Below are 115,343 nucleotides of genomic sequence, written 5' to 3' on the forward strand. Positions count from 1 at the left end.
CATGGCCGCGTCGCAATTCGACGCCAAGTGGAGCCCGATGATGTCCGCCGAAGAGCGCAACTGGCTCTGGGGCACCATCGGACGGCAAGCCGCGAGCAAGCTCTCGCCGCTGGCCAACGGCTACTTCGCGAACGTCACCAAGAACAGCGACCTCACCGACGACATGCTCGCCTGGAAGGCGCGCGCCGCATTGCGCACCGGCGACTGGAAGATCGTGCAGGCCGCCATCGACGCCATGAGCGAGACGCAGCAGCGGGATCCCACCTGGGTCTACTGGAAGGCTCGCGCCCTGGCTTCATATGGCGGCGACGAACGCCGGGCCCAGGCCCGCACGCTGTACGAGAGCATCTCCGGCACACGCGGCTTCTACGAACTGCTGGCCCTTGAAGAACTGGGCCAGCGTGCGACCGTGCCGACGCGGCCGGCGCCGCTCACGCCCGAAGAAAAGAACGCGGCGCGCAACAACCCGGCGCTCAACCGGGCGCTCTACGCCATCTCGATCGGCTTGCGCCCCGAAGGCACGCGCGAGTGGAACTACGCCACCAATCTGCACACCACGGGCGGCATGACCGACCGGGACCTGCTGGCCGCAGCGGATCTCGCCTGCCAGCGCGAGGTATGGGATCGTTGCATCAACACCAGCGAACGCACCAAGGGTGTGATCGATGTCGAGCAGCGCTTCCCGATGCCCTTCCGCGACACGGTGGTGCGCAAGAGCCGGGAGATCGGCCTCGATCCCGCCTACGTCTATGGCCTGATCCGGCAGGAGAGCCGCTTCATCATGGATGCCCGCTCGGGCGTCGGCGCCTCGGGTCTGATGCAGGTCATGCCGGCCACCGCACGCTGGACCGCCAAGAAGATCGGCATGAGCGACTTCACGCCGGGCCAGATCAACGATCACGAGACCAACATCACCATCGGCACCAACTACCTGAAGCTCGCGCTCGACGACTTCGACGGCTCCATGGCGCTGGCTGCCGCGGCCTACAACGCCGGCCCCGGCCGGCCGCGCAACTGGCGCAACGGGCCGACGATGGAGGCCGCCATCTGGGCCGAGAACGTGCCTTTCAGCGAGACGCGCGACTACGTCAAGAAGGTGCTGGCGAACACCACCAACTACGCAGCACTGATCACCGGCAAGCCCCAGTCGCTCAAGGAAAGGCTCGGCCGCGTGGGCCCGCGCGATACCGCCGAGCCAGAGTCGAGCAAAGACCTGCCTTGAGCAACCGCGAACCAGCCCTACGCGCTGAGGGTGAGGGTCCGCCATGATCCATGCCCTGCAGAACCTGCGCGCCCAATTGCCCGGCTGGGCCATCGAATGGCTGGAAATCATCGTCCCGACGGCGCAGGTCGGGCTGATCCTCCTGGGTGCCTGGCTGATCTATCGCTTCGTGCGCCGGCTGATCGCGCGCGTGACCACGGGCTACCGATTGCCCCACAACGTGGCCATGGTCACTCGCCGCACGGCCGGTTTCCTGATCTATGGCGGCGCGCTCATGTGGGGCCTGGAGCGGCTGGGCGTCTCGGGCACCGTGCTATGGACCGCCTTCACGAGCTTTGCCGCCGTCGGCGCCGTGGCCTTCTTCGCGGCCTGGAGCGTGTTGTCGAACATCTTCTGCGCGCTGCTGATCTTCACCACGCGCATGTTCTGGCCCGGCGACACGGTCGAAGTGCTGGAGAACGGAGAGAAGCCGGGCCTCAAGGGCCGTGTGCTGGACATCAACCTGATCTTCACGACGCTGGAAGAAAGCGGCAGCGCCCAAGGGGGCACGACGCTCAAGATTCCGAACAGCATGTTCTTCCAGCGCGCAGTGCGCCGCTGGCACGGCAGCGCGCCCGAGCTGCCGCAACGGGTCGACCTGGCGCCGCCGACCTCCCGGGACACCCTGCACCGCTGAGCATCAATTCCGGGCCGTGATTGCATCAATCACCCCGGAGGCCGCAGCTAGCATCGAAGGCTTTGCACCACTTCCGACTTCTGGAGACCCCGCCATGCCACAGCTCTACATCGGCAACAAGAACTACTCGTCCTGGTCCATGCGGCCCTGGGTGCTCATGAAGCAGGCGGGCATCGCTTTCGATGAAGTCATGGTGCGTTTCGATTCCTTCGGCGAGGACTCGAAGTTCAAGCACACCATCCTGCCGCTCAATCCGTCAGGAACCGTGCCGGTGCTGAAGGACGGCGACATCGTTGTCTCCGACACGCTGGCGATCTGCGAATACCTCGCCGAGACCCATCCCGACAAGAAGCTCTGGCCCGCCGACCGCGCCCGGCGTGCGCAGGCGCGCAGCGCATGCGCCGAGATGCATGCGGGCTTCGGCATGCTGCGCACCCATTGCACGATGAACATCGAGGCCGACCTCCGGCAGCAGGGCCAGATCATCCTTCGCGACCAGCCTGGCGTGCGCGCGGACCTCCATCGCATCGTGCAGCTCTGGAGCGGCCTGCTCGAAGCGAGCGGCGGTCCCATGCTGTTCGGCGAATTCAGCATTGCCGACGCCTACTTCGCGCCCGTTTGCATGCGCATCGTGACCTTCGGGCTGCCCGTGCCTGCAGCGATCTCGGCGTACGTCGAGCGCATTCGCGCGCTGCCGGGCGTGAAGGCGTGGATGGACGAGGCCCTCCTCGAAAAGGACTTCGTCATCGCCGACGAACCCTACCGCCTGGCGCCCTGAGCCGATCGCGCACCGCCCCGGCGCGCCGCCCTACACTGCGCGCATGCAAATCTATCTCGTCGGCGGTGCGATCCGCGATGCGCTGCTGGGCCGGCCCGGCAGCGACCACGACTGGGTGGTGGTCGGCGCCACGCCGGAGCAGATGGTCGCGCGAGGCTATCTGCCTGTCGGCCGCGACTTTCCCGTCTTCCTTCATCCGGAAACGCGCGAGGAGTACGCGCTGGCACGCACCGAGCGCAAGAGCGCGCCGGGCTATCGCGGCTTCGTCGTCCATGCGGCGCCCGACGTCACGCTGGAACAAGATCTCGCACGGCGCGACCTGACGATCAACGCCATTGCGCTGCCGGCGGACAGGATCGGCGCATCCGACCGGCTCGACGTAGACCCGACGGAACTCGTCGACCCCTTCGACGGCCAGCGCGACCTGCGGGAGAAATGCCTGCGCCACGTGACGGATGCCTTCCGCGAGGACCCGGTGCGCATCCTGCGCGTCGCGCGATTCGCGGCGCGCTTCGACGACTTCCGGGTTGCGCCGGACACCATGGCACTCATGCGCGCGATGGTCGAGGCCGGCGAAGTCGATGCATTGGTGCCCGAGCGTGTCTGGCAGGAACTCTCGCGCGGCCTGATGGAAGCGAAGCCTTCGCGCATGTTCGAGTTGCTGCGCGAGTGCGGCGCCCTCGCCGTGCTGTTGCCGGAAGTTGAGCGGCTCTGGGGCGTCCCGCAGCCCGAAACGCATCACCCCGAGGTCGATACCGGCGTGCACCTGATGATGGTGCTCGACATGGCCGCACACCTCCACGCGCCGCTGTCGGTCCGCTTTGCCTGCCTGGTTCATGACCTCGGCAAAGGCACGACGCCGACCGACGTGCTTCCCCGGCATACCGGCCATGAGCAGCGCAGCGCCAGGCTCCTGCGGGCGGTGTGCGATCGCTGGCGCGTGCCCGTCGACATTCGCGAGCTGGCCGACGTGGTGGCACGCGAGCACGGCAACATCCACCGCAGCGGTGATCTCAACGCCGCGGCCGTGGTCCGGCTGCTGGAGCGCTGCGATGCTTTCCGCAAGCCGCAGCGCTTCGACGAGGTCCTCCAGGCCTGCGAGTGCGATGCACGCGGACGGCTGGGCCTCGAAAACCAGCCCTATCCCCCGCGCGAGCGCTTGGCGGCGGCACTCGCCGCGGCGCAATCGGTGTCCACCGAGCCCATTGCGCGCGAGGCGCTGGCGGCGGGCGCGACCGGACCGAAGATCGGCGATGCGATCACCCGTGCCCGCGTGGCCGCCGTGGCAGAAGGCCTTCGCCCCTACTCCTGAAGTTGGATTGGCGGTTTTGGCCGACGCGCTGCGCGGCGGGAGTCTGCTATGGTTTTCCCTCCATGCAGACGCCACCCAGACTCCCCACCGACGCTGCGCTCTTCCTCGACTTCGACGGCACCCTGGTGGCGCTCGCAGAGACCCCGGAGGCCGTGCATGTGCCACCTGCGCTCATCCCGCTGCTCGGCGATCTCCATGACCTCCTGGGCGGTGCGCTGGCCGTCGTCTCGGGTCGGCAGATCGACGTCATCGACCGCTTTCTCGCGCCCCTGCGCCTGCCCGCCGCCGGCGAGCACGGCGTCCAGCGCCGCGATGCGGACGGCCAGATGCAGGAACAGCGCGCGCCCGATCTCAAGAAGGTTCTCGACGTGGCCAACGAGCTTGCACGTGTGCACGAGGGCCTGCTGGTGGAGCGCAAGCACGCCGCCATCGCCCTGCACTACCGGCTCGCACCGCAACTCGAAGCCGTCTGCCGCGACGCGATGGCGCGCGTGATCGACGGCCAGCCGCAGCTGGAATTGATGCACGGCAAGTTCGTCTTCGAGGTGAAGCCCGCAGGCATCAACAAGGGCATCGCGATCGATGCGTTCATGCACGAAGCGCCTTTCGCCGGCCGCGTGCCCGTGTTCGCGGGCGACGACACGACCGACGAGAACGGTTTCAGCGTCGTGCAGCCGCTCGGCGGCGTCGCGATCAAGGTCGGCCCGGGCCCCAGCCAGGCGCTGCATCGGCTCGAATCGCCGCGCGAGCTCTTCGAATGGCTCGTGGCGGCGCGGGACTTGCTCGCAACGCCGTCATCCGCAACCCCGAGAAAACCGGCATGACGACCCTCCAAAAAGAAATCGAAACCGAAGCGCCCGATCGAGCGGGTCAGGCCCTCGCCGGCGCCGCAGGTGCGAGCGACACGATGCCGGAACATCTGGAAGCCCTGACCGCGCCGTCCGCGCGCACCGGCTTCGGGCCGCCGGCCGACCCCTCGCTCAATGTCGGCGTGATCGGCAACTGCGCGTACAGCGCGCTGGTCGACGAACGCGGCCGCGTGGTGTGGTGCTGCCTTCCGCGCTTCGACGGCGATCCCGTCTTCAATGCGCTGCTGCACACGGGCGAAGATGCAAGCGCCTGGGCCATCGAACTCGAAGACTTTGCGTCGTCCAGGCAGTGGTACGAACCGAACACCGCGGTGTTGCGCACCCAGTTGTTCGACTCCGCGGGCCAGGGCATCGAGATCACGGACCTGGCGCCGCGCTTTCACAGCCGCTCGCGCTACTTCAGGCCGCTCACGATGGTGCGCCGGGTCAAGCCCATCATCGGCACGCCGCGCATCCGCGTCTCGCTCGCGCCGCGCTTCCAGTGGGGCGGCATGGCACCGACCATCACGCGCGGCAGCAACCACATCCGCTACGTCGGGCCCGACTTCACGCTGCGGCTGAACACCGACGCCTCGGTCTCGCACATTCTTGCGCGCCAGCCCTTCGTGCTCTCGCGGGAGTACAACTTCGTGCTGGGTGCCGACGAAACGCTGAACGACGGCATCGCCGACACGGCGCGGCATTTTGAACAGGAAACCATCGCGTACTGGCGCACCTGGAGCAAGCGACTCGCGATTCCCTTCGAATACCAGGAAGCGGTGATCCGCGCCGCCATCACGTTGAAGCTCTCGCTCTACGAAGACACCGGCGCGATCGTCGCCGCGATGACCACCAGCATTCCCGAAGCGCCCGGCAGCCAGCGCAACTGGGACTACCGCTACTGCTGGCTGCGCGATGCCTTCTTCGTGGTGCGCGCGCTCAACAGCCTCTCGGAAGTCGGCACGATGGAGGACTATCTCCGCTGGCTATCCAACGTGGTGATCGGTTCGCGCGGCGAGCACATCCAGCCGCTCTACGGCATCGGGCTGGAGGGCGAACTGCCGGAATCCTTCGTCGAGGGCCTGAGCGGCTATCGCGGCATGGGACCGGTGCGCGTCGGCAACCAGGCGCAGGAGCACTTCCAGCATGACGTGTACGGCAACATCGTCCTCGGCGCGGCGCAGGCCTTTCATGACCATCGCCTGCTGAGCAGGGGCGGCGTGGCTGAGTTTCCGTATCTCGAGGCGGTGGGCGAGCAGGCCCTGCGGGTCTACGGCACACCGGACGCCGGCATGTGGGAGTTGCGCACGCGCGCTCGCGTGCACACCAGTTCGGCGCTGATGAGCTGGGCCGCCTGCGACCGACTTGCCAAGATCGCGCGCGCCCTCGGGCTGGCGGAACGCGCGGCCTACTGGCACGGCCACTCCTCGCGCATGCGCGAAGAAATCCTCGCCAAGTCGTGGTGCGAGAAACGCCAGGCCTTCGCCGAAAGCTTCGGCGGCCATGAACTCGATGCGAGCATCCTGCTGATGGCCGAAGTCGGCCTGATCGACGCGCGCGACCCCCGCTTCGTCTCGACCGTCGAGGCCATGGAAAAGTCGCTTTGCGATGGTCCCTACATGCGGCGCTACGAAGCAGCCGACGACTTCGGCAAGCCAGAGACCGCCTTCAACATCTGCACCTTCTGGCGCATCGACGCACTCGCGAAGATCGGTCGCAAGGCCGAGGCGCGGCAGATCTTCGAGACCATGCTGGCTGCGCGCAATCCGCTCGGTCTGCTGTCCGAAGACACGCATCCCGTCACCGGCGAGATGTGGGGCAACTTCCCGCAGACCTATTCGATGGTGGGGATCATCAACGCCGCGGTGAGGCTGTCGGCGCCCTGGGATTCGTGCATATGAACGCGCCCCTGCCCGGCGGCGGTCGCATGGAGAACATGAGTCGACTGGTCGTGGTCTCCAATCGAGTGGCCGATCCGCGCAGGCCGGCTGCCGGCGGGCTGGCCGTCGCGCTCGGCGATAGCCTTCAGCAAAGCGGTGGCCTCTGGTTCGGCTGGAGCGGGTCGATCGTCGAGGAAGGCCCCACCGGCGAGGGTGAACTTCATCGGCAGCAGGCGGGCAAGGTCACGCTCGCCACCATCGACCTGAGCCGCGATGACCACGACAGCTACTACCTCGGCTACAGCAACGACGTGCTGTGGCCGGTGTTCCACAACCGCCTGGATCTGGCGCACTTCGACGCCGGCTTCATCGGCGGCTACCGGCGCGTCAACCAGTTGTTCGCCCGCAAGCTGATGCCGCTGCTGAAGGACGACGACATCATCTGGGTGCACGACTACCACCTGATCCCGCTGGCGGCAGAGCTGCGCGCGATGGGTTGCAGGCAACGCATCGGCTTCTTCCTGCACATCCCGCTGCCGCCGCAGATCATCATCGCGGCGGTACCGCAGCACGAATGGCTCATGCGCTCGCTGTTTGCCTACGACCTGATCGGCTTCCAGGCCCATCAGGACGTGCAGCATTTCGAGCACTACGTGCAGAACGAGGCGCACGGCGAGGCTCTCGGCAATCACCTCTATCGCGCCTACGGCCAGACAGTGCGCTGCAACGCCTTCCCGATCGGCATCGATGTCGACGAGTTCGCCGCGCTCACGCACGCGAAGGAATCGCGCGACATGTACGAGACCATGAAGCGCGAGTATTCGAGCCGCCGCCTGCTGCTGGGCATCGACCGGCTCGACTACTCCAAGGGCATTCCGCAGCGGGTGCGCTCGTTCCGCGAGCTGCTGGCCAACTATCCCGAGAACCGCCGCAGCGCGACGCTGATCCAGATCGCGTCGCCGACACGCGAAACGGTCGATGCCTATGGCGACATCCGGCGCGAACTGGAGTCACTGTGCGGCGCCATCAATGGTGATTTCGGCGAGCTCGACTGGATGCCGGTGCGCTACATCCACCGCATGGTCGCGCGCAAGCGTGTGCCGGGCCTGTGCCGCGCGGCGGCGGTGGGCCTCGTCACGCCGCTGCGCGACGGCATGAACCTCGTCGCGAAGGAATACATCGCCGCGCAGGATCCGGCGGATCCGGGCGTGCTGGTCCTGTCACGCTTTGCCGGGGCGGCCGAGCAACTCAGGGAGGCGCTGTTGGTGAACCCCTACGACACCCACGGCACCGCGGAGACCGTGCAGCAGGCGCTGCAGATGCCGCTGGAAGAACGCCGGGAGCGGCATCAGAAGCTGCTGGCGCGGATTCGCGAGCAGGATGTGCATTGGTGGCGGGAGGGGTTTCTGGATGCGTTGCGGGCGGCGGAGAGCGTGCGGTAGCGGCTACCGAAAGCTATGCGGCGGCTCGATGTCGAGTTCGCTCGCGCTTCCAGAGGTGGAAGCGAAACGGCCAACTTGCTATTTGTCCTTTTGATCCTGGAGCCAATGCGGAGCCAGCACGGTCTTGGTCCTTGCGACTTCCCCGCAGTAGTCCGCTTTTGCAAATTTCGCCTTGGCCCTGGCCGAAGGGATCGGCGCCCAATGAACGGTGATGCTCTCCGATACCTTGGGATCCTTCGATACAGAAGTTCTTACATCATCGCGTTCCGCGTATCCGACCAGGATCGGCCCTGAGAGCTTGCGGGCATCGTCGAGTGCCCAGCTGCAGACCATCAGGTATCTCGGGATCTCCTCCCCTTTGAGTGGCGGCGTCGGCGTTGCGAATTTCCGCTTCGCGGACGCCAGCGTTTGATTGGGTACGTAGTCGGTTTGCCCCATCCAAGTCACATTTCCCGCGTCGTCGGCGGCGAACGCTGCGATGCCGCCTGCATTGGGGCGGTTGCCCACACTCAACGAGGTGTAGAAGCCGTATGACTGCTCGCCCCTGCGCAAGAAAATCGATCCCATGACCCAGGCGCTGACCTGAGGCTCGAATCCAGGCGGCATCGCGGGTTGTGCCTGGACGGCCGTGCTGATCGCGAGCAGCAATCCGGCGGCGGCCCACCGCTCGTAGCTGACAGCGCACGCGGGAGCAAATCGGCCCAAGAGCATATTCATGAATCCCCAATTTACGACCCTGCTGTCGATCGGGCGTCTCCCAAACAGGAGAGAAATCACAGATGCACCGAGATGCCCGCCACGCTGCGTGCCAGCAGGGCGACCAGCGCGGCTTGTCGACGAGTGCCCGTCTTGGTCAGCACCTTCTTGAGATGCGTGCGCACCGTGCCGAGGCCCACGCCAAGGGCGACGGCAATCTCTTCCAACGACCGGCCTTCGCTGAGAGCCACCGCAATCGCGGCTTCGGCTCGGGTCATGCCGAACAACTCGCGCAATGTCAGGGCCGCGGCCGACCCCGAATGTTCCGGATCACGGACAAAAATCATTGCGGCGGGCATCACGACATCCGTCGGCGCCCAGGCGGCGCGCCAAGGTGAAATCAACAGCGTGATGGGCAATCGCCCCGGACGCGCCACAGCCAGTGGCGCCCCCGGCGTATTGGGCTTCCCTCCTGCGGTTTGCACGGCCTCCCGGACCAGCCGCATCAGCCGGTTGTTCGCTGCGGGATCGTTCAGGCGCAACCGACCCCCCGTCGCCCGGATCTCGAGCGCCGATTGCAGCAGGCGTTCGACAGCCCGATTCGCATACACCACGGTGCAGGAGGCATCGACGACCAGCACCCCGGTCTCGATTCGCTCGATGGCGTCGACCGCGGCACTCTGCGCCAACCCGGTTCCGCGGAGCCTTTCGCGCAATCCGAGCGCCCGTCGCACATGCGGAAACAGGGCACCGAGTCGAAGGCGATCGGCGTCGGCGTAGCAGCCGGCGGCACGAGGCCGGTGCACCCCCAGGACGCCGATCTCTCCATGACTGGTTGGAAACAGCACGCCCACCATGTGATAGATGTCGAGTCTCCTCGTCCAATCCTGATAGAACCCCGTGCGTTCGAATTGGGTATCGGGCATCAGGCTCTGGCTGGTGAAGACATGGCCCATGTCGAACTGCGAAGAACGTTCGACCCACAGGTCGTTGCGATGCCAGTGCTCCGCCCACGACTGCTCTCCCGCCGAGACGCGCAGGTTTTCCGTCACGCTTTCCAATCGAGGTCCCGACTGGCCTCCAAAGGTTTTAAACACAGCACTGGAAGAATCGAAGGCGTCCGCGACCGACACGGCAAGATCCCGCCATCGGCCGTCATCGAGCGCCGCGTCATACAGCAAATCGATCACCGAACCAAGCTGGTCCAGCGGTCCCGCCACCTTGCCCATCGTGTGTACCTTCTTCCCCCGACTCGATGCAAATGTACGGGATGTAAGAAAATACGTCTACTCGAGAGCTCGGAAGATGCCGAGCACATCCCGACAGACAAAGCGCGTGCCTGGGCTCAGTCAGAGAGACATTCCCGGAGGACAAGCGCAGTCGTTGCTTCCGACCGCTGAGTCTCCGGTGCCGCGGCGACAGGCGGCCATCACAGTCGATTTTTCGCCGATCAAGGCGCCCTTCCCGGGCTTGAGTCGCGTCTGGGCGCAGAGCTCCTGGGTCACGGCGAGTGTCGAATGCCACAGCAGCACGACCTCTTCTCCACAGTTGTTTGTCGCCCGCTGATCGGGGCTGCGCTCCATGTTCTGGGTCGGCGAAACGGAGACGCAAGCGCTCCCCTTGCTCGTCACACTCGAGTACGGCCGCTTCGGGACGAATCCTCCTGACGCGGACTTCGGCTGTTGAATTGGAGGGATGGGTGGTGACGCCTGTGCCTGTTGTGCCTGTTGTGTCTGCGGCGCGCCGGGCGACGAGGTGCTCGTATCCTGCGGGCTCTTCGATGGGCCTGGGAGCACGTTGTCCAATGCCCTGCCAAGCGCATCGGTGGCGCTCTTCCCAAGTGTCTTTCCCAACTCGTCGAATGCTCCCGCGGCAGGTGCAGCCTGACCAAGCGCCATCCCGAGCAGGACCGCAACGAGCGCACTGTGCATCCTCTTCCCATTGAACCGTTTCATCGTGATGTTCCGATCAGGTTGCCGTAGCGGTCAGAGCCCGCAGGCCTTCATCGACGCCGCGCGCAAGGCTTCAACCTTGCGCAGGTTCGAATTGGGGCTTGCACGGAAGGCGTCGGAGAACCTGTTTCCCGTGCAGGCGCAAAACTGCGCGTGATCGGTCCGCTTGTGCTGCATGTAGTCGTCGCATGTCTGGTAGACCCAGGCGTAAATGGTCTCCTTGGGTGCCGCGCATGTCTGTCCGAGTTGGTACTGTTCTTCCACAGAGACCACCACGCTCTTGCGCGCCGTCAGCGCTTCGCGCGCTCCTCGGGTAAGGCATTCGCAGTCGTGCATATTTCTCAGGTAGGTCGTGTGAACGGCGCAGTTGTCGTGGTACTTGGCGACGGCCGCCTCGATCTGCTCCGGCGTGGCTTTGCCGCGCGCCGGCATCGGCCCCGGAGCGCTACCGGCCGCCACGGAGGCCCCACCTGCGGTCGGCGGCGGCGCCGCTGCCTGCGCCCGCTGGCCAGCCCCCGTTTCAGGCTGAGTGCCAGGTGAAGGATTGCTGGTCGGCTGATTGCCCAGGACGGAATCGACGTTGCGCTTGATCGCGTCGCTCAAGCTTTGTGCGAGACCCTCCTTCATGTCGTCGAACGTGGCGGCTGTTCCTGTCGTGGGACTGCCCGCGCAGAGGATTCCGACCAGGAAGAGGCGAGGGACAAACGTATACCGGCTCATTGCGAATCTCAGTTCGCTTGCTGCATTGCCGTCAGCTCGATGTTGGTGCCATCTGGACAGGTGCATGGCACGACGTAGGGTGACGACTTCGGCAGCGTCATCCTCGTACTGCAAAGTCTGGCCACCGGCATCATCTTCTTCACGGAATGCGCAGGCACCCACGCCGCATTGCAAACCTCCTGGCTCGTCTTGTAGTTCTGGTAGGTCAGCAGGGTCAGATCGCCGTCGCAGTCGTTGACGACGTCCATTTCCATGAACCCGCGGAACATCCTGAATTCCTTTTGTGAGCCGGCGAGTTTTCTCCTGGCGCAGCCGGAGGAGGCTTGGCCGGATGGTTGCGCCGAAGCGGATGGATTGCTTCCACTGCCCGGCATCGTCTTTGTCGCCACTTGGGAGCTCACAGGAGCTTGGGTTTGAGCGGGTGCCGTGGGGGCGGTGGACGCCGGAGCGGCGTTGCCGGAGGGAGGGTTCCCGAGGGCCGCGTCGAGGCTTCGCTTGGCAGCCTCCCCGAGACTCTGGCTCAGCCCCTGCTTCAGGTCGTCGAAGGTGCCGGCGCGGACCTGCATCGAGTACAGCGCGCAACCCAGCGCCAAAAGCGCGACGAGCGTGCCGGCGTGGAACCGAAGTCTGTAGTCCGTCATGGCACCTCCAGCCCCTGTGAAGGAGGTTCCGCCGACTGGCCCGCCTCCGATGTGCAGAGACAGTACTGCTTCGGATCCAAGTTCGCCTCTACCAATTAGGAGAGAAAGTGGGAGAGAAAGCCCGCATGCGGAACTGCAGGTGGGTGCCCCTGCGGCTATTTCCGAAGTCGCGAAGACCGCTTCTCGCCGTGGCGCGGCCCCGGCACTTCCCGCCGCAGGCTGTTCCCGAGCGCCGTCTTCCGCAAGATCACCGCAAACGACTGGACGAAGACCGGTTTCGTCTCGCCGAGTCGCCAAAGAATCCCGGGCGTGCGCGTCGGCGTCGGGCTTTCCAGCGGGATCACCGTCAAGCCCGCCATGCCCTCGGGCACGGCATTGATGGCAACGATCGAACCGATCTGCGTGCGGGCGACGAGAGCGAGCATGGGCGCGACCGTGGACATCTCGGCGACCACCGTCGGCTCCGCGCCGCAGGCCCTGAAGCATTCGTCCAGCATGGTCCGCGTCGAGAAGGAGGTCGAGATCAGCACCAGGTCCTGCCGGTGCAGTTCCACCATGCGAATGCGCTTGCGGCCGGCGAGCGGATGGCTGTTCGACACCACGAACACCATCTCCTCGTTGTAGAGCGGCTCGAACCACAGGTCGCTCGGATCCTCGGGCCGGTAGGCAATGCCGAGATCGAGTTCGCCGGCCTGCAGCCGATCGCAGATCACCTCGGCCGACAGTTCCTCGACGCTGATGCGCACCGTGGGATGGCGCGCCAGGAACAGCGACACGCACTCCGGAATCAGGCCGATGTTGAAGGTGTGGGTAGCGCCGATGCGAACCCTGCCGGTCAGGTTGCCCGCGCCGGGCTTGAGCAGCGCCACACCCTGGTCGACCTCCCGCAGCGCACGCGCAGCAAAGCCGCGCAGCAGTTCACCCGCCTCGGTGGTCACCACCTTCTTGCCGATGCGTTCGAACAGCGGCTGGCCGATCTCTTCTTCGAGCTGCCGTATCTGGTGCGACAGGGTGGACTGCGTGACGTGAACGCGTTCCGCCGCCCGCGTGAAGCTCAGGCAATCGCTCAGCGCGACGAAGTACCGCAGATGCCTCATCTCCATGAAAACCCCCACGAATGATCGATGCCATCGATGATATCGATGGAAATTCATCATTTGCGGGCTTTGTGTCGGCGTCCTATCGTCCGACGCGAATCGACGCCGAAGTACGGCGCGCAACAGGAGACAAGCCATGTCGGAATACAACCAGGACGGCATCACGCGGGACGTTCTCGAGGCCTTCGCCAGGACGCCCGATCCCCGTCTGCGCCAGCTGATGACCGCACTGGTCAAGCACGTTCATGCCTTCGCGCGCGAGGTCGACCTCCAGCCGGAAGAGTGGCTCGCGGCCATGAACTTCCTGACCGCGACGGGGCAGATCTCGACCGACAAGCGGCCCGAGTTCATCCTGCTGTCCGACACGCTGGGCCTGTCGATGATGGTGGTCGCGCTGGCACAGGCCCGCGCCAGCAAGGCAAAGGGCGCGACCGAGGCGACCGAGGCCACCGTCGAAGGCCCGTTCTATTGGGCTGGCGCGCCCGACGTGCCGCTGGGCAGCGACATCGCGAATGGCGCGACGGGCGAGCCAACCTTCTACATGGGCCGCGTGACCGACTGCGACGGCCAGCCGCTCGCGGGCGCGCTGCTCGACGTGTGGTCCGGAGACGGGCACGGCAAGTACGACGTGCAGCTCAGCAGCGAGCCGACGATGCAGGCGCGCGGACGCTTTCGCACCGATGCGCAGGGCCGCTACTGGTTCTGGTCCATCCGCCCGAACTACTACCCGATACCGGACGACGGACCCGTGGGCGACATGATGCGCGCGACCGACCGCAGCATCTACCGGCCCGGCCATCTCCACTTGCAGGTCTCGGCGCCGGGCCACGCGACGGTGACGACGCAGCTTTTCGTCGGCGGCAGCCCGTACATCGACGCCGACGCCGTCTTCGGCAAGCGCGACAGCCTCGTCGTGGACTTCGAGACCCACCCGCCCGGCAAGGCCGTGGACGGCCGCGAGATGCGCGTGCCGTACCACTCGGCGAGTTTCGACATCCGCCTCGCGCCGGCGACCGCTTGATGCACGCACCCTCCATTCATTTCAACTCACGCCCCATGAAACTGGCGCAGCCCAGCCCAGGGCACCCGCGGAACCGGCTTGGCCGGGCCGCCGGGTGCGCCCCCTTGAGGGGGAGCGCCGAAGGCGCATGGGGGCGTTTCAAGGACCTTTCATGAAGATCGGCAAGGCCACGGTGCCACGCACTTCCATCTCCACGTCGGACGCCCATACCATCGTCGTCCGCGGGATGGATCTTTCCCGCGAACTGATCGGCAAGATTTCCTTCGTCGATCATTTCTTCCTGCTGCTGACCGGCAGGCGCGGATCGGCCGGAGAAATCGCGGTGCTGAACGCCGCGCTGGTCGCGATTGCCGAGCACGGGCTGGTGCCGAGTGTGCAGGCGGCGCGCATGACCTTCGCCGCCGCGCCCGACGCGATGCAGGGTGCCGTGGCGGCGGGCATCCTGGGCTGCGGTTCGGTCGTGCTGGGGTCCTCCGAGACGGCTGGCCGCCTGTACGCCGAAATCGATGCGCTGGTGAGCACCGGACGGCCGTTGGACGCCGCGGCGCTCACGGTGGCGAAGACATGGCGCGAAGCCGGCCGATCGATCCCCGGCTACGGCCATCCGCTGCACAAGGCGCGCGATGCGCGCGTAGACGCCCTGTTCGCCGCGGCCAAGGCGGCAGGCACCGACCTGCGCTTCGTCGAGATCGCCACCGCGGTCGAGGCGCTCATGCCCGAGGTGCTGGGCAAGCCGCTCAAGCTGAATGTGTCGGGTGCGATTCCGGCCGTGCTCCTCGGCGCGGGCTTTCCTGTGGAGGCGCTCAAGGGCGTGCCGATCCTCGCGCGCACGGCGGGGTTGATCGCGCACATGTTCGAAGAGATGCGGCAGCCCATCGGCTTCGCGCTGTCGTACCAGGCGACGCGCGAGGCGGTCTACGAAGGCGCGCTCCCCGCCCACTTCGGAACCCACGAATGATCCCCGTCCTGAAAGGCCTCAAGGTCATCGAGCAAGGCACCTTCATCACGGGGCCGGCGGCGGGCATGCTGCTTGGCGACCTGGGCGCCGACGTCATCAAGGTGGAGCAGCCGAAGACGGGCGACCCGTTCCGCGCCTTCAAGGACGGCCTCTACAGCCCGCACTACCAGACCTACAACCGAAACAAGCGCAGCATCACGCTGGACCCCAAGGATGCCGGCGACCGCGAAGTGCTGGATGCGTTGATCGCCGATGCCGATGTCTACATCCAGAACTTCCGGCCTGGCGTGGCGGAGAAGCTCGGCGTGGGTGCCGAGCGCTTGCGCGCGCTCAATCCGAAGCTCATCTACTGTTCGATCAGCGGCTTCGGCGCCACCGGGCCCGCGGCGGACCGGCCCGCCTACGACACTGTGGCGCAGGCCGCGAGCGGCTTTCTCAACCTGCTGATCAATCCCGAGAACCCGCGCGTCGTGGGCCCGGCCATCGCGGATTCGCTGACCGGCTTCTATGCCGCCTACGGCGTGCTGGGCGCGCTGTTCGAACGCAGCAGGACGGGAGTCGGCCGCAAGGTCGAGGTGTCGATGCTGGAGGCGATGGCGCATTTCAATCTCGACGCCTTCACGCATTTCTTCCAGGTGGATGAAGTGATGGGGCCTTACAGCCGGCCGCGGGTCTCGCAGTCGTACGTGCTGCGCTGCGCCGACGACAAGTGGATCGCGCTGCACATGTCCTCGCCGGAGAAGTTCTGGCGCGGGCTCGCCGTCGCCATCGAGCATCCCCGCCTTTTCGAGGACGGGCGCTTCGCGACCCGCGAGGCGCGCATCGAGAACCAGGAGCAGCTGATCCAGCTGCTCGGCGAGCGTTTTCGCACGCAGCCGCGCGACGAGTGGTGCCGGCGACTGCAGCGCGAAGACGTGCCCCACGCGCCGATGTACGACACCAGCGAGGCGCTCGAAGACCCGCAGGCGAAGCACCTCCAGTTGATGACCTCTGCCGAACACCCGGTGATGGGCCTGTTCCGCACGGTGCGATCGCCAGTCAGCTTCGATGGCCAGCGCGCGCTCGAAGTCCGCCCGCCGCCGACGCTCGGCGAGCACAACGACGAGATTCGCGCCGCACTGCGGCACCGGGCGACGCCCAGGAATCCAGGAGATGCGGCATGAAGCACCATACGCTGCTCAATGTATTCGTCGCGTTCGGGTTGCTCTTCGGCGGCCTCGCCCAGGCGCAGGACCGCGCCCCGGTCCGGATGGTCGTGCCATTCGGCGCCGGCACCACGACCGACACGGTGGGTCGCATCGTCGGCGAAGCGCTGGGCAAGAACCTGCAGCAGCCGGTGATCGTCGAGAACCGGGCGGGCGCCGGCGGTTCGACCGGTACCGACCTCGTCGCCAAGGCCACGCCCGACGGCAGGACCCTGGTGATGGGCACCGTAGGCACCCATGCCATCAACGCGGCACTCTTCAGCAAGCTGCCCTACGACCCGCTGCGCGACTTCGCACCCGTCGCCTTCGTCGGCTACACGCCGACGCTGCTGGTCGTGGCGGCCGATTCACCCATCAAGTCGCTGAACGACCTGGCGCAGGCGGCCGCAAGGCCGGCGGGCGTGACCTTCGCCTCGGCCGGCAACGGCACCTCCGGCCACCTCGCGGGCGAACTTCTCGCGCAGCGCCTCGGCGGCAAGATGATGCATGTGCCGTACAAGGAGGGCGCCATGGCGTTGACGAGCGTGATGTCGTCGCAGGTCGACTTCATGTTCTATCACCCCGCGGCGGTGATGCCGCAGATCAAGGCCGGCAAGCTGCGCGCGCTGGGCGCGAGCGGCGCGGTGCGCAGTGCCGCAGCCAGCGATGTTCCGACGCTGATGGAGCAGGGCATCGCCGATTTCGATCTCGTTGCCTGGTTCATGCTCTATGCGCCCGCCGCGACGCCGACAGCCACGCTGGAGCGCCTGCGCACGGCCGCCGGCGCGGCACTCGCGCAGCCCGACGTCATGGCGCGCCTGCGCGACCAGGGTATCGAGTCGCGCAGCCTGCGCGCCGAAGAGATGCTGCCCTTCAACAAGACGGAGCTCGGCAAATGGGCCGGCTTGGTCAAGCGCTCCGGCGCACAGGTCGACTGACCCCCGGTTTCCCGTTTCGCCCACAAGAACTCATAGGAGACAAGACCATGAAGACGCAGACTTTCGAAGGCATCGGACGGCGCAGCGCGGTGGCGGCCATCGCGCTGGCTGCGGCAGGCGTCGCTTTTGCGCAGACGCCATCCGGCCCGCCGATCCGCATCGGCAGCACGCTGGCGCTCACGGGGCCGCTTTCAGCAACGGCGCAGATCCACAAGGTCGTGGGCGAGATCTACATCGAGCAGCTCAACAAGCGCGGCGGCCTGCTCGGGCGGCCGGTCGAGTGGGTGGTGAAGGACGACCAATCCAAGCCCGACCTCGCGCGCACGCTGTATGAGCAACTGGTCACCGCCGACAAGGTCGACCTTCTCATGGGCCCCTACGCCACCGGCGCGATCCTCTCGGCGATGGGCGTGGCGCAGCGCTACAACAAGGTGCTGGTGCATCACACGCTGGGGATTCCGTCGCTGGCCAAATACGACATGCAGTTCCCGGCCTGGTCGATCGGCTCGGACCCGGCGAACACGGTGCCGAACACGCTCTTCGATGCCCTTGCCGCATCCGCCAAGCCGCCGAAGACGATCGCGGTGGTCACCAGCAAGTTCCCGTCGATCCAGTTCATGAGCGCGGGTGCGCGGGAGGTGCTCAAGAAGCGCGGCCTCACCGAAGTGCTGTTCCTCGAATGGGACTTCGGCAACCGCGACTTCGGCCCGATCGCCAACCGGGTGAAGGACGCCAAGCCCGACTTCGTCTGGGTCGGCGCCATCGGCCTGGAGGGCAACCTGCTGCTCGATGCGATGAAGAAGATCGACTATGTGCCGCCGCAGCACTTCTACCTCTACCCCGCGCCCGGTCCGCTGCTCGCGTCGCCGGATGCGAAGAACGCGCTGTCGGCCACGATCTTCGAGGAGCAGCCGCCCTTCACCAGCAACCTGGGCGCCGCCGAGTTCATCAAGCTTTATCACGAGCGTGCCGCCAAGGCAGGTTTCACCGACACCTCCGTCGAGACGCAGGCCGCCGCTTCGTACACGGCTTGGCAGATCCTGGAAGCCGGCGTCGTCAACACCAAGAGCCTGGACGACAAGACCATCGCCGCCTACCTGAAGACGCACAAGGTCGACACGCTGCAAGGCAAGCTGCGCTTCGACGGCGTCGGCAACTTCGGCGACGACCTGATGCGCATCAAGCAGATCCAGGACGGCAAGTGGGTCATCGTCTGGCCAAAGGAAGTCACCGCAGGTGGCGCCAAGCTGCTAGCCAGCCCCTGACATGTCGGGCTTCACGCTGCCCAGCCTGTCACTGCTGTCCCAGTCCATCCTCTCCGGTGTCTTCGTCGGCGCGCTGTACGGGCTGATGGGTCTGGGCCTGAGCCTCAGCTGGGGGTTGCTGCGGCTGATCAATCTCGCGCACTTCGCGTTCGCGTTCATGGCCGCCTATCTCTGCTACCAGATGGCGACGATGGGCATGGACCCCTTGCTGACGCTCGTGGTCATCGTGCCGGCCTTCTTCGCGCTCGGCGCGGGACTGCATTGGGTGATGGCGCGCTTTGCGGTGACGCCCTTCAACTCGCTGCTGCTGACCTTCGGCTTGATGGGCATCGCCGAGAGCGTGATCCAGGCCATCTGGACCGCCGACTTCCGAAAGCTCGAATCGAGCTACGCGCAGCAGAAGTTCAAGATCGGCGAGCTGTTCGTGCCGGTGCCGGAGTTCATCACGCTGCTGCTGGCGGTCGGTCTCGCGTTCGCGGTTTGGGCCGTGCTGCGTTTCACCGATCTGGGCAAGGCCATGCGCGCTGCCGCGCAAGACGCGCCGGTGGCGGCGGCCTTCGGCATCAATGAAAAGGCGCTCGGGTTGCTGCTCGCGGGAACGTGCGCCGCGCTCGCCAGCGTGGCCGGCGTGTGCCTGGCGCTGAGCTTTACGCTCGCGCCTTCGCAGATGTATGCCTGGGTCGGCGTGGTGTTCGCGGCCGTGATGCTTGGTGGCCTTGGCAGTGCGCTCGGGCCGCTGATCGCCGGCACGCTGATCGGCGTCAGCGAAGCCATCACGATGGCGATCACCGCGCCCTCATGGGCGCCGATCGTGTCCTTCACGCTGCTGATCGTGATCCTCGTCTTCCGCCCCGGAAAGACCACCTGACGATGAAACGCACCCCCGTGGTCATCCTGCTGGCCGGCGTTGCGCTGGCCTTCGTGCCGCAACTCGGCCTGCCCGCCTTCTACGACTCGCTGCTCTATCTGATGCTGAGCTGGATCGTGCTGGCGACCTCATGGAACATCCTGTCGGGCTACTCGGGCTACTTCTCGTTCGGGCACGGGGCCTTCTTCGGTGCCGGCATCTACACGAGCGCCACGCTGATGGCGCGCTACGACTGGCCCTTCCTGTGGACGCTGCCGGCGGCGGCGCTGGTCGCTGCGCTGCTCGGCGTGGCGCTCGGCGCGGTCGTGTTCCGGGTCCGGGGTGTGCGCGGCGAACTCTTCGCGCTGCTCACGCTGGCGATCACCTTTGTCATCGGCACCATCGTCGTCAACACGCCGCTGGATGGCGGCTCGGGCGTGCCGCTCAGTGCCGTGCCTGTCCCGAAGATCGGCCCGACCCAGTCCTCGACGTTCTACCTGCTCGCGCTGGCCGCCGCCGTGGGCACGCTGCTGATCGCCTGGGGCATCCAGGTGTCGAAGTTCGGCGCGGGCCTGTTCGCGATTCACGACGATGAAGACGCCGCCGAAGTGATGGGCGTGCCGACCTACCGCTACAAGCTGCAGGCGCTTGCCATCTCGTGCGCGCTGGCCGGCGTGGCCGGCGGCATCCATGCGCTGTTCCTGTCGTACGTGACGGCCGGCGAAGTCTTCACCATCACCGTGCCGCTGACGGTGGTGCTGATGAGCGTGCTCGGCGGCACGCGCCACTGGGCCGGGCCTGCGATCGGAGCCGTGGTCATCACCGCGTTGCTCTACAGCTTCACGGCGGCCGACCATGCGGTGGCCGGCAAGGCGCTGATCGGCATCATCCTGATCGCGGCCATCCTGTTCATGCCCGAGGGCATTCTGGAGCGCGTGCGCCGCCTGTGGCGGCCAGCGCAGCCCGTCATGCCGCCAGAGACCCACACGGCACCGGCATCGGCGGAGACGCCTGTTCGACCCTCACCGGTGATCGCAGGACATGGCGACCTGCTGCTGCGCGTGCGGGGCCTGAGCAAATCGTTCAAGGGCGTGCGCGCGCTGACCAGCGTCAACGTCGACGTGCGGCGCGGCGAGATCCTCGGCCTGCTCGGTCCGAACGGCTCCGGCAAGTCGACCTTCATCAACGTCGTCAGCGGCCACTACACGCCCAGCGGCGGCGAGATCGTCTTCGAAGGGCGCTGCCTGAACGGCCTGCCCGCGCACCGCATCGCAGGCAGCGGCATCGCGCGCACCTACCAGATCCCCCGGCCCTTCGCGCACCTGAGCGTGCTGCAGAACGTGGCGATCGCCACGATGTTCGGCGGCGCGGTCCGCGATCCGGACAGCGCGCGCAAGCAGGCCATGACCTGGCTCGAATTCACAGGTCTGCAGGACAAGGCCGGCGCGCTGCCGGACGACCTGAACCTGCACCAGCGAAAGTTCCTCGAACTCGCCCGCGCGCTGGCCTCGCGCCCGCGGCTGGTGTTGCTCGACGAGGTGCTGTGCGGGCTCACGCCGAGCGAAATCGACGATGCGGTGGCGCTGATCCGGCGCATCCGCGACCAGGGATCGAGCATCGTCTTCGTCGAGCACGTGATGCGCGCCGTGATGGCGCTGACCGACCGCATCGTGGTGTTCAATCACGGCGAACTGCTCGCCGAAGGAGCGGCCACCGACGTGATGCAGCGCTCCGAGGTGATGACCGCCTATCTGGGGAAGGCCCATGCTTGAAGTCCGGGATCTCCAGGTCGCCTACGGCGCCGCGCCTGCGCTGTGGGGCGTTTCGCTCGACGTGCGGCCCGGCGAGCTGCTGTGCGTGGTCGGCCCGAACGGCGCCGGCAAGACGACGCTGATCAACACCATTGCGGGAATGCTGCGCGCAAGCGGCGGCAGCATCGGCCTCGACGGCCGGGACATCACCCGACTGCCGCCGCATCGTTTCTGCGAGGCCGGCATCGCGCTGGTGCCCGAAGGGCGGCGTCTCTTCGCCGGTATGACCGTCCTGGAGAACCTGCAGCTCGGCAGCTACCTGCCGCATGCCAAGGCGCAGCGGCGCGACACGCTGGAGCAGGTGATCGCGCTGTTCCCCGTCATCCGCGAGAAACTGGCGAGCCCGGCCGGCGAGTTGTCCGGCGGACAGCAGCAGATGGTCGCGATCGCCCGGGCGCTGATGGCGCGCCCCCGTTTGCTGCTGCTCGACGAGCCCTCGCTGGGCCTGTCGCCGCGCATCGTGCACGACATGTTCGCCGCCATCCGGCGAATCAATGCCGATGGCATATCGGTGCTGCTGGTCGAACAGAACGTCACGATGGCGCTGGAGGTGTCGCACCGCGCCTATGTGCTCGAAGAGGGCCACGTCGTGGCCGAGGGCGTGCCGCAGGAGTTGCTGGCGCGGCCCGAGATCCGGCGCGCCTACCTGGGCGTCTGAGCCGCCGAATCGTACGAACTTCAATTTCACCCTGGAGGAAAACCATGCTGTTCCCCACCACCATCGTCGGCAGTTTCCCGCAGCCGGAATGGCTGATCGACCGCGCCAAGCTGGCCGGTCGCTTTCCGCCGCGCGTCCGTGCGCGAGAGCTCTGGCGCATTCCGCCGCAGTACCTCGAGGAAGCGCAGAACGACGCGACCCTGATGGCGATCCGCGCACAGGAAGAAGCCGGACTGGACATCGTCAGCGACGGCGAGATCCGGCGCGAAAGCTATTCCAACCGTTTTGCCACTGCGCTCGACGGCGTTGATCTCGACAACCCGGGCACCGCGCTGGACCGATCGGGTCATCCGAACCCGGTGCCGCGCATCGTCGGCAAGATCGTCCGCCGGCATGCCGTGGAAGTGGACGACCTGAAGTTCCTGCGGGCCCACACCAACCGCCAGGTGAAGATCACCGTCCCCGGCCCGTTCACGATGCTGCAGCAGGCGCAGAACGACCACTACGCGAGCGAGGAAGAAGCAGCGATGGACTACGCCGCCGCAGTCAATGCGGAGATCCGCGACCTGTTCGCCGCAGGCGCCGACGTGGTCCAGATCGACGAACCCTATATGCAGGCGCGTCCCGAGAAGGCGCGGCAGTACGGCCTGAAGGCGCTGAACCGCGCACTCGACGGCATCACCGGCACGACGGCGGTGCACATCTGCTTCGGTTACGCCGCGATCATCCACGAGCGGCCGAGCGGTTATTCCTTCCTGTCCGAATTGGCGCAGTGCAGTTGCCGGCAGGTTTCGATCGAGACCGCGCAATCGAATCTGGACTGTTCCGTGCTGCGGCAACTGGACGGAAAGCGCGTGATGGTGGGTTGCATCGACCTGTCCGACCCGAAGGTCGAATCAGTCGAAACGATCGCCGGGCGCATCCGCCGCGCACTGCCTTACATCAAGCCGGAGAACGTGATCCTGGCGCCCGACTGCGGCATGAAATACCTGCCGCGCGACGCGGCCATCGGCAAGCTGCGCGCGATGGTCTCGGCCGCCAAGATCCTCCGCGAGGAGTACGCCGCGGCGGCCTGACTCAATGGCGCCAAGCCACGTCGCCAGTGAGCAATTGCACGAGCCGCGCGACGAGAGAAGCCGTCGTCTCGGGCTTGCGCGCCGGCTGCGGCAGGCCACGAACCTGCGCGGCGGACAGTGCCGAGACCTCGATCCAGCCGCCGCGCTCGATGACATGGGCCTCGCCTTCATTCAGCAGGGTCCGCGCGCTGAACATCGTTTCGCCGAACCATGCGGGCGGCGAGCAAACGCGCACGCTACCTTGCGCGACAAGCATCGTGAAGCCTGGGTCGACGGCCACGCGCAGTGTCTGGCCCGCTTGAAGACTGGTGATTTCGGAAAGTTCGCTCGACATGGTGATACCTCTTTGAGAACGATCTGGGTGCCTTCATGGTAGGCAGCGGGTCGCCTAGAAAACAGGCACAGCAGAAGGGAAGCTGAAGCACAACAGATGGGCTCGAGAAGCGTCTGTTATGGTCGATTTCCTTCGGATCTGCATCTGTTTTCAAGACACGGACCGCGCGAGGATCAAAGCCATGGAATCGCCACCGCTCTACCGGAAGCTCGCCACCCGTTACGTAGACGCCATCCGCGCCGGCTCCCTCGAGCCCGGCGACAAGCTGCCATCGTTGCGCAGCCTGATGCGACTGCACGACATCAGCCTTTCCACCGCACTGCAGCTTTGCCGCGCGATGGAAAGCGAAGGCTGGGTCGAGGCCCGGGATCGCTCCGGTTACTTTGTGCGGCGTCCACGCCGGCTCGCGATCGCAACGATGGAGGAGCCCGCTGCCAACGAGCCGCCCAACCCGGCCCAATACGTCGGCATTCACGCGAAGGTTTCGGAATTCGTCGCGCGTCGGCGCCAGGGCGAGGTGCGGATCGACTTCTCGACGGCACGCGGCGCACCAGGGCTCTACCCCGCGCAGGCGCTTCGCACGACCATGATTCGGCTGCTGCGCCAGCGGCCGGAGTTGCTCACGACTGCAGCGCCCTCGCGCAGCCGCACGCCATTGCGCGAAGTGGCGGCGCGGCGCGGCTTGCGTGTCGGCATGGCACTGTCGCCCGACGACGTGATGGTCACCAACGGCTGCATCGAAGCGCTCAACCTCGCGCTGCGCGCCGTGGCCCAGCCCGGCGACACGGTGGCGGTCGAATCGCCGACCTTCTACGGCTTGCTGCAGGTGCTCGAAAGCCTCGGCATGCGCGCGGTCGAGATTCCGACCAGTCCGCAGACTGGCCTGTCGATCGAGGCCCTGGAGATGGCGCTCGACGCCTACGACAACATCAAGGCGGTGGTGATCGTGCCCCACCTGCAGAACCCGCTGGGCAGCGTCATGCCCGACGCGCACAAGCAGCGCCTGGTCGCGCTGTGCGAGCAGCGCGCCGTTGCACTCATCGAGGACGACTCCTACAGCGAACTGCTCGACGCCGACGTGCCGCCGCGCGCGATCAAGTCATGGGACCGCAGTGGCAACGTCATCCATTGCGCATCGCTGCACAAGATCCTGGCGCCCGGCATGCGTCTGGGCTGGATGTCGGCCGGCAGATGGCACGGGCGCGTCGAGATGCTCAAGTACACCCAGTCGCGCAGCAACGAGGAACTCTCGCAATGGGTGGCCGGCGAGTACATGGGCACCGGCGCCTACGACCGCCATCTGCGCCGCCTGCGCGAAAAACTGAAGGATCAGCGCGAGCAGACGGCCGATGCGATCGCCGCGCACTTTCCGTCAGGCACCCGCCTGAATCTTCCGCCCGGCGGTCTTCAACTGTGGGTGGAACTGCCTGGGCGGCTTTCGTCCATGGAGGTATTCGACGCGGCCTTGCGCGAACGCATCCTGGTGGCGCCGGGCACGCTCTTCTCGAATTCTTCGCGCTTCGACCACTACGTGCGGATCAACTGCGGCAGCCCCTATGACGACACCGTCGCTGCGGGACTGCGACGGCTGGGTGAGATCGTCGGCGAATGCGCGGCCGAACAGAGCGCGAAGCTGCGGATGGCAGCCTGACGGTCGTTCGCTCGTCGGCAGGTAGGCCGGTGATTCAGACGACGGTTTCACCTCGGATCGCATCCGTAGACCTGCGGATCTGATCCGCCATGAGACGTTCCAAGTGCGTCGGCGGCGTACGGTGCGCAAGCAGATCGATGACCCAGCCGACGGCCACCAACGCGCCAAGTGCTGCAAGAGTGAAGATCGCTGAATCCATGGTCCGCTCCGTCGTGTAACCGCTGAGGCAGCGCGCACTTTGCCTGCGTGAGACCGGCCGGTGAAGGGGCCAAATGGCGCATTTGGCAGTGACAAATTCACTTTTCGGACCGGGAGGGATTTGATAGACGCCTAGATCATTGCCCGCAATCGCCGCTGCGCGCGATCGAGTCCGACGACCAAGCGGTTCTCGATACTTTCCGCCTCCGTGATTCGCTCGTCGAGCCACACTGCATCCGCGCTTCCGACTCGGGACATCTTCTGCATCATCCTGGCGATGAGGGCGTTCTGATCCGTGATCAACCCATCCCAGAGGTCAACATCCGCCTGGGCGCCTTGTATTTCCACGTAGCTGGCCGTCATCGTTGTCTCCTGGGCGCGTGTCTGAGTAGCGTAGCACTGCGACCCTGCGCCTCGACGATGCCTCAAGCGATCAGGGCCAACGCGCCGTAGTCGCCCACCGTGTTGCCGAGGCCGGCGGGAATCAGCACGGCGCCGCGCGTCAATGCAACGAGCTTGCCGTCGATCTGAGCCTGCAAGCGCGGCAACAGGAAATCGCGGTTGTTCCAGAACACGCTGCCGCCCAGGCTGATGCGTTCGAGGTCCAGTGTCGCGATCAGGTTGTAGAGCATGCGGCCCATGACCCGGCAGAGCCCGTCCGCCGTGGCAATGGCCTGTGCATCGCCGCGCATGGCCGCCGAGAACAAGTCGGGTGCGGACTGGCCGAATCGCCGTGCGATCGCATTGCCCGCGCTCAGTCCCTCGACATCCCCGACGTTGCCGCAGCCGCACAGCGCATTGCTGTCGTCATCGACGACGAAGCTGTGTCCTGCGTGGCCGGCGTTGCCGTTCTTGCCGCGCAGGACGCATCCGTCGACGCACAGGCCGACGCCGATGCCGGTGCTCCACGTGACGTAGGCGCAATGGTCGACTCCCTGCAGCGCGCCCCAGCGCCGCTCGGCTTCGAGTGCAGCGACTGCATCGTTCTCGACGCGGACGTGCGGGAACCGCCGGCGAAGCGGCGCTTCGAGCAGTGCGGTCATCCACTGGTTGGGCAGCCCACGCGCGGGGCCGGCAATGCCGCCGCAGATGTTCGGCGTCGCCAGCTCGACCATGCCGTCTCGCAATTCGAAGGGGCCCGCCGACGAAACGCCGACGCGATCGATGCTGGCGAGATCGACGCCCTGCTCCGCGCAGGCCTCTTCGATCAGCCGAATGATCTGAACGGCCACCGCATCGTTGTTTCCGGTCTTGGCGGTGGGTTCGCTGCGGCGGCCGATCAGCGGCGGAGCACCGGTCGCGGACAGGCTCACGGCCACTTTGGTTCCGCCGAGGTCGACGCAGGCTTTCATCGATTCAAATCCATCGCGCGATCAATGCCGCGATCATGCTGAGAACGACCGTGCTGGCGATCGGCAATTGCCATTCGCGTCCGAAGGCACGGAACTCGAAATCGCCAGGCAGCCGCCCGAAACCGAAGCGCCGCAGCCATTGGGTGAGCCCGCTCATCAGAACGAGCGCAAGAACGACGACGATCAGCCAGCGAATCATCCGGAGAGTTTAGGCCGCTAGCAACGCCAGCGCCTGTCGGTGAAGTTCGGGCGTTGCGGCGGCGATGACGCGCCCGTCAGACTGCAGGCCGAGCGGACGCCCTTCCCAATCGGTCACGATGCCGCCCGCTGCCTCGATGAGGCCGGTCGGGCCGAGATAGTCGTAGGGTTGAAGGCCGGTTTCGACCACCAGATCGATCGTGCCGCCCGCGAGTTGCGCGTAGCCGTAACAGTCGCCGCCGAAGCGCCGCATCGCGCACTGGCGGCTGAGCTTGTCGAAGGCCTGCCAGTCGGCCGCGTTGAAGATGTCGGGCGATGTGGTGACGATGCGGGCCTCTGCGATGGTCTTGCAATCCCTCACGCGTACAGGTTGACCGTTGCGGTTGGCACCGATGCCGGCCTGGCCGACCCAGCGTTCGCCAAGCACCGGCATGTCGACCATGCCCAATTCCACACGGCCACCGCGCACCAGCGCGATCAGCGTGCCCCAGAGTGGCGAGCCGGTGATGAAGCTGCGTGTGCCGTCGATCGGGTCCAGCACCCAGACGCGTTCGGCTTCCAGGCGCTCGCGCCCGTGCTCTTCGCCGAAGATGCCGTCGGCGGGCCGTTCGGCGCCGAGGATGTCGCGCATCGCCGTCTCGGCGGCACGGTCGGCCTGGGTCACGGGGCTTTCGTCGGCCTTGGCGATGATGTCGAGCGGCGTGCGGAAGAGGCGCAGCGAATGCGCCGCCGCCGCGCCAGCGAGCGCATGGGCGACGCTCAAATCGGCTTCGGGAGAAAAAGTGGAGCTCATGAGGGCCGATTAGACCCGAGCCCGGTGTCAGAAGGGTTGGTCGCCCTCGACGGTGGTCCGGTAGAGCTTGCGGCGCAACGCGTCCGGCGTTCCCGCAGCCAGGTGCATCAGCGAGCGGTTGTCCCAGAACACAAGATCGTGCTGCGCCCAATGGTGCCGGTAGACGAATTCGGGCTTCACGCTGTGCGCGAACAGTTCAGCCAGCAGCGCATCGCTCTCGGCCTGAGGAATTCCGACGATACGCGTCGTGAAGTGCTCACTGACGAAGAGCGCCTTGCGGCCGGTCTCCGGATGGGTGCGAACCACCGGCTGGACGGCCGGCGCGACCTGGTCGATCTGGGCTTGCGACAGCTTGGGCCGCCACGGATTCTTCGCCCGCAGTTCTTCGTACTTGGCCAGGTAGCTGTGCTCGGCCTTGAGCGGCAGGATGCGCTCCTGCAGCACGGGATCAAGCGCTTCCCACGCCAGGTGCTGGTCGGCGAACAGCGTGTCGCCGCCCTCGCTCGGCAGTTCCTGCGCATGCAGCAGCGAACCGAGGCTGGGCCGGGTCTTGTAGGAGATGTCGGAGTGCCAATAGACACCCGCATCGCCCAGGCCGATCGGCTCGCCGTTTTCCTTGATGTTGGAGACGATCAGGATCTCTGGATGGCCCTCGAGGTGGAATTGATGCAGCACATGGATTTCCAGCGGCCCGAAGCGACGGCTGAACGCCACGTGCTCCGCGGGCGTGATTTGCTGGTCGCGGAAGACGAGCACGTGGTGATCGAGGTGCGCGCGGTGGATGCGCGCGAAGTCGGCATCGTTGATTGGCTTCGAGATATCGAGCCCGACGATCTCGGCGCCCACCGGCGCATCGAAACGTCGCACTTCGAAGGGCTGCGCCGGCGCATTCCGCGTGTCGGCTTCGGGAGAAAGAGTAGCAGTCATTCAGACAATCCATCGTGGCGTCGCGCCTTTAGAGCCTTCAGGCGGGCAGCGACCGGTCTGCCACTTTAGGACGCGCGGCGCGAATCTCCAACCAACGGTTGGTTGCTAGCTTATTCGGGCCTCACAGCGTGTGGATCCGGTCGCCTTCGGCGAAGCCGAGCGCATCCCAGTGCGCCCCCACCGTGAAGCCGATGACCTTGAACAGTTCGCCCATCTCGTGCTCATGGATCAACCGGGCCGCCATGCTCCGCTCGGCGAGCGTGGCCTGCTCCATCATGGGAAGGATGCCGGCGTTCAGCAGGAACCTCGCCTGGCTGCCATAGCCCAGGACCTCGAAACCCGCGTTCTGGCCCGCGAGCGCGACCGAGGTGAAGTTCACGTGGGCGGTGATGTCCTTGGCGCCTACGTCGGCGAGCGGATCGCCATCGGCCTGGTGCCCGAGATGGCACATCACCGTGCCCATGTGGCGTTGCGGGTGGTAGTACTCCGACTCCGGAAAGCCATAGTCGAAGAAGAAGGCTGCGCCCTGCCTCAGGCGATCGGCGAGCGTGGCGATGAAGGCCTCGGCTTGCGGATGGATTTCGGTCAGGTAGTCGTGAGTGCCTTCGATCTCCACCGGCGGGCGCAGATCGGTGGGGCGGTCCTCCCAGGCGAATCCTTCGCCATCGCGCACCACGCCGCGCTCGAACCAGGCGCCGCCTGTCCGCACCAGCAGTTGCACCGGCATCGCGTCCAGCACCTCGTTGCCGACGATCACGCCGCGCATGGTCTCGGGCAGTTCGGCAAGCCATTCGACCTTGCTGCCATGCCTGGCCAGTGTCTGCTGCTGCCGCTCGCGCAGGGTGCCGGAAAGATCGACGATGCGATAGCGCACCACGCGATCGCCCAATGCATCGAGCAGTTGCAGCGCCAGCGCACCCGAGCCGGCGCCGAATTCCCAGATTTCATCCGTGCCGGTCTTCGCGAGGGCCTCGGCCACCTGAACGGCCAGCGTTCGGCCGAAGAGCGGTGTCAGTTCGGGCGCCGTCACGAAATCGCTGCCGGAAGACGGCATCTGGCCGAACTTGCGGCTCGAATTGCCGTAGTACCCCCATCCGGGCGCATACAAAGCCAGCGCCATGAAGCGGTCGAAAGGCAGCCAGCCACCGGCGCGCTGCAGCGCGGCATCGATAATCCGGGTCAAGGGGGTGGCGCGTCCGGCGCCCTGCTCCAGGTTCATACGGGAAATCTATCAGGATGGTTCATTCGTCCCCACGCCAGAGCGTGCTCGTGACAGGCGGCGGCCAGCGGCTGGGCGCCGCGGTCTGCGAAGCCTTCGCGCGCGCGGGCTGGCGCGTGTGGTGCCAATACCGCGCCTCGCGCGAACAGGCCCTGGCATTGTGCGCGCGCCTGCGCGACGAAGGTCATGACGCAGCCGCCGTCGAATCCGACATCGGCAGCGAGGAAAGTCGCCGCGCCCTGGTCGAGCAGATCTCGGCCGACGGTCCGCTGGCTTGCATCGTCAACAACGCCTCGGCCTTCGAACCCGATACCGGGCTGGATTTCGACGCCGATGCCGCAATGCGCCAGATCGGCGTGAACCTGATTGCGCCGCTTTCCTTCGCGCGGCTTCTCGCCCGCAACGCGACGCCGGGCGACGGCATCGACCGCTCGGCGATTCACATGCTGGACCAGAAGGTCTACAACCTGAACCCCGACTACTTCTCATACACCGTCTCCAAGCTGGCGCTGGAACGTGCCGTGGCACTCCAGGCCCAGTCGCTGGCGCCGACGGTGCGCATCTGCGGCGTCGCGCCGGGCATCCTCTTCACGAGCGGTCCGCAGACGGGGGACAACTTCAAGAAGGCTTCGCGCGCCAACCTGATGCGCCGACCCATCGATCCCGCCGACGTGGCGCGCACCTGCGTCTTCCTCGCCGCCACGCCCAGCGTGACCGGCACCACCGTTTGCGTCGACAACGGCCAGCACCTGGTGCCGCTGCCGCGCGACATCATGTTCGTCGTCGACGATCTGCTGAAAGCTTCTGTTCCATGACACACGTCGCCATCGACCCTCTATTGCGCACCTGCAGACGCGTCTTCCTGCGCGACTACGAGGTGTGGATCAACATCGGCGTGCACGAATTCGAGAAGCGCGCCGAGCAGCGCGTGATCATCAACGTCGACCTGTACGTGCCGCTCGACGTCTCGACGCCGAAAGTGGACGAACTCGACGAAGTCGTCGACTACGACTTCATCCGCCGCACCGTCGCCACGCGCCTGAGCAAGGGGCATATCCACTTGCAGGAAACGCTGTGCGACGACATCCTCACGCAAGTGCTCACGCACCCGAAGGTGCATGCCGCACGCGTGTCGACCGCCAAACCCGACGTGTATCCCGACTGCGACGCCGTCGGCGTCGAAGTTTTCAGGAGCAAATAAATGAGTGCCGTGTGGATCGACGAGACACCATCGTCTGCCAATAGCCTGAAGATCGAGCGCGAGACCCACAAGCTCGAAAAGCGCCTCTGCCGCGAGGTGGGCCGCGCCATCGTCGACTACAACATGATCGAAGAGGGCGACAAGGTCATGGTGTGCGTGTCGGGCGGCAAGGACAGCTACGGCCTGCTCGACATCCTCCTCAAGCTGAGGGCGCGCGCCCCGATCCACTTCGACATCGTCGCGGTCAATCTCGACCAGAAGCAGCCCGGTTTTCCCGAGGACGTGCTGCCCGGCTACCTGACGGCGTTGGGGGTGCCATTCCACATCGAGGAGCAGGACACCTATTCGATCGTCAAGCGCGTGATCCCCGAGGGCAAGACGACCTGCGGCCTGTGCAGCCGGTTGCGCCGTGGCATTCTCTACCGCGTGGCCGACGAACTCGGCGCGACCAAGGTCGCCCTGGGCCATCACCGCGACGACATGCTGCAGACCTTCTTCCTCAACATGTTCTTTGCGGCGAAGCTCAAGTCGATGCCGCCCAAGCTGGTGAGCGACGACGGCAGGCACATCGTGATCCGTCCGCTGGCCTATGTGGCCGAGAAGGACCTGGTCCGCTGGGCGCAGCACCGCGAATTCCCGATCATTCCCTGCACCCTCTGCGGCAGCCAGGAAAACCTGCAGCGCAAGCAGGTCGGCGAGATGCTGCGTGAATGGGATCGCAAGTTCCCGGGGCGCATCGAGAACATGTTCAACGCGCTCCAGAACGTCGTGCCCTCGCATCTGCTCGACGGAACGTCATTCGACTTCAAGGGTCTGAAGGCGACGGGCGTGCCCGATGCCGACGGCGACAAGGCGTTCGACGCTCCCGAGTTGCCAGCCCAGTCGCCGCTGCGCATCGTGCAAATCTAGGGGCGCAGCGCCTGTCGCGCCGACAAAGCCCGGTCAGGAGAGCCAATTGAGATTCCTGCTCGCAGCGCTCGTGCTCACCGCCAGCCTCTCCGGCTGCGCCACGCGCTGGGTGGTCGACAGCGACGTCCGGAGCTTCTCGGAGATCGCCTCCGTGCCCGCTGACGCGACCTACCGATTCGAACGGCTGCCGTCACAGCAATACGACGAGGCGGCGCAGCTGCAACTCGAGGCGATGGCAAGCCCTGCGCTCGAAAGCGTGGGATTGCGCCGCGATGATGCGGCGCCTCGCTACACCGCCCAGATCGGCGCACGCGTCACTTCCGAACTTTCGCCCTGGGTGGACCCCTGGTATGGCGGCCCGTGGTGGGGACCCGGGCCTTGGTGGGGTCCAGGTCCGCGTTATGGCGCCTGGGGCTACGGTCGCGGCTGGTATGGCGGCGGGTGGTACGGGCCGATGTTCCCGCCGGCAACCAACCCCTGGTACACACGCGAGGTCAGCATCGTGCTGCGCGAACTGCCCTCGAATCGCGTCGTGTACGAAACCCACGCCCGCAATGACGGGCCCTTCAACATCAGCGCCGATGTGTTGCCCGTGATGTTTCAGGCCGCGCTCCAGGGCTTTCCGAATCCGCCCAAGGGCGAGCGGCGGGTGAATCTGGAAATTCCCACCGCGAAGAACTAGGCCCGGTCTGACGCGCTGAACCAAGGGGTCACCCTAGAATCTTCGCGAATGGACCCCACCCGAGTCATCGCCGTTCGCCACGGCGAAACCGCCTGGAACGTCGACACCCGCATTCAGGGACAGCTCGACGTCGGCCTCAACGACACCGGCCTCTGGCAGGCCCGGCAGGTTGCGCGGGCGCTCGAGGAAGAACCCATCGGCGCGATCTACGCCAGCGACTTGGCGCGCGCCTGGCAGACAGCCCAGGAAATCGCAAAGTCGCGGGGCATCAAGGTCACGGCGGATCCCGGCCTGCGAGAGCGCGCATTCGGCATGTTCGAGGGCCGCACATTCGCCGACATCGACGCCGCGCTGCCCGATCAGGCCCGGCTGTGGCGCACGCGTGACCCTGAATTCACGCCCGAGGGCGGAGAGTCACTGCTCACTTTTCGGGAACGGGTCACCCGCACCGCAGCGCGAATCGCCGCGCAACACCCTGGCGAACTCGTGGTGATGGTGGCCCACGGGGGCGTCATGGACGTGCTTTACCGGGCGGCTACGCGACAGGATCTTCAGGCGCCACGCACCTGGGAACTGGGCAACGCGGCCATCAATCGCCTGCTCTGGACGCCGCAGGGATTCACGCTGGTGGGCTGGGCCGATACCACTCATCTGAACGGCGACCAACTGGACGAAGCGACCGTCTAGGCCCTGGGTCGGCGAAGTGCTACAAATTAGTACTTTCCATCTCATTTTCCGATTGGCCTGACCCCGTTTGTCAGATTTTCGTACTCACTTTTGGAAAAGGTAGGCACAATCAGTTGCGATTGGCTCAATTTGTCAAGAAGGTAATGGCAACCAAGTGATTCCAATGTTGTCATGTGGGCCGGAGATGTATGCCTTCTGACACAACTTTCGGCAAATGGCGACACTTCCAGGCGGTTGGCAAACTTGGGACCGGCGGAAAAAGACTGCTTTGGTATTCGATTCAAGTTCTGACACATCGTGTTGCGTTGAACCGGGTGCCGAGGGCGAGAGGGCTACATGGTGAATTCATTTGTTCCGGTACACCAGCTAGTCGCGGCGCGCGCTGCGGCGAATCCTGACGCACTCGCCGCGTCTTGCAACGGTGAATCCATCAGCTACGGTGAGCTGAATCGCCGCGCCAACCAACTGGCGCGCCGCCTGCAGCGTGCGGGCGCCGGGCGAGACCAGTTGATCGCGATCGGCATGGATCGCTCGATCGAGATGGTGGTGGGTCTCCTGGCCATTCTGAAATCGGGCGCTGCCTATCTGCCGATCGACCTCGAATACCCCAAGGAACGGCTGGAGTTCACCATCGGGGACGCTCGGCCGGTCGCCATCCTGACGCATTCCGCCAGCGCCTCGGCCCTTCCCGGATCGGAGCTGCCGGTGTTCCTGGTCGACGACCCCAGCCTGGGGCAGGAAGATTCGACCGATGTCGGCACCGCCGAGCCCGATGCGGTTGCCTATGTGATCTACACCTCCGGCTCGACCGGCCGCCCCAAGGGCTGCCTGGTCACGCATGCGAACGTGGCCCGCCTGTTCGATGCGACGGACGCCTGGTACGGCTTCGGCCCCGGCGATGTCTGGACCTTCTTCCACTCCCACGCATTTGATTTCTCGGTCTGGGAAATCTGGGGCGCGCTGGCTTATGGCGGCCGCGTGGTGGTGGTGCCCTATGCTGTCACGCGTTCGCCGGCGGACTTCCTCGACCTGCTGGCGAGGGAGAAAGTCACCGTCCTCAACCAGACACCGTCGGCCTTCCGGTCGCTGATCGAAGCCGATCGCCGCGCCGCGCTGCCGCCGGAGGCGTTGAGCCTGCGCTATGTCATCTTCGGTGGCGAAGCGCTGTCCTTCGAGATGCTCCGCCCCTGGTTCGAGCGCCATGGCGATGCAAGGCCGCAGCTCGTCAACATGTACGGCATCACGGAAACGACGGTCCACGTCACCTACCGGCCGGTCGCGTTGCGCGACCTGGAAGAGCGCCGCGGCAGCATGATCGGCGTGCCGATTCCCGACCTCCGGATCGACCTGCTCGACGAGCAGCTGCGGTCGGTGGCCGATGGCGAAACGGGCGAGATCGTCGTCAGCGGTGCCGGCGTGAGCAACGGCTACCTGCGGCGTCCCGAACTGACGGCAGAGCGATTCATCGACTGGACGGACCCGGCGAGCGGCAAGACGCTGCATGCCTACCGCTCCGGCGACCTGGGTCGGCGCGACGCGAACGGCGACATCGAATGCCTGGGCCGGATGGACCACCAGGTCAAGATCCGCGGCTTCCGCATCGAGACCGACGAGATCGAAAACCTGCTGCTGCGCCATCCCGGCGTGCGCGAATGCGCGGTGATCGCCCGGACCGACCACGGCGACGGCGAACCACGGCTCGTCGCCTACGTGGTGCCGGCGTCCGGTCATGTACCGGACTCCGAGTTGCGCGCGCATCTCGCGCGGGACCTTCCCCAGTTCATGCTGCCCGCGGCTTTCGTCGAACTGGCCGCCCTGCCGATCACCGAAAACGGAAAACTCGACCGCCGCGCGCTTCCCGCGCCGCCGCGCCAGCGCCCCGAATTGGCGACGGTGTTTCGCGAGCCGTCCACCGTCCTCGAGAAGCGCGTGTGCCAGGTGTTCGCCGAAGTGCTCGAAATCGATCGTGCCGGCGTGCTCGACAACTTCTTCGAACTGGGCGGGACCTCGCTGGCAGTGCTGCGCGTGATCCGCATGCTCGAAGGCGCCGGCTCGCGCAAGCTCGCCGCGAACGACTTCTTCCAGGAACCCACGGCGCGCGCGCTTGCACAGGCCATGGGCGAGCCGAGAGAAGCCGCGCCCGCAGCCGAACGACCGGCTCCGGCCGATGCCTCGTGCGGCAGCGCGTCGGAACCCATCGCCATCATCGCCATGGCGGGACGCTTTCCCGGTGCGGCTGACGTCGAGCAGTTCTGGGACAACCTTTGCGCGGGCCGCGACACCGTCAGCTTCTTCGACGATGCGACGCTCGATCCGTCCGTGCGTGATGCGCTGCGCAACGACCCGGCCTATGTGCGCGCCCGCGGCGTGGTCGCCGACGTCGAGATGTTCGATGCCGCGCACTTCGGCATCAGCCCGAAGGAAGCGGAAATCATCGACCCGCAACAGCGCCTCTTCCTCGAGATCTGCTGGGAATGCCTGGAACGCGGCGGCTACGCACCCGACCGGACGCCCGGCCCGGTCGGCGTGTTCGCCGGCATGTACGGCAGCACCTATCTGCAGCGCCATCTGCTGGCGCGCCCCGACCTGATCGAGCAATTCGGCGAACTGCCGGTCACCCTGGCCAACGACAAGGACTTCATCGCAACGCGCGTCGCGCACCGCCTCAACCTGACGGGCCCCGCGATCAGCGTGCATACGGGCTGCTCCACGTCGCTGGTGGCGGTGGCGCAGGCGTTCTCCGCGCTGCGCAACGGCGATTGCGACATGGCGCTGGCGGGAGGCGCCGCCGTGACCTGCCCGCCGCGCAGTGGCTATATGTATGAAGAGGGCTCGATGCTCTCCCCCGATGGTCATACCCGCACCTTCGACGCCAAGGCGCAGGGCACGGTCTTCAGCGATGGCGCGGCCGTGGTGTTGCTGAAGCGGTTGTCGGACGCGCTGGCCGACGGCGATCCCATCCATGCCGTGCTGCGCGGCGTTGCGATCAACAACGACGGCGGCATCAAGGCCAGCTTCACCGCACCAAGCATCGACGGGCAGGCGCGCGTCGTGACGGCCGCGCTGCGCTCGGCCGGCGTGGACGCGCGAAGCATCTCGTACGTCGAGACGCACGGCACGGCAACGCCGATGGGCGACCCGATCGAGATTGCGGCCCTGACCAAGGCCTACGCCGCCCACACCAGCGACACCGGCTTCTGCGGCGTGGGCTCGGTCAAGAGCAACATCGGGCACCTGGTGGCCGCCGCGGGCGCCACCGGCCTGATCAAGACGGCACTCGCACTTCGCGAGCAGAAGCTCCCGGCTTCGCTTCATTTCGAGGCGCCCAATCCGGCGATCGATTTCGCCTCGACACCGTTCCGCGTCAACGACCGCATGCAATCCTGGCCGCGCGGTGCCGCGCCGCGGCGCGCCGGCGTGAGCTCGTTCGGCGTCGGCGGAACGAACGCCCACGTGATCGTCGAAGAGGCGCCGCTGATCGAAGCTTCGGACGCCAGCGCCGGGCCGCAGCTTCTACAACTGTCGGCACGCACGCCGACCGCACTGGCAGCCGCCGCATCGCGCCTCGCCGCCCACCTCGAGGCCGAGCCCGGCGTGTCGCTGGCGGACGTCGCGCACACGCTGCGCGTCGGCCGGAAGGCATTCGCGCACCGCAGTTGCATGGTTGCCGAATCGGTCGCACAGGCTGTGCAGGCTTTGCGCGGTGACGATCCGTCGACCAAGGCCACCGGCGAGATCGCTCCCTGGACGCCGCGTGCGGTCTTCATGTTCCCCGGCCAGGGTGCGCAGTACGCCGGCATGGGCCGCGAGCTCTATGCCAACGAGCCGGTGTTTCGCGCGGCCTTCGACGAATGCCTGCAGGCGCTGGAGGGCGCAGTGGCATTCGACCTGCGCGAGCGCATGTTCTCGGACGATGAGGCTGCGCTGAAGCCGACCTCCATCACGCAGCCCGCCACCTTCACTCTCGAATACGCACTGGCGCGTCAGCTGCAGTCGCTGGGCATCGAGCCGGCGGCGCTGATCGGACACAGCGTCGGCGAATTCGCGGCCGCGGTGCTGGCAGGCGTGATGAGCCTCCACGACGCTGCGCGGCTGGTAGCGCAGCGCGGCGCCCTCATGCAATCGATGCCCGAGGGCGACATGCTGTCGGTGCGGATGCCGGCGGCCGAACTCGCGAAGCAGCTGCCCGACGGCATCTCGCTCGCCGCGGAAAACGGTCCGACGGCTTGCGTGGCAGCCGGCCCTGCCGATCTCATCGAGCAATTCCGCCAGCAGCTGGAAACAGCCGGCGTGGCATCGAAGGTGCTCCAGACGTCGCATGCCTTCCATTCCGCGATGATGGAAGGGGCTGTCGCGCCGTTCGAAGCGCTCGTGCGCCAGGTGACCCTCAAGGCACCGGGCACGCCGATCTACTCGACCCTCACCGGCCGACAGCTCACCGATGCGGAGGCGATCGATCCCAAGTACTGGGCCCGCCATCTGCGCGAAGCCGTGCGCTTCTCTCCTGCCGCCCTTTCCGCGCTCGGCGAGACGGAACACGCACTCTTCGTCGAGCTGGGCCCGCGCAACACGCTGGTCACCCTGGTACGTCAGCACGCTTCCAAGCAGCGCCCCGTGCCTGCCGTTTCCCTGTTGTCGGATCGGCCCGAACAGGAATGCGCAAGCTGGCGGCTCGCCGCCGGCCGGCTCTGGACGCTCGGGCTCGAACCCGATCTGTCGACGCTCGACCCGCGTCAACGCAAGCATCGCCTGCGGCTGCCGACCTATCCCTTCGAGCGCAAGCGTTTCTGGGTCGACATCGCGTCGACGCCGGTCGCGCCTGCCGTCGCCACCTCTTCGGCCACCTCTTCGGCGGCTTCTTCGGCCGCTTCTTCGGTCTCTTCTTCCATCACTTCCGTGCGGCCTTCCGCACCGCTTCCGGAGTTGACAATGCCTGTCGCAGCCACCGCTTCCGCCCAACCCGCTCGCCGGGCCTCGCTCGTCGCGCGCCTTCGCGAACTGTTCGAAAACCTCTCGGGCATCGACATGTCGGATGCCCCCGGTGCATCGCCCTTCGTCGAGATCGGGCTCGATTCGCTGACGCTCACGCAGGCCGCAATCCAGGTCAAGAAGAACTTCAAGGTCAACCTGACCTTCCGGCAGTTGATGGAGAGCTATCGCAGCTTCGATGCGCTCGCGGAGTACCTCGACACGACGCTACCGCCCGATCCGGTCGCGGCCACCGCCGCCGTTGCACCCGCCGTGGCCACGGCGCCGGCAGCAGTGTCGATGCCGGCGATGCAGCAACAACCAGCCGCACCGACGGCGACCTCGATGCCCGCCGCGGTGCCCGTCGTCGGGCTGGCGGCCGGCAACGGCTCGCTGGTGCAGCAGGTCATCGCGCAGCAGATGCAATTGATGCAGCAGCAACTCGCATTGCTGTCGGCGGCGCCAGTGGTTCCGGCCAGCCCCGTGCTGCCGGCGCCAGTGGTGGAGCAACCCACGCCCATGGCCACCGCCGCGGCCACGGCGTCCATATCTCCCACGCCGGCTGCCGACGAGCCCGCGCCATTGCAGAAGTACGACGTCAAGAAGGCCTTCGGTGCCATTGCACGCATTCACACGCAGAGCAAGGAACCGACCGAGCGACAGAAGGCGCGCCTCGCGGCCTTCATGCGGCGCTACATCGAGCGCACGCGCAGCAGCAAGTCTTTCACCGAGCGCAATCGTTCGCAGATGGCCGACCCGCGCGTGGTCAACGGCTTCCGGCCGGCGACCAAGGAGATCACCTACCAGATCGTGGTCGGGCGCTCCAAGGGTTCGAGGCTCTGGGACATCGACGGCAACGAGTATGTCGATGTGCTCAATGGTTTCGGGATGAACCTCTTCGGCTGGCAGCCCGACTTCATCAACGACGCGGTGCGCGCACAGCTCGACCTCGGCTACGAGATCGGCCCGCAGCACCCGCTGGCCGCCGAAGTCTCGTCGCTCGTTTGCGAACTCACCGGCTTCGATCGCGCCGGCCTGTGCAACACCGGTTCCGAATCGGTGATGGCGGCGATGCGTATCGCGCGCACCGTGACCGGACGCAGCACGGTGGTCGTGTTCACTGGCTCCTACCACGGCACCTTCGACGAAGTGCTGGTGCGTGCAGGCCGCAATGCCAAGGGCATGTCTGCAGCGCCCGGCGTGCTGCAGGGCATGTTCGGCGACATCCGCGTACTCGACTACGGCACGCCCGAATCGCTCGAATTCATCCGCGCCAATGCGGACGACCTGGCCGCCGTGCTGGTGGAACCAGTGCAGAGCCGCCGACCCGACTTCCAGCCGCGCGAATTCCTGCGCGAGGTGCGGGCCATCACCGAGAAATCGGACACCTGCCTGATCTTCGATGAGGTCATCACAGGCTTCCGCTGCGATCTCGGCGGCACGCAGGCGATGTTCGGCGTGCGTGCCGACCTCGCCTGCTACGGCAAGGTGATCGGCGGCGGCTTCCCTGTCGGCGTGATCGCCGGCAAGCGCGCCTACATGGATGCGCTCGACGGCGGCGCCTGGCAGTACGGCGACGACTCCATGCCGACCGTGGGCGTGACCTACTTCGCCGGCACCTTCGTGCGGCACCCCCTGGCGCTGTCCGCGGCCAAGGCGGCCCTCGAGCACCTGAAGAAGGACAACAACAAGCTGCAGACACAGCTCAACCTGCACACCGCGGCGATGGCCGATGAACTGACGGCGTTCTGCCGCGAAGTCGGCGCGCCGCTGGAGATCCGCTACTTCTCGTCGCTGTGGCGCGTGACGTGGCTGGAAGACCATCCACTGCAGGACCTGCTGTTCGCCATGATGCGCAGCCGCGGCGTGCACATCCTCGACAACTTCCCCTGTTTCATGACGACTGCGCATTCGCAGCAGGACATCGCGACGATCAAGTCCGCCTTCAAGGAATCGATCGCCGAGATGCAGGAAGCCGAACTTCTTCCGCGCCGCGCCGCGGTGCAGTCGGCCTTCGACCCCTCCAATCCGCCTGTCCCGAACGCCCGACTGGGCCGCGACAAGGACGGGCAACCCGCTTGGTTCGTGCCCGATCCCAACGCCCAAGGCAAATTCACGAAGTTCCAAAAGCATGACTGATGCCGTCCTGACCCCACCCTCCGCCCCGGCCGCGGCCGCGGAAGAATTCGACCCGTTCGCGTCGGGGCTGATCGAGCGGATCGTCCCGACCACTGAAGCACAGCGCGAGGTCTGGCTGGGCGACCAGCTGAGTCCGGAAGCATCGCTGGCGTACAACGAAGCGCTCCGGATGCGGCTCAAGGGCGATCTGGACACGCAAGCGCTGAGCGCCGCGCTCGACCGGCTCGTTGCACGTCACCAGTCGCTGCGCTCGACCATCTCGCCCGACGGCACGCAACTGCTGATCGGCGAAGCCACGCCGGTCGACATCGCCGAATACGACCTGCGGGAGGTCGATCCCGCCGCGCAGAAACGCCGGCTGGAGGATGAAGGCCTCGCCGCGGTGCTGCAGCCCTTCGAGCTGGAGAAGGGGCCGCTCTTCAGGGCCGAGCTCTTCAAGCTGTCCGCCATCGAGCACGTGCTGATCATGACGGCGCACCACGCCGTCTGCGACGGCTGGTCCTGGGGCGTCATCAGCCAGGACCTCGGACTGCTCTACGCCGAGCAGATCGGCGCCGGCCCATCGCTCGAACCGACCTTGCAGTATTCGGATTACGCGGCCTGGGAAATGCAGGAGGCGGGCAGCCCCGAGATGCAGGGGCACATCGACTACTGGCTGTCGCGCTTCTCGGGGGGCAGCCTGCCGGTGCTCGAACTGCCGCTGGACCATCCGCGGCCCGCGGTGCGCACCTTCAATTCCCGCCGCATCGATCATGTGCTCAGCCAGGAACTGATCGATTCGCTTCGCAAAGTCGGCGCGGCGTCGGGCACCAGCCTGTTCGCGACGATGTTCAGCGCCTTCGCCGCCACGCTGCACCGGCTCACGGCACAGGACGATCTCATCATCGGCATCGCTGCCGCAGGACAGATGCCCAGCGACATGCCGTCGCTGGTCGGGCATTGTGTCAACACGCTGCCGATCCGTGTCGCGGTCGAGCCGCAAATGTCCTTCGAGGCGTTCGCACGCTCGTCGGGTGCGACGCTGCTCGATGCCTTCGAGCATCAGACGCTGACCTACGGCGCATTGCTCAGGAAGCTGCCGGTGCCTCGCGACCCGAGCCGCCTGCCGCTCGTGAATGTCCTGTTCAACCTCGACAGCGGAGCGCTGGTCACGGGCAACTTCCCCGAGATCGAATCCGAACAGAGTTCCATCGCGCGCCGCTACGAGAACTTCGAGCTCTTCGTCAACGTGGCGCCGGTCCGGCAAGGCATGCAGATCGAGGCGCAGTACAACGCCGACCTGTATGACGATGCCACGATCAAGCGCTGGCTCGGCATGTACGAATGCCTTCTTCGCGCGGCTGCGTCCGACCCGATGCAGCCCGTCGGGCGGCTCAACGTGGTGTCCGACGCAGAGACGAAGGCGCTCGTCGCGCTCCAGCCGGCGGCGACGCCGCTCGTGGGTGTGCAACTGATGCATGCCGGCTTCGTCGAGCGCGCCGCACTCAGTCCGGACCGCACCGCCCTGCGCGACGGCGAACGCCGCTGGAGCTACCGCGAACTCGACGAACAGTCGAACCGCCTGGCGCACGCCTTGCGCGAACGCGGCATGGCCCGTGGCGAGCGCGTCGGCCTGTGCCTGGACCGCAACGCCGACATGATGGTCGCCTTGCTGGCGGTGCTGAAAACCGGCGCCGCGTATGTGCCGCTGGACCCCGCCTTTCCGCAGGCGCGTCTCGACTACTACGCCGAGGACGCACAGCTGGGTCTTCTGCTCACCGCATCGACAGTCCCCGCCGCACCCGCGAACTGGCGCCCCGATGCGGAGGAGCGTGTTTTCACGATCGACCGCGACACCGCATGGCATGACAAGCCGGCCACGACGCTCCCGACCTCGCCGCAGGACGCGCTGCCCGACGACGCGGCCTACGTGATCTACACCTCCGGGTCGACCGGCAAGCCCAAGGGCGTGTGCGTGCCGCATGGCGCCGTCGCGAACTTCCTGCAGAGCATGCGCGAAGCGCCCGGCATCACCGCCGACGACCGCCTCGCGGCGGTGACCACCCTGTCGTTCGACATCGCGGTGCTCGAACTGCTGCTGCCGCTGACGGTCGGCGCCGAAGTGATCCTGGTGTCGCGCGACACGACCATGGACGGCAACGCGCTGCGCACGCTGATCGAAGAAAGCGGCGCGACCATCATGCAGGCGACGCCGGGCGGCTGGCGTCTGCTGCTCGACGCGCAATGGCCCGGCGTATCCGGTTTCAAGGCGCTCGTCGGCGGCGAAGGCCTGCCTTCGGATCTGGCCCAGACACTGCTGCAGCGCTGCGGTGAAGTCTGGAACATGTACGGACCGACCGAAACGACGATCTGGTCGACGCTCTGGCGCGTCGAGCCGGCACGGGTCGCACAACGGGGCGTGTCGATCGGCAAGCCCGTCGCCAACACCACCGTCTGGATCCTCGACGGGCAGGGTCAGCGCTGCCCCATCGGTATGCCGGGCGAGATCGTGATCGGCGGCACCGGCGTGACCCTCGGCTACCTGGACCGGCCCGAACTCAACGCCGACCGATTCGTCCCCGATCCGTGGGGCGACGCAGGCGCACGCCTTTATCGCACGGGCGACCGGGGCCGCTGGGGCAACGACGGCCTGCTGGAGCACATGGGACGCTTCGACTTCCAGGTCAAGGTACGCGGCTACCGGATCGAACTCGGCGAGATCGAAGCCGCATGCAACGAAGCGCCCGGCGTCGGCAACAGCGTCGTCATCACGCGCGAGGATCAACCGGGCGATGTGCGCCTGGTGGCCTATGTCAGCCCGTCGACCGGCGCCACCATCGACCTCGCAGTGCTCGATCGCCGCCTGCGCGAACGGCTGCCCCAGTACATGCTGCCGCAGCACGTGGTGACGCTGGACGCCATCCCCTTCCTGCCGAACGGCAAGGTCGACCGCAAGGCGCTGCCGAAGCCCAGCGCCGTGCGCGAACAGGCGGCCGAACGGGTCGCGCCGCGCAATGAGCGCGAGCGGACCGTGCTCGAGCACATGGAGCGCGTGCTCAATCTGCCGGGCCTCGGCATTCACGACGACTTCTTCGCGCTCGGCGGCCATTCGCTGCTGGCCGCGCGACTGGCCACGCTGTTGAGCCGTGAATTCGACGTCACCGTGCCGTTGCGCGTCCTGTTCGAGGCGCCCACGGTCGAGCGCCTGGCTTCGGCGATCGAGACGCTGGGCCAGACCGGTGCTCCGCGCAGCGAAGCCATCCGGGTCGTGCCCGGCCGGCGCAGCGCACCGCTCACGCCGATGCAGGAACGCATCCGTTTCCTCGAAGAGCTGCATCCCGGCCGCTCGACGTACAACGCCCCCTCCGCGCACAGGCTCGGTGGTCCGATGGATGTCGAGAAGTTCAAGGCCGCGCTGGGCATCATCATCGAGCGGCAGCCTGCGCTGCGCACCTCGATGGGAACCGATGCCGCGACGGGCGAACCGCATGCGGTCGTCGCCGACAAGGTGGCGTACGAGCTTCCGGTCGTCGATCTCGCCGCGCTGCCCGAAGACCAGCGCGAGGTCGCGCTGAAGGAACGCATGCGCGAACTGGCGGATCGTCCGATCGACATCCACGAAGCGCCGTTGTTCAATGCGACGCTCTTCCGGCTTGCCGCCGACGATCACGTGTTCGTGTTCGTGCCGCACCACCTGATCTGGGACGGCTGGTCCTTCGACATCCTGCAGCAGGAACTCTCGACGATCTACGGCGCGCTGGTGCGCGGCGAGCCGCACGGCCTGCCCACACTCGCGGCAACCCACGGCGACTATGCCGAGTGGTATGCGCGCTGGCTCGAGTCCCCCGCCTGCCAGACGCAGCTGCGCTACTGGAAAGAGCGATTCGCGAACGCACCCGCGCCGAAGGCGCCACGCACCGACATGCCGCGCCGCGCCGGCATGAGCGGCCGCGGCGGGTCGCACTGGATCACCGTCGACAAGGACCTCACCGAGCGCCTGCGCCAGTTGGGCCAGCGCCATGAGATGACGCTCAACATGCTGACGCTAGGCGTCTACATCCTGATGATGAGCAACGTCATCGGCACGCCGTCGATCGTCGTCGCGACCCCCGTCCGCGGCCGCGAAGCGCCGGAGCTGGAGCCGGTCATGGGCTTCTTCAACAACCTGCTGCCGATGCCCTTCCAGGTCGACGCATCGATGCGCTTCGGCGAGTTCATGCACTACGTCAAGCAGGAACTCATCTCGGTGATGGACCACCAGCAGATTCCGTTCGAGCGCTTGGTCAGCGAACCCGAGTTCGTCGAGCGCGCGCAGGGCGTGGGCCTTTATCAGGCGCTGTTCTCATTCCAGGACGCACGGGAGCGGGCGCGCGACGTCGGCGGCCTCGCGGACCGGCAGGTCCACCTGCTGCAGCAAGGCGCGACCGACGACCTGGGCCTGTGGCTGATGGACAAGTCGAGCGTGCTGGAAGGCGCCGTGGTCTACAACGCGGACGTCTACAAGGATGAAACGGGCGCCGCCTTCAAGGAGCGCTACATCGAGTTGCTGCGCCGCGTGGTCGATCAGGACGATCCGACGCTGGAAACCATATCCGCTCCCGCAGGCTCTGCCAGCGCCGCCTACCTGCAGCGCCTCGCGGCTTCCGATTCGCCGGCGCCAAGCGCCAACACCGCTGCCGTGCCGAGCGCGCCTGCGCACCCCGCGCAACGGGACGCGCTGCTGCAACCCGAGCAGGCCCGCCTGGCGCAGATCTGGGCGAGCGCGCTGAGCATCGACGTGAACGACATCCATGCCGACGAGAACTTCTTCGACCTGGGAGGCGATTCGCTGCTGGCCATGCGCGTGATCCAACAAGCCGAACAGATGATGGGCTTCCGGGTCGAGCCGCGTCGCTATGTGTACGAAACGCTCGCCCAGCTATCGTCCGCTTCGGCCGGCACCGCCATCGATGTCCAGGACGCGCAGCCCGCCAAGGAGACGGCCAAGCGCGGTCTGCTGGGCCGCGTGTTCGCCGGGTGGAAGAAGTGAAGTCGCGAAGCGCAACGAGGCCCTGACCGTGTCCGTCGCACCGATCTCCTGGCCGGGGCCCTGCCTGCTATGGCAGGTCGACCTCGACGCCGCGCCGACGGATGCGAGCTCCCTGTCGGAGGCGGAGCGCGCTCGCGCGGCGCGCTTCGTGTTCCCGCGTGACGCGCAGCGATACGTCGCTGCGCATGCAGCGTTGCGCGAGATCCTCTCGGCGCAGACCGGCATAGCGCCCGAGCGCCTGGAATTCTCCGAAGGTGAATTCGGCAAGCCGTCGCTGGTGGGGCAATCTGATGTGCACTTCAATCTCAGCCACAGCCATTCGATCGGCATGATCGCGGTCAACCACGGCGCCGAAGTGGGCGTCGACGTGGAACTGGCGCGGACGGTGTCCGATGCGATGGCACTGGCCGCGACCTGCTTCACATCCGGCGAGATCCGGATGCTGCAAGCAACGCCCGCAGCAGCGCGCGACCGCGCCTTTCTCATCGGCTGGACGCGCAAGGAAGCGGCCATCAAGGCGCTCGGTCTGGGCATGTCGGCCGACCTGCAATCGCTGGAGGTCGGCCTCGAGACCGCCGAACGCAAGGTACAGTGTGTCGCGGGTTCTCGCATGCGTGCCTTGCAAGTTTTTTCCATTCCTCTCGGCGAGGGCGTCCTGGGTGCGCTGGCACTCGACGCCGCCCGACCGGGAGGGCATGTGGCGTCGGCAAGGCCGGCGCTGCTCGAAGCCTTGCCATGATTCCGTTCTATTTCGGTCCGGCGAACCGCCAGCTGTTCGCCGTCTATCACCCCCCCCAGCACGAAGCCGAGGGCCATCCGTCCGTGCTGATGTGCAGCCCGTTCGGGCACGAGGCCATTCGCGTCCATCGGCTGTACCGCGTCATCGCTGATCGCCTGGCCCGTCTCGGCGTCGCCGTCCTGCGCTTCGACTTCTTCGGCACCAGCGAATCCGGCGGCGACGACGAAGCCGGCGAAATGAAAGGCTGGCAGCTCGATCTGTTGCGCGCGAACGAGGAGCTCGCACGCCGCTCGCAATCGCCGAAGCCGGCGTGGCTCGCGGCACGGCTGGGCGCCACGCTCGCGCTGCAGGCCGCGCGCCATGCGCAGGGGCTTCAGCAGCTCGTGCTGTGGGAGCCGATCCTCGACGGACCTGCCTATATCGACGAGCTTCTCGACGCCCAGGTCAAGATGCTCGAAGTGGGCTACTACGCCAAGGACCGCTCCTGGTACAAGCGCCGCCAGGATGACAGCGGCCCTGCGCTCACCGAAGCGCTGGGGCACCGGATCAGCAGCCACTTCGCAGCCCAGCTGGCCGCGCTGCGGCCGGATGCACTGAACGCGCCGACAGGGGTAGCGACCACCGTGTTCGCCAAGCCTGACGATGAAACCACACGCGATTGGTGCCTGCGCGAGAATTCGAACAGCCGAAAGGTCGTGCATGAATTGCTTGACCATCCGATCATCTGGACTTCCGATCCGTTGCCGAATCAGGCCATTGTTCCCGCTGAAGTTACCAAGCGCCTTATCGGACTCATTCGATGAACAGCTATCAAGAAGAACCCGTCCAGTTCGGCCTTGAGTCAGGCCTGCTGGGCGTGATCACTCGGCCGACCGACCGCACCTCCGATGCCCTGGCGTGCGTGATGTTCAACTTCGGCGTCACGCACCGGGTCGGCCCCCGCCGCATCCAGGTCAAGATGGCCAGGCGCCTGGCCCAGGAAGGCTTCGCGACGCTGCGTTTCGACCTCTCGGGCATCGGCGACAGCCAGGGCGCTGACGCTTCTCTCAGCTTCGAGGAACAGGCGACCAACGATCTTCGTGCGGCGATTGACGAAATCGAAAAGCACCTCGGCATCCGCCAGGTCGTGATCTTCGGCCTGTGCTCCGGTGTCGCCCCTGGGCTTCGGCTGGCAGCGGAGGATCCGAGGGTCGTCGGACTGCTCAGCTTCGACGGCTATGCATTCACCAGCCAAGTAGCGAACATCGAGCGTCGCGTGCGGCGCTTCCTGCGGTTCCCGAAGGCTCAGATCAGCCATTGGATCGAGCGCTTGCTGGGCAATGACCAACCGGAAGGCGACTTGCTCAAGACCGGGGAGAGATTGAAGGTCGTGACCCCGGCCGATTTCGCGCGCGAAATGGACAACCTGACCACCCGGGGCGTGTCCATCTACCTGATCTATTCCGGGTCGCTGCAGCAGCGTGACCGCAACCACGACCAGATGTATCCGCTTCGCGGCGCACCCTTCCTTCAGAAGGTGCGTTACGAATTCATGCCCAAGGTGGACCACTCCTTCACCGACCTCGCCGGGCAGCAGTTCTTCATCGACGCCGCCTGCCGTTGGGTCGAGGACATCGAGGCCAAGCGGGTCAGCGTGCCATCGACCGCTGCGTCGGCAGCCAACCAGTCGGCGCCAGAGCGAAAGGCGTCAACGCTCGCCGTCGCCTGACGGGGCAGCGCTCCCACGCCGTCAGGCGTGCGCGGCGCTCTCGCCCGGATGCGCTTCCGAGGGCAGTTCCTGCAGCGGACCGCTGCCGCTGTAGCGGTCCAGCGCAAGGTAGATCGCCGGCGTGATGTAGAGCGTGATCACCTGCGAGAAGATCAGCCCGCCCACCACGGCCACACCCAGCGGCTGACGCAACTCTGCACCGGCACCCAGCCCGAGCGCGAGCGGCAGCGCACCCATCATCGCGGCGAGCGTGGTCATCAGGATCGGCCGGAAGCGCAACCGACAGGCCTCGCGGATGGCGTCGACCGGTTTCATGCCCTCGGAACGCTGAGCCTCGAGCGCGAAGTCGATCATCATGATCGCGTTCTTCTTCACGATGCCGATGAGCAGCAGGATGCCGATGGTCGCGATCAGCGTGAGGTCGAAGCCGAAGAGCTTGAGCGACAGCAGCGCACCCACCGCCGCCGACGGCAGGCCTGCCAGGATGGTGAGGGGGTGGATATAGCTCTCGTACAGCACGCCGAGCAGCACGTAGATCACGAGCACCGCCAGGATCAGCAGCACCGCCTGGCTCGATTGCGAACTCTGGAACACCGCCGCATCGCCGCCATAGCTGGTGATGATCGAGGGCGGCATCTTCAGCTCTTCCTTGAACCGGTCGATCTTCGCCGTGGCGTTGCCCAGCGGGACGTCCGGCGCGAGGTTGAAGGACACCGTGACGGCCTGCAGTTGACCCTGATGGTTGACCGAGGTCGGGCCGACTGTGCGCCGGACCGTCGAAAACGCCGACAAGGGAACCAGTTGCCCGGCCTTGTTGCGCACCGACAGGCGCGACATGTCTTCCTCGAACTGCCGGTCGCTGTCGGACGCCGAGAGAATGACCTGGTAGGTGTTGCTGGCCCCGTAGATGCTCCCGATCTGGCGGTCGCCGTAGGCGTTGTAGAGCGCGGTGCGCAAGTCGCCGACCGCGACGCCGAGCACGCCCGCCTTGTCGCGATCGATGTCCAGCGTGGCCTGCAGGCCTCGGTTCTGCGAGTCGCTCGTCACGTCGCGGAAGGCCGGGTCGGCGCGCATGCGTTCCATCAGCTTGTCCGACCAGACGCCCATGGTGCCGGCGTTCACGCTCTGCAGCGTGTACTGGAAGCGCGCCTTGCTCTGCCGCCCGCCGAGGCGCAGGTTCTGGATCGGCTGCATGTAGACCGCGATGCCCGGAATCTCGCGGAAGCGCTTGCGCAACGACTCCAGCACCTGCGGCATGGCCGCGCGATCCTTGCGCGCCTTAAGCACGACGAACAGGCGTCCGGAGTTCTGCGTGGCCGTCGGGCCGCCGACGCCGATGAACGAGTTGACGTAGTCCACGTTCGGATCGGCCATGATCGCCTCGGCGACGCGATCCTGCAGATCCTTCATCGCCGGGAAGGAAATGTCCTCGGCCGCTTCGGTCGTGACCTGGATCTGCCCGATGTCCTCCTCAGGGAAGAAGCCCTTCGGGATCGTGATGAACATCCACGCCGTGAGCGCGAAGGTCGATGCCGCGACGATCAGCATCACGGCGCGGTGGCGCAGCGTCCAGTCCAGCGTGCGCATGTAGTTGGCATGCACCCAGCGGTAGCCGCGCTCGAAGGCCCGGCCGATCGCGGTGCCGGGTTCGGGATGCTCTTCCTCGTGATCGAGCGCGCCGCCTTCCCGCGGCGTGTGCTTCAGCAGCCGGCTCGCCAGCATCGGCACCAGCGTGAGCGACACGATCGCCGAGACCATCACCGCCAGCCCCACCACCACGGCGAATTCGTGGAACAGCAGGCCGATCACGCCCGGCATGAAGAAGATCGGGATGAACACCGCCACCAGCGAGATCGAGATCGAGATGATGGTGAAGCCCACTTCACGCGCGCCGCGCAGCGCGGCGGCGAAGGGCTCCATGCCCTTCTCGACGTAGCGCATGATGTTTTCGAGCACGACGATCGCGTCGTCCACCACCAGCCCGACGGCCAGCGTGATGCCGAGCAGCGACACGTTGTCCAGGCTGTAGCCGAAGGCGTAGAGCAGCGCGACGGCGCCGATCAGCGAGATCGGGATCGTGAGCGCCGGGATCAGCGTGGCGACAAGACGGTGCAGGAACAGGAAGATCACCAGCACCACCAGCAGGATGGTGCCCAGCAACGTGAGTTGCACGTCATGCACCGCTTCGCGGATCGACAGCGAGCGGTCGTTGAGCACGCTGATATCGACCGAATGCGGCAGTTCTTCCTTGAAGCGCGGCATCAGCGCACGCACCGCGTCGACCACCTGGACCGTGTTGGCGTTCGGCTGGCGCTGCACGGCCAGCGAGATCGAACTCTGGCCGTTGTAGGCGCTGGCCGTCTTGACCGACTCGAAGCTGTCCTCGATGGTCGCGACCTCATCGAGCCGCACCGGCGCGCCGTTGCGCTGGCCGACGATGACCTTGGCGAAATCGGCGGCCCTCAACATCTGTTCGTTGGCCTGGATGGTGAGCGTCTGGCGCGGACCGTCGAGGACGCCGACCGGCGTGTTGGCATTCGCCAGCCGGACGGCGTTGGAGAGTTCGTCGAGCGTGATGTTGCGTGCGTTGAGCAGATCGGCATCGGCCTTGATGCGGACCGCGAAACGCTTCTGCCCGTAGACGGCCACCTGCGCCACGCCGTCGATGGTCGACAGCGTGGGCGAGACCAGGTTTTCGGCGTAGTCGTTCAGCTCGGACGGCGTCATCGAATCCGAGGTCATCGCAATGAACAGCACCGGTGCATCGGCCGGATTGACCTTGCGGTAGGAGGGCAACTGCGTGAGTTCGGGCGGCAGCAAGCGCTGTGCGCGCAGCAGGGCGGCCTGCACGTCGACCGCGGCCGCATCGATGTCGCGGGAGCTCACGAACTCCAGCGTGACCGAGGTGTTGCCCTGCGTATTGACCGAGCTGATCGTCTGAAGGCCGGGGATGGTCGAAAACTGCTTTTCAAGCGGCAGTGCGACGGATGACGCCATGGTCTCCGGACTGGCCCCCGGCAGCTGCGCCGAGACGTTGATGACCGGTGTGTTGTAGCTAGGCAGCGCTGCAACCGGAATCTGGAAATAGGCAAAGATGCCGATCACCACCACGGCGGCAGAGAGCAGCACCGTCATCGCAGGACGACGGATGCACAGCTCGGAGATGTTCATGTCCGCTCCCGCTCCGCGACGAGACTGGCATTGGTGGGCGCGACCGAGGCCGCGCTGCCGGGCCCTGGCGTTTCTCCATCGGGTCGCTGTGGTTCATTCGCGGCCTCGACGCGCACCTTGCCGCCCGGACGGACGTTCTGCTTGCCCTCGATGACCACCTGCTCGCCCGGCGCGATGCCTCGCACCACGACTTGCGTGCCGAAGGTGTGGAGTGACTCGACCTTGCGCCGCGCCGCCTTCTTTTCGGCGTCGACCACGTAGACCGAGGTGCCTTCGGCCAGCATCATCAATGCTGAGGCCGGCAGCACGGTCGCGTCGTCGATGGTGCGGACGGTGACGCGCGTCTCGACGAACTGGCCGGGCCAGAGGCTCTGGTCGGCGTTGTCGAACACGGCCTTGGCACGCACGGTGCCGATCAGCGGGTCGACCGTGTTGTCGACGAAGCTGAGCGAACCCTTCAGCGTTTCCTTGCGGCCGGGCACGACGGCTTCGACCGGCGTGTGCGCGCGCGCGGCCGCGAGCAGGTCCTGCAATTTGCCTTCGGGCACAGGGAAGCTCACCGCAATCGGGTCGAGCTGCGTGATCGTGACCAGCGACAGCGCCGGCTGGACCAGCGTGCCCGGATAGATATTGACGGCGCCGATGCGCCCTCCGATGGGTGCGCGCAGCGTGGCATAGCCCAGCGCCACTTCCGCCGACTGCACCGCTGCGCGGTCGGCCGCCACCGCGGCGCGCTGCGCCTCGAGTTGCGACAGCGTCGCGTCGGCGGCACTCTTGGCGATGAAGTTCTGGGCGACGAGATCCTGGCTGCGCCTGTACTGGCGCTCCAGATCGGCCAGCATGGCCTCGTCCCTCTGCTGCTGCGCCTTGGCCTTGGCGAGATTGGCCTGGTCCGGGCGGTCGTCGAGCGTGAAGAGCAACTGCCCGGCCTTGACGAACTGGCCTTCCTTGACATGCACCTGCCGCACGGTGTTGGTCACCTGGGGACGCAGGTCGACGCTGTTGAGCGAAACGACGCTGCCGTTGACCTGGACGGTAACGGGCACGCTCTGCCGCTTGGCAACCGCCAGCGAAACGAGTGCCGGAGCCCCGGCGTTGGCACCGGGGCCGCCCTTGTCTCCCTTGGCGCCAGTGGCGCTGATCTCCGCGGCAACGCGCGATTTGGAGCCGGACCACCACCAGGTACCTGCGGCTGCGGCCACGATCAGCACACCCGACAGGGTGAGGGCGAGATTCTTCTTCATGAGGCGGATATCTTGGATCGAAGGTGGGGCGCCGGATATGGGAGTCGTACTACTACCCACTACATTTCTCCAGCGGCGCCTATTGGAGCAGCGCCCGACCGAAAGCGACCCGGGGCGCCGTAAAGATAAGTAAAGCGATCATGCAAGATGGCACACCCGGGTAAGACTCGTTGCGTGGAGGCTGGCCGCTAAAATCGCCGCTTCCCAGCCTCTGGATGAACCCCATGAATCGCTGCAAAAATTCCCTGAATGCTTTTGTCTTGGTGGCACTAAGCGCAGTCCTCGCGCCTGCTGCCGCGCTATTTTCCTCCGACGCCGCAGCGCAGCTCGCGGACATTCCCAACACCCAGAACGAAGCCGCGAACGGCGGCCGCAACTTTCCGGTCGGCACGCTGCGAGGCAAGTTCATGGTGGTGAACCCTCCTGAAATCGTGCTCGACGGGCAGCCCGAGCGCCTTTCACCCGGCGCGCGTATCACGGGCGCCAACCGGATGCTCGTCATGCCGGCGGCCATCATCGGCCAGAACCTGCTCGTCAATTACACGCGCGACGCCGCCGGCCTGGTGCGCGAGGTCTGGATCCTGACGCCCGACGAAGCCCAGGCCAAGCGCGCGTCGGCCGAGAAGCCGCTGCTCAATTTCTGGCCCTTCGTGGCCAACAGCGGTCCGCGCGACGACGGCAAGACGCCGTTCGACCAACTGCCCAAATACGGCGAGTAAGTAACTCACCCCCAGGTTGGCTCACTTCGTGTAGCCGCCCACCCCCTCGCCGGGGGCGACACCAGCGGCCTGGCGGAGCCAGTTCCGCGGTGTCTCGCGAATTGGCGGCGCTGACCTTATTGCATCCGCATCTCTCGGGAGAGGCACCATGAACCCCAAAGTTTTTATCAAGACCTTCGGCTGCCAGATGAACGAGTACGACTCGGACAAGATGGCGGACGTGCTGCGCGCCGCCGAAGGGTATGAGCCGACCACGAACGTGGACGAGGCCGACCTGATCCTCTTCAACACCTGCTCTGTCCGCGAAAAGGCACAGGAAAAGGTGTTCTCCGACCTCGGCCGCGTCAAGCACCTCAAGGCCAAGGGCGTGAAGATCGGCGTCGGCGGCTGCGTTGCGAGCCAGGAAGGCGAGGCGATCATCGCCCGCGCGCCCTACGTCGACGTGGTTTTCGGCCCCCAGACCCTGCACCGGCTGCCCGAGATGCTCACGCAGCGCGATCGCCAAGGCCGGCCGCAGGTGGATATCAGTTTCCCCGAGATCGAGAAGTTCGACCACCTGCCGCCGGCCCGCGTCGAAGGCGTCACCGCTTTCGTCTCGATCATGGAAGGCTGCTCCAAGTACTGCAGCTACTGCGTGGTGCCTTACACCCGCGGCGAAGAGGTGAACCGGCCGCTCGACGACGTGCTGGTGGAAGTCGCCGGGCTGGTCGACCAGGGCGTGCGCGAAGTCACGCTGCTGGGCCAAAACGTCAATGCCTACCGCGGGAAGATGGGCGACACAGCGGAAATCGCGGACTTCGCCACCCTGATCGAATACATCGCGGAGATCCCGGGCATCGAGCGCATCCGCTACACGACCAGCCATCCCAACGAATTCACGCCGCGGCTGATCGAGGCCTACGCCCGGGTGCCGCAGCTCGTGAGCCATCTGCATCTGCCGGTGCAGCACGGCAGCGACCGGATCCTGATGGCGATGAAGCGCGGCTACACGGCGATGGAATACAAGAGCACGGTCCGCAAGCTGCGCGCCATCCGCCCCGATCTCGCGCTCAGCAGCGACTTCATCGTGGGCTTCCCGGGCGAAACCGACGAGGACTTCGCAAAGATGATGAAGCTCATCCACGACCTCGACTTCGACGCCAGCTTCAGCTTCATCTTCAGCCCGCGCCCAGGCACGCCGGCCGCAGCGCTGCACGACGACACGCCGCACAGCGTCAAGCTCGCCCGGCTGCAGCAGTTGCAGGCGGTGATCGACGGCAACGTCAAGCGATTCGGCGAGAGCCGCGTGGGCACCGTGCAGCGCGTGCTGGTCGAGGGCACGTCGCGCAAGGACGCGAGCGAGCTGATGGGCCGCACCGAGTGCAATCGCGTCGTCAACTTCGAGGGCGATGCGCGGCTGGTCGGTCAGATGATCGACCTGCGCATCACCCGCTCGCTGGCCTATACCCTGCGCGGCGAAGTCGTGACGGCTGAATCGACGCACGCTGCCGGCAGGCCCGCGCCGGCGCCCGTCGCCTGATGCCGAAGTTGACGTCGGCGCGCGGTTCGTTCCAGCAGCTGCTGCTTTTCGCGTTTCTCCTGATCACCGCGCTCCTCGTGGGCGTGGCGTTGCGCGCCGTCTTCCAGTACGACGCGCTGATGACCGAGAGCCGCGATGCCGCGGCGCGCGCGCTCACCCTCTCCGGCGCAGCCCAATCGCTGGCCGAGCGCAGCGCGGCGATGGAGCGCGCCGGACGCCAGTCACTGGTGCTCAACGATGCCGTGCTGCGCCGCCGCTTCGACGACGCGTCCCGCGATGCGCGCCAAGTGCTCGAGCGCCTCACTTCCAACGGCCTGGGCAGCGAAGGCCCGGACAGATGGCGCGAGCAGATGGAGGTCATCCAGGGCTTGATGAGCGGCGCGTCCGAAACGGCGCTCGCCCGCGAAAGCTCGATGGCCATGCAATTCCGCGAGCTCGATGCGCTGAACACCAACATCGCACAGCAGGCGCAGTTCCTGATCGAGACACAGAACAAGGCGCTGGCCGAGCGCATCGAGACGGAGCGCAGGAGGTTGATGCGGCTGGTCGTGGCGGCGAGCGCCCTCGCGGTGTCGCTGGCCCTGGCCTTCGGAGTCTGGCTGGCGCGGCCGTTCAAGCGGCTCCAGCGCGCCATCGTCGGTCTCGGCGAAAACCGGCTTGACGAGCCGATCGACATCCACGGTCCCGCCGACGTGCGCCGCGTGTCCCAGCAGCTCGAGTGGCTGCGCCTGCGGCTCACCGAACTGGACGCCGACAAGGCACGCTTCCTGCGACACGTTTCGCATGAACTCAAGACTCCCCTGGCCGCCTTGCGCGAAGGCGTCTCGCTATTGGAAGATGGCGTGACAGGGGCACTGAACCCCTCCCAGCGCGAAGTCACGCAGATCCTGCAGCAGAACACCGTGGCGTTGCAGGGGCAGATCGAGGCGCTGCTGCGCTTCAACGCCGCCGCGTTCGAAGCCCGCGAGCTGCGTCGGGAGCGCACCCCGCTGCTGCCGCTGATCGAGGAGCAGATCGAAGCCCAGCGCCTGCAATGGCAGGCCAACGGGCTCACCGTGCGGGCCGAGGGCGAGCCGATTTCGGTCCTGGTCGACCGGGTGAAGCTCGGCACCGCGCTGGCCAACCTGCTTTCGAACGCCATCCGCTTCTCGGCGCGCGGAGGCACCATCAGCATGGCCGTCTCGAGCACCGCCGACGCCGCGCAAATCGACATCAGCGACGCGGGTCCCGGCGTGGCGGATGGCGATCGCGACCGCATCTTCGAGCCCTTCTTCCGCGGAGAACGGCAACCTCAGCATTCGGTGAAAGGAACGGGTATCGGCTTGTCGATCGTGCAGGAGTACATTGCGGCTCATGGCGGCCGCATCACGCTGCTGCCGGAGGGGCCAGGCGCGCGTTTCCGTATCGAACTGCCGCGCACCGCTTGAGCCCACCGCCCGACGTTCCCATTCCGATCCATGTTTTTCTCGATCTTTCGCAGATCCGCCATCGTCATGACGCTCGTCGCGCCGATGCTTTTCGCTGGCTGCGCCACGTCGCACAAGCCGCCGGCCGAAGCCGTCGTCGTGCCGGCCATGCCGCCCTCGCCGCCGCCCGTCACGCCGGTCGAGGCCGAGCCCATCGCGCCGGCGACGCAGCCCGGCGGCATCTTCACGCCGCTGGCACCCGGTCCCGTGGGCGCCATGCTTGCCTACGCCGACAAGGTGCGGCCTCTCGGCGCCCCCGAACTTGCCAACGAACTGTCTCGTCTCGGCGACCTCATGGAGACGCCCACCACGCAGATGCAGACTGCCATCGTGCTGGCCCAGACGCGCGTCCCCGCCGACCTTGTCAAGGCCATCGGCCTGATGCAGCGCGTGTCGACCAACCCCTCGGCCGAAGCGCAGCCCCTTCAGCCGCTCGCCCGAACGCTGGCCGCGCGCTATTCGGAACAACGGCGCGTCGAGGATGACCGTGAGAAGCAAGCGCAACAATTGCGCGACAGCCAGCGACGCATCGACCAGTTGAACGATCGGATCGAGGCTTTGAGGGCCATCGAGCGGAGCTTCGCCCGCCCGAACACCCCGCCTGCAGCAGCGCCAGTGATCAACCCGAAGCCCGCACCGTGACCAGCCCGGCCATTCCCCCATCCGAAAAGGCGCCCGCTTCCGGGACCGGCGAGCAGGCGCGTGGCGCCCGGCTGCTCGTCGTCGATGACGACCCGGACATGCTCCGGCTCATTTCGATGCGGCTGACCTCCGTCGGCTACCACGTCACGGCCGTGACCTCGGCCGAATCGGCACTCACGCAGCTCGAAATCGAGCACCCCCAGCTTGTGCTGAGCGATGTGCGGCTCCCGGGCCGGGACGGACTTGCCCTCTTCGACGAGATCCGCAAGCGCCATCCGACCCTGCCGGTGATCCTGCTGACCGCGCACGGGACCATCCCCGACGCCGTCGAGGCCACGGCGCGCGGCGTCTTCACCTACCTGACCAAGCCCTACGACGGGCGCGAACTGCTCGAAAAGATCGCCCAGGCGCTCGCGCTCGGCGCACCGAGCGCCGCGCCCGGCAAGGGCGGCGACGAAAGCTGGCGCGCGGAAATCGTGAGCCGCAGCAACCGGATGGCTGAGTTGCTGGCCGAAGCGCGCATGGTGGCCAAGTCGGACGCCAGCGTGCTGCTGCGCGGCGACAGCGGCGCCGGCAAGGAATTGCTGGCCCGTGCCATCCACCGGGCGAGCGCGCGGGCCGACAAGCCTTTCGTGGCCGTCAATTGCGGTGCCATTCCGGAAGCGCTCCTGGAGTCGGAGTTGTTCGGCCACATGAAGGGCGCCTTCACCGACGCCGTCGCCAACCACAAGGGGCTGTTCCAGCAAGCCGACGGCGGCACGCTGCTGCTCGACGAAATCGGGGACATGCCGCCGGCGCTCCAGGTCAAGCTGCTGCGGGTGCTGCAGGAACGCGCGGTAAGGCCGCTCGGCGCCAGCCAGTCGATCGCGGTGGATGTGCGAATCATCTCGGCCACCCATCGCGACCTCGATGCCGCGATGGAAACCGGGCAGTTTCGCGAAGATCTCTACTACCGTCTCAACGTGGTGACACTGAGTCTTCCGCCCCTTTCCGCGCGGCGCGAGGACATTCCGCTGCTGGCCAATCACTTTCTGCAGCGGCTATCGACCAAGTACGGCAAGCGGCTCTCCGGCTTCGCGCCGGAGGCGCTCAAGGCGCTGACCACGGCCTCGTGGCCCGGAAACGTGCGGCAACTGTTCAACGTGGTGGAGCAGGTCTGCGCGCTTTCGAGCTCGCCGCTGATCCCGCTCGCCCTCGTGCAGCGCGCGCTTCGCGTGCCGAGTGTGGAGGTGCTGACTTACGCCGAAGCCAAGCAGCGATTCGAGCGCGACTACCTGGTCGGCCTGCTGAAGTTGACCGACGGCAATGTCGCCGACGCAGCGCGCCTTGCGGATCGCAACCGGACCGAGTTCTACCGGCTCCTGCAAAAGCATGAGCTCACCCCCGGACACTTCAAGGCCGAGGGCGTGTCGCCGGGAAACGAAACCGGTCGCTGACCAGCGACACTCCAAGTATTTGATTTCATTGCGGTTTTAGAGTCAGCCTCGAAGGCTTGTCGGGATTCGGCGACAAAAACAGAGGTTTCGCGGGCCTTTCGGCTCAGGTCCGCGGTCGAGGCAACCAAGATTTGACCTAAGCTGTTGATCTAGAAGGATTTTCTGGCGCTGGCACAGGGTTTGCCCCTGTAGAGGCATGACAGCTCATTCCAGCCCCTCTTTCGCACTGCGTCCGCAGCGCGACGGCCTGCGTCAAAAGCAGTTTTCCCTCTCGCGCCCCCGCGCAGCGGGACATTCGCTGGCAGCCCTCGAGGCATCCAGCGGAATCGCGCCGGACTGCGTCTTCAAGCGCTTTCCGGCAATCGGCGACACGCCCTCCGTTCAAAAGCAACGGTGAGTCGCCCATGAAGCCCAACGAATACTCCCAACTGAAGGTGCTGGCGGAAAGCGACTTCTCGCACCGCAGCCTCCTTCGCGAAGAGCGCCACCCGAACTCGGTGACGGCGCCCCCCATCAACCGCGGTTCGATGACGCCGCGCCCCTGGCGCGGTTTCTGGAACAGCATCGGCACGGCGCTTCTGGTGAAGCTCGGCGCGGGCGGTGCGGCCAAGGCCGCCGGACGCGGCGCTGCCTCCGGCGCCGCCCAGCAACCGTGGCAGCGTGCAGCAGCACAACGCCGCTTTGCGTTCCTCGCGTTGACGGTGCTGAGCACGGTGATCGCTTCCACGCTGTTCGCACGCGTGCAACCGGACTACGACAACGTCTGGCTCGAATACAGCCAGATCGTGCTCTACGGCCTGTTGTCGGGCTGGGTCGTGACCGGCTTCGTGACGGCGCTCATGGGCTTCTATGTCTCGGTGCGCGGTGACAAGCATGCGCTGTCCGCCAAGCAGGTGGCCAACCATCCGATGAACCCCGAAGCGCGGACGGCCATCATCATGCCGATCTGCAATGAGGACGTGGCGACTGTGTTCGCCGGCTTGCGGGCGACCTGCGAATCGGTCGCTGCGACAGGCCATGCCGGGCAGTTCGACGTGTTCGTGCTGTCCGACAGCTACACGCCCGGGATCGCCGCCGCCGAGCGCGCCGCCTGGGAAGACCTGCGCGCGGCGCTGGCCCAGAACTACGCGAACAACCCCAGCCAGCCCCAGGTCGAGGTGTACTACCGCCTGCGCACCCGCCGCACGCACCGCAAGGCCGGCAATGTCGCCGACTTCTGCCGCCGTTGGGGCAAGGACTATCGCTACATGGTCGTGCTCGACGCCGACAGCGTCATGAGCGGCGACTGCCTGACCTCGATGGTCAAGCTGATGGAAGCCAACCCGACGGCCGGCATCATCCAGACCGCGACGCAGGCCATCGGCCATGTCACGCTGCACGCTCGCGCCCAGCAGTTTGCCTCGCGCATGACGGGTCGCCTGTTCACCTTGGGCATGCAGTTCTGGCAGCTCGGCGAGTCGCACTACTGGGGCCACAACGCGATCATTCGCGTGCAGCCCTTCATGGACCACTGCGCGCTGGCGCCGATCCGCGGCAAGGGCGGCATGTCGGGCGGCATCATGTCGCACGACTTCGTCGAGGCCGCGCTGATGCGCCGCGCCGGCTACCACGTGTGGCTGGTCGCCGATCTGGTCGGCAGCTACGAGCAGCAACCGCCGGACCTGCTGGCCGAGTTGCAACGCGACCGCCGCTGGTGCCAGGGCAACCTGCAGAACGCCCGCCTGATGACGGAGCCCGGCCTGCATCCGGTCCACCGCGCGATGTTCGTTACCGGCACGATGGCCTATGCGTCGGCCCCGCTCTGGCTCGCGTTCCTGACGCTGGGCACGGCGCTGTGGCTCACCGGTTCGAGCGTGGCCGAGCACTGGCTCGCCATGCCGATGGAACTGGCCGGCCTGTGGCTCTGGACCTTGTGCCTGCTGTTCCTGCCTCGCGTGCTGGGCCTTATCGCCGTGGTGCTGCGTGGCGAGACGCGCCAGTTCGGCGGCGTCGGCGGCATGCTCAAGAGCGCCGCGCTGGAAAGCGCCCTCGCCATCGTGCAAGCACCGGTCCGCATGCTCGCGCACTCGTTGTTCGTGGTCGTGGCCCTTACCGGCATCAAGCTCGACTGGAAGTCGCCTCCGCGGGAAGCCGCCGCCGTGCCTTGGCGCGTCGCGATCGCCCAACTGGCGCCGATGACGCTGGTGATCGCAGCCCTGGCCGTCGGTATCGCGCTGATCGATGCCAGCGCACTGGCCTGGCTGATGCCGGTGGGTCTGCCGTTGCTGCTGGCGATCCCGCTGACGGTCCTGACCAGCCAGATCGCCCTCGGCAACTCGCTGCGCGACCGCGGCTTCCTGCTGATCCCTGAAGAATCGCGTTCGCCGGCAGTGCTCCGGCGCGCATGGATGCACGCCGTGCGTCTCGCCCGCGCCTGAGCCCTCCACGCCCCAATGGAAAAGCCCGCATCCGCGGGCTTTTTCTTTTCCAGGAATACCTCGGAACCGGCTCAGCGGGCCGCTGGTATCGCCCGCGGCAGGGAATCAGAACCTCGGCATGCCGCCACCGCCCCCCATACCGGGCATTCCCTTCATGCCGCCCATGCGCTTCATCATCTTCATCAGGCCGCCGCCCTTCATCTTCTTCATCATCCCCTGCATCTGCTCGAACTCGTTGAGCAGGCGGTTCACTTCCTGAACCTGCACGCCGGCACCGGCAGCGATGCGCCGCTTGCGGGTGGCCTTGAGAAGTTCAGGCTTGCGGCGCTCCAGCGGCGTCATGCTGTTGATGATGCCTTCCTTGCGCCGGATATCGCGCTCGGCGCGGGTCATGTCGGCCTCGGTGGCCTTGGCGGCCATCTGCGCAGGCAGCTTGTCCATGATGCTGGACAGCCCACCCATCTGTTTCATCTGCTGCAGCTGGCCGAGGAAGTCGTTGAGATCGAAGCCCGCACCGCTCTTGACCTTCGCCGCCAGCTTCTGCGCCGCCGCGACGTCGACACCGGCCGTGACCTGCTCGACCAGCGCGACGATGTCGCCCATGCCCAGGATGCGGCCGGCGTGGCGTTCGGCATCGAACACCTCCAGGCCGTCGATCTTTTCGCTGACGCCGGCAAACTTGATCGGCACACCGGTGACCTGCCGCACCGACAGCGCCGCACCGCCGCGCGAATCGCCATCGGTCTTGGTCAGAATGATGCCGGTCAGCGGCAGCGCGTCCTTGAAGGCCTTGGCGGTGTTGATCGCGTCCTGACCCTGCATCGCGTCGACCACGAACAGCGTTTCGATCGGATTCAGCGCCGCATGCAATTCCTTGATTTCCTGCATCAGGACTTCGTCGATCGCGAGTCGGCCTGCCGTGTCGACCAGCAGCACGTCGAAGAAGTGGCGCTTGGCGTGATCCAGCGCAGCGCGCGCGATGTCGAGCGGCTTCTGGTCCGGCGTGCTGGGGAACCATTCCGCGCCGGCCTGCTTGGTCACTGTCTTGAGTTGCTCGATGGCAGCCGGACGATAGACGTCGCCCGAGACGGTCAGTACCTTCTTCTTGCGCTTCTCGATCAGGTGCTTGGCAAGCTTCGCAGTGGTGGTGGTCTTGCCGGCGCCTTGCAGGCCGGCCATGAGGATCACGGCTGGCGGCTGTGCAACGAGATTGATGTCCGCCACGCCTTCGCCCATCGTCGCGGCGAGTTCGCGGTTGACGATACCCACCAGTGCCTGACCGGGCTTCAGCGAACCCAACACTTCCTGGCCGAGCGCCTTTTCCTTGACGCGACCGACGAAATCGCGGACCACCGGCAATGCGACGTCGGCTTCGAGCAGGGCCATCCGCACTTCGCGCAACATGTCCTGCACGTTGGCTTCGGTGATGCGAGCCTGCCCGCTCATCGTCTTGACGAGCCGGGAGAATTTTTCAGTGAGGGCGGTGGCCATGAAGAGGTACCTTGTTGTCGCGGAAGCGAACGATGGAAGTCGTGAGAACCAGAAGCCAGTAACCAGCGCGAAGCCTAGCCCCATTTCGCGCAACACCGCGGAACCGGCTCCGCCGGGCCGCTGGTGTTGACCCCGGCAGGGGGTGGGCGCCCGACACGAAGTGCGGGCAACCTGGGGGCGAGCCAGTAAACTCAGTCGATGATTTTAGCGATCCCCTCCCCGCTCGGCGTGGCGCTGGGCATCGCCACCGCCGCCGCCTATGGCGTTACCGCCGCAGCGTCTTCCTGGCTCAGTCGATCGTCCACGCAATGGATGCTCGCATTGGCCTGGCTGCTGCACGCGTTTGCGCTGGGCTGTGGTCTCGGGGGCGGCACCCCGCACTTCGGATTTGCACCGGCGATTTCCGTGACCGCCTGGCTTGTACTCACCGTGTACGGCATCGAGAGCCGCATGTACCCGCAACTCCAGGTCCGGCGCGCGCTCGCGGTGCTGGGCGCGGCGGCGGTTCTGCTCGCCGTGCTATTCCCGGGGACGCCGCTGCACGTCTCGGCATCGCCATGGTTGCCGCTGCATTTGGCGCTGGGCATTGCTTCCTACGGATTGTTCGGCGCCGCCGTGGTTCATGCGTGGCTCATGACGCGCGCCGAAAAGCAGATCCGGCTCGCGGCCGAAACACAGAGCGGCGTACCTCTGCTCACGATGGAGCGCCTGACCTTCCGCTTCGTGGCGGCGGGCTTCGTGCTGTTGTCGGCCACGCTGCTGGCGGGCATCTTCTTCAGTGAAACGCTCTATGGCGCGACCGTCCGCGGCTGGAAATGGGATCACAAGACGGTGTTCTCGATCCTCGCGTGGATCACCTTTGCGGTTCTCTTGATAGGACGCGCACGCTTCGGCTGGCGCGGGCGCACGGCGCGGCGCGTGCTCTATGCGGGCTCCGCGTTGCTGTTGCTCGCCTACGTGGGATCGCGCTTCGTCCTCGAGGTCGTCCTCTCGCGCACGCCCTCATGAAGTACCTGCTCGTCCTCGCCGTGATCGTCGTGGCCATCTGGTTCTGGCGCCGAGGTCGTCAGGAAGAAATGCAGATGCGCTCGCGGCCGCCGCCACCGCCTCCCGCCGTCGGCGCACCGAAGGCCATGGTCCGTTGCGCCTACTGCGGGTTGCACCTGCCCGCCGCCGACGCCATCAACGGCCCCGATGGCATCTATTGCAGCGCAGCGCACCGAAAAGCCGCAGAAAGCCAAGGATGACTGCCTTCCTGTGGTCGCGGGGCGAGCCGGCTACGGATTGGAGTTCGCTCGAGAAATTCAACACCGAGAGCTCGGCGCTGCTGCGGCTTTGGCGTGGATTCATGGCGGCGCGATGCTTTGTCGCGGCCGTGCTCCTGCTCTTGCCGGGCGTGACCATGGTTCTCAAGCAACCCGTGCAGGGACCGGCGATCGCCCTCTCGGTCGTCTATCTGATCGCCGTGCTGTTGGCAGCACGGTATGCACCCTTCCAGCCGATCCGCAGATTCGGAGGCGCCTGGCTGTCGACGATCGGCATCGACCTCGTCACATTCACGGCGCTGCAGGTGCTGCAGGTGGGGGGCGTCAATTACACGCCGCTGTTCGCTCTCCCGGTGCTGATGGGGGCGGTGCTCGGCACTGGGACCGTCGGCCTCGGCACCACCGCAGCGGCCACGCTGCTGCTGCTTGGCCATGCAGCGTGGTACTGGCTGGAGCAGCCGGCAGACACCTCGCCCCGTTTCGTCCAGGCCGCGCTGACGGGCACCGGCCTGTTCGTGGTGGCCCTGATCGCGCACGAACTGGCTCGCCGGCTGACGCGCGAAGAAGCGATGGCGCAACGCAGTCGCAGCGCCGCGCAGATGCATGCGATGGTCAACGACCTCGTGATCGAAACCCTCAGCGAGGGCGTCCTCGTGATCGACGCGGAGGGCCAGGTGCACGCGGTCAATCCCGCGGCCGACGCGATCCTCGGCCACGGCCTCGCCGAGATTCCGCAGCCCTTCGCACTCGGCGCCTATCCGGCCTGGGTGCCTCTTGCCGGTCTTGCGCGCCAGACCTTCTCGCGTCGCGCGCCACAGGCCAAGGAGGTTCCCGTCGCACAGGCCCACGGCGCACCGCGCGAGGTCCGCGTGCGCACGCGCCTGACGCAATCCCACGACAGCCACGCCGAGAGCCTCTGCGTGATGTTCCTTCAGGACCTGCGCGAGCTCGAAGCCCGCATCCGCACCGAAAAGCTGGCGGCCATGGGTCGCATGTCTGCCGCCGTCGCGCACGAAATCCGCAACCCGCTCGCCGCCATCACCCAGGCCAGCGCGCTGCTCAGCGAGGATCTGGTCGACCCTGGGCATCGGCAGTTGACCACGATGGTCCAGCAGAACGCTCAGCGTCTGTCACGCATCGTGGATGACGTACTGGACGTGGCGCGGGCTCGTCAGCAGCGCGTGCTGCCGCTCGGCGAACAGGTGTCCCTGGACCCGACGGTTCGCGCGCTTGCGGAAGAATGGGTTCAGCACGCGCAGCAGCAAGGCGTCTTGCTTTCGCTCGAAGCGGGCACCGACGTACGCTTCGACGCCGAGCATCTGCGCCGCATCCTCGTGAACCTGCTGGACAACGCCGCCCGCTATGCGGGGGACCGCGAGGGCTCCATCCAGGTCAGCACCCGGCGCAACGCCACGGGCCGCGCGAGCCTGCAGGTCTGGAGCGACGGCGCACCCCTCGAACCCGCCGTGCAGCGGCACCTGTTCGAGCCCTTCTTCTCCTCCGAGAGCCGCTCAAGCGGACTCGGCCTGTTCCTGTGCCGCGAATTGTGCGAACAGCACGGCGCGACCATCGGCTACGAGCGCCGCGCCCTGTCCGCGGCGGGCCCCGAAGGCAACGAGTTCTTCGTGGCATTTGCCTCGGCCGAAAGCCGACTGACACAATAGCGGCGTGAGCACCCCCAACACCTCCGCGTCGCAGCCTGCCCAGATCCTGGTCGTCGACGACGAGCCCGACCTGCGCACGCTGTATGAACTCACCTTGTTGCGCGAGGGCTACCGCGTCGAGGCCGCCGGCAGCGTGTCGGAGGCCTGGCAGCACCTCGATGCCGGCCGCTTCGATGCAGTGATCACTGACATGCGCCTGCCCGACGGCCTCGGCATGGAGATCCTTCAGCGCATCCAGCAAGATCAGCGCAGCGAGCGTTGTGTCGTGATGACGGCCTATGGATCGGCGGAGAACGCGGTGGAGGCTCTCAAGGCCGGCGCCTTCGATTACCTCACCAAGCCGGTCGACCTGAAGCAATTCCGCTCGGTGGTGGCGTCGGCGGTGCAGGCGCCTTCGCAGCCCGCGCCGGTCAAGGCGCTGCGGCCTGTGGATGACGGCACAACGATGGCGACCACCATCGCCATCGGGGACAGCGGCGTCGCGGCACTCCGACGTCTGGTGGGCGACTCCGAACCCATGCGTCTCGTCAAGGCGCGCATCGCCAAGGTGGCGCGCGGCATGGCACCGGTGCTCGTGCGCGGCGAGTCTGGCACCGGCAAGGAGCTCGTCGCGCGCGCCGTGCATGCATGCAGTCAGCGCAGCGACGGACCTTTCGTCGCCGTCAACTGCGGTGCGATTCCCGAAAATCTTCTCGAAGCCGAGTTCTTCGGCGCGCGCAAGGGTTCATACACCGGCTCTTCGCAAGACCGCGACGGCTACTTCCAGGCGGCACGCGGCGGCACCTTGTTCCTCGACGAGATCGGCGATCTCCCGCTGGCCATGCAATCGAAGCTGCTGCGCGCCATCCAGGAGCGCAGCGTCCGGCCCATCGGCTCGACGCAGGAAGACGCCGTCGATGTCCGCATCGTGAGCGCGACCCACAAGGACCTGCATGCCGAAGTGCAGGCCAGCCGGTTCCGGCAGGATCTCTTCTACCGCCTGAACGTGATCGAGATCGCGGTCCCCGCGCTGCGCGACCGCCGCGGCGACCTGCCCGCGCTGTGCAACGCCCTGCTCGCGCGCATCGCCCGCGATGCCGGCATGCCGGTGCCGACGCTTTCCGCCGATGTGCTGCAGAGGCTCGCCGAACACCCGCTTCACGGCAACGTCCGCGAGCTCGAAAACCTCCTGCACCGCGCGGTGGCCCTCAGCGACGGCGATGTGCTCCATCTCGATCTCATGGGCGGCGGCACAGCGATCCCCAGCGAGCCGTTGCCTGCTGGACCGGTGCAACAGCCCGAGCCGGCATCCGCCGCAGAAACGGGCGCTCACGCCCGCCCCGCTCCCGCAGTGCCTCGCGACCTGCAAAGCTATCTGGATGAGCAGGAGCGGCAGATCCTCGTCCGCGCGCTGCAGGAAACCGGCTTCAACCGAACCGCCGCCGCCGCGCGCCTTGGACTGAGCCTGCGGCAGATTCGCTACCGGATCGCGCGCCTGGGCATCTCGACGCCCCACGGCGACGATGCCAACGGCCTCGGCGGCGATGAGTGAAGCCGACACAGCGCTCTGGCAATCCGGCTGGTATCGCTTCGCCCGGCGATTGCGTTCCCCCAATTTCGGGCCGCGGCCCACGGACGCGCAGATCGACCTGATCGTGCTGCATTCGATCAGCTTGCCGCCCGGCCGCTACGGCGGTGACGAGGTCCAGCAACTCTTCACGAACAGCCTCGACTGGGACGCACATCCCTATTTTTCCGGCATCCGTGGCCTCGAAGTCTCCGCCCACTTCTATGTGCGGCGCAATGGAGAGCTGTGGCAGTTCGTGAGCTGCGACGATCGCGCATGGCATGCCGGCGCTTCGTCATGGCGCGGCCGTTCGAACTGCAATGACGACTCGATCGGCATCGAACTCGAAGGGCTGGAAGGCGACACCTTCGAGCATGCGCAGTACGAGACCCTGGCCAGCCTTTGTCCGGCGATCGCGCAGCGCCATGCGATCTCGTTCATCGCGGGCCATGAACACATCGCGCCCGGCCGCAAGGAAGATCCGGGCCCCGGATTCGACTGGCGCCTGCTGCGCGAACAGCTCGGCTGGAATCTGACGATGTTTCCGCCCAACACTCTCGATCCCTGAAGTTTTTTTCAATCGCGAAGTCACAGGCGATGCGCCGCGAGGCGATACGCGCGCTTTGCCACGCCAGAGTCGGCAGCGCAGTATCCATGCGCATTTCCAGCCGATTTGCGCCCGGAAAGCGCATGAATAGCGGCCTGCGCCACCTCGTTTCAGCAATGATGCGGCTTCGCTGCCACCCGACCAGCCACAGACACGTTTCACATTCGTTGCGATTTGTGGAAAACACTATATCTAGTGGCTTGTAGCCCCCCGTGCCACTAGATATAGTGTGCTCTGCCCGGCGCTTACAGCCGGAAACAGCGGCCACAACGACACCGCAGCCCAACAAGAATTGCCAAACGAGGATCGCATGCAAACTGCACTGAACACCCCTTCCACCCCTCGCGCCGTACCCTCGACGCCGCAAAACCGAGACGTCGCCGGCTCGCCCGCTGGCAACGCCCTCGCGCACTACCAGATCATTCGCCGCAACGGCGCGGTCGTGCCTTTCGAGCCGAACAAAATCGCGATCGCGATGATGAAGGCCTTCCTGGCCGTGCACGGCACCCAGGGCGCGGCTTCCGCCAGCGTGCGCGAGACCGTCGACACGCTGACCCAGGCCGTCGTGCGCGCCATGGTGCGTTCGCGTCCGGGCGGCGGCACCTTCCACATCGAGGACGTGCAGGACCAGGTCGAACTCGGCCTGATGCGCGGCGGCCACCATGAGATCGCCCGCGCCTATGTGCTCTACCGCGAACGCCGCTCCCAGGAACGCACGAAGCAAGGGGAGCAGGACGCACCCGTCGCGACGCCCGCACTGCACGTGCTCGACCGCGGCGAAAGAGTCGCGCTCGACCTCAACGAGCTCAAGGACCTCATCGAGTCGGCCTGCATCGGCCTGGGCGACAGCATCACCGCCGCCCCGATCGTCGCCGAGACCATGCGCAACCTCTACGACGGCGTTCCGCTCGACGAGGTCTACAAGGCCTCGATCCTCGCCGCCCGCACGCTGATCGAAAAAGATCCCGACTACACCTTCGCCACCGCCCGCCTGCTGCTGCACACGATCTTCAAGGAAGTGATCGGCCGCGAAGTGCCGGCTGCGGAACGGGCCCAGGCCTACGCCGACTACTTCCCCCAATTCATCAAGAAGGGCGTCGACAACGAACTGCTGGACGAGAAGCTGCTGCAGTACGACCTGGCCCGCCTGGGCGCCGCGCTCAAGCCCGAGCGCGACATGCAGTTCGACTACCTCGGCCTGCAGACGCTCTACGACCGCTACTTCCTGCACGTGCGCAAGACGCGCATCGAGCTTCCGCAAGCCTTCTTCATGCGCGTCTCGATGGGCCTTGCGCTGAACGAGATCGACCGCGAAGCCCGCGCGATCGAGTTCTACGAAGTGCTGTCCTCCTTCGACTTCATGTCGAGCACGCCGACGCTGTTCAACAGCGGCACGCTGCGCTCGCAGCTGTCCAGCTGCTATCTCACGACCGTGCCCGACGACCTCGACGGCATCTACGAGTCGATCAAGGAAAACGCGCTGCTCTCCAAGTTCGCAGGCGGCCTTGGCAACGACTGGACGCGCGTGCGCGCCCTCGGCAGCCACATCAAGGGCACCAACGGCGAATCGCAAGGCGTCGTGCCTTTCCTCAAGGTGGTGAACGACACCGCCGTCGCGGTCAACCAGGGCGGCAAGCGCAAGGGCGCCGTCTGCACCTACCTGGAAAGCTGGCACCTCGACATCGAGGAATTCCTCGAACTGCGCAAGAACACCGGCGACGACCGCCGCCGCACGCACGACATGAACACGGCGAACTGGATTCCCGACCTGTTCATGCGCCGCGTGATGGAAAAGGGCAACTGGACGCTTTTCTCACCCTCCAACGTGCCCGACCTGCACGACAAGTTCGGCGCCGACTTCGAAAGTGCCTACGTCGCCTATGAAGAGAAGGCCTCGCGCGGCGAGCTCAAGCCGAGCCGCACCATTGCCGCGACCGACCTCTGGCGCAAGATGCTCACGATGCTGTTCGAAACCGGGCATCCGTGGATCACGTTCAAGGACGCCTGCAACGTGCGCTCGCCCCAGCAGCACGCCGGCGTGGTTCACTCGTCGAACCTCTGCACCGAGATCACGCTGAACACCAGCGACACCGAAACCGCCGTCTGCAACCTCGGCTCGGTCAACCTGCTGCAGCACCTGAAGGACGGCAAGGTCGACCAGGAGAAGCTCAAGCGCACCATCTCGACCGCGATGCGCATGCTCGACAACGTGATCGACATCAACTACTACGCGGTCAAGAAGGCGCGCGACTCGAACTTGCGCCATCGTCCGGTCGGCCTCGGCCTGATGGGCTTCCAGGACGCGCTGTACGAACTGCGCATCCCCTACGCCTCGCAGGAAGCCGTGCAGTTCGCCGACGAATCGATGGAAGCGATCTGCTACCACGCCTACTGGGCCTCGACCGACCTGGCCCGCGAGCGCGGCAAGTATTCGAGCTACAAGGGCTCGCTGTGGGAGAAGGGCGTGCTGCCGCCTGACACGCTCGACCTGCTCGAGAAGGCGCGCGGCGGCTACGTCGAAGTGGACCGCTCGTCCACCCTCGACTGGGACGCGCTGCGCCAGAAGATCAAGGCCGACGGCATGCGCAATTCAAACTGCGTCGCCATCGCACCGACCGCGACCATCTCCAACATCATCGGCGTGGATGCCTCGATCGAGCCCTGCTTCGGCAACCTCTCGGTCAAGTCCAACCTCTCCGGCGAGTTCACCGTGATCAACCACTACCTGGTGCGCGACCTCAAGCGCCTGGGCCTGTGGGACGATGTGATGGTGATGGATCTCAAGCATTTCGACGGTTCGCTGCGTCCCATCGACCGCGTGCCGCAGGACGTCAAGGCGCTCTACGCCACCGCGTTCGAGATCGAGACCACGTGGCTCGTCGAAGCCGCCGCGCGTCGCCAGAAGTGGATCGACCAGGCGCAGTCGCTCAACATCTACATGGCCGGCGCATCGGGCAAGAAGCTCGACGACACCTACAAGCTCGCATGGCTGCGTGGTCTCAAGACCACCTACTATCTGCGCACGCAGAGCGCGACGCACGCCGAGAAGTCCACCGTTCAATCGGGTCGGCTCAACGCGGTGTCATCGGGCAACGGCGACTCGTCGTCGGGCATGAGCGCACTCGAAGCGGCCGCGCTCGCAGCACAAGCGCAGTTGAATGCGATCCCCGCAACCGACATCGCGTTCTGCGGTGTCGATGATCCGACGTGCGAAGCATGCCAATGATGTCGGCATGAAGTGGAGGTCGTTCGCGGCATCGCCTGACAATTTGCGATGCATGCGAACAACATAACGACAACATAATTGGAGCGCGATGTGAAGGAGCACTTTGCAACTCACATCGTTGCTCACATAATTTGAGCATTGGATTTTTCTATGTTGACCTGGGACGAAGAAGTCAAGCCCTCCTTGCCAAAGGATCTGCAACAAGGATTGCGGCACACATCGAACAGCGGCGCGCAAGTCGGCCGCTCGTCGGAGTTTCCGACTTCGCAAATTGCTTCCCAAATTTCTCCTGCTTCGCTTTCGTCGCCCGCCGCTGCCGTGCGCACGCTCGATGACGGCGCTCCAGTGCGTCCTGCACGGGCAGCGACGTCGACCGCAGCGGCCACACCGGTCACGCGTCGCGTCAACGCCGCCGACAAGCGGATCATCAACGGCCAGACCGACGTCAACCAGCTGGTGCCGTTCAAGTACAAGTGGGCCTGGGAAAAATACCTCGCCACCTGCGCCAACCACTGGATGCCGCAGGAAGTGAACATGACGCGCGACATCGCGCTCTGGAAAGATCCCAACGGCCTGACCGAAGACGAGCGCCGCATCGTCAAGCGCAACCTCGGCTTCTTCGTGACCGCCGACTCGCTGGCCGCCAACAACATCGTGCTCGGCACCTACCGCCACATCACGGCGCCCGAGTGCCGCCAGTTCCTGCTGCGCCAGGCCTTCGAAGAGGCGATCCACACGCACGCCTACCAATACATCGTCGAATCGCTCGGCCTGGACGAGAGCGAGATCTTCAACGCCTACAACGAAGTGCCGTCGATCCGCGAGAAGGACCAGTTCCTGATCCCGTTCATCGACGCCATCAGCGACCCGAATTTCCACACCGGCACACACCAGAACGACCAGACCTTGCTCAAGTCGCTGATCGTCTTCGCCTGCCTGATGGAAGGGCTCTTCTTCTACGTCGGCTTCACGCAGATCCTCGCGCTGGGCCGCCAGAACAAGATGACCGGTGCCGCCGAGCAGTACCAGTACATCCTGCGCGACGAGTCGATGCACTGCAATTTCGGCATCGACCTGATCAACCAGCTCAAGCTCGAGAATCCGCACCTCTGGACCGCCGAGTTCAAGGCAGAGATCAAGGCCCTCTTCATGAAGGCCGTCGAGCTCGAATACAAGTACGCCGAGGACACCATGCCACGTGGCGTGCTCGGCATGAACGCCTCCATGTTCAAGGGCTACCTGCGCTACATCGCCAATCGGCGCGCGCAGCAGATCGGCCTCGAAACGCTCTTCCCGAACGAAGAAAACCCGTTCCCCTGGATGAGCGAAATGATTGACCTGAAGAAGGAGCGCAATTTCTTCGAAACCCGTGTGATCGAGTATCAGTCGGGTGGCGCCCTGTCCTGGGATTGAATTTTTTCGATAAAAACAAAGTGAATTCAAGAATTGCTCTCACCAACGAATCGCACCGGAGAGTGCGGCATCGGTGAGGGCGCAGGTGTTCATGGTGCTGGGGTTGCTCCAACGCCATGAATCGCTTCACGCTGACCAACATGCGTGGAGTGCTTCAAAAGGTTGATTTTTTCAACTTGATCAAGGAGAAATAGAAATGGCAACTGCAAAGAAAGCGCCGGCCAAGAAGGCCGCAGCGAAGAAGGCTCCGGCTAAGAAGGTCGCAGCCAAGAAGGTCGTGGCCAAGAAGGCTCCGGCGAAGAAGGTCGTAGCCAAGAAGGCTCCGGCTAAGAAGGTCGCAGCCAAGAAGGTAGCAGCCAAGAAGGCTCCGGCGAAGAAGGTCGTAGCCAAGAAGGCGCCGGCGAAGAAGGCTCCTGCGAAGAAGGCAGCAGCCAAGAAGGCCCCGGCGAAGAAGGCCGCTGCGAAGAAGGCTCCTGCCAAGAAGGCGCCTGCGAAAAAGGCTGCAGCCAAGAAGCCTGCCGCCAAGAAAGCAGCGAAGAAGCCTGCTGCGAAGAAGGCCAAGGCGCCCGCCAAGGCTGCCGTAGCGCCTGCCCCTGCGCCTGCTGCCGCGCAGACGACGCTGAACCCTCAGGCAGCTTGGCCGTTCCCTACGGCCAGCAAGCCCTGAGTCTCTCAGCGGCTCTCAAGGCAAAGCCCGGTACCGCAAGGTGCCGGGCTTTTTTCTTTCAGCGGTCGGTCAGAGGCCGAGCGCCTTGCGGTCGATCTTGTAGTTCTGCGGACCGCGCTGCGCGATCTTGAGCGCGCCCAGCTGATTGCCCAGCGCAGCGCAACGCGCGAGCGACCAGCCCTGCTCCAGACCGAACAGCAATGCGCCGCGCCATGCATCGCCGCAGCCCGTGGGCTCGATCACGGCCTCCGGCTTCACCGCCGGCACATGCTCGCGGTCGCCGTTGCTCCAGACTTCGCAGCCCTCCGCAGCCAGGGTGACCACGAGGCCGCGCACGCGCTTCGAAATCTCGGCAAGACTCCAGCCGGTGCGCTGCGAAAGCATCTTTCCTTCGTAGTCGTTGACCACAACCCAGCTGGCCAGGTCCACGAAGTGCGCCAGCTCCTTGCCGTCGAACATCGGCAGGCCCTGGCCCGGATCGAACACGAAGGGAATATCGGCGGCCTTGAACTGCTCGGCGTGTTGCAGCATGGCTTCGCGGCCGTCAGGCGCCACGATACCGAGGCGCACGTCCTCGCGCGCCGTGACGCGCGTGATGTGAGCCTGCTGCATCGCGCCTGGGTGGAACGCCGTGATCTGGTTGTTGTCACGGTCGTTCATGATCATCGCCTGCGCGGTGAAGGTGTCGCTGACCTGCCGCACGAACTCGGTGCTGATGCCGAGCGAGCGCAGGCGCTCCAGATAGTCGGCGCCGTCGCTACCGACCGTTGCCATGGGCAATGCCGTGCCGCCGAGCGCATTGAGGCTGTAGGCGATGTTGCCGGCGCAACCGCCGAAGTCGCGCCGCAAGCCGGGCACCAGGAACGACACGTTCAGGATGTGCAATTGATCAGGAAGGATCTGGTCGGCGAACCGGCCTTCGAAAGTCATGATCGTGTCGAACGCGAGAGAACCGCATATCACTGCTGCCATGGATGATGAACCGTAGGTTGAATTGAATGGAAAGGCACGCGGCGCTCAGGGATAGAGCGCCTCCAGCCGAAAACCGGCGACGGGTGGCAAGGCCTGGACCTCGGGCCCGGTGAGTTTCAACGCGAGCGACGCCGCACGTTCTGCGCGCGCCGGCAGCACGAGCGGCGCGCTGAACTCGGAGGGCATGAGCACGCGCCGCACCACGGCCCGTTCCTGCGTATCGAGCAACGTCAGCTCGACTGCGGGCATGGCGAGCGGTACGTCCGCGGCGTTGCGAAGCGTGAAGCTGAGTTGATAGCCCTCGTCGTTCTTGCCGCGCGCGAACGACGCGCCATCGACCTTGATGTCGTTGATCTGGCGCAGCGCCGAGATTTCGCAGCCCAGCAGTTTGCACATCGATGCGAGCGGCAGACGAGCCGATGGTTGGCGAGCGACGATCAGGTCGCGCTCCTGATAGAGCACCTGCCCCACCAGCAACACGGCAGCCAGGATCGCGAGCACCACCATCGAGCGCCGCACCGCGACCCGCTGCCAGAAGCCTCCCGTTTCCTCCGTCCCGAAAAGCGACGCCATGTCAGACACACTCGCCGCGCTGGGCTCCGGTTCGCTGGCGGCAAGGATGACCGGCGCGGCTTCGACGGCCGCAGCCTTTTCCTTCTGCTCGCGAGCCTTGGCCTTCGCGATCTTGGCGGATTTGGCATGCGCCCTTCGCAATGCTTTTTGAAGCTGCACATCGGCAGCGGCATCTTGCGCCAAGGCTGCGCCTGAGTCGGACTGGACAGGCTCGGCCGCAGGCGCAGGCGCAGGCGCAGGTGCCGCCACGGGCGACGACAAACTCAGGTCGATGTCCGGAAAGGAAAGTGGAGGAGGAAGCGGCGGTCGCACGGCTATGCGGCCTTCGTCCTCCAGCGTCAGTGTTTCCGGAGCCGGCCAGTGATGGTCCGAGACAACGCCGGCGAGGGGCAAGGTATCGTGGCCGGACTCGCCGGCAACGTCCGGCTCCTCGATGTCCGGATTCGACGGTTCATGCTCGTCATCGAAAAAGTCCGCCTCCGCTTCGTCCCGCAGGGCCTCTTCTTCATCCTCCGTCTGCAACTCGGGCTGTACTTGCGGTTCCGATTGCGATGCCAGTGCAGCCTCGGATTCGACGTCGTAAACGATCGCGGCCGGCGAAGATGATTCGTCAGCGGCCGGCTCAGGCGCCGGGGCATCCGTGTCATGCAGTTCGATGGTCGCATCGAACACTTCACTGCAGCGGCCGCAACGCACCCATCCATCCGAAATGCGAAGCTGGTCCCTCACCACCTTGAAAGTGGTGGCGCACGCAGGACAGCGGGTGACCAGACTCATGTGGCGAAGATTGTAGGGGTGGCACCCATCCAGTTTGGCTTGCTCGCGTTGCAAACCAGTTCGTGAAACTCCGCGGAACCGGCTTGGCCGGGCAAGCCTGGGGGCGAGCTAGATTCTTGCGGTCATCAAGATCCAGCCATCCTCGCTGTCACTCACTTCGAGCGACGCATAGGGTGCATAGGCCAGTTTGAGCTCGTCGGCCTGGCGCTCGAGGATGCCAGCCAGGACCAGGGCTCCGCCCGGTGCCACATGGCCGCACAACAGCGGCGCCAGCACCTTGAGCGGGGTCGCGAGAATGTTCGCGAGCACGATGTCGTAGAGGCCGCTTGACGCTTCAGGCAGCCCTGCGTTCAGGCGCACGCTGTTCGCCTCGGCATTGAGTCGCGTCGATTCGACTGCTGCTTCGTCGATGTCGACCGCATCGATATCAACCGCACCGAACTTTGCCGCCCCGATCGCGAGGATGCCCGAACCGCAGCCGTAGTCGAGCACGCGACGCCCAGCCAGACTCCCCTGCGACGCGGTCCACCGCAAGCACATGCGCGTGGTCGGATGTGTTCCGGTGCCGAAAGCCAGCCCCGGATCCAGCCGGATGACCTGCTTCGCCTGCGCCGGCGGCTCGTGCCAAGTCGGAACGATCCAGAACTCGGTCGTGATCTCCACGGGCGAGAACTGCGACTGCGTCAACCGAACCCAGTCCTGCTCCGGCACGTCGACAACGCCCAGCACGCTGCACCCATCGAAGAAGTCCTGTGCGGCCAGCACCGACGCCGCTTCCCGCGCCAATTGCTCGCTGGCAAACAAGGCGATCACGCGAGAACGTTGCCAACCCTCCTTGGGCGGAGGCATGCCCGGCTCGCCGAACAACGCCTGCTCGGCATCGGTCTGTGCATCGGCATCTTCAACCGACACGCTCAGTGCATCCAGCGCATCGAGCGCGTCGCTGACGTCCTCGACGCTGTCCTCCGGCGCAAGCAGACGAAGTTCAAACATGGAAGCTCCTCTCAATTGTTTGGCCCGGGCATCCGGCGCGCCCCCGGCCGGCCAGCGAAGCGAGGCCAATTCGTGAAACACCGCGGAACCGGCTTTGCCGGGCCGCTGGTGTTGCCCCCGGCGAGGGGGTGGGCGGCTACACGAAGTGAGCCAACCTGGGGGAGATCAACGTTTATGCGCAGCCAGCCACTCTTCGAGATAGTGGATGTTGGTGCCGCCGCTCATGAACTTGGCGTCGACCATCAGTTCGCGATGCAGCGGCACGTTGGTCTGGATGCCTTCGATCACCGTTTCGTTCAGCGCCGTGCGCATGCGCGCAAGCGCCTGCTCGCGCGTGTCGCCGTGCACGATGATCTTGCCGATCATCGAGTCGTAGTTCGGCGGCACGAAGTAGTTGGTATAGACGTGCGAATCCACGCGCACCCCGGGGCCGCCGGGCGGATGCCACATCGTGATGCGGCCCGGCGACGGCGTGAACTTGTAGGGATCTTCGGCATTGATGCGGCACTCGATCGCGTGGCCGCGCATTTCGATCTGGCGCTGCGTGAACGGCAGCTTCTCACCGGCCGCCACCATGATCTGCGTCTTCACGATGTCGATGCCGGTGGTGAATTCCGTGACCGGATGCTCCACCTGCACGCGCGTGTTCATTTCGATGAAGTAGAACTCGCCGTTTTCGTAGAGAAACTCGAACGTGCCGGCGCCGCGGTAGCCGATCCGCTTGCACGCAGCCGCGCAGCGCTCGCCGATCTTCTCGATGAGCTTGCGCGGAACGCCCGGGGCGGGCGACTCCTCGATCACCTTCTGATGGCGCCGCTGCATCGAGCAGTCGCGCTCGCCGAGGTAGACAGCGTTCTTGTGCTTGTCAGCCAGCACCTGGATTTCGATGTGGCGCGGGTCCTGGAGAAACTTCTCCATGTAGACGGCCGGATTGTTGAAGGCCGCGCCGGCTTCCGCCTTGGTCATCTGGATCGCGTTGATCAGCGCCGCTTCGGTGTGGACCACGCGCATGCCGCGCCCACCACCGCCGCCCGCGGCCTTGATGATGACCGGGTAGCCGATCGCCCGCGCGATGCGCTTGTTGGCGGTCGGGTCGTCCGACAGTTCACCATCCGAGCCCGGCACGCAGGGGACGCCGGCTTTGATCATGGCCTGCTTTGCGGACACCTTGTCGCCCATGAGGCGGATCGATTCGGGCGTGGGCCCGATGAACTGGAAGCCGCTCTGCTCGACGCGCTCCGCGAAGTTCGCGTTCTCGCTCAGGAAGCCATAGCCAGGATGGATCGCCTCGGAGTCCGTCACTTCGGCAGCCGAGATGATCGCGGGCATGTTCAGATAGCTCTGCGACGATGGCGCGGGACCGATGCAAACGGCCTCTTCGGCCAGCTTGACGTACTTCGCATCTCGGTCGGCCTCGGAATACACCATCACGGCCTTGATGCCGAGCTCGCTGCAGGCGCGCTGGATCCGCAGGGCAATCTCGCCGCGATTGGCGACCAGGATCTTCTTGAACATGGTCACTCGATGATGAACAGCGGTTGGCCGTATTCGACCGCCTGGCCGTTCTCGACGAGGATCTGGGTGACAGTGCCGGCCTTGTCGGCCTCGATTTCGTTGAGGATCTTCATCGCCTCGATGATGCAGACGGTGTCGCCTTCCTTCACTTGGGTGCCGATCTCAACGAATGCGGGAGCGCCCGGACTCGAGGAACGGTAGAAGGTGCCGACCATCGGGGACTTGACCGCATGGCCGGTGGCTGTCGCTTCTGCCGGCGCGGGGCTCGCAGCAGGTGGGGGAGCCGTGCCGATCGCGGGTGCGGCGGCTGGCGCAGCTACGGTTTGCACGTACTGGACAGGTGCGGCGATGCCACCCTTGACGATTCGGACCTTGCCTTCCGTTTCGGTGATTTCCAGTTCGGAAATGTTGGATTCAGACACCAGATCGATCAGTGTCTTGAGCTTGCGTAGATCCATGGGACTCCAGCGTCGGCTTTGCCGCTTATTAGAACTTAACTCGCCTGAAAATCGGCCTTTTTCGGCGTTTCAACGCCATCTGCCTGATTTGTGGGGCTGGATTCTAGCCGTGAAATTATGCGCGCCGCCAAGCTTGCAGATCGCCTGGGTCCAGCCTGCCCATTTTACGCGCCGCCACTGCGCCGGTGCCGTCGATCACCAGCGTGAAGGGTAGCCCCCCCGACGTGTTGCCGAGTTGCTTGACCAACTCTGTGCCCTGTAAACCAGCCAGTCCAATGGGGTAGCTGACGGGCGTCTTGTCGAGAAACTTGCGGACAGCACTGGGCTGATCAATTGCCAATCCAATCACTTGCCAACCGTTGGCGCCATTTTCCCGAAAGAAGGCATCAATCATCGGCATTTCCTCGACACAAGGCGGGCACCACGTCGCCCAGAAGTTGACGAGAAGCGGCTTGCCGCGCAGCCCACCGATCGCAAGTTCGCCGCCTTCGGGCCGGTCGAATCGCTGAGACCAGAACGCGTCATCCAGTCGCTCGCCAGCGCCGTGCGAGGCCTTGCTTCGCCAGTAAGCGCCGCCAATTCCGGCGGCGGCCGCGACCGCGGCAACGCCACCGTAAAGCAAGCCGCGACGAGTCGGGCTGGAAGTCATCCGCTTTCCTTTTCTTTTTCGATCAATCGCCTGAGCGCGGCAAGATTGCCGCGGGGCACACGCCCCTGGGCATCGTGCTTCAGCGCGCCGCGAAGGTCGTCGAGGTCGTAGACCAGCAGATGGACACCGATTTCCTCTCCCAGCACCCGGCTCGCCGCGTGAACACTCAGCGCCTCGACCTGCTCTCCGTGAAAGCCGGTGACCATGCGGGGTTCATAGTCCACGTGATGGTCGATCAGCGCGATCTCGGCCGATTTCGAGTCATCACAGAAGAGCTGGATATAGATATCCGAAAGTCTCGTGGCCGTGCCGTGCCACACGGCGCCGCCGACATGCGGCCTGAATTCGGCCATGCGCTCCATCCACTCCAGCGCCAGGACGCGCAAGGCGTGCAGTTCCTTGGGCTGCGTGTCTGCGCAATAGAGCCGGATATAGTCCCGCACCTCGGCCTCGACCTCATCGTTGTTGGGCAACGCGGTACGCGCAGGCAAGGCCAGGTCGCGCAGTGCGCGGCGCTTGGCAGGCCCATACTCCAGCCCCTCTTCGACGACGAGGCGGGCTGCGGCAGCGGCGATTTCCTGCTTGGACTCATCCATCGGGTCATTTTGCCCCCAGTAGGGCAGGCGCAGAAGACGGGAGCGCCAGCATCCCTAGAATCGGCCGATGCACATTCACATTCTCGGCATCTGCGGCACCTTCATGGGAGGTGTCGCGGCGCTGGCGCGCGAAGCCGGCCACCGGGTGACCGGCTGCGATGCCGGCGTCTATCCGCCGATGAGCGACCAACTGCGCGCCCTCGGCATCGACCTGATCGAGGGTTTCGGCGCCGACCAGCTCGGCTTGAACCCCGACGTTTTCGTGGTCGGCAACGTGGTTTCACGCCTCCGCCTGCCCGACGGCTCGCCGAAGTTTCCGCTGATGGAAGCGATCCTCGATGCCGGCGCAAGCTACACCAGCGGTCCGCAATGGCTGGCTGAGCACGTGCTGCAGGGCCGTCACGTGATGGCGGTCGCAGGGACGCATGGCAAGACGACCACTACGTCGATGCTTTCGTGGGTCCTGGAGCGCGCCGGCCTGTCCCCCGGATTTCTCGTGGGCGGCGTGCCGCTCGATTTCGGCGTGTCTGCCCGGCTCGGGCGCGACAGCGACGTGCCCTTCGTGATCGAAGCCGACGAATACGACACCGCATTTTTCGACAAGCGCAGCAAGTTCGTCCACTACCGTCCGCGTACGGCGATCCTGAACAACCTGGAATTCGATCACGCCGACATCTTTGACGATCTCGCGGCAATCGAAAGGCAGTTCCATCACCTCGTGCGCACAGTCCCGGGCACTGGCCGCATCGTCGTGAACGCGACCGAGGAAAGCCTGCAGCGCGTGCTGGCGCAAGGATGCTGGAGCGAGCTCGCCCGCTTCGGCGCCGGCGGCGAATGGAAGGCGCGAGGCTCGCACGATGCCTTCGACGTGCTCCGCAACGGCGCGCCGGTCGGCCGCGTCGAATGGGCGCTGAGCGGCTTGCACAACCAGATGAATGCACTGGCCGCCATCGCCGCGGCCGAACACGTGGGCGTGGCGCCTGCCGCTGCGGCAGACGCATTGGGCAGCTTCCGCAATGTGCGCCGCCGCATGGAGTTGCGCGGCACCGTGAACCGCCGGCAAGGCGCGATCACGGTGTATGACGATTTCGCCCACCATCCGACCGCGATCCGGACCACGCTCGATGGTCTGCGCCAGAAGCTGGACGCCGACGGCAAGAACGACGATCGGATCCTCGCGGTCTTCGAACCACGCAGCAACACCATGAAACTGGGAACCATGGCGGCACAGCTGCCTTGGAGCCTGGAAGCGGCCGACCTGTCGTTCTGCCACAGCGGCGGGCTGGACTGGGACGCCGCGGCGGCGCTCGCTCCCATGGGCGCACGGGCGCAGGTGGCCGGCGACATCGACGCACTCGTCGCGCATGTGATTGCGGCCGCGCGCCCCGGTGACCACATCGTGTGCATGAGCAACGGCGGCTTCGGCGGCGTTCACGACAAGCTGCTTTCGGCGCTGAACGCGTCGGATTGAGCCGGGTGCGGGGCTAACATGCGCACCATGCGTGCGCAACAGCTCATCGAGACTTTGAATCTCCAGCCTCACCCCGAGGGCGGCTGGTATCGCGAGATGTTCCGGTCGGCGGCGCAGGTCAAGCCCGACGACGGCCGGCCCGCCCGCGACGCGTTGACCACCATCTATTTCCTGCTGGAAGCACACCAGCACTCACGCTGGCACCGGGTGCAGTCGGACGAAGTCTGGATTCACCTGGAAGGCGCACCGCTTGCGCTCTGGACGAGCGACGCGGCGCTACGCATGCCACCCAAGCATGTGCGACTGGGCCCTGTCGACGTGCACGGCACCCGGCCCCAGCACACCGTGCCGGCAAGCCAGTGGCAGGCAGCCCGGCCGATCGCTGCCGAAGATGGGGCCGATTACACGCTGGTCAGTTGCACCGTCGGTCCGGGCTTCGATTTCAACGATTTCTCGTTCATGCGGCCCGACGGCGACGAGGCCGCGCTTTTGCGGCACCACTGGCCGGAACTGGCTGCGCTGATCTGACACGCAGCCCGTCGCCCTTCAATGGCGGCGCTTCTTGACAGCGTGCGACAGCAGGTCGAGCACCTGCGTCGAATCGTCCCAGCCGATGCACGCGTCAGTGATGCTCTTGCCGTATTCGAGGCTGGAAACGGCGTCCTTGCCCGGCGTGAACTTCTGCGCGCCCGCGTGCAGGTGGCTCTCGACCATCAGCCCGAAAATGCTGCGGCTGCCGCCGGCAATCTGCCCCGCAATGTCTTTGGCGACGTCAATCTGCTTCTGGTGCTGCTTGCTGCTGTTGGCGTGGCTGCAATCGACCATCAGCGTGGGATGCAGCTTGGCGGCCTCGAGATCCTTGCAGGCGGCGGCGACGCTGGCGGCGTCATAGTTCGGCGCCTTGCCGCCGCGCAGGATGACGTGGCAGTCCTTGTTGCCGTTCGTCTGCACGATGGCGACCTGGCCGTTCTTGTGCACCGAGAGAAAGTGATGGCCGCGCGCCGCGGCCTGGATCGCATCGGTGGCGATGCGGATGTTGCCGTCGGTGCCGTTCTTGAAGCCGATCGGCGCGGACAGGCCGGAAGCCAGTTCCCGATGCACCTGGCTTTCGGTGGTGCGCGCGCCGATCGCGCCCCAAGCAATCAGATCACCGATGTACTGCGGCGAGATCACATCGAGGAATTCGCTACCCGCCGGAAGGCCCATCCGGTTGATGTCGATCAGGAGCTGTCGCGCGATGCGCAGGCCCTCGTCGATGCGGTAGCTCTCGTCGAGGTAGGGATCGTTGATGAGGCCCTTCCAACCCACCGTCGTGCGCGGCTTCTCGAAGTAGACGCGCATCACGATCTCCAGCGTGCCGGCGTACTTCTCGCGCTCGGCCTTCAGGCGCCGTGCGTAGTCCAGCGCAGCCGCCGGATCGTGGATGGAGCACGGCCCCATGACGACCAACAGCCGGTCGTCCTTGCCGGCCATGATGTTGTGGATCGCGCGGCGGGTGCCGGTGATCAGCGACTCGACCGGCGTCCCCCGGATCGGGAAGAAGCGGATCAGGTGTTCGGGAGGAGGCAACACAGTGATGTCCTTGATGCGTTCGTCGTCGGTCCGGCTGGTCTTTTCGACGTTCGCATACCAGGTGTCGCTGGGCGGGGCGGCTTTTGAGCTCATCTGCGTTCCTTTTTCGGGTGTCTTGAGTTTCGTGAGGGCAAGAAAAAACCGCCGGGCTTTTGGCACCGGCGGTTTTGGGAGGTTCTGCTTGTCTGCTTGCTTTACGCGCGCGCCTCTCGTCCGCCGGAAACCGGGAACCAAAAGTAGGCAAAGAAATAAGCGCGGATGGCGGACATGGGCGTGAAATGTAGCACGGTTTGGCGGCTTCAGGCAGTCCCGCCGACCGTCAGGCCGTCGATGCGCAAGGTCGGCTGGCCGACGCCCACAGGCACGCTCTGGCCTTCCTTGCCGCAGGTGCCGACGCCGGAATCGAGCGACATGTCGTTGCCGATCATCGTGACGCGGGTGAGCGCGTCGGGGCCGTTGCCGACCAGCGTTGCGCCCTTCACGGGGTACTGGATCTTGCCGTTTTCCACCCAGTAGGCTTCGCTCGCGGAGAACACGAACTTGCCGCTCGTGATGTCGACCTGGCCGCCGCCGAAGTTGGTGGCGTAGAGACCCTTCTTGATGCTGGCGATGATTTCCTCCGGCACGCGGTCGCCGCCGAGCATGTAGGTGTTGGTCATGCGAGGCATCGGTGCGTGCGCGTAGCTTTCACGCCGGCCGTTGCCCGTGGGCTTGGCCTTCATCAGGCGCGCATTGAGCGAGTCCTGGATGTAGCCCTTGAGAATGCCGTCCTCGATCAGCACGTTGCGCTGGGTCGCATTGCCTTCGTCGTCGACGTTAAGCGATCCGCGGCGATCGGCGATGGTGCCGTCGTCGAGCACCGTCACGCCCTTGGCCGCCACCCGCTGGCCGATCCGACCCGAGAACGCGCTCGAACCCTTGCGGTTGAAGTCGCCTTCCAGGCCGTGGCCGATGGCCTCGTGCAGCAGGATGCCGGGCCAGCCTGGGCCGAGGACCACGGTCATCTCGCCTGCCGGCGCAGGACGCGAATCAAGATTCGTGAGCGCCGACTTGACGGCCTGGTCCACGTATTCGGCGATGTGCGCGTCGTCGAAATAGGCGAGCCCGAAACGGCCACCGCCGCCGCCTGAACCCACCTCGCGGCGGCCGTTCTGCTCGGCGATCACGGTGACCGACAAGCGCACCAGCGGCCGCACGTCGGCGGCCAGCGTGCCGTCAGCGCGCGCGACCAGCACCACGTCGTATTCGCTCGCGAGGCCGGCCATGACCTGCGCGACGCGCGGATCGCGGGAGCGCGCGAGTTGCTCGACCTTTTCGAGGAGCTTGACCTTGGCGGTGCTGTCGAGCGTGGAGATGGGATCGATGCCGCCGTAGAGCGAACGGCTGCTCGCGATCTTGCGCGTCGGCGCCTTGACCCGCGCCGTGCGGCCGGCAGCCGAAATGCTGCGGACCGTGCGCGCCGCATCGAGGAGCGAAGCCTCGGAGATGTCGTCCGAATAGGCAAATGCCGTCTTCTCGCCGCTGACCGCACGCACCCCGACGCCCTGGTCGATGCTGAAGCTGCCGGTCTTGACGATGCCTTCTTCCAGGCTCCAGCCTTCGCTGCGCGTGTACTGGAAGTAGAGATCGGCGTCGTCCACCTTGTGCGCCGTGATTTCGGCGAGAGCACGCGAAAGGTGCGATTCGTCGAGTCCGAAGGGCGTGAGCAGAAGTTGCTGCGCCGTGGCCAGGCGCTCGATCGTAGGTTCGCGTGAAATCATTGAAGCATTTTAGGCTCGCCCCCAGGTTGCCCGCACTTCGTGTCGGGCGCCCACCCCCTGCCGGGGGCAACACCGGCGGCCCGGCCAAGCCGGTTCCGCGGTGTTTCTGGAAGGGGCCTGGCTTCGCCGGCCGATCAGGACTGCATCAGGCGGCGGGCGCGGGAGATCGACATCAAGATGCCGAGGCCCAGGCCCAGCGTCACCATGGCGGTGCCGCCATAGCTGATGAAGGGCAGCGGCACGCCGACCACCGGCAGGATGCCGCTCACCATGCCCATGTTCACGAAGGCATAGGTGAAGAAGATCATGGTGACCGCGCCGGCCAGCAGCCGCGAGAAAAGCGTCGGGGCGTTCATGGCGATCACGAGGCCGCGAAATATCAGGAAGATGAAGGACGCAATCAGGGCCAGGTTGCCCGCCAGGCCGAATTCCTCGGAGTAGGCGGCGAAGATGAAATCGGTGGTGCGTTCGGGAATGAACTCCAGGTGCGTCTGCGTGCCCTGCATGAACCCCTTGCCGCCGACGCCGCCCGAGCCGATCGCGATCATCCCCTGGATGATGTGGAAACCCTTGCCGAGCGGATCCTTCGTCGGGTCGAGCAGCGTACAGATGCGTTGCTTCTGGTAGTCATGGAGGATGCGCCAGTCGAAGCCATCGGCGCACAACTGGGACTCGAAACCCACGATGAGAGACACAGCGATCAGGCCGATCACCACCGGCGGCACGATCAGCTTCCAGGAAAGGCCCGCGAAGAAGATCACCGACAACCCCGTGGCCAGCACCAACAGCGCGGTGCCGAGGTCGGGCTGTTTCATGATGAGACCAATGGGTATCACGAGCAGCACGGTCGCGACCACGAAATCCAGCGGCCGCAACTGGCCCTCACGCCGCTGGAACCACCAGGACAGCATCAGCGGCATCGCGATCTTGAGAATCTCGCTCGGCTGGATGACGACGCCGACGTTGATCCAGCGCTGCGCGCCCTTCTTGGTGATGCCGAAGAGCATCACTGCAATGAGCAGGCCCACGCCAACCGTATAGAGCGGAACGGCGAAGATCATCAGCCGTTGCGGCGGGATCTGCGCCACCACGAACATGATGAAAGCGGCCAGCAGCATGTTTCGGCCGTGATCCGCGAAGCGGGTGCCGTGGTCGTAGCCCGACGAATACATGGTCAGCATGCCCGCGCAGGCCAGGAGCAGCACGGCGAAAGCAAGAAATCCGTCGAAACCCTGGAACACGGGCAACAGACGTCGCGCGAGCGAGGGTTGTTGGAATACGGCCGACATGGGCCGGGATTATCCCAGTCGCCGGCACCTCCTGAGAGCCGTCAGGGCTCTGTTACGACTCATTTGGAAGCATGCGTCCGGATAATGAACACATGGCATCCGTGACCCACCTGCTCTATCTGCACGGCTTTCGCTCTTCGCCGCGTTCGACCAAGGCGAGCCAGATGGCTCGTTGCATCGCCGAACAACATCCGGCAGTCCACTGGTGGTGCCCGCAGCTACCGCCGTCGCCGCGCGAGGCGATCGACCTCGTGATGCAGGGCATCGCGGAATGGCCGCGCGCGACGATGGCGGTGGTCGGCTCGTCGCTCGGCGGCTTCTACGCCACCTATGTCTCCGGCATGACAGGCTGCCGCGCCGTGCTGCTCAATCCGGCCGTGAATCCCGCACGCGACTTGACCCGATATATCGGCGACCAGACGCTTTGGCACGATCCGGGCGAGCACTTCCTTTTCCGCCCCGGGTACATCGACGAACTGAGCGACCTGGAAGTCGGCCCGTTGAAGCACCCCGAACGCGTGTTCGCCGTGATCGCCAAGGGCGACGAAGTACTGGACTGGCGCGAGATGACGGCCCGTTACCCCGGCAGCCGCGTGAAGCTCATCGAAGGCGAAGACCACGCCCTGTCCGACTTCGAGCGTTTGCACCTGGACGACGTGCTGGCCTTCCTCGACCCCATCTGAGCGCCCTGCGGCGGGAATGCGCCGCGCTGCGTGGGACAATCCGCGCCATGTTTGTTTTGTTCGAAGAAGCCGGAAAGTACCTCGGCGGCCGCGTCCTGTCGGAGACCGATGCCTCGGCACAGGTGGAGCTGGAGACCGGCAAGCGCGTCAAGGTCAAGGGCGCCAACATCGTGCTGCGCTTCGAGAAACCAGCACCCGCGGAACTGCTCGCCGAAGCGCGCACCCTGGCGGCCGGGATCGATCTCGACCTCGCCTGGGAATTCGCGCCCGAAGGCGAATTCAGCTTCGGCGAGTTGGCCACGGAGTACTTCCAGGCCCATCCGACGCTCAGCCAGCAGTCCGCGGCGCTGTTCGCAGTCTTCGAGGCGCCCCATTACTTCCGCCGGGCGGGCAAGGGGCGCTTCAAGAAGGCACCGGCCGAAATCGTCCAGCAGGCGCTGGCCGCGATCGAGAAGAAAAAAGCGATTCAGGCGCAGATCACCGAATGGTCCGCTCAGCTGGCCGCGGGCGAATGCCCGGCGCCGGTGCGCGAGCAACTCTTCAAGATCCTGTTCCGCCCCGACAAGAATGCCCCTGAATACAAGGCCGTCGTCGAAGCCGCGCGCGCCACGCAGCGGCCGCCGCTCGAACTGCTGAAGCAGGCGGGCGCCATCGAGTCGTCCTACGAGTTCCACTGGCGCCGATTCCTGTTCGAGAACTTTCCCAAGGGCACCGGCTTCCCGACGCTCAATGCGCCAGACATCGCCGATGACCTGCCCCTGGCCGACGTCCAGGCCTTCTCGATCGACGATTCCCAGACCACCGAGATCGACGATGCGCTTTCGGTCCAGGGACTCGGCAGCGGCACCGTGATCGTCGGCATCCACATCGCGGCGCCCGGCCTTGCGCTGGTGCCGGGCAGCGCCATCGACCAGGTGGCCCGCACGCGGATGTCCACCGTCTACATGCCCGGCCACAAGATCACGATGCTGCCAGACCATGTGGTCGAGGCCTACACCCTGCAGGAAGGCCGCGACTGCCCGGCGGTCTCGCTCTACGCGACCTTCGACGGAGCGACGTTCGCATTGAAGTCGACCGAGACGCGCCTCGAGCGCGTGCCGATCGTCGCCAACCTGCGCCATGACCAGCTCGACGCCGTCGTCACGCAGGAATGGCTGGAAGACGCATCCGTCAACGCCGACGGCACACCGGAAATCGCCGCCCGCGTGCGCGAGCCGCTGTCTTTCCTGTTCCGTCTCGCCAAGCAACTGAAGGCTCAGCGTGAAGTGGTCCGCGGCAAGCCCGAGAGCTTCAACCGGCCGGACTACACCTTCCGCCTCGTCGGCAACGGCGGCGAGCCAACTGGTAACGAGCAGGTGCAGATCAGCACCCGCCGGCGCGGTGCGCCGCTCGACCTGATCGTGTCCGAAGCGATGATCCTGGCCAACAGCAGCTGGGGCGGCTGGCTGGGCGAACTCGGCGTGCCGGGGCTCTATCGCAGCCAGGCGAGTCTCGCACCCGGCATCAAGGTTCGCATGGGGACGCGCGCGCTGCCGCATGCCGGCCTCGGGGTGAAGAGCTACGCGTGGAGCACCTCGCCACTGCGCCGCTACACCGACCTCGTCAACCAGTGGCAGATCATCGCGGCCGCGCGCCACGGCAAGACCGCCGCGCTGGCGGCACCTTTCAAGCCGAAGGACGCGGATCTGTTTTCCATCCTCTCGGGCTTCGACGCCGCGTACAGCGCCTACAACGCGCACCAGGGTGGCATGGAACGATTCTGGACGCTCAAGTACCTCGAGCAGCAAGGCATCACCGAAATCGACGCGACCCTGGTCAAGGACGTGCCGAACGGCGCGCTGGTGCGCGCGGACACATTGCCGCTGGTGTTCCAGGTGACCGGCACGCAGGGCCTTCAGCGCGGCGCGCATGTGCGCGTCAAGCTCGGCGAGATCGACGAGATTGCGCTCGATGTGCACGGCACGGTCATCGCGCGTCTCGACGACACGGCCGCGGAAGCCGCATCCGAAGAGGAGAGCGGCGAGGATGAGGAAGAAGTCGCCGGTCCCATCGCGATCGCGGTGGACCTCGCCGACAGCGAGGCCGCACCGGAGAGCACGCCCGCATGAGGGGAGAAGTCCATCAATGAACCTGCGTGACTTCAGCACGCTGCAGATTGCGCTCGGCCTGTCGGTCATTGCCCATGCGGCGCTACTGACCGTGCGCTTCGTCGATCCGGAGTCATTCAACCGCGTTTTCAAGGAGACGCCGCTGGAGGTCATTCTGGTCAACGCCAGGACCAACGAGCGCCCCGACAAGGCCAAGGCCATCGCGCAGGCCTCGTTGGCCGGCGGCGGCGATCTCGACAAGGGGCGCGCCACCAGCCCGCTGCCACCCTCGGCCTTCCGGGCCATCGGCGATTCGATGGAAGACGCGCAGCGCCAGGTGGAAGCGATGCAGGCCCAGCAGATGATGCTGCTGGCCCAGATCAAGCAACAACTGGCCACCATGCCGGCGCCCGATCCGCGCAGCCAGGGCAACCCGACCGAAGCCGCCGCGCGCGAGGAAAAGCGACGCCAGCTGATCGACATGCTGGCCGAGATCGAACGCCGCGTGAACGAGGAAAACTCACGTCCCAAGAAGCGCTACCTCAGCCCGGCCACGCGCGAAGCTGCCTACGCGACCTACGTCGATGCGCTACGCCGCAAGATCGAGGCACGCGGCACCGAGAACTTTCCCGAAGCCGCCGGCAAGAAGCTCTACGGCGAACTCACGATGCTGGTGACCGTCAATTTCGACGGCTCGATCCTCGGAACCGAAATCGTCGAAAGCTCGGGCGACAGGACACTCGACCGCCGCGCCCAGGCCATCGTGCGCAGCATTGGCAGCTTCGGCAAGTTCACCGACGCGATGCGCCGCCAGACCGACCAGATCGTGCTGCCGTCGCGCTTCAAGTTCACTCACGACGAGACGCTGGAGACGCAACTCTCGTCCAGACAATGACGGAGGGAGGCACCATGGATCTGTACTGCGTGATGGGCAATCCGGTCGAGCACAGCCGCTCGCCGTGGATTCATGCGCGCTTCGCCGCGCTGACCGGCCAGACGCTGGACTACGGCCGACGTCTTGCGCCGCTCGACGGTTTTGCCGATGCCGTGGCCGCCTTCCGTGCCGACACTTCCGGCACCGCACGCGGGTGCAACATCACGGTGCCTTTCAAGTTCGAGGCGGCTGCGTTGTCGCAGCACTTGACGCCGCGCGCTGCACTGGCGCGGGCCGTCAATCTTCTGAGCTTTCGCGACGACGGCATCCACGGCGACAACAGCGACGGTATCGGGATCGTCAACGACGTCACGTTGCATGCGGGCGTTTCGATCGCGGGCAGCGAACTGCTGCTGCTCGGCGCGGGCGGCGCCTCCGCGGGCGTCCTCGGCCCGCTCATCGAAGCCGGGCCCCGACGGATCGTGGTCGCCAACCGCACGCTCGCCAAGGCGATCGCGCTGGTGCAGCGCCACGCGGCGTTGGCGTTGCAGCACCACGTCGCGCTGGAGGCGCAAGAGCTTCACACCGTGCCGGGTTCCTTCGACGTGCTGATCAATGCCACTGCGTCGAGCCTGGGCGGCGGCGAGGTACCGGTCGCGGCCGCCGTGCTGAAACCTGGCGCCCTTGCGGTCGACATGATGTACGGCCCTGCTGCGGCGGGCTTCATGAACTGGGCGCGCGAACACGGCGCCGTGCCGCGCGACGGCCTCGGCATGTTGGTCGAGCAGGCCGCCGAAGCCTTCGAGACCTGGCGCGGCGTGCGCCCGCCGACCGCTCCCGTGCTGGCCGAACTGCGGGCCATCGTCGACGCGAAGTGAAAGCGGTCCTTCGCTGGCTCGGCTGCCTGCTGATCGCCGCCTTCGCATTGCAGATCTTCTTCATTGCGCGCATCGCGGCGATGGCCGCCATCGACCCCGAGTCCACGGCATTCCAACGCTCCGAGGCGTGGCGCATCACGACGCAAGGCCGCACCAACGGCGGCAGCCAATGGCAGCAGCGCTGGGTCCCCTATGCGCAAATCTCCGATTCGCTCAAGCGCGCGGTGATCGCGAGCGAGGACAGCGAGTTCATCTATCACCAGGGCGTCGAGTGGGAGGCGATCGAGCGCGCCCGTCAACGCAACGCCAAGGCCGAAGAACTCGCAGCCCGACGCGCCGCGCAGATGCGTGCCCGCGGCAAGGAACCTCGCCCCGCGCAACTGCGCGGCGGCTCCACCATCACGCAGCAAATCGCCAAGAACCTCCTGCTGTCCGGCGAGCGCACCCTGCTGCGCAAAGGCCAGGAACTTGCCCTCGCCACCGCACTGGAAGTGCTCCTGAGCAAGGAGCGCATCCTGGAGATCTATCTCAACAACGTGGAATGGGGCGAAGGCATCTTCGGCGCCGAAGCCGCCGCGCAGCACTACTTCAAGAAGCCCGCATCGCGCCTCACCGTCAGCGAAGCAGCAAAACTTGCAGTGATGCTCCCAAGCCCCAAATTCTTCGAACGCCGCCAAGGCTCAGGCTATCTGGCAAGCCGCTCCAGCACCATCGCGGCACGCATGCCAGCCGCAGAGCTCCCCTGACCCGCCCCGACGCGGCCGGCAAAACCAGGCCCCTTCGTGAAACACCGCGGAACCGGCTTCGCCGGGCCGCTGGTGTTGCCCCCGGCAGGGGGTGGGCGGCTACACGAAGTGAGCCAACCTGGGGGCGAGCCACATTGCACAAGCCACAATACGCTCATGCTCGCCAAGTTCACGGGATGGGGATTGCTGGCCATGATTCGGTTGCTGACCGGCGCACAAGCGCGCTGGTGGGGCTGCCCGCCGAAGGCCGAGCAGCGCATCTACTTCGCCAATCATCAAAGCCATCTCGACCTCGTCATGATCTGGGCCGCGCTGCCCGAGGAGTTGCGCAGCATCACGCGACCGATCGCAGCGCGCGACTACTGGGCGACCAGTCCCTTCAAGCGATGGATCACGACCGAGGTCTTCAACGCCATCTACGTCGAACGAGGCGGTGGCGCCCCGACGGTACCGCCCGCGCCACCTGCACCCGTACACGACGAACGCATCGAACCATCGTTCGACGACGCACCGCCTTTGACGCCCATCGAGCCCGTTGCCGAACCGTGGGTTGTCCAGACCGAGTTGCCGCTGATGCGGCCCGCCACGGAACCGGCGCAGCCCAGTGTCCAGCCCGGAAGCGCCGAAGCACTGGTTCCGTTGCAGCCGCTAATCGAGGCCCTGCAAAGCGGTGATTCGATCATCATTTTTCCGGAAGGGACACGGGGCCATACCGGCGAGCCGCAGAAGTTCAAGTCGGGCCTCTTCACGCTGGCCCAGATGTTTCCCGAGGTCGTGCTGGTGCCGGCCTGGATCGACAACGTCCAGCGGGTGATGCCCAAGGGCGAGGTGGTGCCGGTGCCGATCCTGTGCTCGGTCACCTTCGGCGCGCCGATTCGCCTGGATGAAGACGAGGAACGCCGTCCTTTTCTCGACCGGGCGCGCGAGGCGGTGGTCGCGCTGCGAGATGTCTAGATGAATGAATACCTTCGCAATCTCTCCTCGACCCATCAGGTCGCGGCCCTGTTCTTCATCGTTTTCGGGCTTCTGTTCGTGGTGAGCACCGTCGCATTCATGCTCAGCTTCAAGGAACGTCGCAATCCGGTGCACGACGAGATCTGGCAGCGCGAGCTCCGGCATTTCCGCTCGCTGCTGCGCACGACGTGGGTGATGGTGGTCGTGTTCTGGATCGGGTGGGCGCTGGGCGAAACTGTCGCGACGTTGCTGTTCGCGCTGATCTCTTTTCTCGCGCTGCGCGAGTTCATCACGCTGTCGCCCACGCGGCGGGGCGATCACCGCAGCCTGATCCTGGCTTTCTTTGTCGTATTGCCGATCCAGTTCTGGCTGGTGGCGACCGCACACTTCGATCTGTTCACGGTATTCATCCCGGTGTATGTCTTCCTCGCGATCCCGGTCGTGAGTGCGCTGGCGGACGATCCAAGCCACTTCCTCGAACGCAACGCCAAGCTGCAGTGGGGCATCATGGTTTGCGTCTACGGCATGAGCCACGTGCCGGCGCTGCTGCTGTTGTCCTTCCCGGGGTATGAGGGCAAGAACGCGTTTCTGGTGTTCTACCTGGTGTTCGTGGTGCAGACCTGCATGCTGGTGCAGCATCTGGTGTCGCGCAAGAAGTCGATGCCAGCGGTGGGAGCGCCGATGCCGGAGCCCCCAAAGGGCTGGCTGGGTGCCATCAGGCGCCGCTTGTTCTTCCAGCCGCCCTTCGCGCCGAATGTGAGTCGCAGCTTCAACTGGACCAGTTGGGCACTGGGTATGGTGATCGCGAGCTTCGTCGGCGCGCTGTTCTCGTTCATCACACCGTTCAAATACGGGCAGGCGCTGGCGATGTCGTTGATCGCCTGTGCGGCGGGCTCGATGGGTCATCTCGTGATGAAGGCGCTGAAGCGCGACCGCGGCATCCCCAACTGGGGGCAGCGAAGTGTGGGCGTGACGGGCGCCAACGGACTGCTGGATCGCGTCGACGCACTCTGTTTTGCCGCACCAGTGTTCTTCCACGCGGTGCGGTGGTATTTCAACGCATGAAGATCACATGCGCATCCTAGGCATCGATCCCGGTCTGCAAACCACCGGCTTCGGCGTGGTCGACGTGGATGGCCATTCGCTGCGCTACGTAGCGAGCGGGACCATCACTACCCGTCACCTGTCGAAGGGCGAGTTGCCGGCACGGCTGAAGGTGCTGTTCGACGGCATCGGCGAGATCAATGAACGCTACAAGCCTGATGCGGCTGCGGTGGAGATCGTGTTCGTCAATGTGAATCCGCAATCCACGCTGTTGCTGGGACAGGCGCGAGGTGCATGTTTGACAGCGCTGGTCACGTGCAATCTCACGGTTGCCGAGTACACGGCACTGCAGATGAAGCAGGCTGTCGCGGGGCATGGACGCGCTGCGAAGGCTCAGGTGCAGGAGATGGTCAGGCGACTGCTTCAGTTGCCCGGTGTGCCCGGGAGCGATGCTGCCGATGCGCTGGGCATTGCCATTACGCATGCACACGTGGGGAGTTCGATGGCGCGGCTTGGACAGGCTACGGTGCTGGCTAGAAGCACCAGTGGGATGTATCGGCAGGGGCGGACTCGATAGCTGCTTCGTCTGTCGGGGTGGGGCCTTCGTTGGAGGGTCCGCCCGGTATGCGGTGAGGGCTGTGCGACCCCGCTGCGCCGGCCCTTCGGGCTTCCCTGCAGTGCTCGCCTCAGGCGGGGTCCGCGCGAAACTCGCTTCGCTCAGACACGCGCGGCCCTGATCCGCCCGAGGCTGCGCGCTTCGGCGGCGCAGAAGGGTCGCACAGCCCTCACCGCATACCGGGCTCGTGGTTGGGCGAAGGATGCGCGCGTCTCGAACGTCCAATGCCTGCGCGTTCATCACAGCCTTGGAGGCGGACAACTCACCCCCGTCCTTTCCGCGGAGGCGGGCGGTGTGCGCTGGGGCGGCCGTTGAGGCACCACCGAGCAGCGCAGCGGTACGCGGATCAGGGCTGCGCGTGTTTGAGCCGAAGGCGAGTTTCGCGCGGACCCCGCGTACCGCGAGCAGCGCAGGGCAGCCGCGAAGCGGCCGGTGACGTCGGCCGGCCCAGCGCACACCGCCCGCTTCCGCCGCCCCACAACCTCAAAAAGCCCGTTCAGCAATCAACACAGCAAAGAAGCCAAACGCCGCGAGCAGGGTCCACTTGAGAACGATCCATCCAAACCGCCGGTACTTGACCTGCCCCGTCCCCGCGTAGAACGCGAACGAAGCCCCGGCCACCAGCAAAAGCAACAGGATGGCCCACCGAAAAAGCAGCATCGACGTGTCTTGCTACCAGGCGCGCGCGACTTCGGTAAATCCGGCGGGCGCCTGTCGTTCGTCGTCGAAGGTCACGATTTCATGCGCGTCGTCGTGGGCCAGAAGCTCACGCAGCAGCTTGTTGTTGAGCGCGTGACCCGACCGGAAGGCGCTGTAAGCGGCCAGCAACGGCTGCCCGATGACATAGAGGTCACCCATCGCATCGAGGATCTTGTGCTTCACGAACTCGTCGTCATAGCGCAGTCCGCCCGCATTGAGCACCTTGGTGTCGTCCATCACGATCGCGTTGTCGAGGCCACCGCCAAGGGCGAGTCCCTTCGAGCGCATGTACTCGACCTCCTTGGTGAACCCGAAAGTCCGAGCGCGCGCGATGTCGCGGCTGTAGGAGCCGCTGCCCAGGTCGAATTCGACGCGCTGCCCGGTCGAGTTGACGACACGATGATCGAAATCGATCTCGAAGCTCAGCTTGAACCCGTGGTACGGCTCCAGCCGCGCCCATTTTTCGTCCGCGCCCTCGCCTTCGCGAATCTCTACCGTCCGCGTGACGCGAATGAAGCGGCGCGGCGCGCTCTGTAGTTCGATGCCCGCACTCTGCAGCAGGAAAACAAAGGACGAAGCCGAACCGTCGAGGATCGGCACCTCGTCAGCCGTGATGTCGATCAGCAGGTTGTCGATGCCCAGCCCGGCGCAAGCCGACATCAGATGCTCGACCGTCTGCACCTTGGCCCCGCGCGAAGACACCGTCGACGCGAGCCGGGTGTCCGTGACCGCCTCCGCCGTCATCGGAATGTCGACCGGCTCGGGCAGGTCCACCCGCCGGAACACGATGCCGTGGTTCACCGGCGCCGGTCGAAGCGTGAGCTCCACGCGTTGTCCGCTGTGGAGTCCGACGCCGACAGCGCGAGTGATCGATTTGAGGGTACGTTGTGGAAGCACGGGCGCGATTTTAGAAGCGCGAGGCGTCCGGCGTACCGCCCGCCTCGCTATGTCCCCGATAGCCTCCACAGGCACCCCCTCAATCCGCCTGGCGGCGCAGGAAGGCGGGGATCTCGAAATCGTCCATGCCACCCGACGACAGCGCGTCCACCTTGGCCGCGGCCATCGTGCGGTTGGTACGCCACACACTGGGCACCGCCATGCCGTCGTAGTTCGGCTGGCCGGAGGCATGGCCGACAGAGCCGCCGAGCGTCGGAACGGTGAACGGGATGTTGTCGGTGCCGGTGCGGATCACTTCCAGCGTCGGCGCCTGACGGCGTGCATCCTGGCGCGAGAGGCCGGTCGCGACCACGGTCACGCGCATTTCGTCGCCGAGGTTGTCGTCGTAGGCGGCGCCGTAGATCACGTGCGCGTCCGGCGAAGCGTAGGCGCGGATCGTGTTCATCGCCAGCTTGGATTCGCTCAGCTTGAGCGATGCCTTCGATGCCGTCACCAACACCAGCACGCCCTTGGCGCCGGACAGGTCGATGCCTTCCAGCAGCGGGCAGGCCACGGCCTGCTCGGCGGCGATGCGGGCGCGGTCCGGGCCGCTCGCCGCGGCGGTGCCCATCATGGCCTTGCCGGGCTCGCCCATCACGGTGCGCACGTCTTCGAAGTCGACGTTCACGCCGCCGTACTCGTTGATGATTTCCGAGATGCCGCCAACCGCGTTCTTGAGCACGTCGTTGGCATGCGCGAAGGCTTCGTCCTGCGTCACGTCCTCGCCCAGCACGTCGAGCAGCTTCTCGTTGAGCACCACGATCAGCGAATCGACATTGGCTTCGAGTTCGGCCAGGCCGGTATCGGCGTTGGTCATGCGACGGCCGCCTTCCCAGTCGAAGGGCTTGGTCACCACGCCCACGGTGAGGATGCCCATCTCCTTGGCAACGCGTGCGATCACCGGCGCCGCGCCGGTGCCCGTGCCGCCGCCCATGCCGGCCGTGATGAACAGCATGTGCGCCCCGGTGATCGCCTCGCGGATGTCGTCGACCGCCGCCTCGGCCGCATCGCGGCCCTTCTCGGGCTTGCTTCCGGCGCCCAGCCCGTTCATGCCGAGCTGAATGGTCTTGTGCGCATTGCTGCGCGACAGGGCCTGCGCGTCGGTGTTCGCGGAGATGAACTGCACGCCCTGCACGCCGCGCTCGATCATGTGCGCGACGGCGTTGCCGCCGCCTCCGCCCACGCCGATCACTTTGATCTGCGTTCCCTGGTTGAACTCTTCGATCTCGATCATTTCGATAGCCATGTTCTGACTCCTTGAATATGCAGTTGCCATTTGTTTATGAATGAATTTGTTGTTGGAACCGTGAACGATGAAGGGGTGGCCCGGTTCGTCGCCATCGCTCGTTGAAGTGGCGCGGTGGGCCGGCACGCGCCAGCCACACGCAGTGGGGAAGTCTTGGTGTCATCAAAAGTTCCCCACGATGAAATCCTTGAAGCGGCCGAAGGCGGTCTTCACCGAGCCGTTCTTCTGCGCCACCTTGAAGCCGCGCAGGCGCGCGTAGCGGGCTTCTTCCAGCAGGCCCATCACCGTCGCGGCGCGCGGCTGCGCAACCATGTCCGACAGTGCGCTCGAATACTTCGGGATCCCGCGCCGCACCGGCTTCAGGAAGATGTCTTCGCCGAGCTCGACCATGCCGGGCATCACCGCGCTGCCGCCGGTGAGCACCACGCCCGAAGACAACACCTCTTCGTAGCCCGACTCGCGGATCACCTGCTGCACCAGCGAGAAGATCTCCTCGATGCGCGGCTCGATCACACCCGCAAGCGCCTGCTTGCTCAGCAAGCGAGGACCGCGATCGCCGAGGCCCGGCACCTCGACCTGGGTATCGGGGTCGGCCAGCAGTTGCTTCGCATAGCCGTTCTCGACCTTGATGTCCTCGGCGTCCTTGGTCGGCGTGCGCAGCGCCATCGCGATGTCGCTGGTGATGAGATCGCCGGCAATCGGAATCACGGCCGTATGGCGGATCGCACCGTTGGTGAAGATCGCGACGTCGGTCGTGCCGGCGCCGATGTCGACCAGCACCACACCGAGTTCGCGTTCATCCTCGGTCAACACGGCCTGGCTCGATGCCAGGGGGTTCAGCATCAGCTGGTCGACCTCCAGCCCGCAGCGGCGCACGCACTTGATGATGTTCTCGGCGGCGCTCTGGGCACCGGTCACGATGTGCACCTTGGCTTCCAGGCGCATGCCGCTCATGCCGATCGGCTCTTTCACGTCCTGACCGTCGATCACGAACTCCTGCGGCTCCACCAGCAGCAGCCGCTGGTCGCTGGAGATGTTGATCGCGCGGGCCGTCTCCACCACGCGCGCCACATCGGCCGGCGTGACCTCCTTGTCCTTGACCGCCACCATGCCGCTCGAATTGATGCCGCGGATGTGACTGCCGGTGATACCGGTGTAGACGCGGCTGATCTTGCAATCGGCCATCAGCTCGGCTTCCTTGAGCGCCTGCTGGATGCTCTGGACCGTGGCGTCGATGTTCACCACCACGCCGCGCTTGAGCCCGTTGCTGGGTGCGATGCCCAGACCCGCGAGCTTGAGCTCGCCGTTGGACAACACCTCGGCAACCACCGCCATCACCTTGGCAGTGCCGATGTCTAGCCCGACAACGAGATCTTTGTAATCTTTGGACATGTGCTTCCTCTGTTCGCTCTCTCTTGGTGTGCTCTACTTTTTCTTCGGGTCGGGGACGACCGTGGTGACGCCGCGCAACCGCAGCGCATACCCTTCGTTGTGCCGGAGATCGGCGCCCTCGACCGCCGCAATCGTGCGTCCGTACTGACCCGCCACCGGCGTCACAGTGCGCAGAAAACGCTGCGTACGCGCGATCACTTCTTCGCCTTGCCCGCGGCCGAGTTCGACCACGGCGCCGGTATCGAGCGTCACGCGCCAGCTCCCGCGACTCGACAGCGACAGCTCGTCGATCGTCAGGTCATAAGGCTGGAACAGCGGCGACAGCACGCGGTACATGCCGAGCACCTGCCCGGCCTGCTCGGACGGACCTTCGAGGCGCGGCAGGTTGTCGTCGACCTCAGCAACGTTGGCTTCGAACACCTCGCCGAAGCCGTTGATCAGCTTGGACTCGGCTTCGTCGCCCCAATGGGCGACCGGCTGGTGTTCGGTGAGCGTCACGCGCAGCTTGTTCGGAAACTCGCGCCGCACGACCGCCTTGCGCACCCACGGCACGGATTCGAAAGCCGTGCGCGCGCGGGCCAGATCCACGGTGAAGAAGTTGCCCGCCAGTTGCGGCGCCACGTTGGCGCGCAACGTGACGGCGTTGTTGTGCGTGACCTCGCCGTCGACCTTGATGCCGGCGAGCGGGAAGAAAGGCTGACGCAGCACCCACCACGCACCCGCCGCCAGCAGCATGAGCGAGAACAACGCGAACACGAGGCTCGCGGTCAGGTTCATGAGCTTGACGTCGAAGGGCGCAGGGATGCTATCGGTCATGCCGCGCCTTCGTTGAGGGTCGGACGTGAATCGAGCGTCGCGGTGGCCAGCACGCGCAGGCAAAGCTCTTCGTAGGAGATGCCCGCCGCGCGCGCCGACATGGGCACGAGCGAATGCGAGGTCATCCCCGGCGACGTGTTCATCTCGAGCAGGAAGGCCTTGCGGTCGCTGGCGCGGATCATCAGGTCGGCACGACCCCATCCACGGCAGCCGAGCTGGTGGTAGGCGGCGAGCGTGATGCGGCGGATCTCCTGCTCTTCCTCGGCGGCCAGGCCACTCGGGCAGTGGTACTTCACGTCGTCCGTGAAGTACTTGTTCTGGTAGTCGTACGCACCCTCAGGCGCGGCAATGCGCACCACGGGCATCGCCACAGCGTCGAGGCCGCTGCCCAGCACCGCGCAAGTGACTTCCTCGCCCTCGATGAACTCTTCGCACAGCACGTCGGGGTCGTAGCGAACCGCCAGTGCGACAGCGTCCTGCATCTGCGAATAGCCCATGACCTTGGTCACGCCAATGGACGAACCCTCGCGCGGCGGCTTGACGATCAGCGGCAGGCCGAGCACGTCGGGCACCGCGTTGATCTGCTCGCGGCTCTGCTGATCGAAGGCCAGTCGCACGTAGCGTGGCGTCGGCAAGCCGTCGGCGTGCCAGATGCGCTTGGTCATGACCTTGTCCATCGCCACGCTCGAAGCCATCACGCCCGAGCCGGTGTACGGAATGCCGAGCAGTTCGAGTGCGCCCTGCACGGTGCCGTCTTCGCCGTGGCGGCCATGCAGCACGACGAAGCAACGGGCGAAGCCTTCGTGCTTGAGGTCGACCAGTTCGCGCTCGGCCGGATCGAAGGCGTGCGCATCGACGCCCTGCGAACGCAGCGCGGCCAGCACGCCTGTCCCCGACATGATGGAGACTTCGCGTTCGGCCGAACTGCCGCCGAACAACACGGCGACCTTGCCGAAGGATTTCGGATCAATCACGCTCACTGCGCACTCCCCTTGCGAGCAACGCGCTCGGATTTGCCGGACGCCGCAGCGCCAAGTTCAACCACCTTCGCCGGCACGGCACCGATCGATCCGGCCCCCATGCAGATCACCACATCGCCCTCGCGCGCGTTGTCCAGGATGGCCTGGGGCATTGCGCCGATCTCGTCGACGAACACCGGCTCGACCTTGCCGGCCACGCGCAGTGCACGGGCGAGCGATCGGCCGTCGGCAGCCACGATCGGTGGCTCACCGGCCGCATACACCTCGCCAAGCAGCACGGCATCGGCCTGTCCGATGACCTTGACGAAATCCTCGAAGCAGTCCCGCGTGCGCGTGAAGCGATGCGGCTGGAACGCCAGCACCAGACGCCGGCCCGGGAAGGCGCCGCGCGCCGCCGCGATGGTCGCGGCCATCTCCACCGGGTGGTGGCCGTAGTCGTCGATGAGCGTGAAGCTGCCGGCGTCGCCCTCACCTCGCGCGAGAACTTCGCCATAGCGCTGGAAGCGCCGCCCCACGCCCTTGAAGTCGGCGAGCCCGCGCTGCACGGCCTCGTCGGGCACATTGAGTTCGACGGCCACGGCAATCACCGAGAGCGCATTGCGCACGTTGTGCTCGCCGGGCAGGTTGAGCACGATGTCCAGGTCGGGCAGCGTGACACCGTTGCGGCGCTGCGCGGTGAAGTGCATCTGGGAGCCGACGGCCCGCACGTTGACCGCACGCACCTGGGCGTCTTCGCCGAAGCCATAACTCGTGACCGGGCAGGACACCTCGGTCACGATCTCGCGCACGGCTGGATCGTCGGTGCAAAGGATCGCGACGCCATAGAAAGGCATGCGATGCAGGAAGTCGACGAAAGCCTTCTTGAGCTTCGCGAAATCGTGCCCGTAGGTCTCCATGTGGTCGGCGTCGATGTTCGTGACCACGGCCATGACCGGCAACAGGTTCAGGAACGACGCATCGGATTCGTCCGCTTCGACCACGATGTAGTCGCCGCTGCCGAGTTGCGCATTCGCGCCCGCGCTGTTGAGACGACCGCCGATGACAAAGGTCGGATCGAGCCCGGCCGCCGCGAGCACGCTCGCCACGAGACTCGTCGTCGTGGTCTTGCCGTGCGTGCCTGCGATGGCGATCCCCTGCTTGAGCCGCATCAGCTCGGCCAGCATCAGCGCGCGCGGCACCACGGGAATGCGCTTCTCGCGTGCGGCGACCACTTCGGGGTTGTCGGCGTGCACGGCGGTCGAGGTCACGACCGCGTCCGCACCCGCGATATGCGCGGCGTTGTGGCCCACGAAGGTCGCGATGCCGAGGCCGGCCAGGCGCCGCAGCGTCGCGCTGTCCGCCAGGTCCGATCCCGAGATCTTGTAGCCGAGGTTGAGCAACACTTCGGCAATGCCGCTCATGCCCGAGCCGCCGATGCCGACGAAATGAATATGACGGATCGCGTGCTTCATGAGCGGCCTCCGTTGCCGAGTTCTTCGCATGCGCGGACCACGGCGTCTACCGCCTCGGTCTTGCGCATCGCCTGGGCCTTCAAGGCCTTTTCCAAGAGGGCATCGCGCCCGGTTTTCTGTAGCAAGTCGGCCAACAATTCTGGTGTGAGTTCGGTCTGTTGAACGAGCCAGCCACCACCCGCGTCGACAAGGAAGCGCGCGTTGGTGGTCTGGTGGTCGTCCACAGCGGATGGGAAAGGCACGAACAGCGCTGCTGCGCCGACGGCCGCGATTTCGGTGACGGTGCTCGCGCCGGCGCGCGCGACGATGAGGTCGGCGTCGGCGTAGGCGCGAGCGGTGTCTTCGATGAAAGGTGTGAGTTCGCCTTCGACGCCCGCCGCTGCATAGTTGGCGCGGAGTTCGTCGATCTGCTTGGTTCCGCTCTGGTGCGTCACCTTCGGGCGTTGCGTTGGCGCGATCATGGCCAATGCCTTGGGCACCACGGCGTTGAGCGCCTTCGCGCCCAGGCTGCCGCCGACCACCAGCAGTTGCAGCGGACCAGTGCGCCCGGCAAAACGCGCGCTCGGGTCGCCCTGCGCAGTGAACGCTGCGCGCAACGGGTTGCCGACCCATTGCGCCTTCTTGAGCACATTGGGGAAGGCCGTGAAGACGCGGTCGGCCACGCTCGCCAGCAGCTTGTTGGCGAGACCCGCCACGGAGTTCTGCTCGTGGAGCACCAGCGGCTTGCCGAGCAGCACGCTCATCATTCCGCCGGGAAAGGTGATGTAGCCACCCAGGCCCACCACCACATCCGGACGCACGCGGCGCACCACGCCGATGCTCTGCCAGAAGGCCCGCAGCAGGCGCATGGGCAGCAGCGCGAGCGTGACGGGGCCCTTGCCGCGCACGCCGCCGAACTGGACCGGCTCGAAGGCGAAGCCGCGCGGCGGCACGAGTTGGTGTTCCATGCTGCCCGGCGCGCCGAGCCAATGCACGCGCCAGCCGCGCTCGCGCAGTGCCTCGGCCACGGCGAGGCCCGGGAAGATGTGCCCACCGGTGCCGCCAGCCATGACGAGTGCCGTCCTGCTCATACGCGACCTCCGCGCATCAGCACTCTGTTTTCATAGTCGATGCGCAGCACCACGGCCAGCGCGATGACATTCATCAGGATGGCAGAGCCGCCGAAGCTCATCAGCGGCAGCGTCAGCCCCTTGGTCGGCAGGGCGCCCAGGTTCACGCCCATGTTGATGAAGGTCTGGAAGCCGATCCAGATGCCGACACCCTGTGCCACCAGCCCCGAGAACACGCGATCGAGCGCGATCGCCTGGCGGCCGATGTGCATGATCCGACGCGTGAGCCACAGGAACAACGCGATCGCGAGCAGGACGCCCACGAGGCCGAACTCTTCGCCGATCACGGCCAGCAGGAAGTCGGTGTGCGCCTCGGGCAGCCAGTGCAGCTTCTCGACGCTGCCGCCCAGTCCGACCCCGAAGACTTCGCCGCGGCCGATCGCGATCAACGAGTGGGAAAGCTGGTAGCCCTTGCCCAGCGCATGCTCTTCGCTCCATGGATCCAGATAGGCGAAGATCCGCTCGCGCCGCCACGGACTCGTCGCCACGATGGTGGCGAAGGCCACCACCACCAGCGTCGCGATCACGAAGAACATCCGCGCATTCACGCCGCCGAGGAACAGGATGCCCATCGCGATGACGGCGATCACCATGAATGCGCCCATGTCGGGCTCGGCCATCACGAGCATGCCGACCACGACCACGGCAATGCCCATCGGCAGCACCGCGCGGAAGAAGCGCTCCTTGATCTCCATCTTGCGCACCATGTAGCTGGCGGCATAGAGGATCATCGCGAACTTGGCCAACTCCGAAGGCTGGAAGCGCATGAAGCCGAGCGGCAGCCAGCGACGCGCGCCGTTGACGTTGATGCCCAGGTGCGGGATCAGCACCGCGACCAGCAGCAGCAGCGACACCACGAAGAGCCACGGCGCCACTCTTTCCCAGGTCTTCATCGGGACCTGGAACATCAACAGGCCGGCGACGAAGGCAATCACCAGCGAAGCCGCGTGTCGCGTGATGAAGTAGATGGGGCTGTAGCCGGCGCGCGCAAAGCGCGGGTTGTCCGGCAGAGCGATCGATGCCGAATACACCATCACCAGGCCCCATGCCAGGAGCGCAACGGTGACCCATACCAGCGCCTGGTCGAAGCCGAGAACACGCACCGGCGCCGCCTTTGTCTGCGTCATGCCGGCATTGCCGAGGCGCACGGGCAGGTGCATCGGCAACGCGTCGATGCCGCTCTTGGCGCGGCTGAACCAGCCGGCGAAGCGGCTGGTCTTGCCGGAGGTGGCGGACGTTGCGTTCACGCAAGCCCTCCTTCACCATCACCACCGCGCTGCGCATCGCCGAGCGCCTGCACGGCGTCGCAGAACACAGCCGCGCGATGCGCGTAGTCCTTGAACATGTCGAAGCTCGCGCATGCCGGCGAAAGCAGCACTGCATCGCCGGGACGGGCATGAGCCGCGGCCAGCGTCACGGCCTCGGGCAAAGAGCCCGCGGCCTGGATCGAGATTCCGGTGGACGCAAGGGCGGCTTCGATCATTGGCGCGTCGCGGCCGATCAGCACCACGGCGCGTGCGTACTGGCGCACCGGCGCAGCCAGCGGCGCAAAATTCTGTCCCTTGCCGTCGCCGCCGAGGATCACGACGACACGGCGCTCTTCGCCGAGACCGATCAACGCGGCAACGGTCGCGCCCACGTTGGTGCCCTTGCTGTCGTCGAAGTACTCGACCTCGTCGACGATCGCGACCGGCTCGACGCGGTGCGGCTCGCCGCGGTATTCACGCAGGCCGTAGAGCATTGGCGCAAGCTGGCAGCCCGCCGCCGTCGCGAGCGCCAGCGACGCGAGCGCGTTGAGCGCGTTGTGCCGGCCACGAATGCGCAGCGCATCGGCGGGCATCAGCCGCTGGAAGTGGATTTCCTCTTCCTCGACGGCGGCACCGCGCTTGCGCTTCTGGGTTTCGTCGGCCTCCAGTGCGCGTACCAGCCAGGCCATGCCGTTGACCTTCTCGATGCCGTAGTCGCCCGGCCGCTTCGGCATGTCGGCGCCGAAAGTGACGATGCTGCGCGCGACCTGGCCCCTGGCGAGCTTGACCGGGGCCGGCCGCATGGCCATGACAGCTTCGTCGTCGCGATTGAGCAGCATCACGCCCTTCTTGCCGAAGATGCGCGCCTTGGCTGCGGCGTAGGCCGTCATGTCGCCGTGCCAGTCCAGATGGTCCTGCGTCAGGTTCAGCACCGTCGCGGCCGTGGGCTCGAAACCCTGCACGCCGTCAAGCTGGAAACTCGACAACTCCAGCACCCAGACGTCCGGCAGCGTGTCGGCATCCATGTGTGCCGACAGGGTGTCGAGCAAGGTCGGGCCGATGTTGCCAGCCACGGCGACCGTCTTGCCTGCGCGCTCGACCAACTGGCTTGTGAGTGCGGTGACTGTTGTCTTGCCGTTGGTCCCGGTGATGGCGAGCACGGCGGGCGTGTAGCCCTTGGGCCTCGGCGGGGGAGCGACGACAGGCGGCGGCGCGGGCGAATCATCGTCCTCGTCGGGCGGCTCGGTCTCGTCATCTGGCAGCGCTTCGGACGTCGGGGACTCCGACGGCTGTGGCGCATCTGCCGTCGCCCTCGGCGCCTCTGCCTCGATCGGCTCTGCGGCATCGGCATTGATCGCAATGTCTACCGTGCGCAGATCCACCAGCGCCTGCGCGAAGAGATCCAGTTCGCCGCCCACGGGCAGGCCCATGGCCCGCGCTGCGTCGACCACCGAAGCGGTCGAGGCCGGCGAGAGGCCCGGAGAGCGATACACCGCGCGCACCGATGTGCCTTCGACCAGCGAGGCCGCGAACGGCCCGCCCGCGAACACGGCCTCCGGCAGTTCCTCGCGCAAGGTCGCCAGTTGCGGCGGCGCCTCGCGCGTATCCGCCACGGTGATCTTCGCGCCGTGGCGCGCGCACCAGCGCGCCATCGCCAGGCCGGACGCACCGAGGCCCAGGATCAGGACGTGAAGGTCTTTGAGATTTCGCATCGCTCAGTTTTCCAACCCGCCATCGCGGAACCCGCAACGCAAGAAACCGGCGCGCCCGAGGCCGGGAACACCGCGGAACCGGCTTCGCCGGGCCGCCGGTGTTGCCCCCTTGAGGGGGGAGGCGGCTACACGAAGTGAGCAAGCAACGGGGGTGGGTTTCATCGCAGCTTGAGAGTGGAAAGACCCACGAGGCACAACAGCATCGTGATGATCCAGAAGCGCACCACGACCTGCGTCTCGCGCCAGCCGCTCTTTTCGAAGTGATGGTGCAGCGGCGCCATCTTCAGCACGCGCCGCCCTTCGCCGAAGCGCTTCTTCGTGTATTTGAAATAGGTGACTTGCGCCATCACCGAGATCGCCTCGACCACGAAGATGCCGCCCATCACGAAGAACACGATCTCCTGGCGAACGATGACGGCGATGGTGCCTAGCGCTCCGCCGAGCGCGAGCGCGCCCACGTCGCCCATGAACACTTGCGCCGGGTGCGTGTTGAACCAGAGGAACGCCAGCCCCGCACCCGCCATCGCCGAGCAGAACACCAGCAGTTCGCCAGAACCCGGAATGTGCGGAAAGAGCAGGTAGCGCGAGTACACCGCGCTGCCGGTGACATACGCGAACACGCCGAGCGCGGAACCGACCATCACGACCGGCATGATCGCCAGCCCGTCGAGGCCGTCGGTGAGGTTCACCGCGTTGCTCGCGCCGACGATCACCAGGTAGGTCAGGATCACGAAGCCGATGCCGCCGAGCGGATAGCTCACTTCCTTGAAGAAAGGCACCAGCAGGTTGATCTTGGGCGGAAAGTCCAGGTCGAAGCCCGAACGCACCCAGGTGAAGAACAGTTCGAGCACGCGCCAGTTGGAGCTTTCGGAAATGCTGAAAAGCAGATAGAAGCCCGCGATCAGGCCGACCACCGATTGCCAGAAATATTTCTCTCGCGAACGCATGCCCTCCGGGTCCTTGCGCACCACCTTGCGCCAGTCGTCGACCCAGCCGATGGCACCGAAGCCCAGCGTGACCCAGAGCACGATCCAGACGAAGCGATTCGAGAGATCGAACCACAACAGGGTCGAGAACGCGATCGAGAACAGCACCAGCACGCCGCCCATCGTGGGCGTGCCGCTCTTGGTGAGGTGCGTCTCCATGCCGTAGCTGCGCACCTGCTGGCCGATCTTGAGCGCGGCGAGACGACGGATCACATAGGGTCCGGCGGCCAGGCCGAGCAGCAGCGCGGTCAATGCCGCCATCAGCGCGCGGAAGGTGAGGTACTGGAAGACGCGCAGGAAACCGAAATCCGGCGAGACCGTCTGCAGCCATTGGGCGAGGGTCATCAGCATGCTGTGAATGGGCGCGGCTCATGCGGCATGACCGGCCCCCTTGTCTTGTTGTTGTGGTGCAGCCGAAGCGGCGATCGCCTGGACCACCCGCTCCATCTGCATGAAGCGCGATCCCTTGACCAGCACGCTGGCGGCATGGGGCCATCGCGCCAGGACCGCCGCGTTGAGCGAATCGATGTCGTCGAAGTGCCGGGCCTCGCCGGCTTCGTCACCGGCGAAGGCCGCGACGCTGTGTTTTGATTCATTGCCGAGCGCGAAGACGGTCTCGATGCCGCGCTCGCGCGCCCAGGCGCCGATTTCAGCGTGAAATTGCGGTCCCTGGTCGCCGACTTCGCCCATGTCGCCGATCACGAGCATGCGCGGGGCGGGCAGGCTGGCGAGCACATCGATCGCCGCGCGCATCGAATCGGGATTGGCGTTGTAGGTGTCGTCGATCACCGTGATCGTCCGGCCGTCGGCCAGTTGCAGCTCGATCGCCTTGGAGCGACCCTTGACCGGCTCGAACGCGGCCAGTCCCTCGGCGATCTTGTCCGGCGACACGCCGCTCGCGAGCGAACAGGCAATGGATGCCAGGGCGTTGACCACGTTGTGGCGGCCGGCGATGCGCAGTGCGCAGCGCACCTCGCCGACCGGCGTGCGGGCCTCGAACTGCCAGGCGCCCTGCCGCCATTCGGCGGCGACAAGCGCGATGTCTGCGTCGAAATGCTCGCCGAAGGTGAGGCAACGGCGCGTCGCACCTTCGCGCGCGATCGACTGCCAGAGCGCCGTGAATTCATCGCCGAAGGGAAACACCGCCGTGCCACCATCAGGCAGCGCGGCGAAGACCGAAGCGTTCTCGCGGGCGACAGCTTCAACCGTGGCCATGAATTCCTGATGCTCGCGCTGCGCGTTGTTGACCAGCGCGATGGTCGGCCGCGCGATGGCCGACAGGCGGGCGATTTCGCCCGGATGGTTCATGCCGAGCTCGACCACCGAGCGCTGGTGCCGGGCGCGCAGGCGCAGCAGCGTCAGCGGCACGCCGATCTCGTTGTTGAAATTGCCAGCAGTCGCCAAGGCGCCTTCGCCGCATGCGGTGCGAAGGATCGACGCGATCATCTGCGTCACGGTGGTCTTGCCGTTGCTGCCGGTGACCGCGATCAGGGGCAACTCGAATTGCGCGCGCCAGCCAGCGGCCAGGGCGCCGAGCGCGGCCAGGGTGTCGGGCACTTCCAGCCCCGCGAGACCCGCCGCTTCGAGACCGCCGTGCGCGATGGCGGCAACCGCACCGCGCGCACGCGCATCGGCAAGGAATTGGTTGGCGTCGAAACGCTCGCCCTTGAGCGCGACAAAAAGATCGCCCGCGGCGAGGGTGCGCGTGTCGGTATGGACGCGAAGAATCGGTGTGGCGGCGCCACCGACCAGGCGCGCGCCAGGAATCCAGCCCAAGGCCATGCCCAACGTCATCATGGGGGTCGAAGCAGGCGTGCCGTTCATGCCCCACCCCTTCTTGTGAGCGCATCGATGGCATGCGCGCGATCCGAGAACGCAATGCGTTCGCCCGCAATCTCCTGCCATGCCTCGTGGCCGCGCCCGGCGATCAGGACGACGTCTTCGGGACGCGCCTGGGCCAGGGTGTCGGCAATCGCCTTCGCGCGATCAGGTTCGACCTGCGCGGCCTCGGGCCGCGCCAGGCCCAGCAGGATCTGGCTGATGATCGACGCAGGTTTTTCACTGCGTGGGTTGTCGCTGGTCACGACGACGCGGTCGGCCTGCGTCTCGGCGACGGCCGCCATCATGGGACGCTTGGCGGTGTCCCGGTCGCCGCCGCAGCCGAACACGCACCACAGTTCGCCTCCGCGCTGCTGCGCCAGGGGGCGCAGTCCGGCGAGCGCCTTGTCGAGCGCGTCAGGCGTATGTGCGTAGTCGACGACTGCCAGCGGATGGCCGGGAACGCTCAGGCGTTCCATGCGGCCCGGCACGCTGTCGAGGCCGACGCAAGCGCCCACCGCGTCTTCGAGCGACAGCCCGAGCGCGCGCAGCGTACCCAGCACGCCCAGCAGATTTGCGACGTTGTATTGGCCGATCAGTTGCGTCGACAAGTGCACCGGCAACTGCCCCAGTTCCACCACTGAGAAATTGAGGCCCTGTGCGTCATAGCCGATGTCCTGCGCCACCAGCCGCGCAGGACCACCTACGGCCGACACGGTCCAGACATCGAGCCCGCCGACACCGGTCTCGATCAGGTTGCCCACCAGGGCTGCGCCATGCACGTCGTCGATATTGACCACCGCGGCACGCAGCCCCGGCCAGCGGAACAGCTCCGCCTTGGCCTGCCAGTAGGCATCCATGCTTCCGTGGTAGTCCAGATGGTCCTGCGTGAAGTTGGTGAAGACCGCGACGGCGATTCGGGTGCCATCGAGCCGGCGCTCCACGATGCCGATCGACGATGCCTCGATGGCGCAGGCGCCGAAGCCGCGATCCACGAAGCCGCGCAATTCGCGCTGCAACAGCACCGGATCGGGCGTGGTCAGCCCGGTGTACGTGAGTTCGGGCGGCACGCCGACGCCCAGCGTGCCCACGACGGCGCACGGCGCACGGCCGGATCGCGACAACGCCTGCGCCAGCCACCACGCGGTGGAGGTCTTGCCGTTGGTGCCAGTCACCGCGAGCACGTCGAGCTGCTCGGAGGGGTTGTCGTAGTAGGTCGCGGCGATCGGTCCCGTCGCGGCCTTGAGGCCGGCATAGGCGGCGATGGCCTCGCCCTCGAATCCGAACACCGCACTCCCTTCCTCTTCGACGAGGCAGGCCGCGGCGCCCTGCGCCAGTGCATTGGCGACAAAGCGCCGCCCGTCCGTGGCCGCGCCGGGCCACGCGACGAATCCATCGCCCGCGCCGACCGGACGGCTGTCGGCATGCAGCACCCCACGCACGCGGGACTGCAGCCAGCGCGCGGCTTCGGTGGGGTTGCGCAGCGCCGTTGTCATCAGAAGCTCTCTTCCACACCCGTGGTCACGACCATGGGTTTGACAGCGAGATCGGGCGCCACGTTCATCATCCGCAGCGTCTGCTGCACGACCTCGCTGAACACCGGCGCGGCCACGATGCCGCCGAAATACTGGCCGTTGCTCGGCTCGTCGATCATCACCGCCACGATGATGCGGGGCTTGTCGATGGGCGCCATGCCCGTGAACCAGGAGCGGTATTGCTTGCTGGCATAGCCCCGGCCCACCTGCTTGTGCGCCGTGCCGGACTTGCCGCCCACGGAATAACCCACGGTCTGCGCGAGCGGGCCCGTGCCGCCCGGGCCGGCCGCCATCTGCAGCATCCTGCGCACGGCGAGCGCGTTCTGCGCCGAAAAAACCTTGACGCCGACCGCCGGCTCCGAGCTCTTGAGAATCGTCGCCGGGATAACGTCGCCGTCGTGCGCGAAGGCCGTGTACGAATGCGCCATCTGGAACAGCGACGCCGACAGGCCGTAGCCGTAGGCCATGGTCGCCTGCTCGACCGGCTTCCACGACTTCCAGGGGCGCAGCCGTCCCGTGACGGCACCCGGGAACTGGATCTGCGGCTTCTGGCCGTAGCCGAGCGCCGTGTAGGTGTCCCACATCTCGTGGGGCGTCATCTTCTGCGAGATCTTGAGCGCGCCGATGTTGCTGGACTTCTGGATGACGCCCTCGACCGTCAGCGAGCCGTAGTTGTGCGTGTCGCTGATGGTGAAGCCGCCCAGGCTGTAACGACCGGGCGCGGTATCAATCACGGTTTTCGGCGTGATGCGGCCTGCTTCCAGTGCCGTCGCGACCGTGATCGGCTTCATCGTCGAGCCGGGTTCGAACACATCGGTCATGGCGCGATTGCGCAACTGCTCGCCCGTGAGATTCTGGCGCTTGTCGGGCACATAGCTCGGGTAGTTGGCCAGGGCCAGCACCTCGCCGGTGATCGCGTCGAGCACCACCACGCTGCCCGCCTTGGCCTTGTGCACGGTCACCGCGTCGCGAAGCTTCTGGTAGGCGAAGAACTGCACCTTGCTGTCCACGCTGAGCTGAATGTCCTTGCCGTCGAACGGCGGCACTTGCTCGCCGACGCCCTCGACCACCCGGCCGAGCCGGTCCTTGATGACGCGGCGCGAACCGGGCTTGCCGGCCAGTTCCTTGTTGAACGCGAGCTCGATGCCTTCCTGGCCGATGTCCTCGACATTGGTGAAGCCCACCACATGTGCGGCGGCCTCGCCTTCTGGGTACTGGCGCTTGTATTCCTTGCGCTGGTAGATGCCCTTGATGTTGAGCTCTGCGATTTGCTTGGCGATGGGCTCGTCGACCTGCCGCTTGATCCAGACGAAAGTCTTGTCTTCGTCTTCAAGCTTCTTGTCGAAGTCCTTCTGCGGCATGCCGAGCAGCTTGGCCACCTGCTTGAGCTTGGTCTTGACCTCGGGGTCGTCGCGCTCGATGTCTTCGGGGATCGCCCAGATGCTGGGTGCGACCACGCTCTGCGCAAGCAGAAGGCCGTTGCGATCGAGGATGCGGCCGCGATTGGCCGGCAGTTCGAGCGTGCGGGTAAAGCGCACCTCGCCCTGGCGCTGGAAGAAGTCGTTGCCGATCACCTGCACGTAGGCTGCGCGCCCGGCGAGCACGACGAAGCCGAGCGCGATGCCACCGACGATGAACTTGCTGCGCCAGACGGGGGTCTTGCTGGCCAGCAGAGGACTGGTCGTGTATTGGACGCTGCGGCGGGTCATGGGCTCCCCCCCATGGCGCTGCGCGCCTCCCCCCCAGGGGGGCAGTTCGACTTGAGGCGGCTCGGCGTCGAACTCATCAATGCACCCCCTTCATTGCAGCGGCTTTCGGCGCGGGGGTGGTCGGTGCCGGCGCGGCAATGGCCGGGATCACCGTGCCGTCTTCGCGCACGTACTGCGTGATGGCCGGCGTGGTCGTGCGCATCTTGAGCTGCTCCTTGGCGAGCTTCTCGACGCGCAGCGGCGTGGCCTGCGCCCGCTTCTCGACCTGCAGGCGGTCGTGATCCAGCTCGAGCCGGCGCGTTTCGAGCTCGACCCGGTGAAACTCCGTGAAGAGCTGGCGCGACATGTACTGCGTGTGCACGAGATAGATCGCCGAGCCCAGCACGGCGATCAACAGGAGCAGGTTGAGGCGAGCCATGGTTTGCTCAGCCCTCGTCCGCCGTGCGCTCGGCGATACGCAGGATCGCGCTGCGCGCCCGCGGATTGCCATCGACTTCTGCCTGCGACGGCTTGACACGACCCAGGGAGCGCAGCTTCATCGCCTTTGGCGCAGCGAAGGGCGCGCGACGGTCGTAGACCTCGCGCGAATGCTTCGCGATGAACTGCTTCACGATGCGATCTTCCAGCGAATGGAAGCTGATCACCGCGAGCCGGCCCTGGGGTTGCAGCACGACGAGACTCGCTTCTAGCGCCTGTTGCAGCTCTTCAAGCTCGGCGTTGATGAAAATCCGAAGAGCCTGAAATGTGCGCGTTGCAGGGTTCTGGCCCGGCTCGCGGGTTTTGACCGCGCCAGCCACGAGCTGGGCCAGCTCGGCGGTGGTTGAAACTGGGCCCCGTTCTTGTCGGCGAGCAACAATCGCCTTTGCAATCTGAACAGCAAACCGTTCTTCGCCATAGTCACGAATCACCTCCGCAATCTGCTGTGGTTCGGCTGTTGCCAGCCACTCGGCCACGCTCTCGCCGCGCGTCGTGTCCATGCGCATGTCGAGCGGGCCGTCGAAACGAAAAGAAAAACCCCGCGCGGGGTTGTCGATCTGGGGAGAGCTGACACCGAGGTCCATCAGCAGGCCTGACACGCTCGCCCGCGGCAGCTCGCCCAGGTCCTTGAATCCCTGGTGACGGATGGAAAAACGCGCATCCTCGATGCGCGCTGCTTCGGCCACCGCTTCCGCGTCCTTGTCGAACGCGATGAGGTGGCCCTCCGGCGCCAGCCTTGCCAGGATTTCCCGGCTGTGGCCGCCGCGTCCGAAGGTCGCGTCGACATACGTGCCGGTGCTGTCCGCTCCGTCGGGAAAGAGGCCTTCCACCGCTTCCTTCAACAAGACGGTCGTATGGGTCCAAGGTTGCTCCACTTCGGGCCTCAGAACGAGAAGTCCTGGAACACATCGGGCATCTGGCCCTGGGTGGCTTCGGCCTCCTTGGCTTCGTAAGTGGCCTTGTCCCAGAGTTCGAAATGATTGCCCATGCCGAGCAACAGGGCGTCGCGCGTGATGCCGGCTGCGGCGCGCAACTCAGGCGACACGAGCACGCGGCCGGTGCCATCCATCTCGACGTCCATGGCGTTGCCAAGGAAGACACGCTTCCACCACTGGGCCGACATCGGGAGGGCGGCGATGCGCTCGCGGAACTTCTCCCACTCGGGACGCGGGAACACCATGAGGCAGCCGTGCGGGTGCTTGGTGATCGTGAGTTGGCCGGCCGCCGTCGCGCTCAGGACGTCACGATGCCGGGTCGGCACGGAGAGCCGCCCCTTGGCATCCAGACTGAGCGATGAAGCGCCTTGAAACACGACCACGAAACCCCGGTTGCGGAGTCCGCCACGCACCTGAACGCGACATACCCCGACACTTTTTCCCACTTAACTGCACTTTTTTGCACTGTAGCAGGAAACGCCTACCTCGCAACCGGAGGTTGGCGGTATTTTTTGTAATGGAATCAACAACTTAGCGGTGTTTTTGCAACCTCGAAAGGACCGAATTCCGTTGCAAATGAAGCACTTAGCTGACGCACTGAATGCATCACATTAGCTCGCCCCCAGGTTGGCTCACTGCGTGTAGCCGCCCACCCCCTACCGGGGGCAACACCGGTGGCCCGGCCAAGCCGGTTCCACGGTGTTTCACCAACGGGCCTGGCTGCGCCGGCCAGGGCGTGGCGTGATTTTGCTCCGGCGGCGTAGCGCGCCCGTTCGTGAGCTGCCGCAGAACCGGCTTGGCCGGGCCGCTGGCTGCGCCCCCGGTAGGGGGTGGGCGCGCAACCTGGGGGCGAGCTACAAAATGAATCGGGAGAGGTCTTCGTCGTGACTAAGTACAGCAAGGCGCGCGTCCACGTAGGCCGCATCGATATGCACGGTCTGGCCTCCCAGCTTGGCGGCACCGAAGCTGACTTCGTCGAGCAGACGCTCCATCACGGTCGATAGCCGGCGGGCGCCGATGTTCTCGGTGCGCTCGTTGACGTCGAAGGCGATGCTCGCAAGCCGCGTGATGCCATCGGCGGTGAATTCGAGGGTCACGCCTTCGGTGGCGAGCAGCGCCTGGTACTGCTTGACCAGCGATGCCCGCGTCTGCGTCAGGATGCTCTCGAAATCCGACACCGACAGCGACTGCAACTCGACCCGGATCGGAAAGCGCCCCTGCAGTTCGGGGATCAGGTCGCTCGGCTTGCTCAGGTGGAAGGCGCCGCTCGCGATGAAGAGGATGTGGTCGGTGCGCACCACGCCGTACTTGGTGCTCACGGCCGTGCCTTCGACCAGCGGCAGCAGGTCGCGCTGCACGCCCTGCCGCGAGACGTCGGCGCCCTGCGCCTCGGTGCGGGTCGCCACCTTGTCGATTTCGTCGATGAAAACAATGCCGTTCTGCTCCGCATTCTGGATCGCCTGGCTGCGGATCTCGTCCTCGTTGACCAGTTTGGCGGCCTCCTCATCGATCAGCAGGCGCATCGCCTCGGCAATCTTGAGCTTGCGCGTCTTGCGCTTGCCCTGCCCTAGCTGGCCGAACATGCCGCGCAACTGCTCGGTCATCTCCTCCATGCCGGCAGGGCCCATGATTTCGAGCGGCGTGCGGACGTCGGCAAGGTCGATCTCGATCTCCTTGTCGTCGAGTTCGTGCTGGCGAAGCTTCTTGCGGAAGGCCTGGCGCGTCGCGCTGCCGGTGTCGGAAGCGGCGCCGCCATCGGGCAGGCGGGCCGGGGGCAGCAGCACGTCGAGGATGCGCTCCTCGGCAGCGTCTTCCGCACGCATGCGGACCTTGGCGCTTTCGGCTTCGCGCGTCTGCTTGACCGCCATTTCAGCCAGGTCGCGCACGATCGAGTCCACGTCCTTGCCGACGTAGCCCACCTCGGTGAACTTGGTCGCCTCGACCTTGATGAAGGGCGCATCGGCCAGGCGTGCGAGACGGCGGGCGATCTCGGTCTTGCCGACGCCCGTGGGGCCGATCATGAGGATGTTCTTGGGCGTGATTTCGGCACGCAGCTTTTCCTCGACCTGCTGTCGGCGCCAACGGTTGCGCAGCGCGATCGCCACGGCGCGCTTGGCATCGGGCTGGCCGACGATGTGGTTGTCGAGTTCGGAAACGATTTCCTGAGGGGTCATTGGCATGGAATCACTCGATCGGTGTCACAGGGTCTCGACCGTGTGGTGCATGTTGGTGTAGATGCAGAGCTCGCCGGCGATCTCGAGCGCCTTCTTGACGATCTGTTCTGCGGTCAGGTCGGTGTGGTCGACCAGTGCCTTGGCGGCAGCCTGCGCATAGGCACCGCCGGAGCCGATCGCGATGATGCCGTTCTCGGGCTCCAGAACGTCGCCGTTGCCGGTGATGATCAGCGAGGTCGTTGCGTCCGCCACGGCCAGCATGGCCTCCAGGCGACGCAGGACGCGATCGGTGCGCCAGTCCTTGGTGAGTTCGATGGCGGCGCGTGCCAGGTGGCCCTGGTGCTTCTCGAGCTTGGCCTCGAAGCGCTCGAACAGGGTGAAGGCGTCGGCTGTCGCTCCGGCAAAGCCGGCAAGCACCTTGCCGTGATACAGCCGGCGCACTTTGCGCGCGCTGCCCTTGATGACGATGTTGCCCAGCGTGACCTGACCGTCACCGCCGATGGCAACCTGGTCGCCGCCAGCGCCCTTGCGGCGCACGCTGATGATGGTGGTTCCGTGAAATTGTTCCATGGGGCATTATCCCGCCCGAGGCTTGCCCCAGAGGGCAGCCTACCGTCCTCAGGGGTCAATCCCTTGTCTTGACGGTCGCGTGGTCGGCAATGCCGACGACGCCGAAGAAGGCGGCGATGAGGCGGTGCGCATCCACAAACTGCACGTTGTCGCCACGCGCGTGGCGGCCGGTGACCCAGTTCAGAAGGGCGCCCGCGGCGGTGAAATCAACCCGAACCAGGGCCGCACAGGAAACGCTCGGTGCCGTTGCGCTGGCCAGTTCGTCATCCAGCCGCTGCCAGGTCGAGAGCGATTCGCCGACCAGGTCGCCCGCCAGCACGGCGCCGGCAGCCGGCTCCAGAGAGCGCTCCGCCTCCTCCGACATGATGCTGAAAGACGGTTTGGCGACCTTGGGCATGTCGAGCGTGGCGTAGTCCCCTTTGGGATCTTCCCAAGGCGGAGGCGAGACCTCGTAGGTGATGCAGTAGTTGAGCGCAAGCAATTCGAACTCATCGGCCCGGTGCATCACCCGCAGTGCCGCCATGTGCAGTTGCCACCAGACGGCATCGACGTTCCGGTCGTTGGCCGGCGTCGCCTCGGCAAGCACGAGAAGCAGCTGATCGGCGCCGCTAAACCGCAACTGGACAGCCGAGTCCGCCCAATGGTTGAACAGGGCGCGCAGCGGCCCTGCCGCCTCGGCCTCGATGGCGCCCAGCGCGCTCCAGTCGAGCTTCCAGGACGGCCCGGCAGCAGCCAGCGCCCGCGTGAGAGCGATCAGTCCTTCGCGTGAGAGGCGTGCAGGGCTCGACCAGTCGGCACTGCCGCCAGCAGCCCCGA

The 115,343-nt window shown here is 65.9% G+C and carries 97 protein-coding genes (2 of these 97 cut by a window edge); 51 read left to right on the top strand and 46 right to left on the bottom strand.

From position 1 onward, the window contains the following. The 7 genes from AC1DHL_RS12060 to otsA all read left to right on the top strand — a co-directional run. Positions 1-1,222 carry the 3' portion of a lytic transglycosylase domain-containing protein gene (locus AC1DHL_RS12060; protein ID WP_478162105.1) on the top strand. It extends 797 nt beyond the left edge of the window, so only the last 1,222 of its 2,019 coding nucleotides appear in the window; its start codon lies beyond the left edge, outside the window; it ends in the stop codon at positions 1,220-1,222. Between the two features lie 43 nt (positions 1,223-1,265). Then, entirely contained in the window at positions 1,266-1,898 is a 633-nt protein-coding gene (locus tag AC1DHL_RS12065; RefSeq protein WP_478162106.1) for a mechanosensitive ion channel domain-containing protein, read from the top strand. A gap of 94 nt (positions 1,899-1,992) precedes the next feature. Continuing rightward, positions 1,993-2,676 (top strand): glutathione S-transferase family protein, encoded by a 684-nt coding sequence (locus AC1DHL_RS12070; RefSeq protein WP_478162107.1) that lies wholly within the window; start codon positions 1,993-1,995, stop codon positions 2,674-2,676. Positions 2,677-2,719: 43 nt separating this feature from the next. Beyond that, complete coding sequence (locus AC1DHL_RS12075) at positions 2,720-3,988, top strand: multifunctional CCA addition/repair protein (RefSeq protein WP_478103138.1); 1,269 nt, start codon at positions 2,720-2,722, stop codon at positions 3,986-3,988. Positions 3,989-4,050: 62 nt separating this feature from the next. Continuing rightward, positions 4,051-4,812, top strand: coding sequence for a trehalose-phosphatase (otsB, locus tag AC1DHL_RS12080; RefSeq protein ID WP_478162108.1), 762 nt, complete (start codon positions 4,051-4,053; stop codon positions 4,810-4,812). A gap of 83 nt (positions 4,813-4,895) precedes the next feature. Beyond that, positions 4,896-6,737, top strand: coding sequence for a glycoside hydrolase family 15 protein (locus AC1DHL_RS12085; protein WP_478162246.1), 1,842 nt, complete (start codon positions 4,896-4,898; stop codon positions 6,735-6,737). A gap of 35 nt (positions 6,738-6,772) precedes the next feature. After that, positions 6,773-8,158 carry an alpha,alpha-trehalose-phosphate synthase (UDP-forming) gene (gene otsA / locus AC1DHL_RS12090; protein ID WP_478103207.1) on the top strand — a complete coding sequence of 462 codons (1,386 nt, stop codon included), beginning with the start codon at positions 6,773-6,775 and terminating at the stop codon, positions 8,156-8,158. 78 nt (positions 8,159-8,236) lie between these two features. On the opposite strand, the gene AC1DHL_RS12095 is transcribed toward otsA, so the two are convergent. The 5 genes from AC1DHL_RS12095 to AC1DHL_RS12115 all read right to left on the bottom strand — a co-directional run bounded on the left by AC1DHL_RS12095 (position 8,237) and on the right by AC1DHL_RS12115 (position 13,270). Continuing rightward, entirely contained in the window at positions 8,237-8,875 is a 639-nt protein-coding gene (locus tag AC1DHL_RS12095; RefSeq protein WP_478162109.1) for a hypothetical protein, read from the bottom strand. 56 nt (positions 8,876-8,931) lie between these two features. Continuing rightward, positions 8,932-10,083, bottom strand: a complete 1,152-nt coding sequence (locus tag AC1DHL_RS12100; RefSeq protein ID WP_478103134.1) for a helix-turn-helix transcriptional regulator — start codon at positions 10,081-10,083, stop codon at positions 8,932-8,934. A gap of 756 nt (positions 10,084-10,839) precedes the next feature. Beyond that, the gene (locus AC1DHL_RS12105) at positions 10,840-11,526 is read right to left on the bottom strand and encodes a hypothetical protein (RefSeq protein WP_478162110.1); all 687 of its coding nucleotides are present in this window, start codon (positions 11,524-11,526) and stop codon (positions 10,840-10,842) included. Positions 11,527-11,534: 8 nt separating this feature from the next. Continuing rightward, positions 11,535-12,167 (bottom strand): hypothetical protein, encoded by a 633-nt coding sequence (locus AC1DHL_RS12110; protein WP_478103132.1) that lies wholly within the window; start codon positions 12,165-12,167, stop codon positions 11,535-11,537. A gap of 155 nt (positions 12,168-12,322) precedes the next feature. Further along, the gene (locus AC1DHL_RS12115; protein WP_478103131.1) at positions 12,323-13,270 is read right to left on the bottom strand and encodes a LysR substrate-binding domain-containing protein; all 948 of its coding nucleotides are present in this window, start codon (positions 13,268-13,270) and stop codon (positions 12,323-12,325) included. A 130-nt stretch (positions 13,271-13,400) separates the two neighbouring features. On the opposite strand from AC1DHL_RS12115, the gene AC1DHL_RS12120 reads away from it, so the two are divergent. From AC1DHL_RS12120 to AC1DHL_RS12160, 9 genes are all read left to right on the top strand, one after another. Further along, the gene (locus AC1DHL_RS12120; RefSeq protein WP_478103128.1) at positions 13,401-14,285 is read left to right on the top strand and encodes a dioxygenase family protein; all 885 of its coding nucleotides are present in this window, start codon (positions 13,401-13,403) and stop codon (positions 14,283-14,285) included. Positions 14,286-14,436: 151 nt separating this feature from the next. Beyond that, the gene (locus AC1DHL_RS12125) at positions 14,437-15,243 is read left to right on the top strand and encodes a citryl-CoA lyase (RefSeq protein WP_478162111.1); all 807 of its coding nucleotides are present in this window, start codon (positions 14,437-14,439) and stop codon (positions 15,241-15,243) included. Next, positions 15,240-16,406 carry a CaiB/BaiF CoA transferase family protein gene (locus AC1DHL_RS12130; protein WP_478162112.1) on the top strand — a complete coding sequence of 389 codons (1,167 nt, stop codon included), beginning with the start codon at positions 15,240-15,242 and terminating at the stop codon, positions 16,404-16,406. The genes AC1DHL_RS12125 and AC1DHL_RS12130 overlap by 4 nt, the downstream gene beginning before the upstream one ends. Next, a complete protein-coding gene (locus tag AC1DHL_RS12135; RefSeq protein WP_478162113.1) occupies positions 16,403-17,365 on the top strand; it encodes a Bug family tripartite tricarboxylate transporter substrate binding protein in 963 nt (320 codons plus the stop codon). Before AC1DHL_RS12130 ends, AC1DHL_RS12135 begins: the two co-directional genes overlap by 4 nt. Positions 17,366-17,412: 47 nt before the next feature. Further along, on the top strand, positions 17,413-18,630 hold the full coding sequence (locus tag AC1DHL_RS12140; protein ID WP_478162114.1) for an amino acid ABC transporter substrate-binding protein: 1,218 nt from the start codon (positions 17,413-17,415) through the stop codon (positions 18,628-18,630). A gap of 1 nt (position 18,631) precedes the next feature. Then, on the top strand, positions 18,632-19,498 hold the full coding sequence (locus tag AC1DHL_RS12145; RefSeq protein ID WP_478103122.1) for a branched-chain amino acid ABC transporter permease: 867 nt from the start codon (positions 18,632-18,634) through the stop codon (positions 19,496-19,498). Positions 19,499-19,500: 2 nt separating this feature from the next. Then, positions 19,501-21,249, top strand: coding sequence for a branched-chain amino acid ABC transporter ATP-binding protein/permease (locus AC1DHL_RS12150; RefSeq protein WP_478162115.1), 1,749 nt, complete (start codon positions 19,501-19,503; stop codon positions 21,247-21,249). Further along, entirely contained in the window at positions 21,242-21,946 is a 705-nt protein-coding gene (locus AC1DHL_RS12155) for an ABC transporter ATP-binding protein (RefSeq protein ID WP_478162116.1), read from the top strand. The genes AC1DHL_RS12150 and AC1DHL_RS12155 overlap by 8 nt, the downstream gene beginning before the upstream one ends. 44 nt (positions 21,947-21,990) lie before the next feature. Continuing rightward, positions 21,991-23,022: a uroporphyrinogen decarboxylase family protein gene (locus tag AC1DHL_RS12160; protein ID WP_478162117.1), complete on the top strand. Its 1,032-nt coding sequence runs from the start codon at positions 21,991-21,993 to the stop codon at positions 23,020-23,022. Between the two features lies 1 nt (position 23,023). Here AC1DHL_RS12160 and AC1DHL_RS12165 read toward each other — a convergent pair whose 3' ends face one another. Next, on the bottom strand, positions 23,024-23,356 hold the full coding sequence (locus AC1DHL_RS12165) for a hypothetical protein (protein WP_478103115.1): 333 nt from the start codon (positions 23,354-23,356) through the stop codon (positions 23,024-23,026). Positions 23,357-23,537: 181 nt separating this feature from the next. On the opposite strand from AC1DHL_RS12165, the gene AC1DHL_RS12170 reads away from it, so the two are divergent. Then, positions 23,538-25,007, top strand: a complete 1,470-nt coding sequence (locus tag AC1DHL_RS12170; protein ID WP_478103114.1) for an aminotransferase-like domain-containing protein — start codon at positions 23,538-23,540, stop codon at positions 25,005-25,007. Between the two features lie 34 nt (positions 25,008-25,041). Here AC1DHL_RS12170 and AC1DHL_RS12175 read toward each other — a convergent pair whose 3' ends face one another. The 7 genes from AC1DHL_RS12175 to AC1DHL_RS12205 all read right to left on the bottom strand — a co-directional run bounded on the left by AC1DHL_RS12175 (position 25,042) and on the right by AC1DHL_RS12205 (position 29,694). Beyond that, the gene (locus AC1DHL_RS12175) at positions 25,042-25,206 is read right to left on the bottom strand and encodes a hypothetical protein (RefSeq protein WP_478103112.1); all 165 of its coding nucleotides are present in this window, start codon (positions 25,204-25,206) and stop codon (positions 25,042-25,044) included. A 131-nt stretch (positions 25,207-25,337) separates the two neighbouring features. Next, a complete protein-coding gene (locus AC1DHL_RS12180) occupies positions 25,338-25,568 on the bottom strand; it encodes a hypothetical protein (RefSeq protein ID WP_478103111.1) in 231 nt (76 codons plus the stop codon). Positions 25,569-25,630: 62 nt separating this feature from the next. Continuing rightward, a complete protein-coding gene (locus tag AC1DHL_RS12185) occupies positions 25,631-26,557 on the bottom strand; it encodes an ROK family protein (protein ID WP_478103109.1) in 927 nt (308 codons plus the stop codon). A gap of 4 nt (positions 26,558-26,561) precedes the next feature. Continuing rightward, on the bottom strand, positions 26,562-26,756 hold the full coding sequence (locus AC1DHL_RS12190; protein WP_478103108.1) for a DUF2905 domain-containing protein: 195 nt from the start codon (positions 26,754-26,756) through the stop codon (positions 26,562-26,564). A 9-nt stretch (positions 26,757-26,765) separates the two neighbouring features. Continuing rightward, the gene (gene hisN, locus AC1DHL_RS12195) at positions 26,766-27,548 is read right to left on the bottom strand and encodes a histidinol-phosphatase (RefSeq protein ID WP_478103107.1); all 783 of its coding nucleotides are present in this window, start codon (positions 27,546-27,548) and stop codon (positions 26,766-26,768) included. 27 nt (positions 27,549-27,575) lie between these two features. Continuing rightward, positions 27,576-28,475, bottom strand: a complete 900-nt coding sequence (locus AC1DHL_RS12200) for a TauD/TfdA dioxygenase family protein (RefSeq protein ID WP_478162118.1) — start codon at positions 28,473-28,475, stop codon at positions 27,576-27,578. 121 nt (positions 28,476-28,596) lie between these two features. Beyond that, positions 28,597-29,694, bottom strand: a complete 1,098-nt coding sequence (locus tag AC1DHL_RS12205; protein WP_478162119.1) for a class I SAM-dependent methyltransferase — start codon at positions 29,692-29,694, stop codon at positions 28,597-28,599. A 17-nt stretch (positions 29,695-29,711) separates the two neighbouring features. Here AC1DHL_RS12205 and AC1DHL_RS12210 point away from each other — a divergent pair, with 17 nt between their 5' ends. The 10 genes from AC1DHL_RS12210 to AC1DHL_RS12255 all read left to right on the top strand — a co-directional run bounded on the left by AC1DHL_RS12210 (position 29,712) and on the right by AC1DHL_RS12255 (position 47,735). Continuing rightward, on the top strand, positions 29,712-30,509 hold the full coding sequence (locus tag AC1DHL_RS12210; RefSeq protein ID WP_478162120.1) for an SDR family oxidoreductase: 798 nt from the start codon (positions 29,712-29,714) through the stop codon (positions 30,507-30,509). After that, positions 30,506-30,895 (top strand): dihydroneopterin aldolase, encoded by a 390-nt coding sequence (locus tag AC1DHL_RS12215; protein WP_478103101.1) that lies wholly within the window; start codon positions 30,506-30,508, stop codon positions 30,893-30,895. Before AC1DHL_RS12210 ends, AC1DHL_RS12215 begins: the two co-directional genes overlap by 4 nt. Next, complete coding sequence (gene ttcA / locus AC1DHL_RS12220) at positions 30,896-31,804, top strand: tRNA 2-thiocytidine(32) synthetase TtcA (RefSeq protein ID WP_478162121.1); 909 nt, start codon at positions 30,896-30,898, stop codon at positions 31,802-31,804. It begins immediately after the preceding gene. Positions 31,805-31,850: 46 nt separating this feature from the next. After that, a complete protein-coding gene (locus AC1DHL_RS12225; RefSeq protein WP_478162122.1) occupies positions 31,851-32,486 on the top strand; it encodes a DUF4136 domain-containing protein in 636 nt (211 codons plus the stop codon). A 48-nt stretch (positions 32,487-32,534) separates the two neighbouring features. Further along, complete coding sequence (locus tag AC1DHL_RS12230; protein ID WP_478162123.1) at positions 32,535-33,173, top strand: histidine phosphatase family protein; 639 nt, start codon at positions 32,535-32,537, stop codon at positions 33,171-33,173. Positions 33,174-33,509: 336 nt separating this feature from the next. Further along, positions 33,510-40,280 carry an amino acid adenylation domain-containing protein gene (locus AC1DHL_RS12235; protein WP_478162124.1) on the top strand — a complete coding sequence of 2,257 codons (6,771 nt, stop codon included), beginning with the start codon at positions 33,510-33,512 and terminating at the stop codon, positions 40,278-40,280. Beyond that, complete coding sequence (locus tag AC1DHL_RS12240; RefSeq protein WP_478162125.1) at positions 40,273-45,288, top strand: amino acid adenylation domain-containing protein; 5,016 nt, start codon at positions 40,273-40,275, stop codon at positions 45,286-45,288. The genes AC1DHL_RS12235 and AC1DHL_RS12240 overlap by 8 nt, the downstream gene beginning before the upstream one ends. Positions 45,289-45,316: 28 nt before the next feature. Next, the gene (locus AC1DHL_RS12245) at positions 45,317-46,027 is read left to right on the top strand and encodes a 4'-phosphopantetheinyl transferase family protein (RefSeq protein ID WP_478162126.1); all 711 of its coding nucleotides are present in this window, start codon (positions 45,317-45,319) and stop codon (positions 46,025-46,027) included. After that, positions 46,024-46,830: an alpha/beta hydrolase family protein gene (locus AC1DHL_RS12250; RefSeq protein ID WP_478162127.1), complete on the top strand. Its 807-nt coding sequence runs from the start codon at positions 46,024-46,026 to the stop codon at positions 46,828-46,830. Before AC1DHL_RS12245 ends, AC1DHL_RS12250 begins: the two co-directional genes overlap by 4 nt. Beyond that, positions 46,827-47,735, top strand: a complete 909-nt coding sequence (locus tag AC1DHL_RS12255) for an alpha/beta fold hydrolase (protein WP_478162128.1) — start codon at positions 46,827-46,829, stop codon at positions 47,733-47,735. The genes AC1DHL_RS12250 and AC1DHL_RS12255 overlap by 4 nt, the downstream gene beginning before the upstream one ends. A gap of 21 nt (positions 47,736-47,756) precedes the next feature. Here the strand turns inward: AC1DHL_RS12255 and AC1DHL_RS12260 are convergent, their stop codons facing one another. After that, the gene (locus AC1DHL_RS12260; protein ID WP_478103090.1) at positions 47,757-50,906 is read right to left on the bottom strand and encodes an efflux RND transporter permease subunit; all 3,150 of its coding nucleotides are present in this window, start codon (positions 50,904-50,906) and stop codon (positions 47,757-47,759) included. Then, on the bottom strand, positions 50,903-52,150 hold the full coding sequence (locus tag AC1DHL_RS12265) for an efflux RND transporter periplasmic adaptor subunit (protein WP_478162129.1): 1,248 nt from the start codon (positions 52,148-52,150) through the stop codon (positions 50,903-50,905). Before AC1DHL_RS12265 ends, AC1DHL_RS12260 begins: the two co-directional genes overlap by 4 nt. 263 nt (positions 52,151-52,413) lie before the next feature. Here AC1DHL_RS12265 and AC1DHL_RS12270 point away from each other — a divergent pair, with 263 nt between their 5' ends. The 6 genes from AC1DHL_RS12270 to mdoH all read left to right on the top strand — a co-directional run bounded on the left by AC1DHL_RS12270 (position 52,414) and on the right by mdoH (position 60,349). Continuing rightward, the gene (locus tag AC1DHL_RS12270) at positions 52,414-52,869 is read left to right on the top strand and encodes a hypothetical protein (protein ID WP_478103087.1); all 456 of its coding nucleotides are present in this window, start codon (positions 52,414-52,416) and stop codon (positions 52,867-52,869) included. Positions 52,870-53,017: 148 nt separating this feature from the next. Beyond that, a complete protein-coding gene (miaB, locus tag AC1DHL_RS12275) occupies positions 53,018-54,388 on the top strand; it encodes a tRNA (N6-isopentenyl adenosine(37)-C2)-methylthiotransferase MiaB (protein WP_478162130.1) in 1,371 nt (456 codons plus the stop codon). Beyond that, positions 54,388-55,815 carry a sensor histidine kinase gene (locus AC1DHL_RS12280; protein WP_478103085.1) on the top strand — a complete coding sequence of 476 codons (1,428 nt, stop codon included), beginning with the start codon at positions 54,388-54,390 and terminating at the stop codon, positions 55,813-55,815. Before miaB ends, AC1DHL_RS12280 begins: the two co-directional genes overlap by 1 nt. A 66-nt stretch (positions 55,816-55,881) precedes the next feature. After that, positions 55,882-56,496, top strand: coding sequence for a hypothetical protein (locus tag AC1DHL_RS12285; protein WP_478162131.1), 615 nt, complete (start codon positions 55,882-55,884; stop codon positions 56,494-56,496). 98 nt (positions 56,497-56,594) lie between these two features. Next, a complete protein-coding gene (locus tag AC1DHL_RS12290) occupies positions 56,595-57,932 on the top strand; it encodes a sigma 54-interacting transcriptional regulator (protein ID WP_478162247.1) in 1,338 nt (445 codons plus the stop codon). A 404-nt stretch (positions 57,933-58,336) separates the two neighbouring features. Next, positions 58,337-60,349 carry a glucans biosynthesis glucosyltransferase MdoH gene (mdoH, locus tag AC1DHL_RS12295; RefSeq protein ID WP_478162132.1) on the top strand — a complete coding sequence of 671 codons (2,013 nt, stop codon included), beginning with the start codon at positions 58,337-58,339 and terminating at the stop codon, positions 60,347-60,349. A gap of 105 nt (positions 60,350-60,454) precedes the next feature. Here mdoH and ffh read toward each other — a convergent pair whose 3' ends face one another. Next, positions 60,455-61,840 (bottom strand): signal recognition particle protein, encoded by a 1,386-nt coding sequence (gene ffh / locus AC1DHL_RS12300; RefSeq protein ID WP_478103081.1) that lies wholly within the window; start codon positions 61,838-61,840, stop codon positions 60,455-60,457. Between the two features lie 198 nt (positions 61,841-62,038). On the opposite strand from ffh, the gene AC1DHL_RS12305 reads away from it, so the two are divergent. The 8 genes from AC1DHL_RS12305 to AC1DHL_RS12340 all read left to right on the top strand — a co-directional run bounded on the left by AC1DHL_RS12305 (position 62,039) and on the right by AC1DHL_RS12340 (position 72,228). Further along, positions 62,039-62,848, top strand: coding sequence for a cytochrome C assembly family protein (locus AC1DHL_RS12305; protein WP_478103080.1), 810 nt, complete (start codon positions 62,039-62,041; stop codon positions 62,846-62,848). After that, on the top strand, positions 62,845-63,087 hold the full coding sequence (locus tag AC1DHL_RS12310) for a PP0621 family protein (RefSeq protein WP_478103078.1): 243 nt from the start codon (positions 62,845-62,847) through the stop codon (positions 63,085-63,087). Before AC1DHL_RS12305 ends, AC1DHL_RS12310 begins: the two co-directional genes overlap by 4 nt. Further along, a complete protein-coding gene (locus AC1DHL_RS12315) occupies positions 63,084-64,769 on the top strand; it encodes a two-component system sensor histidine kinase NtrB (RefSeq protein WP_478103077.1) in 1,686 nt (561 codons plus the stop codon). The genes AC1DHL_RS12310 and AC1DHL_RS12315 overlap by 4 nt, the downstream gene beginning before the upstream one ends. A 4-nt stretch (positions 64,770-64,773) precedes the next feature. Then, positions 64,774-66,300, top strand: coding sequence for a sigma-54-dependent transcriptional regulator (locus AC1DHL_RS12320; RefSeq protein WP_478162133.1), 1,527 nt, complete (start codon positions 64,774-64,776; stop codon positions 66,298-66,300). Then, the gene (gene ampD, locus AC1DHL_RS12325; RefSeq protein WP_478162134.1) at positions 66,272-66,883 is read left to right on the top strand and encodes a 1,6-anhydro-N-acetylmuramyl-L-alanine amidase AmpD; all 612 of its coding nucleotides are present in this window, start codon (positions 66,272-66,274) and stop codon (positions 66,881-66,883) included. The genes AC1DHL_RS12320 and ampD overlap by 29 nt, the downstream gene beginning before the upstream one ends. Before the next feature lie 349 nt (positions 66,884-67,232). After that, a complete protein-coding gene (locus tag AC1DHL_RS12330) occupies positions 67,233-70,148 on the top strand; it encodes a ribonucleoside-diphosphate reductase subunit alpha (protein WP_478162135.1) in 2,916 nt (971 codons plus the stop codon). A 150-nt stretch (positions 70,149-70,298) separates the two neighbouring features. After that, positions 70,299-71,561, top strand: a complete 1,263-nt coding sequence (locus tag AC1DHL_RS12335) for a ribonucleotide-diphosphate reductase subunit beta (protein WP_478162136.1) — start codon at positions 70,299-70,301, stop codon at positions 71,559-71,561. Between the two features lie 196 nt (positions 71,562-71,757). Next, positions 71,758-72,228: a histone H1-like DNA-binding protein gene (locus tag AC1DHL_RS12340; protein WP_478162137.1), complete on the top strand. Its 471-nt coding sequence runs from the start codon at positions 71,758-71,760 to the stop codon at positions 72,226-72,228. A 69-nt stretch (positions 72,229-72,297) separates the two neighbouring features. On the opposite strand, the gene AC1DHL_RS12345 is transcribed toward AC1DHL_RS12340, so the two are convergent. The 7 genes from AC1DHL_RS12345 to AC1DHL_RS12375 all read right to left on the bottom strand — a co-directional run bounded on the left by AC1DHL_RS12345 (position 72,298) and on the right by AC1DHL_RS12375 (position 78,761). Then, a complete protein-coding gene (locus AC1DHL_RS12345; RefSeq protein WP_478162138.1) occupies positions 72,298-73,200 on the bottom strand; it encodes a carbohydrate kinase family protein in 903 nt (300 codons plus the stop codon). Positions 73,201-73,245: 45 nt separating this feature from the next. Then, on the bottom strand, positions 73,246-74,550 hold the full coding sequence (locus AC1DHL_RS12350; RefSeq protein WP_478162139.1) for a zinc-ribbon and DUF3426 domain-containing protein: 1,305 nt from the start codon (positions 74,548-74,550) through the stop codon (positions 73,246-73,248). A 108-nt stretch (positions 74,551-74,658) separates the two neighbouring features. Then, complete coding sequence (prmA, locus tag AC1DHL_RS12355; RefSeq protein ID WP_478162140.1) at positions 74,659-75,543, bottom strand: 50S ribosomal protein L11 methyltransferase; 885 nt, start codon at positions 75,541-75,543, stop codon at positions 74,659-74,661. A 165-nt stretch (positions 75,544-75,708) separates the two neighbouring features. Beyond that, a complete protein-coding gene (accC, locus tag AC1DHL_RS12360; protein ID WP_478103065.1) occupies positions 75,709-77,058 on the bottom strand; it encodes an acetyl-CoA carboxylase biotin carboxylase subunit in 1,350 nt (449 codons plus the stop codon). A gap of 2 nt (positions 77,059-77,060) precedes the next feature. Beyond that, the gene (accB, locus tag AC1DHL_RS12365; RefSeq protein ID WP_478103063.1) at positions 77,061-77,516 is read right to left on the bottom strand and encodes an acetyl-CoA carboxylase biotin carboxyl carrier protein; all 456 of its coding nucleotides are present in this window, start codon (positions 77,514-77,516) and stop codon (positions 77,061-77,063) included. 115 nt (positions 77,517-77,631) lie between these two features. Next, the gene (locus AC1DHL_RS12370) at positions 77,632-78,165 is read right to left on the bottom strand and encodes a TlpA family protein disulfide reductase (RefSeq protein ID WP_478162141.1); all 534 of its coding nucleotides are present in this window, start codon (positions 78,163-78,165) and stop codon (positions 77,632-77,634) included. After that, complete coding sequence (locus AC1DHL_RS12375; protein ID WP_478103060.1) at positions 78,162-78,761, bottom strand: hypothetical protein; 600 nt, start codon at positions 78,759-78,761, stop codon at positions 78,162-78,164. Before AC1DHL_RS12375 ends, AC1DHL_RS12370 begins: the two co-directional genes overlap by 4 nt. A 67-nt stretch (positions 78,762-78,828) precedes the next feature. On the opposite strand from AC1DHL_RS12375, the gene mpl reads away from it, so the two are divergent. Both mpl and AC1DHL_RS12385 read left to right on the top strand, forming a co-directional pair. Beyond that, entirely contained in the window at positions 78,829-80,232 is a 1,404-nt protein-coding gene (mpl, locus tag AC1DHL_RS12380; RefSeq protein WP_478162142.1) for a UDP-N-acetylmuramate:L-alanyl-gamma-D-glutamyl-meso-diaminopimelate ligase, read from the top strand. Between the two features lie 18 nt (positions 80,233-80,250). Then, entirely contained in the window at positions 80,251-80,760 is a 510-nt protein-coding gene (locus AC1DHL_RS12385; protein WP_478162143.1) for a cupin domain-containing protein, read from the top strand. A gap of 18 nt (positions 80,761-80,778) precedes the next feature. On the opposite strand, the gene AC1DHL_RS12390 is transcribed toward AC1DHL_RS12385, so the two are convergent. The 3 genes from AC1DHL_RS12390 to rodA form a co-directional block, all read right to left on the bottom strand. Further along, positions 80,779-81,897, bottom strand: coding sequence for a 3-deoxy-7-phosphoheptulonate synthase (locus AC1DHL_RS12390; RefSeq protein WP_478103056.1), 1,119 nt, complete (start codon positions 81,895-81,897; stop codon positions 80,779-80,781). A gap of 206 nt (positions 81,898-82,103) precedes the next feature. Continuing rightward, positions 82,104-83,564 (bottom strand): metalloprotease TldD, encoded by a 1,461-nt coding sequence (gene tldD / locus AC1DHL_RS12395; protein WP_478162144.1) that lies wholly within the window; start codon positions 83,562-83,564, stop codon positions 82,104-82,106. A gap of 134 nt (positions 83,565-83,698) precedes the next feature. Beyond that, positions 83,699-84,853 (bottom strand): rod shape-determining protein RodA, encoded by a 1,155-nt coding sequence (rodA, locus tag AC1DHL_RS12400; protein ID WP_478103053.1) that lies wholly within the window; start codon positions 84,851-84,853, stop codon positions 83,699-83,701. A gap of 92 nt (positions 84,854-84,945) precedes the next feature. Here rodA and AC1DHL_RS12405 point away from each other — a divergent pair, with 92 nt between their 5' ends. The 8 genes from AC1DHL_RS12405 (at position 84,946) to ruvC (ending at position 92,696) form a co-directional block, all read left to right on the top strand. Continuing rightward, complete coding sequence (locus AC1DHL_RS12405; RefSeq protein WP_478162145.1) at positions 84,946-85,536, top strand: YqiA/YcfP family alpha/beta fold hydrolase; 591 nt, start codon at positions 84,946-84,948, stop codon at positions 85,534-85,536. Between the two features lie 47 nt (positions 85,537-85,583). After that, entirely contained in the window at positions 85,584-87,644 is a 2,061-nt protein-coding gene (locus AC1DHL_RS12410; protein WP_478162146.1) for a ribonuclease catalytic domain-containing protein, read from the top strand. 16 nt (positions 87,645-87,660) lie between these two features. Beyond that, a complete protein-coding gene (locus tag AC1DHL_RS12415) occupies positions 87,661-88,518 on the top strand; it encodes an energy transducer TonB (protein WP_478103049.1) in 858 nt (285 codons plus the stop codon). A 14-nt stretch (positions 88,519-88,532) separates the two neighbouring features. Then, entirely contained in the window at positions 88,533-89,375 is an 843-nt protein-coding gene (aroE, locus tag AC1DHL_RS12420; RefSeq protein WP_478162147.1) for a shikimate dehydrogenase, read from the top strand. Beyond that, on the top strand, positions 89,372-90,121 hold the full coding sequence (mtgA, locus tag AC1DHL_RS12425; RefSeq protein ID WP_478162148.1) for a monofunctional biosynthetic peptidoglycan transglycosylase: 750 nt from the start codon (positions 89,372-89,374) through the stop codon (positions 90,119-90,121). The genes aroE and mtgA overlap by 4 nt, the downstream gene beginning before the upstream one ends. Positions 90,122-90,277: 156 nt before the next feature. Continuing rightward, complete coding sequence (locus AC1DHL_RS12430; protein WP_478162149.1) at positions 90,278-91,075, top strand: lysophospholipid acyltransferase family protein; 798 nt, start codon at positions 90,278-90,280, stop codon at positions 91,073-91,075. Beyond that, on the top strand, positions 91,076-92,140 hold the full coding sequence (locus tag AC1DHL_RS12435) for a phosphatidate cytidylyltransferase (protein WP_478162150.1): 1,065 nt from the start codon (positions 91,076-91,078) through the stop codon (positions 92,138-92,140). Positions 92,141-92,147: 7 nt separating this feature from the next. After that, on the top strand, positions 92,148-92,696 hold the full coding sequence (ruvC, locus tag AC1DHL_RS12440) for a crossover junction endodeoxyribonuclease RuvC (protein ID WP_478162151.1): 549 nt from the start codon (positions 92,148-92,150) through the stop codon (positions 92,694-92,696). Between the two features lie 522 nt (positions 92,697-93,218). Here ruvC and AC1DHL_RS12445 read toward each other — a convergent pair. The 20 genes from AC1DHL_RS12445 to AC1DHL_RS12540 form a co-directional block, all read right to left on the bottom strand. After that, positions 93,219-93,395, bottom strand: coding sequence for a hypothetical protein (locus AC1DHL_RS12445; RefSeq protein ID WP_177142683.1), 177 nt, complete (start codon positions 93,393-93,395; stop codon positions 93,219-93,221). 12 nt (positions 93,396-93,407) lie between these two features. Then, positions 93,408-94,331 (bottom strand): UDP-3-O-acyl-N-acetylglucosamine deacetylase, encoded by a 924-nt coding sequence (lpxC, locus tag AC1DHL_RS12450; RefSeq protein WP_478104544.1) that lies wholly within the window; start codon positions 94,329-94,331, stop codon positions 93,408-93,410. 79 nt (positions 94,332-94,410) lie between these two features. Continuing rightward, positions 94,411-95,616: a cell division protein FtsZ gene (gene ftsZ / locus AC1DHL_RS12455; protein ID WP_478104542.1), complete on the bottom strand. Its 1,206-nt coding sequence runs from the start codon at positions 95,614-95,616 to the stop codon at positions 94,411-94,413. Positions 95,617-95,778: 162 nt separating this feature from the next. After that, on the bottom strand, positions 95,779-97,008 hold the full coding sequence (ftsA, locus tag AC1DHL_RS12460; RefSeq protein ID WP_478104541.1) for a cell division protein FtsA: 1,230 nt from the start codon (positions 97,006-97,008) through the stop codon (positions 95,779-95,781). Between the two features lie 33 nt (positions 97,009-97,041). Next, positions 97,042-97,824, bottom strand: coding sequence for a cell division protein FtsQ/DivIB (locus AC1DHL_RS12465; RefSeq protein ID WP_478162152.1), 783 nt, complete (start codon positions 97,822-97,824; stop codon positions 97,042-97,044). Then, complete coding sequence (locus AC1DHL_RS12470; RefSeq protein ID WP_478162153.1) at positions 97,821-98,804, bottom strand: D-alanine--D-alanine ligase; 984 nt, start codon at positions 98,802-98,804, stop codon at positions 97,821-97,823. Before AC1DHL_RS12470 ends, AC1DHL_RS12465 begins: the two co-directional genes overlap by 4 nt. Then, positions 98,801-100,255: a UDP-N-acetylmuramate--L-alanine ligase gene (gene murC, locus AC1DHL_RS12475; RefSeq protein WP_478104537.1), complete on the bottom strand. Its 1,455-nt coding sequence runs from the start codon at positions 100,253-100,255 to the stop codon at positions 98,801-98,803. Before murC ends, AC1DHL_RS12470 begins: the two co-directional genes overlap by 4 nt. After that, entirely contained in the window at positions 100,252-101,325 is a 1,074-nt protein-coding gene (gene murG / locus AC1DHL_RS12480) for an undecaprenyldiphospho-muramoylpentapeptide beta-N-acetylglucosaminyltransferase (protein WP_478162154.1), read from the bottom strand. The genes murC and murG overlap by 4 nt, the downstream gene beginning before the upstream one ends. Further along, complete coding sequence (ftsW, locus tag AC1DHL_RS12485) at positions 101,322-102,611, bottom strand: putative lipid II flippase FtsW (RefSeq protein ID WP_478162155.1); 1,290 nt, start codon at positions 102,609-102,611, stop codon at positions 101,322-101,324. The genes murG and ftsW overlap by 4 nt, the downstream gene beginning before the upstream one ends. Then, positions 102,608-104,323, bottom strand: coding sequence for a UDP-N-acetylmuramoyl-L-alanine--D-glutamate ligase (murD, locus tag AC1DHL_RS12490; RefSeq protein WP_478162156.1), 1,716 nt, complete (start codon positions 104,321-104,323; stop codon positions 102,608-102,610). Before murD ends, ftsW begins: the two co-directional genes overlap by 4 nt. Positions 104,324-104,481: 158 nt before the next feature. Continuing rightward, on the bottom strand, positions 104,482-105,660 hold the full coding sequence (gene mraY, locus AC1DHL_RS12495) for a phospho-N-acetylmuramoyl-pentapeptide-transferase (protein WP_478104532.1): 1,179 nt from the start codon (positions 105,658-105,660) through the stop codon (positions 104,482-104,484). Positions 105,661-105,678: 18 nt separating this feature from the next. Further along, positions 105,679-107,133, bottom strand: coding sequence for a UDP-N-acetylmuramoyl-tripeptide--D-alanyl-D-alanine ligase (locus AC1DHL_RS12500; protein WP_478162157.1), 1,455 nt, complete (start codon positions 107,131-107,133; stop codon positions 105,679-105,681). Further along, complete coding sequence (locus AC1DHL_RS12505) at positions 107,130-108,623, bottom strand: UDP-N-acetylmuramoyl-L-alanyl-D-glutamate--2,6-diaminopimelate ligase (RefSeq protein ID WP_478162158.1); 1,494 nt, start codon at positions 108,621-108,623, stop codon at positions 107,130-107,132. The genes AC1DHL_RS12500 and AC1DHL_RS12505 overlap by 4 nt, the downstream gene beginning before the upstream one ends. Further along, the gene (locus AC1DHL_RS12510; protein ID WP_478104528.1) at positions 108,623-110,371 is read right to left on the bottom strand and encodes a peptidoglycan D,D-transpeptidase FtsI family protein; all 1,749 of its coding nucleotides are present in this window, start codon (positions 110,369-110,371) and stop codon (positions 108,623-108,625) included. Before AC1DHL_RS12510 ends, AC1DHL_RS12505 begins: the two co-directional genes overlap by 1 nt. Positions 110,372-110,447: 76 nt before the next feature. Further along, positions 110,448-110,789 (bottom strand): cell division protein FtsL, encoded by a 342-nt coding sequence (gene ftsL / locus AC1DHL_RS12515; RefSeq protein WP_478104526.1) that lies wholly within the window; start codon positions 110,787-110,789, stop codon positions 110,448-110,450. A 7-nt stretch (positions 110,790-110,796) separates the two neighbouring features. Continuing rightward, positions 110,797-111,723 (bottom strand): 16S rRNA (cytosine(1402)-N(4))-methyltransferase RsmH, encoded by a 927-nt coding sequence (gene rsmH, locus AC1DHL_RS12520; RefSeq protein ID WP_478162159.1) that lies wholly within the window; start codon positions 111,721-111,723, stop codon positions 110,797-110,799. 8 nt (positions 111,724-111,731) lie between these two features. Further along, a complete protein-coding gene (gene mraZ / locus AC1DHL_RS12525; RefSeq protein ID WP_478104550.1) occupies positions 111,732-112,160 on the bottom strand; it encodes a division/cell wall cluster transcriptional repressor MraZ in 429 nt (142 codons plus the stop codon). 477 nt (positions 112,161-112,637) lie between these two features. Next, positions 112,638-113,963: an ATP-dependent protease ATPase subunit HslU gene (gene hslU / locus AC1DHL_RS12530; RefSeq protein WP_478162160.1), complete on the bottom strand. Its 1,326-nt coding sequence runs from the start codon at positions 113,961-113,963 to the stop codon at positions 112,638-112,640. A gap of 18 nt (positions 113,964-113,981) precedes the next feature. Continuing rightward, a complete protein-coding gene (gene hslV, locus AC1DHL_RS12535) occupies positions 113,982-114,527 on the bottom strand; it encodes an ATP-dependent protease subunit HslV (RefSeq protein ID WP_478162161.1) in 546 nt (181 codons plus the stop codon). 55 nt (positions 114,528-114,582) lie between these two features. Continuing rightward, positions 114,583-115,343: the final stretch of an STAS domain-containing protein gene (locus AC1DHL_RS12540; RefSeq protein WP_478162162.1), read on the bottom strand. It continues 787 nt past the right edge of the window; 761 of the gene's 1,548 nt are visible here — the last part of the coding sequence; its start codon lies beyond the right edge, outside the window — the gene reads right to left on this strand; it ends in the stop codon at positions 114,583-114,585.

The sequence above is a fragment of the Variovorax sp. 10L426 genome (assembly GCF_056395305.1).

What these genes read in the sequence shown, in the direction of transcription:
- AC1DHL_RS12065 (WP_478162106.1), top strand. Translation starts at nt 1,266, where the DNA reads ATGATCCATGCCCTGCAGAACCTGCGCGCCCAATTGCCCGGCTGGGCC.
- AC1DHL_RS12070 (WP_478162107.1), top strand. Translation starts at nt 1,993, where the DNA reads ATGCCACAGCTCTACATCGGCAACAAGAACTACTCGTCCTGGTCCATG.
- AC1DHL_RS12075 (WP_478103138.1), top strand. Translation starts at nt 2,720, where the DNA reads ATGCAAATCTATCTCGTCGGCGGTGCGATCCGCGATGCGCTGCTGGGC.
- otsB (WP_478162108.1), top strand. Translation starts at nt 4,051, where the DNA reads ATGCAGACGCCACCCAGACTCCCCACCGACGCTGCGCTCTTCCTCGAC.
- AC1DHL_RS12085 (WP_478162246.1), top strand. Translation starts at nt 4,896, where the DNA reads ATGCCGGAACATCTGGAAGCCCTGACCGCGCCGTCCGCGCGCACCGGC.
- otsA (WP_478103207.1), top strand. Translation starts at nt 6,773, where the DNA reads ATGAGTCGACTGGTCGTGGTCTCCAATCGAGTGGCCGATCCGCGCAGG.
- AC1DHL_RS12095 (WP_478162109.1), bottom strand. Translation starts at nt 8,875, where the DNA reads ATGAATATGCTCTTGGGCCGATTTGCTCCCGCGTGCGCTGTCAGCTAC.
- AC1DHL_RS12100 (WP_478103134.1), bottom strand. Translation starts at nt 10,083, where the DNA reads ATGGGCAAGGTGGCGGGACCGCTGGACCAGCTTGGTTCGGTGATCGAT.
- AC1DHL_RS12105 (WP_478162110.1), bottom strand. Translation starts at nt 11,526, where the DNA reads ATGAGCCGGTATACGTTTGTCCCTCGCCTCTTCCTGGTCGGAATCCTC.
- AC1DHL_RS12110 (WP_478103132.1), bottom strand. Translation starts at nt 12,167, where the DNA reads ATGACGGACTACAGACTTCGGTTCCACGCCGGCACGCTCGTCGCGCTT.
- AC1DHL_RS12115 (WP_478103131.1), bottom strand. Translation starts at nt 13,270, where the DNA reads ATGGAGATGAGGCATCTGCGGTACTTCGTCGCGCTGAGCGATTGCCTG.
- AC1DHL_RS12120 (WP_478103128.1), top strand. Translation starts at nt 13,401, where the DNA reads ATGTCGGAATACAACCAGGACGGCATCACGCGGGACGTTCTCGAGGCC.
- AC1DHL_RS12125 (WP_478162111.1), top strand. Translation starts at nt 14,437, where the DNA reads ATGAAGATCGGCAAGGCCACGGTGCCACGCACTTCCATCTCCACGTCG.
- AC1DHL_RS12130 (WP_478162112.1), top strand. Translation starts at nt 15,240, where the DNA reads ATGATCCCCGTCCTGAAAGGCCTCAAGGTCATCGAGCAAGGCACCTTC.
- AC1DHL_RS12135 (WP_478162113.1), top strand. Translation starts at nt 16,403, where the DNA reads ATGAAGCACCATACGCTGCTCAATGTATTCGTCGCGTTCGGGTTGCTC.
- AC1DHL_RS12140 (WP_478162114.1), top strand. Translation starts at nt 17,413, where the DNA reads ATGAAGACGCAGACTTTCGAAGGCATCGGACGGCGCAGCGCGGTGGCG.
- AC1DHL_RS12145 (WP_478103122.1), top strand. Translation starts at nt 18,632, where the DNA reads ATGTCGGGCTTCACGCTGCCCAGCCTGTCACTGCTGTCCCAGTCCATC.
- AC1DHL_RS12150 (WP_478162115.1), top strand. Translation starts at nt 19,501, where the DNA reads ATGAAACGCACCCCCGTGGTCATCCTGCTGGCCGGCGTTGCGCTGGCC.
- AC1DHL_RS12155 (WP_478162116.1), top strand. Translation starts at nt 21,242, where the DNA reads ATGCTTGAAGTCCGGGATCTCCAGGTCGCCTACGGCGCCGCGCCTGCG.
- AC1DHL_RS12160 (WP_478162117.1), top strand. Translation starts at nt 21,991, where the DNA reads ATGCTGTTCCCCACCACCATCGTCGGCAGTTTCCCGCAGCCGGAATGG.
- AC1DHL_RS12165 (WP_478103115.1), bottom strand. Translation starts at nt 23,356, where the DNA reads ATGTCGAGCGAACTTTCCGAAATCACCAGTCTTCAAGCGGGCCAGACA.
- AC1DHL_RS12170 (WP_478103114.1), top strand. Translation starts at nt 23,538, where the DNA reads ATGGAATCGCCACCGCTCTACCGGAAGCTCGCCACCCGTTACGTAGAC.
- AC1DHL_RS12175 (WP_478103112.1), bottom strand. Translation starts at nt 25,206, where the DNA reads ATGGATTCAGCGATCTTCACTCTTGCAGCACTTGGCGCGTTGGTGGCC.
- AC1DHL_RS12180 (WP_478103111.1), bottom strand. Translation starts at nt 25,568, where the DNA reads ATGACGGCCAGCTACGTGGAAATACAAGGCGCCCAGGCGGATGTTGAC.
- AC1DHL_RS12185 (WP_478103109.1), bottom strand. Translation starts at nt 26,557, where the DNA reads ATGAAAGCCTGCGTCGACCTCGGCGGAACCAAAGTGGCCGTGAGCCTG.
- AC1DHL_RS12190 (WP_478103108.1), bottom strand. Translation starts at nt 26,756, where the DNA reads ATGATTCGCTGGCTGATCGTCGTCGTTCTTGCGCTCGTTCTGATGAGC.
- hisN (WP_478103107.1), bottom strand. Translation starts at nt 27,548, where the DNA reads ATGAGCTCCACTTTTTCTCCCGAAGCCGATTTGAGCGTCGCCCATGCG.
- AC1DHL_RS12200 (WP_478162118.1), bottom strand. Translation starts at nt 28,475, where the DNA reads ATGACTGCTACTCTTTCTCCCGAAGCCGACACGCGGAATGCGCCGGCG.
- AC1DHL_RS12205 (WP_478162119.1), bottom strand. Translation starts at nt 29,694, where the DNA reads ATGAACCTGGAGCAGGGCGCCGGACGCGCCACCCCCTTGACCCGGATT.
- AC1DHL_RS12210 (WP_478162120.1), top strand. Translation starts at nt 29,712, where the DNA reads ATGGTTCATTCGTCCCCACGCCAGAGCGTGCTCGTGACAGGCGGCGGC.
- AC1DHL_RS12215 (WP_478103101.1), top strand. Translation starts at nt 30,506, where the DNA reads ATGACACACGTCGCCATCGACCCTCTATTGCGCACCTGCAGACGCGTC.
- ttcA (WP_478162121.1), top strand. Translation starts at nt 30,896, where the DNA reads ATGAGTGCCGTGTGGATCGACGAGACACCATCGTCTGCCAATAGCCTG.
- AC1DHL_RS12230 (WP_478162123.1), top strand. Translation starts at nt 32,535, where the DNA reads ATGGACCCCACCCGAGTCATCGCCGTTCGCCACGGCGAAACCGCCTGG.
- AC1DHL_RS12235 (WP_478162124.1), top strand. Translation starts at nt 33,510, where the DNA reads ATGGTGAATTCATTTGTTCCGGTACACCAGCTAGTCGCGGCGCGCGCT.
- AC1DHL_RS12240 (WP_478162125.1), top strand. Translation starts at nt 40,273, where the DNA reads ATGACTGATGCCGTCCTGACCCCACCCTCCGCCCCGGCCGCGGCCGCG.
- AC1DHL_RS12250 (WP_478162127.1), top strand. Translation starts at nt 46,024, where the DNA reads ATGATTCCGTTCTATTTCGGTCCGGCGAACCGCCAGCTGTTCGCCGTC.
- AC1DHL_RS12255 (WP_478162128.1), top strand. Translation starts at nt 46,827, where the DNA reads ATGAACAGCTATCAAGAAGAACCCGTCCAGTTCGGCCTTGAGTCAGGC.
- AC1DHL_RS12260 (WP_478103090.1), bottom strand. Translation starts at nt 50,906, where the DNA reads ATGAACATCTCCGAGCTGTGCATCCGTCGTCCTGCGATGACGGTGCTG.
- AC1DHL_RS12265 (WP_478162129.1), bottom strand. Translation starts at nt 52,150, where the DNA reads ATGAAGAAGAATCTCGCCCTCACCCTGTCGGGTGTGCTGATCGTGGCC.
- miaB (WP_478162130.1), top strand. Translation starts at nt 53,018, where the DNA reads ATGAACCCCAAAGTTTTTATCAAGACCTTCGGCTGCCAGATGAACGAG.
- AC1DHL_RS12280 (WP_478103085.1), top strand. Translation starts at nt 54,388, where the DNA reads ATGCCGAAGTTGACGTCGGCGCGCGGTTCGTTCCAGCAGCTGCTGCTT.
- AC1DHL_RS12285 (WP_478162131.1), top strand. Translation starts at nt 55,882, where the DNA reads ATGACGCTCGTCGCGCCGATGCTTTTCGCTGGCTGCGCCACGTCGCAC.
- AC1DHL_RS12290 (WP_478162247.1), top strand. Translation starts at nt 56,595, where the DNA reads ATGCTCCGGCTCATTTCGATGCGGCTGACCTCCGTCGGCTACCACGTC.
- mdoH (WP_478162132.1), top strand. Translation starts at nt 58,337, where the DNA reads ATGAAGCCCAACGAATACTCCCAACTGAAGGTGCTGGCGGAAAGCGAC.
- ffh (WP_478103081.1), bottom strand. Translation starts at nt 61,840, where the DNA reads ATGGCCACCGCCCTCACTGAAAAATTCTCCCGGCTCGTCAAGACGATG.
- AC1DHL_RS12305 (WP_478103080.1), top strand. Translation starts at nt 62,039, where the DNA reads ATGATTTTAGCGATCCCCTCCCCGCTCGGCGTGGCGCTGGGCATCGCC.
- AC1DHL_RS12310 (WP_478103078.1), top strand. Translation starts at nt 62,845, where the DNA reads ATGAAGTACCTGCTCGTCCTCGCCGTGATCGTCGTGGCCATCTGGTTC.
- AC1DHL_RS12315 (WP_478103077.1), top strand. Translation starts at nt 63,084, where the DNA reads ATGACTGCCTTCCTGTGGTCGCGGGGCGAGCCGGCTACGGATTGGAGT.
- ampD (WP_478162134.1), top strand. Translation starts at nt 66,272, where the DNA reads ATGCCAACGGCCTCGGCGGCGATGAGTGAAGCCGACACAGCGCTCTGG.
- AC1DHL_RS12330 (WP_478162135.1), top strand. Translation starts at nt 67,233, where the DNA reads ATGCAAACTGCACTGAACACCCCTTCCACCCCTCGCGCCGTACCCTCG.
- AC1DHL_RS12335 (WP_478162136.1), top strand. Translation starts at nt 70,299, where the DNA reads ATGTTGACCTGGGACGAAGAAGTCAAGCCCTCCTTGCCAAAGGATCTG.
- AC1DHL_RS12340 (WP_478162137.1), top strand. Translation starts at nt 71,758, where the DNA reads ATGGCAACTGCAAAGAAAGCGCCGGCCAAGAAGGCCGCAGCGAAGAAG.
- AC1DHL_RS12345 (WP_478162138.1), bottom strand. Translation starts at nt 73,200, where the DNA reads ATGGCAGCAGTGATATGCGGTTCTCTCGCGTTCGACACGATCATGACT.
- AC1DHL_RS12350 (WP_478162139.1), bottom strand. Translation starts at nt 74,550, where the DNA reads ATGAGTCTGGTCACCCGCTGTCCTGCGTGCGCCACCACTTTCAAGGTG.
- prmA (WP_478162140.1), bottom strand. Translation starts at nt 75,543, where the DNA reads ATGTTTGAACTTCGTCTGCTTGCGCCGGAGGACAGCGTCGAGGACGTC.
- accC (WP_478103065.1), bottom strand. Translation starts at nt 77,058, where the DNA reads ATGTTCAAGAAGATCCTGGTCGCCAATCGCGGCGAGATTGCCCTGCGG.
- accB (WP_478103063.1), bottom strand. Translation starts at nt 77,516, where the DNA reads ATGGATCTACGCAAGCTCAAGACACTGATCGATCTGGTGTCTGAATCC.
- AC1DHL_RS12370 (WP_478162141.1), bottom strand. Translation starts at nt 78,165, where the DNA reads ATGACTTCCAGCCCGACTCGTCGCGGCTTGCTTTACGGTGGCGTTGCC.
- AC1DHL_RS12375 (WP_478103060.1), bottom strand. Translation starts at nt 78,761, where the DNA reads ATGGATGAGTCCAAGCAGGAAATCGCCGCTGCCGCAGCCCGCCTCGTC.
- mpl (WP_478162142.1), top strand. Translation starts at nt 78,829, where the DNA reads ATGCACATTCACATTCTCGGCATCTGCGGCACCTTCATGGGAGGTGTC.
- AC1DHL_RS12385 (WP_478162143.1), top strand. Translation starts at nt 80,251, where the DNA reads ATGCGCACCATGCGTGCGCAACAGCTCATCGAGACTTTGAATCTCCAG.
- AC1DHL_RS12390 (WP_478103056.1), bottom strand. Translation starts at nt 81,897, where the DNA reads ATGAGCTCAAAAGCCGCCCCGCCCAGCGACACCTGGTATGCGAACGTC.
- tldD (WP_478162144.1), bottom strand. Translation starts at nt 83,564, where the DNA reads ATGATTTCACGCGAACCTACGATCGAGCGCCTGGCCACGGCGCAGCAA.
- rodA (WP_478103053.1), bottom strand. Translation starts at nt 84,853, where the DNA reads ATGTCGGCCGTATTCCAACAACCCTCGCTCGCGCGACGTCTGTTGCCC.
- AC1DHL_RS12405 (WP_478162145.1), top strand. Translation starts at nt 84,946, where the DNA reads ATGGCATCCGTGACCCACCTGCTCTATCTGCACGGCTTTCGCTCTTCG.
- AC1DHL_RS12410 (WP_478162146.1), top strand. Translation starts at nt 85,584, where the DNA reads ATGTTTGTTTTGTTCGAAGAAGCCGGAAAGTACCTCGGCGGCCGCGTC.
- AC1DHL_RS12415 (WP_478103049.1), top strand. Translation starts at nt 87,661, where the DNA reads ATGAACCTGCGTGACTTCAGCACGCTGCAGATTGCGCTCGGCCTGTCG.
- aroE (WP_478162147.1), top strand. Translation starts at nt 88,533, where the DNA reads ATGGATCTGTACTGCGTGATGGGCAATCCGGTCGAGCACAGCCGCTCG.
- AC1DHL_RS12430 (WP_478162149.1), top strand. Translation starts at nt 90,278, where the DNA reads ATGCTCGCCAAGTTCACGGGATGGGGATTGCTGGCCATGATTCGGTTG.
- AC1DHL_RS12435 (WP_478162150.1), top strand. Translation starts at nt 91,076, where the DNA reads ATGAATGAATACCTTCGCAATCTCTCCTCGACCCATCAGGTCGCGGCC.
- ruvC (WP_478162151.1), top strand. Translation starts at nt 92,148, where the DNA reads ATGCGCATCCTAGGCATCGATCCCGGTCTGCAAACCACCGGCTTCGGC.
- AC1DHL_RS12445 (WP_177142683.1), bottom strand. Translation starts at nt 93,395, where the DNA reads ATGCTGCTTTTTCGGTGGGCCATCCTGTTGCTTTTGCTGGTGGCCGGG.
- ftsZ (WP_478104542.1), bottom strand. Translation starts at nt 95,616, where the DNA reads ATGGCTATCGAAATGATCGAGATCGAAGAGTTCAACCAGGGAACGCAG.
- ftsA (WP_478104541.1), bottom strand. Translation starts at nt 97,008, where the DNA reads ATGTCCAAAGATTACAAAGATCTCGTTGTCGGGCTAGACATCGGCACT.
- AC1DHL_RS12465 (WP_478162152.1), bottom strand. Translation starts at nt 97,824, where the DNA reads ATGACCGATAGCATCCCTGCGCCCTTCGACGTCAAGCTCATGAACCTG.
- murC (WP_478104537.1), bottom strand. Translation starts at nt 100,255, where the DNA reads ATGAAGCACGCGATCCGTCATATTCATTTCGTCGGCATCGGCGGCTCG.
- murG (WP_478162154.1), bottom strand. Translation starts at nt 101,325, where the DNA reads ATGAGCAGGACGGCACTCGTCATGGCTGGCGGCACCGGTGGGCACATC.
- murD (WP_478162156.1), bottom strand. Translation starts at nt 104,323, where the DNA reads ATGCGAAATCTCAAAGACCTTCACGTCCTGATCCTGGGCCTCGGTGCG.
- mraY (WP_478104532.1), bottom strand. Translation starts at nt 105,660, where the DNA reads ATGCTGATGACCCTCGCCCAATGGCTGCAGACGGTCTCGCCGGATTTC.
- AC1DHL_RS12500 (WP_478162157.1), bottom strand. Translation starts at nt 107,133, where the DNA reads ATGAACGGCACGCCTGCTTCGACCCCCATGATGACGTTGGGCATGGCC.
- AC1DHL_RS12505 (WP_478162158.1), bottom strand. Translation starts at nt 108,623, where the DNA reads ATGACAACGGCGCTGCGCAACCCCACCGAAGCCGCGCGCTGGCTGCAG.
- AC1DHL_RS12510 (WP_478104528.1), bottom strand. Translation starts at nt 110,371, where the DNA reads ATGACCCGCCGCAGCGTCCAATACACGACCAGTCCTCTGCTGGCCAGC.
- ftsL (WP_478104526.1), bottom strand. Translation starts at nt 110,789, where the DNA reads ATGGCTCGCCTCAACCTGCTCCTGTTGATCGCCGTGCTGGGCTCGGCG.
- hslU (WP_478162160.1), bottom strand. Translation starts at nt 113,963, where the DNA reads ATGCCAATGACCCCTCAGGAAATCGTTTCCGAACTCGACAACCACATC.
- hslV (WP_478162161.1), bottom strand. Translation starts at nt 114,527, where the DNA reads ATGGAACAATTTCACGGAACCACCATCATCAGCGTGCGCCGCAAGGGC.